Annotated in this window: 99 protein-coding genes and 16 pseudogenes (1 of these 115 only partly in view); 57 read left to right on the top strand and 58 right to left on the bottom strand. The window is 73.1% G+C overall.

Going from position 1 to position 110,652, the window contains the following annotated elements; translation table 11 throughout:
• Positions 1-37 precede the first annotated feature (37 nt).
• Together glpK and ACSHWO_RS01665 are read left to right on the top strand one after the other, a co-directional pair.
• Complete coding sequence (gene glpK, locus ACSHWO_RS01670; RefSeq protein ID WP_404236108.1) at positions 38-1,555, top strand: glycerol kinase GlpK; 1,518 nt, start codon at positions 38-40, stop codon at positions 1,553-1,555.
• Positions 1,556-1,596: 41 nt separating this feature from the next.
• On the top strand, positions 1,597-3,309 hold the full coding sequence (locus tag ACSHWO_RS01665; RefSeq protein ID WP_438309724.1) for a glycerol-3-phosphate dehydrogenase/oxidase: 1,713 nt from the start codon (positions 1,597-1,599) through the stop codon (positions 3,307-3,309).
• Between the two features lie 103 nt (positions 3,310-3,412).
• Here the strand turns inward: ACSHWO_RS01665 and ACSHWO_RS01660 are convergent, their stop codons facing one another.
• On the bottom strand, positions 3,413-4,510 hold the full coding sequence (locus tag ACSHWO_RS01660; protein ID WP_438309723.1) for an ASCH domain-containing protein: 1,098 nt from the start codon (positions 4,508-4,510) through the stop codon (positions 3,413-3,415).
• A 223-nt stretch (positions 4,511-4,733) separates the two neighbouring features.
• Here ACSHWO_RS01660 and ACSHWO_RS01655 point away from each other — a divergent pair, with 223 nt between their 5' ends.
• Entirely contained in the window at positions 4,734-5,504 is a 771-nt protein-coding gene (locus ACSHWO_RS01655; RefSeq protein WP_438309722.1) for a hypothetical protein, read from the top strand.
• A 75-nt stretch (positions 5,505-5,579) separates the two neighbouring features.
• Here the strand turns inward: ACSHWO_RS01655 and ACSHWO_RS01650 are convergent, their stop codons facing one another.
• Positions 5,580-5,945 carry a hypothetical protein gene (locus ACSHWO_RS01650; protein ID WP_438309721.1) on the bottom strand — a complete coding sequence of 122 codons (366 nt, stop codon included), beginning with the start codon at positions 5,943-5,945 and terminating at the stop codon, positions 5,580-5,582.
• 164 nt (positions 5,946-6,109) lie between these two features.
• On the opposite strand from ACSHWO_RS01650, the gene ACSHWO_RS01645 reads away from it, so the two are divergent.
• The 3 genes from ACSHWO_RS01645 to ACSHWO_RS01635 all read left to right on the top strand — a co-directional run bounded on the left by ACSHWO_RS01645 (position 6,110) and on the right by ACSHWO_RS01635 (position 9,850).
• Positions 6,110-6,616 carry a (2Fe-2S)-binding protein gene (locus ACSHWO_RS01645; RefSeq protein WP_385848594.1) on the top strand — a complete coding sequence of 169 codons (507 nt, stop codon included), beginning with the start codon at positions 6,110-6,112 and terminating at the stop codon, positions 6,614-6,616.
• Positions 6,613-7,620 carry an FAD binding domain-containing protein gene (locus tag ACSHWO_RS01640; RefSeq protein WP_438309720.1) on the top strand — a complete coding sequence of 336 codons (1,008 nt, stop codon included), beginning with the start codon at positions 6,613-6,615 and terminating at the stop codon, positions 7,618-7,620. Before ACSHWO_RS01645 ends, ACSHWO_RS01640 begins: the two co-directional genes overlap by 4 nt.
• A gap of 85 nt (positions 7,621-7,705) precedes the next feature.
• Positions 7,706-9,850 carry a xanthine dehydrogenase family protein molybdopterin-binding subunit gene (locus ACSHWO_RS01635; RefSeq protein ID WP_438309719.1) on the top strand — a complete coding sequence of 715 codons (2,145 nt, stop codon included), beginning with the start codon at positions 7,706-7,708 and terminating at the stop codon, positions 9,848-9,850.
• A 137-nt stretch (positions 9,851-9,987) separates the two neighbouring features.
• Here ACSHWO_RS01635 and ACSHWO_RS01630 read toward each other — a convergent pair whose 3' ends face one another.
• The gene (locus tag ACSHWO_RS01630; RefSeq protein WP_438309718.1) at positions 9,988-10,569 is read right to left on the bottom strand and encodes a DinB family protein; all 582 of its coding nucleotides are present in this window, start codon (positions 10,567-10,569) and stop codon (positions 9,988-9,990) included.
• Between the two features lie 513 nt (positions 10,570-11,082).
• Between ACSHWO_RS01630 and ACSHWO_RS01625 the strand changes: the two genes are divergently transcribed.
• Positions 11,083-11,205, top strand: a complete 123-nt coding sequence (locus ACSHWO_RS01625; RefSeq protein WP_385848590.1) for a hypothetical protein — start codon at positions 11,083-11,085, stop codon at positions 11,203-11,205.
• A 523-nt stretch (positions 11,206-11,728) separates the two neighbouring features.
• A pseudogene (locus tag ACSHWO_RS01620) lies at positions 11,729-12,588 on the top strand (IS110 family transposase).
• A gap of 8 nt (positions 12,589-12,596) precedes the next feature.
• On the opposite strand, the gene ACSHWO_RS01615 reads toward ACSHWO_RS01620, so the two are convergent.
• Together ACSHWO_RS01615 and ACSHWO_RS01610 are read right to left on the bottom strand one after the other, a co-directional pair.
• Entirely contained in the window at positions 12,597-12,905 is a 309-nt protein-coding gene (locus tag ACSHWO_RS01615; protein WP_438309717.1) for a hypothetical protein, read from the bottom strand.
• Positions 12,906-13,227: 322 nt separating this feature from the next.
• Positions 13,228-13,836 (bottom strand): DJ-1/PfpI family protein, encoded by a 609-nt coding sequence (locus tag ACSHWO_RS01610; RefSeq protein ID WP_438309716.1) that lies wholly within the window; start codon positions 13,834-13,836, stop codon positions 13,228-13,230.
• A gap of 149 nt (positions 13,837-13,985) precedes the next feature.
• Between ACSHWO_RS01610 and ACSHWO_RS01605 the strand changes: the two genes are divergently transcribed.
• Together ACSHWO_RS01605 and ACSHWO_RS01600 are read left to right on the top strand one after the other, a co-directional pair.
• Positions 13,986-15,059 (top strand): erythromycin esterase family protein, encoded by a 1,074-nt coding sequence (locus ACSHWO_RS01605; RefSeq protein ID WP_438309715.1) that lies wholly within the window; start codon positions 13,986-13,988, stop codon positions 15,057-15,059.
• A pseudogene (locus ACSHWO_RS01600) lies at positions 14,954-15,583 on the top strand (helix-turn-helix domain-containing protein); the annotation flags it as partial. The gene ACSHWO_RS01605 and the pseudogene ACSHWO_RS01600, both read left to right, overlap by 106 nt.
• An 85-nt stretch (positions 15,584-15,668) precedes the next feature.
• Here ACSHWO_RS01600 and ACSHWO_RS01595 read toward each other — a convergent pair.
• The 5 genes and pseudogenes from ACSHWO_RS01595 to ACSHWO_RS01575 form a co-directional block, all read right to left on the bottom strand.
• Positions 15,669-16,172, bottom strand: a complete 504-nt coding sequence (locus ACSHWO_RS01595) for a hypothetical protein (protein ID WP_438309714.1) — start codon at positions 16,170-16,172, stop codon at positions 15,669-15,671.
• 193 nt (positions 16,173-16,365) lie between these two features.
• Positions 16,366-16,735 (bottom strand): annotated as a pseudogene (locus ACSHWO_RS01590) (hemerythrin domain-containing protein).
• 178 nt (positions 16,736-16,913) lie between these two features.
• Positions 16,914-17,894, bottom strand: a pseudogene (locus ACSHWO_RS01585) (PHP domain-containing protein); the annotation flags it as partial.
• A complete protein-coding gene (locus tag ACSHWO_RS01580; RefSeq protein ID WP_385845580.1) occupies positions 17,891-18,784 on the bottom strand; it encodes an SDR family oxidoreductase in 894 nt (297 codons plus the stop codon). The pseudogene ACSHWO_RS01585 and the gene ACSHWO_RS01580, both read right to left, overlap by 4 nt.
• A gap of 61 nt (positions 18,785-18,845) precedes the next feature.
• Positions 18,846-19,643: an SDR family NAD(P)-dependent oxidoreductase gene (locus ACSHWO_RS01575; RefSeq protein ID WP_438309713.1), complete on the bottom strand. Its 798-nt coding sequence runs from the start codon at positions 19,641-19,643 to the stop codon at positions 18,846-18,848.
• Between the two features lie 111 nt (positions 19,644-19,754).
• Here ACSHWO_RS01575 and ACSHWO_RS01570 point away from each other — a divergent pair, with 111 nt between their 5' ends.
• Positions 19,755-20,309 (top strand): cysteine hydrolase family protein, encoded by a 555-nt coding sequence (locus ACSHWO_RS01570; RefSeq protein ID WP_385845587.1) that lies wholly within the window; start codon positions 19,755-19,757, stop codon positions 20,307-20,309.
• A 19-nt stretch (positions 20,310-20,328) separates the two neighbouring features.
• Here the strand turns inward: ACSHWO_RS01570 and ACSHWO_RS01565 are convergent, their stop codons facing one another.
• Complete coding sequence (locus ACSHWO_RS01565) at positions 20,329-20,757, bottom strand: hypothetical protein (RefSeq protein ID WP_438309712.1); 429 nt, start codon at positions 20,755-20,757, stop codon at positions 20,329-20,331.
• Between the two features lie 236 nt (positions 20,758-20,993).
• Positions 20,994-21,878 carry a PhzF family phenazine biosynthesis protein gene (locus tag ACSHWO_RS01560; protein ID WP_438309711.1) on the bottom strand — a complete coding sequence of 295 codons (885 nt, stop codon included), beginning with the start codon at positions 21,876-21,878 and terminating at the stop codon, positions 20,994-20,996.
• A gap of 411 nt (positions 21,879-22,289) precedes the next feature.
• On the opposite strand from ACSHWO_RS01560, the gene ACSHWO_RS01555 reads away from it, so the two are divergent.
• From ACSHWO_RS01555 to ACSHWO_RS01545, 3 genes are all read left to right on the top strand, one after another.
• A complete protein-coding gene (locus tag ACSHWO_RS01555; RefSeq protein ID WP_438309710.1) occupies positions 22,290-22,790 on the top strand; it encodes a DUF6098 family protein in 501 nt (166 codons plus the stop codon).
• Between the two features lie 190 nt (positions 22,791-22,980).
• Positions 22,981-23,430, top strand: a complete 450-nt coding sequence (locus ACSHWO_RS01550) for an SRPBCC family protein (protein WP_385845599.1) — start codon at positions 22,981-22,983, stop codon at positions 23,428-23,430.
• 548 nt (positions 23,431-23,978) lie between these two features.
• Entirely contained in the window at positions 23,979-25,262 is a 1,284-nt protein-coding gene (locus ACSHWO_RS01545; RefSeq protein WP_438318858.1) for an MFS transporter, read from the top strand.
• Between the two features lie 100 nt (positions 25,263-25,362).
• Here the strand turns inward: ACSHWO_RS01545 and ACSHWO_RS01540 are convergent.
• The 12 genes and pseudogenes from ACSHWO_RS01540 to ACSHWO_RS01485 form a co-directional block, all read right to left on the bottom strand.
• A pseudogene (locus ACSHWO_RS01540) lies at positions 25,363-26,342 on the bottom strand (glycosyltransferase family 9 protein).
• Positions 26,343-26,461: 119 nt separating this feature from the next.
• Positions 26,462-27,853, bottom strand: a complete 1,392-nt coding sequence (locus ACSHWO_RS01535) for a PfkB family carbohydrate kinase (RefSeq protein WP_438309709.1) — start codon at positions 27,851-27,853, stop codon at positions 26,462-26,464.
• Complete coding sequence (locus ACSHWO_RS01530) at positions 27,850-28,524, bottom strand: D-sedoheptulose-7-phosphate isomerase (RefSeq protein WP_385845608.1); 675 nt, start codon at positions 28,522-28,524, stop codon at positions 27,850-27,852. Before ACSHWO_RS01530 ends, ACSHWO_RS01535 begins: the two co-directional genes overlap by 4 nt.
• 76 nt (positions 28,525-28,600) lie before the next feature.
• The gene (locus ACSHWO_RS01525; RefSeq protein WP_438309708.1) at positions 28,601-29,860 is read right to left on the bottom strand and encodes a glycosyltransferase; all 1,260 of its coding nucleotides are present in this window, start codon (positions 29,858-29,860) and stop codon (positions 28,601-28,603) included.
• Positions 29,857-30,821 (bottom strand): annotated as a pseudogene (locus ACSHWO_RS01520) (glycosyltransferase). The gene ACSHWO_RS01525 and the pseudogene ACSHWO_RS01520 overlap by 4 nt, the downstream one beginning before the upstream one ends.
• Positions 30,818-31,917: pseudogene (locus tag ACSHWO_RS01515) on the bottom strand (glycosyltransferase family 9 protein). Before ACSHWO_RS01515 ends, ACSHWO_RS01520 begins: the two co-directional pseudogenes overlap by 4 nt.
• Entirely contained in the window at positions 31,914-32,516 is a 603-nt protein-coding gene (locus tag ACSHWO_RS01510; RefSeq protein WP_438309707.1) for a D-glycero-alpha-D-manno-heptose-1,7-bisphosphate 7-phosphatase, read from the bottom strand. The pseudogene ACSHWO_RS01515 and the gene ACSHWO_RS01510 overlap by 4 nt, the downstream one beginning before the upstream one ends.
• A gap of 41 nt (positions 32,517-32,557) precedes the next feature.
• Positions 32,558-33,681: pseudogene (locus ACSHWO_RS01505) on the bottom strand (glycosyltransferase family 2 protein).
• Positions 33,678-35,366 (bottom strand): carbamoyltransferase family protein, encoded by a 1,689-nt coding sequence (locus ACSHWO_RS01500; protein ID WP_438309706.1) that lies wholly within the window; start codon positions 35,364-35,366, stop codon positions 33,678-33,680. The pseudogene ACSHWO_RS01505 and the gene ACSHWO_RS01500 overlap by 4 nt, the downstream one beginning before the upstream one ends.
• A gap of 32 nt (positions 35,367-35,398) precedes the next feature.
• Positions 35,399-36,360, bottom strand: a pseudogene (locus tag ACSHWO_RS01495) (NAD-dependent epimerase/dehydratase family protein).
• Positions 36,361-36,682: 322 nt separating this feature from the next.
• Positions 36,683-37,492, bottom strand: coding sequence for an SDR family oxidoreductase (locus ACSHWO_RS01490; protein WP_438309705.1), 810 nt, complete (start codon positions 37,490-37,492; stop codon positions 36,683-36,685).
• A gap of 11 nt (positions 37,493-37,503) precedes the next feature.
• Positions 37,504-38,250: an SDR family oxidoreductase gene (locus tag ACSHWO_RS01485; RefSeq protein WP_438309704.1), complete on the bottom strand. Its 747-nt coding sequence runs from the start codon at positions 38,248-38,250 to the stop codon at positions 37,504-37,506.
• 320 nt (positions 38,251-38,570) lie between these two features.
• On the opposite strand from ACSHWO_RS01485, the gene ACSHWO_RS01480 reads away from it, so the two are divergent.
• The 6 genes and pseudogenes from ACSHWO_RS01480 (at position 38,571) to ACSHWO_RS01455 (ending at position 42,203) form a co-directional block, all read left to right on the top strand.
• A complete protein-coding gene (locus ACSHWO_RS01480; protein ID WP_385845649.1) occupies positions 38,571-38,957 on the top strand; it encodes a hypothetical protein in 387 nt (128 codons plus the stop codon).
• A gap of 196 nt (positions 38,958-39,153) precedes the next feature.
• Positions 39,154-39,429 (top strand): isoamylase early set domain-containing protein, encoded by a 276-nt coding sequence (locus tag ACSHWO_RS01475; protein WP_438309703.1) that lies wholly within the window; start codon positions 39,154-39,156, stop codon positions 39,427-39,429.
• 13 nt (positions 39,430-39,442) lie between these two features.
• Entirely contained in the window at positions 39,443-39,919 is a 477-nt protein-coding gene (locus ACSHWO_RS01470) for a hemerythrin domain-containing protein (RefSeq protein WP_438309702.1), read from the top strand.
• Between the two features lie 143 nt (positions 39,920-40,062).
• Entirely contained in the window at positions 40,063-40,347 is a 285-nt protein-coding gene (locus ACSHWO_RS01465) for a hypothetical protein (RefSeq protein WP_385845660.1), read from the top strand.
• A gap of 81 nt (positions 40,348-40,428) precedes the next feature.
• A pseudogene (locus ACSHWO_RS01460) lies at positions 40,429-41,119 on the top strand (DUF6766 family protein).
• Positions 41,120-41,232: 113 nt separating this feature from the next.
• Positions 41,233-42,203 (top strand): annotated as a pseudogene (locus ACSHWO_RS01455) (zinc-binding dehydrogenase).
• A gap of 24 nt (positions 42,204-42,227) precedes the next feature.
• Here the strand turns inward: ACSHWO_RS01455 and ACSHWO_RS01450 are convergent.
• The 7 genes from ACSHWO_RS01450 to ACSHWO_RS01420 form a co-directional block, all read right to left on the bottom strand.
• A complete protein-coding gene (locus tag ACSHWO_RS01450) occupies positions 42,228-43,826 on the bottom strand; it encodes a phytoene desaturase family protein (protein WP_438309700.1) in 1,599 nt (532 codons plus the stop codon).
• Positions 43,813-44,256, bottom strand: a complete 444-nt coding sequence (locus ACSHWO_RS01445; RefSeq protein ID WP_438309699.1) for an SRPBCC family protein — start codon at positions 44,254-44,256, stop codon at positions 43,813-43,815. Before ACSHWO_RS01445 ends, ACSHWO_RS01450 begins: the two co-directional genes overlap by 14 nt.
• A 128-nt stretch (positions 44,257-44,384) precedes the next feature.
• Positions 44,385-45,416 (bottom strand): SDR family NAD(P)-dependent oxidoreductase, encoded by a 1,032-nt coding sequence (locus tag ACSHWO_RS01440; RefSeq protein WP_438309698.1) that lies wholly within the window; start codon positions 45,414-45,416, stop codon positions 44,385-44,387.
• Positions 45,413-45,955: an Hsp20/alpha crystallin family protein gene (locus ACSHWO_RS01435; RefSeq protein ID WP_385845676.1), complete on the bottom strand. Its 543-nt coding sequence runs from the start codon at positions 45,953-45,955 to the stop codon at positions 45,413-45,415. Before ACSHWO_RS01435 ends, ACSHWO_RS01440 begins: the two co-directional genes overlap by 4 nt.
• A gap of 222 nt (positions 45,956-46,177) precedes the next feature.
• Positions 46,178-47,740, bottom strand: a complete 1,563-nt coding sequence (locus ACSHWO_RS01430) for an FAD-dependent oxidoreductase (protein ID WP_438309697.1) — start codon at positions 47,738-47,740, stop codon at positions 46,178-46,180.
• Positions 47,737-48,513 (bottom strand): methyltransferase domain-containing protein, encoded by a 777-nt coding sequence (locus ACSHWO_RS01425; protein ID WP_438309696.1) that lies wholly within the window; start codon positions 48,511-48,513, stop codon positions 47,737-47,739. Before ACSHWO_RS01425 ends, ACSHWO_RS01430 begins: the two co-directional genes overlap by 4 nt.
• Positions 48,497-49,738, bottom strand: a complete 1,242-nt coding sequence (locus ACSHWO_RS01420; protein ID WP_438309695.1) for a lycopene cyclase family protein — start codon at positions 49,736-49,738, stop codon at positions 48,497-48,499. The genes ACSHWO_RS01425 and ACSHWO_RS01420 overlap by 17 nt, the downstream gene beginning before the upstream one ends.
• Before the next feature lie 230 nt (positions 49,739-49,968).
• On the opposite strand from ACSHWO_RS01420, the gene ACSHWO_RS01415 reads away from it, so the two are divergent.
• The 4 genes from ACSHWO_RS01415 to ACSHWO_RS01400 are packed head-to-tail and all read left to right on the top strand — an operon-like array spanning position 49,969 to position 54,909.
• Positions 49,969-51,339, top strand: a complete 1,371-nt coding sequence (locus tag ACSHWO_RS01415) for a polyprenyl synthetase family protein (RefSeq protein WP_438309694.1) — start codon at positions 49,969-49,971, stop codon at positions 51,337-51,339.
• Positions 51,336-52,877: a phytoene desaturase family protein gene (gene crtI, locus ACSHWO_RS01410; protein ID WP_438309692.1), complete on the top strand. Its 1,542-nt coding sequence runs from the start codon at positions 51,336-51,338 to the stop codon at positions 52,875-52,877. The genes ACSHWO_RS01415 and crtI overlap by 4 nt, the downstream gene beginning before the upstream one ends.
• Positions 52,874-53,896, top strand: a complete 1,023-nt coding sequence (locus tag ACSHWO_RS01405) for a phytoene/squalene synthase family protein (protein WP_438309691.1) — start codon at positions 52,874-52,876, stop codon at positions 53,894-53,896. The genes crtI and ACSHWO_RS01405 overlap by 4 nt, the downstream gene beginning before the upstream one ends.
• A complete protein-coding gene (locus ACSHWO_RS01400) occupies positions 53,893-54,909 on the top strand; it encodes a DUF5914 domain-containing protein (RefSeq protein ID WP_438309690.1) in 1,017 nt (338 codons plus the stop codon). The genes ACSHWO_RS01405 and ACSHWO_RS01400 overlap by 4 nt, the downstream gene beginning before the upstream one ends.
• 30 nt (positions 54,910-54,939) lie before the next feature.
• On the opposite strand, the gene ACSHWO_RS01395 is transcribed toward ACSHWO_RS01400, so the two are convergent.
• Entirely contained in the window at positions 54,940-55,287 is a 348-nt protein-coding gene (locus ACSHWO_RS01395) for a DUF6343 family protein (RefSeq protein ID WP_438309689.1), read from the bottom strand.
• Between the two features lie 278 nt (positions 55,288-55,565).
• Between ACSHWO_RS01395 and ACSHWO_RS01390 the strand changes: the two genes are divergently transcribed.
• Both ACSHWO_RS01390 and ACSHWO_RS01385 read left to right on the top strand, forming a co-directional pair.
• Complete coding sequence (locus ACSHWO_RS01390; RefSeq protein ID WP_385845703.1) at positions 55,566-55,994, top strand: Hsp20/alpha crystallin family protein; 429 nt, start codon at positions 55,566-55,568, stop codon at positions 55,992-55,994.
• Between the two features lie 236 nt (positions 55,995-56,230).
• Positions 56,231-56,632, top strand: a complete 402-nt coding sequence (locus ACSHWO_RS01385; RefSeq protein WP_438318855.1) for a DUF2267 domain-containing protein — start codon at positions 56,231-56,233, stop codon at positions 56,630-56,632.
• Here the strand turns inward: ACSHWO_RS01385 and ACSHWO_RS01380 are convergent.
• A complete protein-coding gene (locus ACSHWO_RS01380) occupies positions 56,627-58,039 on the bottom strand; it encodes a M20/M25/M40 family metallo-hydrolase (protein ID WP_438309688.1) in 1,413 nt (470 codons plus the stop codon). The two genes, ACSHWO_RS01385 and ACSHWO_RS01380, sit on opposite strands and share 6 nt — an antisense overlap.
• A gap of 130 nt (positions 58,040-58,169) precedes the next feature.
• On the opposite strand from ACSHWO_RS01380, the gene ACSHWO_RS01375 reads away from it, so the two are divergent.
• Both ACSHWO_RS01375 and ACSHWO_RS01370 read left to right on the top strand, forming a co-directional pair.
• A complete protein-coding gene (locus ACSHWO_RS01375; RefSeq protein WP_438309687.1) occupies positions 58,170-59,423 on the top strand; it encodes a peptide ligase PGM1-related protein in 1,254 nt (417 codons plus the stop codon).
• A gap of 146 nt (positions 59,424-59,569) precedes the next feature.
• The gene (locus ACSHWO_RS01370; protein ID WP_404235994.1) at positions 59,570-59,986 is read left to right on the top strand and encodes a CBS domain-containing protein; all 417 of its coding nucleotides are present in this window, start codon (positions 59,570-59,572) and stop codon (positions 59,984-59,986) included.
• Between the two features lie 51 nt (positions 59,987-60,037).
• Here the strand turns inward: ACSHWO_RS01370 and ACSHWO_RS01365 are convergent, their stop codons facing one another.
• Positions 60,038-60,226, bottom strand: coding sequence for a DUF6381 family protein (locus ACSHWO_RS01365; protein ID WP_385845721.1), 189 nt, complete (start codon positions 60,224-60,226; stop codon positions 60,038-60,040).
• Between the two features lie 196 nt (positions 60,227-60,422).
• Between ACSHWO_RS01365 and ACSHWO_RS01360 the strand changes: the two are divergent.
• The 4 genes and pseudogenes from ACSHWO_RS01360 (at position 60,423) to ACSHWO_RS01345 (ending at position 63,770) form a co-directional block, all read left to right on the top strand.
• A pseudogene (locus ACSHWO_RS01360) lies at positions 60,423-61,336 on the top strand (polyphosphate kinase 2).
• A gap of 239 nt (positions 61,337-61,575) precedes the next feature.
• Positions 61,576-61,872, top strand: a complete 297-nt coding sequence (locus ACSHWO_RS01355) for a WhiB family transcriptional regulator (protein WP_438309686.1) — start codon at positions 61,576-61,578, stop codon at positions 61,870-61,872.
• 103 nt (positions 61,873-61,975) lie between these two features.
• Positions 61,976-63,451 (top strand): aminotransferase class I/II-fold pyridoxal phosphate-dependent enzyme, encoded by a 1,476-nt coding sequence (locus ACSHWO_RS01350; protein WP_438309685.1) that lies wholly within the window; start codon positions 61,976-61,978, stop codon positions 63,449-63,451.
• A gap of 115 nt (positions 63,452-63,566) precedes the next feature.
• Complete coding sequence (locus tag ACSHWO_RS01345; RefSeq protein ID WP_438309684.1) at positions 63,567-63,770, top strand: CsbD family protein; 204 nt, start codon at positions 63,567-63,569, stop codon at positions 63,768-63,770.
• Positions 63,771-64,020: 250 nt separating this feature from the next.
• Here ACSHWO_RS01345 and ACSHWO_RS01340 read toward each other — a convergent pair whose 3' ends face one another.
• Both ACSHWO_RS01340 and ACSHWO_RS01335 read right to left on the bottom strand, forming a co-directional pair.
• Positions 64,021-64,947, bottom strand: coding sequence for a YihY/virulence factor BrkB family protein (locus ACSHWO_RS01340; protein WP_438309683.1), 927 nt, complete (start codon positions 64,945-64,947; stop codon positions 64,021-64,023).
• 374 nt (positions 64,948-65,321) lie between these two features.
• The gene (locus tag ACSHWO_RS01335) at positions 65,322-66,389 is read right to left on the bottom strand and encodes a lactonase family protein (RefSeq protein WP_438309682.1); all 1,068 of its coding nucleotides are present in this window, start codon (positions 66,387-66,389) and stop codon (positions 65,322-65,324) included.
• A 268-nt stretch (positions 66,390-66,657) separates the two neighbouring features.
• Here ACSHWO_RS01335 and ACSHWO_RS01330 point away from each other — a divergent pair.
• Positions 66,658-66,795, top strand: a pseudogene (locus ACSHWO_RS01330) (LLM class flavin-dependent oxidoreductase); the annotation flags it as partial.
• 138 nt (positions 66,796-66,933) lie between these two features.
• On the opposite strand, the gene ACSHWO_RS01325 reads toward ACSHWO_RS01330, so the two are convergent.
• The 3 genes from ACSHWO_RS01325 to ACSHWO_RS01315 all read right to left on the bottom strand — a co-directional run bounded on the left by ACSHWO_RS01325 (position 66,934) and on the right by ACSHWO_RS01315 (position 71,204).
• Positions 66,934-68,625, bottom strand: coding sequence for a multicopper oxidase family protein (locus tag ACSHWO_RS01325; protein WP_438309681.1), 1,692 nt, complete (start codon positions 68,623-68,625; stop codon positions 66,934-66,936).
• On the bottom strand, positions 68,622-69,158 hold the full coding sequence (locus ACSHWO_RS01320; RefSeq protein ID WP_438309680.1) for a hypothetical protein: 537 nt from the start codon (positions 69,156-69,158) through the stop codon (positions 68,622-68,624). Before ACSHWO_RS01320 ends, ACSHWO_RS01325 begins: the two co-directional genes overlap by 4 nt.
• Positions 69,159-69,380: 222 nt before the next feature.
• Positions 69,381-71,204 (bottom strand): serine/threonine-protein kinase, encoded by a 1,824-nt coding sequence (locus ACSHWO_RS01315; RefSeq protein ID WP_438309679.1) that lies wholly within the window; start codon positions 71,202-71,204, stop codon positions 69,381-69,383.
• Positions 71,205-71,383: 179 nt separating this feature from the next.
• Here ACSHWO_RS01315 and ACSHWO_RS01310 point away from each other — a divergent pair, with 179 nt between their 5' ends.
• On the top strand, positions 71,384-72,268 hold the full coding sequence (locus ACSHWO_RS01310; protein WP_438309678.1) for a hypothetical protein: 885 nt from the start codon (positions 71,384-71,386) through the stop codon (positions 72,266-72,268).
• A gap of 612 nt (positions 72,269-72,880) precedes the next feature.
• Here ACSHWO_RS01310 and ACSHWO_RS01305 read toward each other — a convergent pair.
• The gene (locus ACSHWO_RS01305) at positions 72,881-73,099 is read right to left on the bottom strand and encodes a hypothetical protein (RefSeq protein WP_385845796.1); all 219 of its coding nucleotides are present in this window, start codon (positions 73,097-73,099) and stop codon (positions 72,881-72,883) included.
• A gap of 300 nt (positions 73,100-73,399) precedes the next feature.
• On the opposite strand from ACSHWO_RS01305, the gene ACSHWO_RS01300 reads away from it, so the two are divergent.
• Positions 73,400-73,942, top strand: a complete 543-nt coding sequence (locus ACSHWO_RS01300) for a hypothetical protein (protein ID WP_385845800.1) — start codon at positions 73,400-73,402, stop codon at positions 73,940-73,942.
• A 159-nt stretch (positions 73,943-74,101) separates the two neighbouring features.
• On the opposite strand, the pseudogene ACSHWO_RS01295 reads toward ACSHWO_RS01300, so the two are convergent.
• Both ACSHWO_RS01295 and ACSHWO_RS01290 read right to left on the bottom strand, forming a co-directional pair.
• Positions 74,102-75,265 (bottom strand): annotated as a pseudogene (locus tag ACSHWO_RS01295) (serine hydrolase domain-containing protein).
• A 293-nt stretch (positions 75,266-75,558) separates the two neighbouring features.
• Positions 75,559-77,098, bottom strand: a pseudogene (locus tag ACSHWO_RS01290) (AMP-binding protein).
• A 306-nt stretch (positions 77,099-77,404) separates the two neighbouring features.
• On the opposite strand from ACSHWO_RS01290, the gene ACSHWO_RS01285 reads away from it, so the two are divergent.
• The 3 genes and pseudogenes from ACSHWO_RS01285 to ACSHWO_RS01275 all read left to right on the top strand — a co-directional run.
• Positions 77,405-77,758: a DUF6191 domain-containing protein gene (locus ACSHWO_RS01285; RefSeq protein WP_385845909.1), complete on the top strand. Its 354-nt coding sequence runs from the start codon at positions 77,405-77,407 to the stop codon at positions 77,756-77,758.
• Positions 77,755-78,258: a DUF3995 domain-containing protein gene (locus ACSHWO_RS01280; RefSeq protein WP_438309677.1), complete on the top strand. Its 504-nt coding sequence runs from the start codon at positions 77,755-77,757 to the stop codon at positions 78,256-78,258. Before ACSHWO_RS01285 ends, ACSHWO_RS01280 begins: the two co-directional genes overlap by 4 nt.
• Positions 78,259-78,313: 55 nt before the next feature.
• Positions 78,314-78,454 (top strand): annotated as a pseudogene (locus tag ACSHWO_RS01275) (IS5 family transposase); the annotation flags it as partial.
• Positions 78,455-78,690: 236 nt separating this feature from the next.
• Here ACSHWO_RS01275 and ACSHWO_RS01270 read toward each other — a convergent pair.
• A complete protein-coding gene (locus tag ACSHWO_RS01270) occupies positions 78,691-79,566 on the bottom strand; it encodes a DNA/RNA non-specific endonuclease (protein WP_385845812.1) in 876 nt (291 codons plus the stop codon).
• A gap of 698 nt (positions 79,567-80,264) precedes the next feature.
• On the opposite strand from ACSHWO_RS01270, the gene ACSHWO_RS01265 reads away from it, so the two are divergent.
• The 4 genes from ACSHWO_RS01265 (at position 80,265) to ACSHWO_RS01250 (ending at position 85,052) form a co-directional block, all read left to right on the top strand.
• Positions 80,265-81,542, top strand: a complete 1,278-nt coding sequence (locus ACSHWO_RS01265; protein ID WP_438309676.1) for a sensor histidine kinase — start codon at positions 80,265-80,267, stop codon at positions 81,540-81,542.
• Positions 81,539-82,243, top strand: coding sequence for a response regulator (locus ACSHWO_RS01260; RefSeq protein ID WP_438309675.1), 705 nt, complete (start codon positions 81,539-81,541; stop codon positions 82,241-82,243). Before ACSHWO_RS01265 ends, ACSHWO_RS01260 begins: the two co-directional genes overlap by 4 nt.
• Before the next feature lie 130 nt (positions 82,244-82,373).
• A complete protein-coding gene (locus ACSHWO_RS01255; protein ID WP_438309674.1) occupies positions 82,374-83,591 on the top strand; it encodes an alpha/beta hydrolase in 1,218 nt (405 codons plus the stop codon).
• A 219-nt stretch (positions 83,592-83,810) separates the two neighbouring features.
• On the top strand, positions 83,811-85,052 hold the full coding sequence (locus tag ACSHWO_RS01250; protein ID WP_438309673.1) for an AI-2E family transporter: 1,242 nt from the start codon (positions 83,811-83,813) through the stop codon (positions 85,050-85,052).
• 29 nt (positions 85,053-85,081) lie between these two features.
• Here ACSHWO_RS01250 and ACSHWO_RS01245 read toward each other — a convergent pair whose 3' ends face one another.
• Positions 85,082-85,372: a hypothetical protein gene (locus ACSHWO_RS01245; protein WP_438309672.1), complete on the bottom strand. Its 291-nt coding sequence runs from the start codon at positions 85,370-85,372 to the stop codon at positions 85,082-85,084.
• 131 nt (positions 85,373-85,503) lie between these two features.
• Positions 85,504-86,001: an N-acetyltransferase family protein gene (locus ACSHWO_RS01240; protein WP_438309671.1), complete on the bottom strand. Its 498-nt coding sequence runs from the start codon at positions 85,999-86,001 to the stop codon at positions 85,504-85,506.
• A 678-nt stretch (positions 86,002-86,679) separates the two neighbouring features.
• On the opposite strand from ACSHWO_RS01240, the gene ACSHWO_RS01235 reads away from it, so the two are divergent.
• Complete coding sequence (locus ACSHWO_RS01235) at positions 86,680-87,510, top strand: alpha/beta fold hydrolase (RefSeq protein WP_438318852.1); 831 nt, start codon at positions 86,680-86,682, stop codon at positions 87,508-87,510.
• Positions 87,511-87,587: 77 nt separating this feature from the next.
• Here ACSHWO_RS01235 and ACSHWO_RS01230 read toward each other — a convergent pair whose 3' ends face one another.
• Entirely contained in the window at positions 87,588-88,556 is a 969-nt protein-coding gene (locus tag ACSHWO_RS01230) for a helix-turn-helix domain-containing protein (RefSeq protein WP_438309670.1), read from the bottom strand.
• Positions 88,557-88,694: 138 nt separating this feature from the next.
• Entirely contained in the window at positions 88,695-91,403 is a 2,709-nt protein-coding gene (locus ACSHWO_RS01225) for an AAA family ATPase (protein WP_438309668.1), read from the bottom strand.
• Positions 91,404-91,721: 318 nt separating this feature from the next.
• On the opposite strand from ACSHWO_RS01225, the gene ACSHWO_RS01220 reads away from it, so the two are divergent.
• The 3 genes from ACSHWO_RS01220 to ACSHWO_RS01210 all read left to right on the top strand — a co-directional run bounded on the left by ACSHWO_RS01220 (position 91,722) and on the right by ACSHWO_RS01210 (position 93,882).
• Positions 91,722-92,486, top strand: a complete 765-nt coding sequence (locus ACSHWO_RS01220; protein ID WP_438309667.1) for an SAM-dependent methyltransferase — start codon at positions 91,722-91,724, stop codon at positions 92,484-92,486.
• 180 nt (positions 92,487-92,666) lie between these two features.
• Positions 92,667-93,197: a GNAT family N-acetyltransferase gene (locus ACSHWO_RS01215; protein WP_438309666.1), complete on the top strand. Its 531-nt coding sequence runs from the start codon at positions 92,667-92,669 to the stop codon at positions 93,195-93,197.
• Between the two features lie 193 nt (positions 93,198-93,390).
• Entirely contained in the window at positions 93,391-93,882 is a 492-nt protein-coding gene (locus tag ACSHWO_RS01210; RefSeq protein ID WP_438318849.1) for a TetR-like C-terminal domain-containing protein, read from the top strand.
• Positions 93,883-94,039: 157 nt separating this feature from the next.
• On the opposite strand, the gene ACSHWO_RS01205 is transcribed toward ACSHWO_RS01210, so the two are convergent.
• The 5 genes from ACSHWO_RS01205 to ACSHWO_RS01185 all read right to left on the bottom strand — a co-directional run bounded on the left by ACSHWO_RS01205 (position 94,040) and on the right by ACSHWO_RS01185 (position 99,602).
• Positions 94,040-94,600: a nucleoside-triphosphatase gene (locus tag ACSHWO_RS01205; RefSeq protein ID WP_438309665.1), complete on the bottom strand. Its 561-nt coding sequence runs from the start codon at positions 94,598-94,600 to the stop codon at positions 94,040-94,042.
• Between the two features lie 98 nt (positions 94,601-94,698).
• Positions 94,699-95,082, bottom strand: a complete 384-nt coding sequence (locus ACSHWO_RS01200) for a VOC family protein (RefSeq protein ID WP_438309664.1) — start codon at positions 95,080-95,082, stop codon at positions 94,699-94,701.
• Between the two features lie 86 nt (positions 95,083-95,168).
• Entirely contained in the window at positions 95,169-96,275 is a 1,107-nt protein-coding gene (locus ACSHWO_RS01195) for a translocation protein TolB (protein WP_438309663.1), read from the bottom strand.
• Positions 96,276-96,581: 306 nt separating this feature from the next.
• Positions 96,582-97,799 (bottom strand): M23 family metallopeptidase, encoded by a 1,218-nt coding sequence (locus tag ACSHWO_RS01190; RefSeq protein WP_385845916.1) that lies wholly within the window; start codon positions 97,797-97,799, stop codon positions 96,582-96,584.
• Positions 97,800-98,852: 1,053 nt separating this feature from the next.
• Positions 98,853-99,602, bottom strand: a complete 750-nt coding sequence (locus ACSHWO_RS01185; RefSeq protein ID WP_438309662.1) for an alpha/beta hydrolase — start codon at positions 99,600-99,602, stop codon at positions 98,853-98,855.
• A 393-nt stretch (positions 99,603-99,995) separates the two neighbouring features.
• On the opposite strand from ACSHWO_RS01185, the gene ACSHWO_RS01180 reads away from it, so the two are divergent.
• Positions 99,996-100,310: a WhiB family transcriptional regulator gene (locus ACSHWO_RS01180; protein ID WP_385845923.1), complete on the top strand. Its 315-nt coding sequence runs from the start codon at positions 99,996-99,998 to the stop codon at positions 100,308-100,310.
• An 85-nt stretch (positions 100,311-100,395) separates the two neighbouring features.
• Positions 100,396-100,557, top strand: a complete 162-nt coding sequence (locus ACSHWO_RS01175) for a hypothetical protein (protein WP_438309661.1) — start codon at positions 100,396-100,398, stop codon at positions 100,555-100,557.
• On the opposite strand, the gene ACSHWO_RS01170 is transcribed toward ACSHWO_RS01175, so the two are convergent.
• Positions 100,544-101,281 (bottom strand): VOC family protein, encoded by a 738-nt coding sequence (locus ACSHWO_RS01170; RefSeq protein ID WP_438309660.1) that lies wholly within the window; start codon positions 101,279-101,281, stop codon positions 100,544-100,546. The two genes, ACSHWO_RS01175 and ACSHWO_RS01170, sit on opposite strands and share 14 nt — an antisense overlap.
• A gap of 317 nt (positions 101,282-101,598) precedes the next feature.
• Here ACSHWO_RS01170 and ACSHWO_RS01165 point away from each other — a divergent pair, with 317 nt between their 5' ends.
• Both ACSHWO_RS01165 and ACSHWO_RS01160 read left to right on the top strand, forming a co-directional pair.
• The gene (locus ACSHWO_RS01165; RefSeq protein WP_438309659.1) at positions 101,599-102,108 is read left to right on the top strand and encodes a YncE family protein; all 510 of its coding nucleotides are present in this window, start codon (positions 101,599-101,601) and stop codon (positions 102,106-102,108) included.
• Between the two features lie 126 nt (positions 102,109-102,234).
• A complete protein-coding gene (locus ACSHWO_RS01160; RefSeq protein WP_438309658.1) occupies positions 102,235-102,393 on the top strand; it encodes a hypothetical protein in 159 nt (52 codons plus the stop codon).
• A 5-nt stretch (positions 102,394-102,398) separates the two neighbouring features.
• On the opposite strand, the gene ACSHWO_RS01155 is transcribed toward ACSHWO_RS01160, so the two are convergent.
• Positions 102,399-102,812: a MarR family winged helix-turn-helix transcriptional regulator gene (locus ACSHWO_RS01155; RefSeq protein WP_385845883.1), complete on the bottom strand. Its 414-nt coding sequence runs from the start codon at positions 102,810-102,812 to the stop codon at positions 102,399-102,401.
• 180 nt (positions 102,813-102,992) lie between these two features.
• On the opposite strand from ACSHWO_RS01155, the gene ACSHWO_RS01150 reads away from it, so the two are divergent.
• The gene (locus tag ACSHWO_RS01150) at positions 102,993-105,113 is read left to right on the top strand and encodes an MMPL family transporter (protein WP_438309657.1); all 2,121 of its coding nucleotides are present in this window, start codon (positions 102,993-102,995) and stop codon (positions 105,111-105,113) included.
• A gap of 68 nt (positions 105,114-105,181) precedes the next feature.
• On the opposite strand, the gene ACSHWO_RS01145 is transcribed toward ACSHWO_RS01150, so the two are convergent.
• Entirely contained in the window at positions 105,182-105,895 is a 714-nt protein-coding gene (locus ACSHWO_RS01145; RefSeq protein WP_438309656.1) for a hypothetical protein, read from the bottom strand.
• Positions 105,896-106,061: 166 nt separating this feature from the next.
• On the opposite strand from ACSHWO_RS01145, the gene ACSHWO_RS01140 reads away from it, so the two are divergent.
• The gene (locus ACSHWO_RS01140; protein ID WP_438309655.1) at positions 106,062-106,490 is read left to right on the top strand and encodes an Hsp20/alpha crystallin family protein; all 429 of its coding nucleotides are present in this window, start codon (positions 106,062-106,064) and stop codon (positions 106,488-106,490) included.
• A 164-nt stretch (positions 106,491-106,654) separates the two neighbouring features.
• On the top strand, positions 106,655-107,050 hold the full coding sequence (locus ACSHWO_RS01135) for a DUF2267 domain-containing protein (protein ID WP_385845894.1): 396 nt from the start codon (positions 106,655-106,657) through the stop codon (positions 107,048-107,050).
• A 142-nt stretch (positions 107,051-107,192) separates the two neighbouring features.
• Here ACSHWO_RS01135 and ACSHWO_RS01130 read toward each other — a convergent pair whose 3' ends face one another.
• From ACSHWO_RS01130 to ACSHWO_RS01120, 3 genes are read right to left on the bottom strand one after another with little or no spacing between them, the layout of a single operon-like run.
• Positions 107,193-107,561, bottom strand: a complete 369-nt coding sequence (locus tag ACSHWO_RS01130; protein ID WP_438309654.1) for a hypothetical protein — start codon at positions 107,559-107,561, stop codon at positions 107,193-107,195.
• Complete coding sequence (locus ACSHWO_RS01125) at positions 107,558-108,241, bottom strand: hypothetical protein (protein ID WP_438309653.1); 684 nt, start codon at positions 108,239-108,241, stop codon at positions 107,558-107,560. Before ACSHWO_RS01125 ends, ACSHWO_RS01130 begins: the two co-directional genes overlap by 4 nt.
• Positions 108,232-108,882, bottom strand: a complete 651-nt coding sequence (locus ACSHWO_RS01120; RefSeq protein ID WP_438309652.1) for an RNA polymerase sigma factor — start codon at positions 108,880-108,882, stop codon at positions 108,232-108,234. The genes ACSHWO_RS01125 and ACSHWO_RS01120 overlap by 10 nt, the downstream gene beginning before the upstream one ends.
• 159 nt (positions 108,883-109,041) lie before the next feature.
• On the opposite strand from ACSHWO_RS01120, the gene ACSHWO_RS01115 reads away from it, so the two are divergent.
• The 4 genes in view from ACSHWO_RS01115 to ACSHWO_RS01100 are tightly spaced (at most 36 nt apart) and all read left to right on the top strand, a layout consistent with a single transcriptional unit that may run on beyond the window.
• On the top strand, positions 109,042-109,524 hold the full coding sequence (locus tag ACSHWO_RS01115; protein WP_438309651.1) for an Asp23/Gls24 family envelope stress response protein: 483 nt from the start codon (positions 109,042-109,044) through the stop codon (positions 109,522-109,524).
• 36 nt (positions 109,525-109,560) lie between these two features.
• On the top strand, positions 109,561-109,740 hold the full coding sequence (locus ACSHWO_RS01110) for a hypothetical protein (protein ID WP_385805212.1): 180 nt from the start codon (positions 109,561-109,563) through the stop codon (positions 109,738-109,740).
• The gene (locus tag ACSHWO_RS01105) at positions 109,737-110,147 is read left to right on the top strand and encodes an Asp23/Gls24 family envelope stress response protein (RefSeq protein ID WP_438309650.1); all 411 of its coding nucleotides are present in this window, start codon (positions 109,737-109,739) and stop codon (positions 110,145-110,147) included. Before ACSHWO_RS01110 ends, ACSHWO_RS01105 begins: the two co-directional genes overlap by 4 nt.
• A gap of 33 nt (positions 110,148-110,180) precedes the next feature.
• Positions 110,181-110,652 carry the 5' portion of a DUF6286 domain-containing protein gene (locus ACSHWO_RS01100; RefSeq protein WP_438309649.1) on the top strand. The gene runs 179 nt beyond the window's last position, so the window shows 472 of its 651 coding nt (coding positions 1-472); it begins with the start codon at positions 110,181-110,183; its stop codon lies off the right edge, out of view.

Here is a 110,652-nt window from a genome sequence, read left to right as displayed (position 1 = left end):
AGCCCCACACACGGCATCCCAAAGGAGGCGGCACCCCATGGCTGACTTCGTCGGCGCAGTGGACCAGGGGACCACGAGCACCCGTTTCATGATCTTCGACCACGACGGCAACGAGGTGGCGCGGCACCAGCTGGAGCACTCCCAGATCCTTCCGCGATCGGGGTGGGTCGAACACGACCCCGTGGAGATATGGGAACGCACCAACTCGGTGATCCAGAACGCGCTCCGGCACGGAAACCTCGACGCCTCCGACCTGGCGGCCGTCGGCATCACCAACCAGCGCGAGACGACCGTCGTCTGGGACCCCCGCACGGGACGCCCGTACTACAACGCCATCGTCTGGCAGGACACCCGTACCGACTCCATCGCCGCCGCCCTGGAGCGCGGTGGCCAGGGCGACGTCATCCGCCGCAAGGCGGGGCTTCCACCGGCCACGTACTTCTCGGGCGGCAAGATCCAGTGGATCCTCGAGAACGTCGACGGCGTGCGGGAGGCCGCCGAGCAGGGGCACGCCCTCTTCGGCAACACCGACTGCTGGGTGCTGTGGAACCTGACCGGTGGACCCGATGGCGGCGTCCACGCCACCGATGTCACCAACGCCAGCCGCACGATGCTCATGGATCTGGAGACCCTCGACTGGGACGACGAACTGCTCGGCTTCTTCGGCGTACCCCGGGCCATGCTGCCCACCATCAACCCGTCCTCCCACCCGGAGGCGTACGGGCGCACCCGCACCTCCCGCCCGCTGCGCGAAGCCATCCCGATCACCGGTGTCCTCGGCGACCAGCAGGCGGCGACCGTCGGCCAGGTCTGCTACGCCCCCGGCGAGGCGAAGAACACCTACGGAACCGGCAACTTCCTGGTGCTCAACACCGGGACGGAACTGGTCCGTTCGCAACACGGCCTGCTGACGACCGTGGCGTACCAGTTCGGCGACAGCCCGGCGGTCTACGCCCTCGAAGGATCCATCGCGGTGACGGGCTCTGCCGTGCAGTGGCTGCGCGACCAGCTGAAGATCATCGGAGATGCCGCCGAGAGCGAGCGCCTGGCGAGCACCGTCGAGGACAGCGGCGGCATCTACTTCGTCCCGGCCTTCTCCGGCCTGTTCGCCCCATACTGGCGTTCCGACGCCCGCGGCGCGATCGTCGGCCTGGCCCGCTACCACGACAACGGCCACCTGGCCCGGGCGACCCTGGAAGCCATCTGCTACCAGACCCGCGACGTGGTGGAAGCCATGGAACAGGACTCCGGCGTCCACCTCGACGTGCTCAAGGTGGACGGTGGTGTCACGGCCAACGACCTCTGCATGCAGACCCAGGCCGACGTCCTCGGCGTACCGGTCAGCCGTCCCGTCGTCGCCGAGACGACCGCGCTCGGCGCCGCCTACGCGGCCGGCCTCGCCACCGGCTTCTGGCGGGACACGGACGAACTGCGCACCCACTGGCAGGAGTCGAAGCGCTGGGCCCCCCAGTGGCCGGAGGAACGACGCAGGGAAGGGTACGAGGGCTGGAAGCGGGCGGTGGAGCGGACGCTCGACTGGGCCAAGGTCGAATAGCTGCAGCCGCCCCGCCCGCGGCACCGAGGAGGAGAGCGACCATGGTCGATCCGGTGGCCCTGTCACCCGGGGCCCGCACCCAGGCCCTCGCCGCCATGGGCAAGGGTGAACTCGACATCCTCGTCGTCGGAGGCGGCGTCGTCGGCAGCGGAACCGCCCTTGACGCCGCCACCCGGGGCCTGAGCGTCGGACTCGTCGAAGCCCGCGACTGGGCCTCGGGCACGTCCAGCCGCTCCAGCAAACTCATCCACGGCGGCCTGCGCTACCTGGAGATGCTCGACTTCCGACTCGTCGCCGAAGCCCTCAAGGAAAGGGGCCTTCTGCTCCGGTTCCTCGCCCCGCACCTGGTGCGCCCGGTTCCGTTCCTCTACCCGCTGCAACACCGCGCCACCGAGCGCTGGTACGTCGGCAGCGGTGTGCTGCTGTACGACGCGATGGCCCGGGCCTCCGGGACCTCCGGAGGCCTGCCCCGCCACCGCCACCTGAGCAGGCGCGCCGCCCTGCGCGAAGCGCCCGCCCTGCGGTCCGACGCCCTGGTGGGCGCCATCCAGTACTGGGACGCCCAGGTCGACGATGCCCGGCACACCCTGTTCCTCACCCGTACGGCCGCCTCGTACGGGGCACTGACCGCGAACCGCACCCGCGTCAGCCGCTTCCTGCGCCAGGGCGAGCGCGTGGTCGGCGCCGTCGTCACGGACCTGGAGAGCGGCGACGAGACGGAGGTCCGGGCCAAGCAGGTCATCAACGCGACCGGGGTGTGGACGGACGACACGCAGGCCATGGCCGGCACCCGCGGCCAGTTCCACGTCCGCGCCTCCAAGGGCGTCCACCTGCTCGTTCCCCGTGACCGCATCAACTCCCGCACCGGTCTGATCCTGCGCACCGAGAAGAGCGTGCTCTTCGTCATTCCCTGGGGCCGGCACTGGATCATCGGGACCACCGACACCGACTGGACGCTCGACAAGGCCCACCCCGCCCTCAGTTCCAAGGACGTCACCTACCTGCTGGAACACGTCAACAGCGTCCTGGCCACCCCCCTGGTCCCCGAGGACGTCGAGGGTGTCTACGCGGGCCTGCGCCCCCTGCTGTCCGGCGAGGCGGCGGAGACCAGCAAGCTGTCCCGGGAACACCTCGTCGCCCATCCGGTGCCCGGCCTCGTGGTGGTGGCGGGCGGCAAGTACACCACGTACCGGGTGATGGCCCAGCACGCGGTCGACGAGGCCGCCCGGGCGCTGGACGAGAAGGTCCCCGACTGCGTCACGCACCGCGTCCCGCTGCTGGGCGCCGACGGCTACCCGGCACTGTGGAACTCCCGGCACCGGCTCGCCGAGCGCTCCGGGCTCCATGTCGCCCGCATCGAACACCTCCTGAACCGCTACGGCTCCCTGGCGCCCGAACTGCTCGCCCTGGTGGCGGCCGACCCCTCGCTCGGCGAGGCACTGCCGAGCTCCGACGACTACCTGAGGGTCGAGGCCGTCTACGCGGTCACCCACGAGGCGGCCCGCCACCTGGAGGACGTGCTCGCCCGGCGCACCCGGATCTCCATCGAGTCCTGGGACCGCGGGGTGGACGCGGCGCCGACCGTGGCCCGGATGATGGCGCCCCACCTGGGATGGGACCGGGCGCACCAGGAGCGCGAGGTCGACCACTACCTGAAGCGTGTGGCCGCGGAACGCGAGGCCCAGCAACAACCGGACGACCGGACCGCCGACGCCGTCCGGCTCGGCGCCCCCGACATCATCCCGGTGAACTGACCGGGCTCCAGACCATCGGGTGCCGTGCTCGGCGGTGCGTCTGCGCAGTTCGAGGCCTCGGTGTTGCTCGCGGCCCGCCTGCCGTCGTCGGCGCATCCGCGGCTTAGGCGGCGCCCTTCTCGTCGTCGGTCCGGAAGGTGATGACGTCGACTTCGTCGGTTCCCGTCAGATCCGGGTAGTGGCCCTTGAGGGCTTCCCGGAGTTCGGCTGCGGTCGTCAGCCCCTCAGCTTGGGCGTCCCGGTCGGTGAGGTCACCGACCAGGCAGTGCCTGATGCCGGTCACCTCTGCCGGCAGGACGACTTCCGGGTCGCTCTCGAACACCAGCCGTGCCGGGCCAGGCTGTGCCGGGTCCCGGAAGCGGGTGGTCCTGGTCTTGGCGCCGGAGCGGACGACGTCGAGGTAGCGGGGGTTGAACCGGATGATCGGGGGACCGGTCGTCTCGGGGTCCTGGTAGAGCAATGGGTCGAGACCGTTCATGCCCGCCTCCGGGGTCCATCGCTGAGCCAGCGGCATCAGGTCGGCGGCGAGCACGGACCTGAGCCCCGCGGGGGTGGGCACGATGACGCGCATGGTGGGGTAGTAGTCCACGAAGACCTGCCGATCGCGCCCGCACGGGCCGATGACCCCGCGCCCGTGGTTTCCCACGGCGACGATGCAGCGCATCTGGCGGGCGCCCTGGGCCCGCGCAGCTCCCAGAGCCACGAGTTCGGCGCAGGGCCCGCCGGTGAAGTGGTAGAGGTTCACCCCGGCGAACATCCGGTAGTCGGCGGCCATGACCGCGGCGCCCACCGTGTGGATCCCGTCTTCGTCGGGCCCGGCGTCGGTATGCGCGTCTATGGTGCGGCGTGCCAGCTCCACGAGCTCACGCTCGTCATCATCGAGAGCTCGTACAGATGACGGGACGTACACCTTTTTGACCTTCCCTTCCTTCAGCACTCGCCCAAGATCATTCCACGCCGCGCAGGCGGGCTCCACAGGGTTTCGGCCTGCCTTCGCCGGACCCCTGGAAGAGAGCATCGTCAGGGGCCGTCCCCTGGAAGGCGAAGCGCTGTCGCAGGGGCTGGGCGGGATGTGGAGGGTGGCGGTGTCGTAGTCGCCGAAGCGCAGCTCGTCGTCTCTGCGGTGCGGGCTGGGCGCGGCGACGTCGTCGGGGCCCGGCTCCCCGCCCTGGGCGGCCATCTGGCGCAGTGCGTCGGTCATGTCGACGGTGGGGAGAAGTTGATGCTGTCGGCCGTCGCATCGCGACGGCCGGGGAGCTCCGCCGCGTCCGCCGGCAGACCCCGGCGGCCACGGCCGGATCGGGCGCGACCGGCAGGGCCGGGCTCGGACGGGAACCTCTCACCCGGTCCGCCCGTCATCTCCTGAGGACTGCCGCAGACTTGATGCCCCAGCAGCTCTTCACCACCGAGGTACGAGGAGATCCATGGTCGACACCGTCAACTCACTGGCCACCCGTTATCACGAAGTGCTGGTGGAGATCCTGACCAAGGGACCCGCCGTGGCGGGCACCAGGGGCGTCCACGACGTCGTCGCGCGTGCCACGGCGCTCGGTCCCGACGGTGCGTGGCTCGCCGCTGCGGGCCGTGCGAGCCTCGCCGGGCTGGCATGCGCTCAGGGGCAGGGGGACCTGGCCATCCTCCACCTCGAGGCCGCGGTGTCGGACGGCTTCAACGACTGCGTGGCGCTCCACCTCCCCCTCATACGCCCGCTGCACCAAGACCCCCGCTTCCAAGCCCTCTACCAGCGGATACGCATCACCCAGGCCGACCTCGACGAGTTCTACTGGATGCACCAGGAAATGCAGATCATGATGAGGGACGCGCAGCAGGCGAGTGTGGACAACATCGGCCGCCTCGACACCGGGGTGTCGCTGCTCCCGCAGGCCCCCATGCCGACCCGCGAACCGGACACCCTCGGCGTCCTGATCACCCGCATCGAACTGGCCGCGACCCAGAGCGCACTCCAACAGGCGGCCCTGCAGGCCGACTTCCAGCGCAGTGCCGGCAACACCAGCCTCAGCCTCATCGACGACTCGTGGGACTACGCCCGCGCCAGGCGTGATGCCTGGTACGCCGATGACCTGGACTCCCAGCGCCTGCGGGCCGCCGCGGGCCGGGTCTTCGTCGAACGCCCCGGCGCCGGCACCACGCTCATGCCCTGCCCGCCGCTGGGCTCGATCGCCTACCCGGGCTGAGCAGAGCCGCCGCGCCGGCTCGGCGGCCGGTTCACCACGCCCCCGCCGACCGCGGCGGCGTGGTGGCACAGACGCTCAGGCTCGGGTCAGCCCGTCTTCTCCGAGACCGTCGAGAACGAACCCGTTTTCGAAGCGCACCTTGTACCTCATCTGAGAGCCGACTCCGGCGTCGTACGACCCGTGCCCGACGACCTGCTGACGGAATTGCTCGACGAGGCTGGCCGCGAAGCCCGTGAGCTGGACCTGGCGGATCTGCTGATCGAACATCGCGACCTGCTCCTGCGCGAAGCTGCTGGCTGCCTGTCCCGCGCCCGTGACGATGCCCTCCAAGCCCTCGCCCAGGAACAGCGGACCTGGGAAGCCGATCCTGACCGGGGTGTCGTTCGCGGTGATCTGCACGTCCCGGGTCAGCCTCACCTTGGCGCCGATCTCGTACGGCATGGGTGTTCCCCCCTCGTTCGATCTTGGCCGTGACCCTGGCAAGCGTAGGGGAGATGCCACGGAAGGAAAGGGCGTCCGGCAAGATCACGAGCCGCGGGGGAGCCGTAGGCATACCGTAGGAACGGAGGGCGGAAGAACGAACAGACGCGCCCCGGAGGTAGGGCATGAGCGGAGGCGACGGCTTCACCTCGGACGTGGTGCTCCACGTCAACGGTGAGACGCACACCCTGCACGTGGACCACAGGGTGACGCTTCTCGACGCGCTCCGTGAGCACCTCGGGCTCACCGGGGCGAAGAAGGGCTGCGACCACGGGCAGTGCGGAGCGTGCACCGTCCTGCTGGACGGGAGGCGCGTGGACAGCTGCCTGGTGCTCGCCGCCGCCGTGGACGGGGCGCAGGTGACGACCGTCGAGGGACTGGCCACCGAGGGGCGGCTCCACCCCCTGCAGGAGGCTTTCCTGGCCCGGGACGCCTTCCAGTGCGGGTACTGCACACCGGGACAGCTGTGCTCGGCCGTAGGCATGCTCTCCGAAGGGGCCCGGGACGGCGGAGAAGCCCGGGAACCGTCGCGGTGGGACAGGGCCGAGATCGCGGAGCGCATGAGCGGCAACCTGTGCCGCTGCGGGGCCTACCCCCGGATCGTCGACGCCGTCCGGGACGTGATCGCATGAAGGCGTTCGCGTACGTCCGACCCGCCGACCTGGCCGGTGCGGTTGAGGCGCACGGCGGCCGGCCGGGCTCCGCCTACCTGGCCGGCGGCACCAACCTCGTGGACCTGATGAAGCTGGGCGTGGCCGAGCCGGACACCGTCGTGGACGTGAGCCGGCTCCTCGACAGCAGCGTGACGCGTACGTCCGACGGCGGGCTGCGGATCGGTGCCGGCGTCCGCAACGCCGACCTGGCCGCCCACCCGCTCGTCGGCGGGTGCCCCGTCGTGGCCCAGGCCCTGCTGTCCGGGGCCTCCGCCCAGATACGCAACATGGCGACCACGGGCGGCAACCTCCTCCAGCGCACACGCTGCCCCTACTTCCAGGACACCGCCAAACCCTGCAACAAACGCCGCCCCGGAAGCGGCTGCGGCGCCCTCGACGGCATCACCCGGGACCACGCCGTCCTCGGCCACTCCCCGTCCTGCGTCGCCACCCACCCCTCCGACCTCGCCGTGGCGCTGGCCGCCGTCGACGCCGAGGTGGAACTCCTCGGTCCCGCCGACGGGAGGCTCCGGACCGTTCCCGTCGGCGACTTCATCCGGCTGCCCGGCGACCGGCCGGAGCGGGACACCCTGCTGGAGCCGGGCGAGCTCCTGACCGCCGTCCTGCTCCCGGCCGGAGCCTTCGGCGTGCCGTCGCGGTACCGCAAGGTCCGCGACCGGGCCTCGTACGCCTTCGCCCTGGTCTCGGTCGCCGCGCTCCTGGAGCTGTCGGACGGCCGCGTGCGGCGCGTGGCGCTGGCCTTCGGCGGGCTCGCCCACCGCCCCTGGCGGGCCCGCACGGCCGAAGAGCTCCTGCTGGGCGAGGAACCCGCTGCGGGCGTCCTGCGCACCGCGGTGGAGGCCGAGCTGAGCAGAGCACGTCCACGGCCCGACAACGCGTTCAAGGTGGAGCTGGCGCGCAACCTGGCCTGTGAGGTGCTCGACGGCCTCGTCTCGGCCTGCGTCTCCACCGGGCCCACCTGATCGGTGGGCTGCGAGGCGCCACCGGGCGGACGAAGCAACGGGAGCGACGGCAGAGACGGGAGCGACGGGAGCGACGGGAGCGATCATGAAAGCGGAATTCCCCTCCACCGCGCAGGCCACCGCGCAGCCCACTGCGCAGGCCATTGTGCCGGGGAGGCGCGCCGTCCGGCGGGAGGGGCCCGAGAAGGTCACCGGCCGTGCCCGCTACGCCGCCGACCACACGCCGCCCGGCTGCCTCCACGCCTGTCCGGTCCCCGCCACCGTCGGCCCGGGCCGGGTGCTGACCGTCGACACCGCCGCAGCCCTCGCCGTGCCGGGCGCCGTCGCCGTCCTCACCCCCTTCGACGCGCCGCGGCTGGGAGCCGCCGACGACCCGACGCTGCTGGTGCTCCAAGGACCCCAGGTACCGCACCGCGGCTGGTACGTGGCCCTGGCCGTCGCCGAGGGGCCCGAGGCGGCCCAGGCATGCGCCGAAGCCGTCCGTATCGCGTACGAGACCACCGGTTTCGACGTCACGCTGCGCGAGGAGCACCCGGGTGCGTACACGCCCGACCAGGTCAACGGCGGTTATCCGGCCGTCCGGTCGAAGGGCGACGCCACCGCCGCCTTCCGCACGGCCCCCGTCCGCGTCGACTGCCGGTACACGGTTCCGCCGCTGCACAACCACCCCATGGAACCGCACGCCGCCACCGCCCACTGGGACCCGGCTGCGGAGCACCTGACCGTGTACGACTCCAGCCAGGGGTCGACGATGGTCCGCACCGTTCTGGCCTCCCTGTTCGACCTGCCCGAAGAGCGCATCACCGTCGACTCGGGTCACGTCGGGGGCGGCTTCGGCGCCAAGGGCACCCCGCGGCCGCACGTCGTGCTCGCCGTGATGGCCTCCCTGCGCACCGGGCGCCCCGTCAAACTCGCGCTCCCACGCCGTCACATGGCCGCGGTGGTCGGCCATCGGGCGGCCACGCTGCACCGGCTGCGGCTGGGGGCGCGCGAGGACGGCACCCTCACGGCAGTGGCCCACGAGGTGACCACCCACACCTCCCGGGTACGCGAGTTCGTCGAGCAGGCAGCCGTCCCCGCCCGCGTCATGTACGCCGCGCCGGCGCTCCTCACGGCGCACGAGGTCGTGCCACTGGACGTGCCCACCCCCTCCTGGATGCGGGCCCCCGGAGAGGCTCCGGGCATGTACGCCCTGGAGTCGGCCATGGACGAACTCGCGGACGCCCTGGGAATGGACCCCGTCGCCCTGCGCATCCGCAACGAACCGCAGGCCGAACCCGACAGCGGCCGCCCCTTCAGCAGCCGCGGACTCGTGGAGTGCCTCCGGGCGGGAGCCACCCGGTTCGCGTGGCCCGCGTGTCGGGCGCCCCGGCGGGAGGGCAGCCTGCTCATCGGAGCCGGCGTCGCCGCGTCGACGTATCCGGTGTGGGCGGCCGCGTCCTCGGCGAGGGCCCACGCCCGGGCCGACGGCACCTATCTGGTCGAGGTCAATGCCACGGACATCGGCACGGGCGCGCGGACCGTGCTCGGTGACATCGCCGCCGAGACCCTCGGCGTGGCGCCGGAACGGGTCGCCGTGGCGATCGGCAACACGGGACTGCCCGCCGCCTCGCTGGCCGGGGGCTCCTCGGGGACGGGGTCCTGGGGGTGGGCCGTGCACGACGCGTGCGTGGCCCTGGCCTCGTCGGTGGCACGGCACGGCGGTGCCGTCCCGGACGGCGGGCTGACGGTCTCCGCGGACACCACGGCGTCGGCGAAGCAGCGGTCACCCTACGCACGGCATGCCTTCGGGGCGCAGTTCGCCGAGGTCCGGGTGGACACGGTGACCGGCGAAGTACGCGTGGCCCGGATGCTCGGCGTGTTCGCCGCGGGGCGGATCCTCAACCCCGACACCGCGCGCTCGCAGCTCGTCGGGGGCATGGTGATGGGGCTGGGCATGGCCCTGACGGAGGGCAGTGCCCTCGACCCCGGGTTCGGGGACTTCACGGCCGTCGACCTGGCCTCGTACCACGTACCCGTGCACGCGGACGTACCGGATATCCAGGTGGCCTGGCTCGACGAACACGACAAGCACCTCAACCCCATGGGCAGCAAGGGCATCGGCGAGATCGGCATCGTGGGCACGGCCGCGGCGGTCGGCAATGCCGTGGCCCGGGCGACCGGACGCCGGATCCGGACCCTTCCCCTCACCCCGGACCGGGTGCTCACCGCCCTGTCCTCCGGGCCCTGAACCCGCCACGGTCTCCGGCGGTGCCGAGCACGGAGCACACCGGCACCGGGTGGAGCCGCGACGCCCTCGGACGCCGGTGACCGAGCACCTTCAGGGCGGCCCTGCCGGGCCGCCCCGGCGCTGCTGCCGCCCGTTGTTCAGCCGGTCGGGGGCTGCCAGGGCTGGAACCACGGGTCGGGCCACTGCTCGGCGGCGGCCAGCAGGGGGAACAGGGTGGCGCCGTCGATGGTTTCGCGGATGATGTCGGCGTGACCGCCGTGTCGGGAGGTCTCCTCGATGAGGTGCAGCAGCACCCAGCGAACGGACCAGTTCTTCACGTCGGCGGGGAACCACGGCAGTCCCTGGGGGACGGGCACGGCCTGGCCCAGATCGGCTGTTGCGGCGATCACCGCGTCCGTCTCCCGGGCGGCGGACTCGTACTGGTCCAGTACGTCCGCGAGCGTCTCCTCCCCGGTGAGCACGAATTCGGCGGAGTCGCTCTCGTCTGCCGTCCGCTGTGGGCCGCGCTCCCGCTGGAGGATCAGGTCGGTCCATCCGGCCTCGCACCGCGCGGCGTGCTTGATGAGACCGCCGATGCTCAGTTCGCTGGCGGTGGGCGTCATCCTCGCCTGATCGTCCGTCAGTCCGTGGGCGGTGGCGCGCAGAGCCTGGCGCTGGTGGGTGAGGTAGGCGAGAAGGCCTTCGCGCTCGTCGGCGATCGGCGGTACGTGTGCGGGCATGGGCTGACCCTCTCTCCCGGAGAAAGGGCTGGTCAACCCCTCGTGAAAAAACTTTCAGTTCCTTGCGCAAGATCGGGGCGTGCCGCTGAGGTATCAGGCGGAGAGGCGTCCCGCCCGTCGCCGAGGAGCGCACAGCGCTGACCACCTGCCTGGACCGCCGACAACGCGCGCTACGGGTCACGGCTTACGGTCTGCCGAAGAGCAGGCTCGCACGGCGGCCTCTGCGAGCCGGCTGAGCATCGGCGGTCTCATCGAGCACGCCGCACGGTGCGAGGCTTTCCGGACCGGCCTCGTCCTTGAGCGGCAGCCCACGTTCGCGTCCTGGCCGGCGGACGCGGAGCCGGCGCGCCATCGCCGTGGGGCTCCCCGAGGACGACGAGCCCTGCGGAGAGTCCCTCGCGGCGCGCGTGGAGCAAGGAGGATCGCCGCCGCACGGAGCGACCGCGGTCCGCTCGTCCCACTCGGATCGAATTCGTCCGCGTCACAGCTCCGCGCGGGGGCAAGCGCGTCCGTATGACATCGAATACGACCGCGGTGCTCGCCTGGGCCGCCGAATCCGGACCCGTGTGGCTGCACCTCCTGGTGGTGGCCTTCGCCCTCGTCGTGCTGGTGACCACCCTGGCAAAGCACAGGTAGCCCTCCCGTGTTGTTCCTGGCGCTGCTCGTCCCGCCCCTGCTGATGTGCGCGGCACTCGGGCTCGGCCGGTACGAGGAGCACGTACTGGGGCCCACGGGAGTGTCCGGAGTACCGAAACCGGCGGCGGCCCGGGGCAGACACCGGCGCCGCGCCCGCTCCGTGTTCACCGGCCGTACCGCGCGCACGTCGCGAGCGCGCCGTGCGCATGGGCCTTCCGACCTGCGCTGAGCCCGCGCAGCCCTTCCGGGCCGCGCCGCCGCGGTACAGCGGCGGGGTCGGGCCGATTCGGGCGGCTCTACCTTCTTGATCGGGTTGATCGAGCCATTCGTAGGGTCGGGTCGCCCAGGGGTGCTGGGTGTGGCTGTCAGGCGGCTGCCGTCTCGTGGCTTCCCTTGCTTCGCCGCCCGACGCCCCACGACGACTCGGCCGCCGATGAGGAAGTGCGAACACGTCGCTGAGTAGAGCAATGCCGGCGAGGTCGTCCGTGGCACGAAGAGTACGAACGAGTGCGTCAGGAGCGCGATGAGCCGGATGTGGGCGGGGATCGACAGCGGCAAGGGCCACCATCACGGCCTCGCCCTGGACGCGGACGGCATGACGCTGCTGTCGCGGCGGGTCGCCAACGACGAGCCCGAACTGCTGAAGCTGATCGGCGATGTCCTGGACCTGGCCGACGGCCGTGAGGTCACCTGGGCCATCGACATGACCGGCGGTGAGCCCGTGCTGCTGCTGGCCCTGCTGGTCAGCCACGACCAAGAGGTCCTCTACATGCCCGGCCGACTGGTCAACCGGGCGTCCGACGGCTACCGCGGCGAGGGCAAGACCGACGCCCGCGACGCCTACGTCATCGCCGACCAGGCCCGGATGCGCCGCGAGAAGACCATCGCCCAACTGGTCCACACCCTGGCCGAGGAGGTGATGGCCCTCAACGAGCAGATCCGAGAGATGGACAAGCTCATCGAGGGCAGGTTTCGCGAGCACGAACTCGCCGACGTCATCCTGAGCGTCCCTGGCATGCAACCCTCGGGGCCGAGTTCCTGGCCGCTGTCGGCGGCGACCTGGACGAGTTCGACTCGCCGGACGCCCTGGCGGCCTTCGCCGGCGTCGCCCCGGCACCACGCGACTCGGGCAAGGTCAGCGGCAACCTCCACCGGCCGGTCACCTACCACCGACGACTCCAGCGGGTCTTCTACACCTCCGCGCTCGTCAGCGTTCAGTTCGACCCGCACTCGCGGAAGTTCTATGACCGCAAACGCGCCGAGGGGAAGAAACACGTCCAGGCCGTGCTCGCCCTCGCCCGCCGACGCGTCAACGTCATCTGGGCCCTGATCCGTGACCGACGGTGCTACGAAGTGGCACCACCAGTGACTACAGCCGCTTGACAACAGCACTAGGAAGCGAGGGCGACAGCTTTGACATCACTCAGGCGCTGGGGCAACCGGGCACGTTCCCGCGTTGCTCTGTCCATCACCTCGGTCTGCCGCACCTCGTCCGTGCCTGCTGCGTGGAACTCCTTGCCGAGACCTGTGAACTCGTCGGCCAGCTCACTCAGTGCTGCACCCGCGGCGGCCACCTTCTCCAGTCGGCTCTCCCGGTCGTCTCCGTTCTCAATGAGGAGCTCCGCCTCGTAGGAGATACGGAACCGCATCTCGAAAATCAGCTTCAGCGCCTCGTCAACGACGTCGTCGATGGCAGCCAACTTCGACTCTCTTCCTCTGGGAACGGTCCTGCACCAGCTGTCCCGCCCGGCTCGCGGGCCCTGGGCCGACAGCCTCGGCGGCGGCGTGCCGAGCATTCTCCCAGGATGAGGCAGTCACCCGGATGTCGAACCGCGGCGTGCCGCGGCGAATCCTCCGCCCGAGGCGCGTCGGCCTCGTGACCGGGCGGGCCCGCCGGAAGAGGAATGGAGGGGGACGCCGGCGCGGAGCGGTGGACGTATGGGCCGGCCCCGTCGCGCCGCCGAGCTGGCGCAGGCCTCGACCGCGGTCGCGCCTGCTGCTTCGACCAGTGATCGCAGGAGGTCAGCGCAGGGCAGCCGCGCCCGCGTGGACGGCCCGGAGGGCGCGTTCGACAGTCTCCCGGCGTTCGCCGACCGGAGCCACGTAGCCGAGGACGTCACGCGCGGTGCCCTCTCCGAGCACGCGGGTGATGACCCAGGTGGCGAGGTACTGGGAGGCCAGGCAACCGCCCGCCGTGGCGATGTTCCCCTCGGCGTGGAAGGGCGCGTCCAGCACGGTGACGCCACTGGCTTCGACGAAGGGCCGGCTCTTGACGTCCGTGCATGCGGGCATGCCATCCAGCAGCCCGAGCCGGGCGAGCACCAGCGCGCCCGAGCACTGAGCGCCGATCAGCTGCCGCGAAGGGTCGAGCGGCAGCCTGGAGACCAGCCGGTCGTCAGCGACCACGTCTCGCGTCTTCACTCCGCTGCCGATCAGCACGACGTCGGCTTCGGTCACGAACTCCATCGGGCGCTGCCCCGTCACCTCGACGCCGTTCATCGACGTGACCACCGGCGTCGGCGTCGTGATGAAGGCCTCCAGGCCGTCCGTGCGGCACCGGTTGATCAACGCGGCCGCGATGAAGCTGTCCAGTTCGTTGAAACCGTCGAAGGTGACCACGGCTACCTGCATCACAACTCCTTCACGTTCAGGAAGTCCCCAGTCTCCCTGGCGCGACGTTCCGCGTCGAGAGCCGAGGGCGACAGGAGGCCGGGCAGGGTGTCAGACCCCATCCCGTGGAGTAGAGCGCGGTCAGGTCGACGTGGTGGTGGTCCACCAGCGTGCCCGGCAGGGCCAGCGGGAGTGTCTGGACATGCCCTTCATCCCGCGGCACGGCCCTGCACCTCTTCGATGACGCCGGCTCGCCGAGCGGTGAGGTCTACGCGCTGTACGGGGTGTCCCGCCACACCTACGGCGTCGCCGACGACGAGTCGGACCCGCAGAAGGCGAACTTCGGGTACCGGATCATCACGCGGTACTCCGTGGAAGGCGAGGTCCTGGTCAGCGCCGTGTTCCGCACCGGCGGCGCGAGACAGGGCGACTCGGCCGTGGCCGACGGAGGAGACATCGGCCTGTGCGTCCTGCCCGACGGGGTCCTGGCCATCACCGCGACACCGGGCAGGACCACCCTCGTCGCACCCGACCTGAGCCGGGTCCTGACCGTCTACGACTCCAAGGACGGGCGCCCCTACACGGAGTTCACGCCGGGTGAAGGCGACCCCTTCGCCGGTTCCCTCAGCGTGACCCCCTCGGGCCGGCTGCTGTGCACCGTCGCCGAGTACGGAGTGTGGAGGTACGGCAACGTCATCGGTCCACCGCATCTGACCACCCCTTCCGGCGAGGTGCACAACGCCCCAGCGACGCGGCCGGTCCACTTCGCCGGACTCGACGTACCTGCCGCCGGCGGCTCACTGGCTCCGGTCCTCGAACCGGTAGCCCGCTACCTGGCCGGCATCGATCCCCGAGCAGCGCGCTACGCGCGAACTGCCCTTGAGCTGTCGGAGCGCCTGGCAGAAGGCTCGGGCCCTACCGCGGCCAGGGCGCGCCTTGGTGTGGACGCTGCCGTCCAGGACCGTCGTGTCACGGCGATGCGCGAGACGTACATCGACGCCGGAGGGGCCGCCCTGTACGAGGACGTGGTCGAGGACGCCTGGGCGGCCTGGCGCACGGACCAGATGCAACGGGCGATGGCTGCGCTGTTCGACGGGAAGCCGGATACCGCCGACCTCTCCGCCCGCGACCGCTACCTCGCCGACAGCCTGGTCTCGTGGCAGGGCCCGGGCTCGGGGCCGGTGGCGCGGTCCGCGCGCGCGGGGAGAGCCTCCAGTGCGTACAGGTGCGCCTGTCCCCGGTGATCGCGCGCGAGCTCCTGGGCGCTTCCCCCGCCGACCTCGACGGCGCCGTCGTACCGCTGGGCGCCGTGTGGGGTGCGGAGGTGGCACGGATCCGCGAGCAACTCGCCGACGCACCGTCGTGGCAGGACCGCTTCGCGTTGGCGGACGCGCTGCTCGCCCGCCGGCAGGAGGCGGGGAGCCGGTGGATCCCGAGGTGGCCTGGGCCTGGCACCGGAGAGTCGTCAGCCGTGGCCGGATCCGGGTCGACGGACTGGCCACCGAGGTCGGACGGAGCCGCAAGCGCCTGTGGTCCCGGTTCCGGTCGCAGCTCGGCCTGCCGCCCAAGCGCGCCGTGAGGCTGGTCCGCTTCGACCATGCCGCCCACCGTCTGGTCGCGGGTGAAGGTGCGGCCCATGTCGGCCGACACCGGCTACACCGACCAGTCCCACCTGCATCGAGACGTCGTGGCGTTCACCGGGGCAACCCCCGCGACCGTGGCCGGCGAGCCGTTCCCCGTCGTTGACGACCTTGCATGGCCCGGCCGCGAATCCACCGTCCACACTCACACCGCAGGCCACCTCCGGCAAGGTCGCCGACCAGAACGCCGCGACGAGGGTGCCGCACCCGGCCCTAGCCCAGAACGGCGTTCTCGTTGTCCAGCAGGTCCAGCAGCAGTTCCCGGTGCAGGGCGGCGATCGGCTCGAGCAGGTCGGGGTGGCGCAGCAGGGGAGCGGCGTCGTGTTCGCGGTCGCCGGGGTCGGTGAGGCGGGTGACCTCGCCTGTCTGGCCGCGATCGACGAGGTGGTGGGCGTCGCCGGCGAGGGCGGGGGCGGCGAGGAGACAGGCGGCCCAGCTGACGACGGTCTCGTCGACCCAGGTTCGCCAGTCGGCGTCGGCGGCGTCCCCGTGGTCGGCGCCGGTCAGCCAGTCGAGCCGGGCGCTTCCGCCCGGGCCGAGGAGATGCAGGAGCTGTGCGTCCAGCGGGGTCGGGTAGCGCAGGGCGGCGGCGAGGGTGACGGCCTGCCGGGCTTGGGCCTCGGCAAGCGCGTGGCTGAACGCGCCCGGGGCGGGCGGGAAGGCGGTCAGCAGCCAGCGGGTGCCGGCGGCTATGACCGGTGCGAGTTCGGTGGACACGGCTGATTCCTCGGGGGGCGGGCTCGCCCTGGCCCGTGCCGGGTCCGCGAGCTGCGGTGCGAAGCTGCGCCGCTCCGCTCGTGGCCGACCAGCGTAGCCGCAAGCGGCGGGCCTGCGGCGTGACGCACGTCACCCTCCGTCCGGGGCGGCGGTCCCGGACGGGTACCTGCGGCCCGCCGCCCTGGACCGGGCCTCAGGACTTGCCGCGGCCGGTCACGAAGTCGCGGGTCCGGTCCACCAGGCCGGCGCCCGGTGCGAGGAGTTTGCTGGCCGCGGGGCTGCTCGGGGCGGCAGGGTGCGGGCGGGTGGGCGCCATCGCCTTGGCGCGGCGGATCTTGTCACCCAGATCGTCCAGTTGCTGAGGCGTACAGGCGCTCGCGGACCGCCGGGTAGAGGTACTGCTCCTCGGCGACCGAGTGCCGCACCAGCTCGATGGTGATCTCGCCGATGAGATCACGGAGCTCCTGCCCGGTGCCCGTCATGGCCTGGAGACGGCCGAACATCTCCTCCCCCTCCCGGTGGTCGGCCATCAGCTCGTCGATCACATTTCCGCCGTGTCCCATGTCGCCTCCACGTGTGCTCGGGGACGGGCCGCTCCGGCCCGATCCGATCGGTTCCCCGCCGGACCCGGAGGCGCCCGGCCGCACGGGCCGTCTCACCCGCTCGGGGGATGCAGTCCCCTCGCGCCGGCGGGGCCGGGCAGGACGGAGGGCGGGCGGTTAACATTCGGCTGTTTCTGCTGGCCAGCAGCCGCCCGAGCGGCCAGGTCGTGATCAGTCGATCCGCTCCCAGGCCGATCCGTGCCGCGCGGGCGTAGCCCGTGCTCTGCCAGTGCAGTTGTTCCGGGGCGTGGGCGTCGGTGTCGACGGCGAAGCGGCAGCCCGCGGCGGCGGCCCGGACCAGCAGGTCGTCCGGCGGGTCGCGCCGTTCGGGCCGGCAGTTGATCTCCACCGCAGTACCCGCCTGCGCGCACGCGGCGAAGACGGCACCGGCGTCGAAGCGGGACTGCGGGCGGCCCCGGCCGGTGATGATCCGTCCCGTGCAGTGCCCCAGGACGTCGACCCGCGGGTTGCGCACGGCGGTGACCAGGCGGGCGGTCATCGGTTCCGGTTCCGAGCGGAGCTTGGAGTGCACGGACGCCACGACGAGGTCGAGACGGCCGAGCAGGTCTTCGTCCTGGTCGAGCGAGCCGTCCTCCAGGATGTCGCACTCGGTGCCGGTCAGCAGACGAAAATCCGGGCCCGTCCTGGAGTTGACGGCCGCCACGGCCTCCAGCTGCCTTTCGAGGCGCTCGGGGCTCAGCCCGTGGGCGATCGTCAGCCGCGGTGAGTGATCGGTCAGGACGGCCCACCGGTGGCCCAGGGCGCGGGCCGCGTCGGCCATGTCCTCGAGCGGGCTACCGCCGTCCGACCAGTCGGAATGCAGATGGCAGTCCCCGGTGCTCGCCGCCGCGAGGGCCCAGCCGGCCCGGGCGGCCGGGTCGGCTTCGGCCTGCAGTCGGGCAAGGTAGCGCGGTACCGACCCGGTCGATGCCTGGGAGATCACTTCGGCGGTGACCGGGCCCACCCCGCGCAGCCGTCCGGCCTGCGCGGCGTCCACCGGGCCCGGTGGCAGGTCGCGGACGGCGTCGGCTGCCGTGTGGAAGGCGCGCACCCGGTACGGGGACGCCCCGCGCCATTCGAGGAGGAAGGCGATCCGACGCAGAGCTTCGTCCGGGGTCACGGCAGGGGGGTTCCGCCGGTCGCGTTGACGATCTCGCCGGTGATGTAGGAGGCCTGGTCGGAGGCGAGGAAGACGTACGCGGGTGCCATCTCCGCCGGTTGCGCGGGCCGGCCGAGCGGCGACTGCTCGCCGAACTTCGTCGGGTCGGGCATCGTCGCCGGGATCAGTGGGGTCCAGACGGGTCCGGGCGCCACCGCGTTGGCCCGGATACCCCGCTCGGCGAGCATCTGGGCCAGGCTGTGGGTGAAGGAGATGATCGCGGACTTGGTCATGGCGTAGTCCAGGAGGTGCGGGCTGGGCTGGTAGCCCTGCACCGAGGCGGTGTTGATCACCGAGGCGCCGCGCGGCATGTGGGCCAGCGCGGCCTTGGTGAGCCAGAACATCCCGTACAGGTTCGTCTTCATCACCCGGTCGAACTGCTCGGTGGTGATCGCCTCGATCCCGTCCGGCTGGGCCATCTGGTGGGCGGCGTTGTTGACGAGCAGGTCGATGCCGCCCAGTTCGCCCACCGTCCTGTCGATGAGACCGGTGCACTCGCTTTCGTGCCGGATGTCGCAGGGGACGGCCATCGCCGTGCGGCCGGCCTGCCGGATCAGGCGGGCGGTCTCTTCGGCATCGTCGGCTTCCTCGGGCAGGTGGGTGAAGGCGACGTCGGCTCCTTCCCGTGCGAAGGCCAGGCAGACGGCCCGACCGATCCCGGAGTCCCCACCGGTGACCAGCGCCCTGCGGCCGCGCAACAGGCCGTGGCCCTGGTAGGTGTCCTCGCCGTGGTCGGGGCGCGGATCCATCGCCTCCGTCGCGCCGGGATGGTCCTGCTCCTGCTCGGGGAACGGGGGGCGGGCGTGGCGTGCCACCGGATCGGTGAGGTGGGGCTGGTCATGGGAGGGCATCGCTGTCTCCTTCCGGCACGGTCGGTCGGGGGCGGGGGGTGTCAGGCCGCCCCGGCGGCGGCTACTGATCGGCGGATCCGGGCTCCGCCATCCGGCGGTGTCCTTCCGCTTTGAGGCCGTCGGGCAGGACCTTGTTGACCATGCCCTGCGCCCGGGTCTTCAGCGATCCGGCGACGACCTTGTCCTTGCCGGCGAAGAGAGCCTGGAGCCCCTGCTCGGCCACCTGGGCGGGATCGTCCTTCGCGCTCTGGCCGACCTGGGTGTCGCCCATGTCGGCGCGGCGGAAGAAGTCGGTTTCGGTGGGGCCGGGCATCAGGGCGGTCACGGTCAGGGGGGTGTCCTTCAGCTCGTTCTGCAGGGCTTGGGAGAAGGACTGCAGGAACGACTTCGAGGCGTTGTACACGGCCTGGAACGAGCCGGGCATGGTGGAGGCGATGGAGGAGGTGATCAGTAGCCGTCCCTCGCCCGCCGCGGCCATCGACCGCAGCAGCCGCTTGGCCAGGTGGACCGTGGAGCGTACGTTCAGGTCGATGATCTCGAACTCGTCCTCCAGATCCGTGTCGAGGAAGGCTCCGCCTTCGCCCACGCCGGCGTTCAGCACGGCCACGGCCACCGGGCCGGTGGCGGTCACCGCCTCGACGAAGCGCTCCGCCTCCGCGTAGCTGCGCAGGTCCGCCCGGACGGGCAGCACGCTCGCTCCGGTCCGCCGCCTGATCTCCTCCGCCGCGTGACGGAGTCGTTCCTCGTCGGCGGAGTTCACGATCAGGTCGAAACCCCGTTCGGCGAGCTGTCGGGCGAGCTCGAACCCGATGCCACCGGAGGCACCGGTGACCACGGCACGTTCTCGGCTCTCGTTCATGCTCGGCACCTACCCAGGACGGGCAGATCATTCCCGGCAGATCGTTCCAGAACGTGCGCGGTTGACCCCTGCCGGTGTGGGCAGGGGCCCGGCGTGGTCGAAGGCGGCGGTATGGGTTGCACGGCACTCATCGTGATCGACATGCTCAACACCTACGAGCATGAGGATGCCGAGGTGCTGGTGCGGTCCGTCCGGGCGACCCTTCCGGGCGTCGGGGCGCTGCTGCAGCGGGCGCGGGACGCCAACGCCCCGGTCGTCTACGTGAACGACAACTTCGGCCGCTGGCGCTCCCACCACGGCGAGATCCTCGAAGCAGCCCTGGGCGGCCGGTACTCCGATCTGGTGGAGCCGATCGCGCCGGACGAGGAGTCCCTGTTCGTCGTCAAGGCACGCCACTCGATCTTCTTCGAAACGCCGCTGGCCTACCTTCTGGGCCAGCTCGGTGTGCAGCGGGTGGTGCTGTGCGGGCAGGTGACCGAGCAGTGCGTCCTGTACTCGGCCCTGGACGCCCACATTCGGCACCTCGACGTCGTCGTCGCCCTCGACGCGGTCGCCCACATCGATGCGGGTCTCGCCGAGGCGGCCCTGTGCATGATGGAACGCAACATGTCGGCCGAGCTCCGCACGAGCGGCGATATCAGTTTCGAGGACGTTCCTTCCGGCTGACGGCGGCGCGGCCGGGATCTCAGGGGGCGTGGTACGGGTTGTGGTAGGTCACCCGGTCGCATTCGTCGAGGTGCCACCACCGGTACTGGCACACCCGTACGTCGATCGACCGGATGGAGGTGGCGGACACGTGGGTCGGGTCCGTCCAGGTGGTGGTGTCGCACTCGTCCGCGTAGCGTTTTCCGCTCCTGCCCTCGCTGCTGGTGCCGGGGTTCCACTCGATCTGCCAGTAGGAGCGGTTGCCGTCCCCGCAGGTGTCGCTCAGCGACGACGTGGGGATGGTCAGGGAGCCGCGTGACTGCCAGTACGCCGTCGCGCTGAGTCGGCCGTAGGGGCTGGTGCGGGAGATGTCGGTGGCGACGGCCGCGTGTGCCGGGGCGGCGGGCACCACGGACAGGGCGAGTGCGGTGAGCGTGGTGCAGGCCACGGTGAGTTGGCGGAAGTACATGGGGACCCCGATCGTCCTGGGGTGTCGGAGCCGGTACGCCAGGTCACTGTCCCCGGCCGCCCGGCTGGGAGGACAGGGGCCGGCGGGCGGGGCCGTCCCGGGCGGGCGGTGGTTTTCCACCGCTTCAAGACTGGCACCACTGCGCGCGCAGGACCAGGGTCCCCGTGACGGGCGGACCCGACGCCCACCCGGGAGGCGCAAGGCTTCTGCGAGCGTCCCAACCGGCGTGGCACCGATCAGAGCAGGACTTCCCGGTGTGCCGTCACGGTGCCGCCGACGTGGACGAGCGGACCGTCGGGCCCCTGCCGCGCCGTAGCGGTGACGGTGGAGGGCGAACCGAGGGAATCGCCCATGTCGACCGTGATGCCCGTGGATCCCTCGCGTGCGAGGTGGGCAGCGAGACAGGCCGTGCTGTTGGCGTTGGCGATGTCCTCCGGGACGCCGATCGACGGGGCGAACATACGGGCCGCCAGGTGCCCGTCGGAGCCCGGTGGGCCGTACGCGTAGCAGCCCAGCAGTCCGAGGCGGTCGCAGACGTCACGGAGTGCGTCGAGGTCCGGGGCCAGGGCGGCCACAGCGGCGCGCGTCGGGACGGGGACGAGCATCCGTGGCCGCCCGAGCGAGGCCACGCAGATGTCGCCCGTCGTCGTTCCGGGACCGGACCCCAGCGAGCGCAGGACCGAGTCGCGCTCTTCCGGCGATGGCCGGCGCAGGTCGATGGCCCCCGGCTCGAACAAGGCCTTGAGCTTCCCGTCCTCCCGTGCGACGTGGCCACGGAAGACGCGCCCCGGCGTCCTGACGGTGGCCCGGAGCTCCGCGTGCCCGCCCCGTGCCGCCAGGAAGGCCAGAGCAGCGACCGTGCCGTGCCCGCATGCGGGCAGTTCCCCCGCGGGGGTGAAGAAGCGCAACGACACGTCGGTACGGCCGGGCGCGCCGCCGTTCGTGGAGACGAAGACCGCGTGCGACGTCCCGGCGAGAACGGGCACCCGCCGTCGCTCGGCACCGCCCAGGGCGGTCTCTTCCACGACGGCGGTCGGGCTGCCACCGCGGCCGCCGCGCGAGCACGCGTGGAGGACCGTAACGGCCAGACCGCTCGCTCTCCTGGCGGTGGCGTCCGACATGGGAGCGAGCGTAGTGCAGGGGGATCCCTTCGCGGCTGCCCCGCCGCCCACCGGGCTCCGCTCGGCAAGGCCGCCCGCCAGAGGGCGGGGAGGAGCCGGACGGCTGCCGCCGGGAGTCCGCGGGCCCGGGGACGGCGGTCCGAGCGCCGTGGCCGGGGGCTTGCCGGGTTCTGGGAGCAGGGCCCGGATGACCCTGGTGCCGTGCGGGTCCCGTTCGGCAGTCCGGTGGTGCCGCCTGTGGCCCGGGCGGGAGCCGTACCCGTGGGCACGCCTCGCGTGGCCGAGCCCGGTGAAGTCCTGCAGGATTCGGCCGTAGGGCTCCGCCACCGCGTATGACCCACCTTCAGACACCCAAACGCGGTTCGTACGAACGTCCTGAGCCGGCATCAGGAGGATTGACTGCTCTCGCATTTGAGGGGCACCCCTCGATGCCGGCGCCGTCCTCCGTTCGGGACGGGGTGTTCGGCTTCGGCACCGCATGACCCGCCGGCCGGGCGTTCCGGACGACCCGCTGGCGGTCGGGGTGGCGTACGACGCGACGCCGCCGGCCGCGCGCCACGAGCGGCTCTGCGACTTCCGGGTCCTGCTCCGCGACGACCATCCGCTCGTCGCGACCGGGGTGCGCCGTGCGGGCGGGCGTGCACCGGGTGGCCGACGCGCCGGTCCCGCGGCGGCCGGTCGGCCGCCGGGGCCGGGAGTGGCGACGTCAGCCGCTCCCGTCTCGCCGGCGCCGCGGGCCGCACGGCCCGGCCCTGGCTGCTCGCCGGCACGGAAGCCGGGCGGGGGCCGGACAACGAGCCGCTCGTCCGGGATGTGCGACCACTGGGCTGGATCGATCCCACCGTCCTGGCGGAGGCAGAGACGGAGATCGAGCACCAGCCGGGCTGGTGGGGCCCCCTGGACCGGCTGTGAGCGCCGGGGCGTGGCACGGCGGCTCGTCCGTCGGGCGGCCGGGGTGCGTCTCGTTCGGGGGAATCTCCGTGGCGCTGCGGGGGCAGACGCGCCGAACGAGGGCATCGGTGTGGTGCCCTGCGCGTCACCGACCGGGCTGAGCGTGGCGCCGGTCATGACGCGCCCACGCCTTTCGACGAGGGAGACTCTCGTGTCGCACGTCAAGGAATCGATCGACGTCAACGTCCCCGTCCGCACCGCCTACGACCAGTGGACGCAGTTCGAGTCGTTCCCGGAGTTCATGTCCGGCGTCGAGCGGATCGAGCAGCGCACCGACACGCTCACGCACTGGGTGACGAAGGTCGCCGGTGTGGAGCGGGAGTTCGATGCCGAGATCACCGAACAGGTGCCCGACCGCAAGGTCGCCTGGGTGACCATCGGTGAGGGGGCCGAGCAGTCGGGCGTGGTGACCTTCGAGCCGATCGACCCCTCCCATACGCACGTCACGCTGATGATGGACTTCGACCCGGAGGGGATGGCGGAGAACCTCGGCGACAAGCTCGGCCTCGTCGACCGGCAGGTCAAGGGCGATCTGAAGCGGTTCAAGCACTTCATCGAAGAACGCGGTTCCGCCACCGGCGAATGGCGCGGCCAGGTCTGACCGCACGACCCGAGGGCCCGCTGGCAGCGCATGCGGCCGTGCCCGTCCGCCGGTCGGCCCGGGCGGCGGACGGGCACGGGTGCGCCGGGTCGCGTCCGGTGGGCCACGCTCCGGCCCGTGCGTGGCCCCGGCCCGGTAGAGCCCGGCTCAGGGGGTGCGGGTTCGGGCCGGACCAGGCGGTTGCCCGACCCGCCTGGCCGACATGACGGCGGACGGCCGGCGGCCGCTGCCGCGGGTTCTTGTGAGCAAGCCCACGGGAGCCGCATCGTGCCTGGTGGTGGCGCGGTTCAGCGGGCCCGGGCGGTGTCCTGCGGGCCGTGGTCCGCCCGTGGGGGGCGGTTCTTCTGCCACGATGTTGCGCCGGGACGCCCACCGCGCCGCGCACCGATCCGGTGCGCCCGACCGGCCGAAGCGGCCCGCCCCCACAGCCAACCGCCGCCTTCGCCGTGCGCTCGTCCGGGTACCTCACTGTGACTTCCTCCGCCTCGCCCTCCACCGCGCCCTCCACCGCCGATCGCTCTCCCTGGCGCTCCCTGCGCTACCGCAGCATGCGGTGGTGGTCGGTGGCCAACCTGGTGTCGAACATCGGCACCTGGATGCAGCTGACCGTCCAGAACCTGCTGGTGCTCCAGCTCACCGGGTCGGCCGCCGCGACCGGGCTGTCCATCTCCGTGCAGGCGGCGCCCGGCCTGCTCATGGGCCTGGCCGGCGGTGCCGCCGTGGACCGGTGGCCGCGGAAGCTGACCGCCGCGGTGAGCCAGGCGCTCCTGGGGGCGGTGGCCTTCACCATGGCCGTGCTCGTGGCCCTGGACCAGTTGAACCTCGGCGTGCTGTTGGGGCTGGCGGCCGTCACGGGCCTGATCGCCACCGTCGACGGTCCCGCGTGCGCGCTGCTCGGCAACGACCTGGTCCCACCGGAGGACGTTCCGTCGGCGATCGGCGTCGGCTCCCTGGTGCACAACGCGGGCCGTCTGGCGGGTGCGGCGCTCGGTGGGGTGACCGTCGGGTTCCTCGGCGCGGCGGCCGCCTACACCGCTAACGGGCTGTCGTTCCTGTTCGTCGCCGCCGTCATCCCGTTCCTGCGTCCGGCCGCGGCCGTACCGGCGCGTCCCGGGGCACCGACCGCACGGGACCCGGAGGAGGCCGTCGTCGGCCCTGTCGCGGCACCGGCGCAGCCGCAGGGCGTGCGACAGGGCCTGCTGTTCTTCCTGGGCCGCCGCCGGCTGGTGGCCCTGGCCGGGATCGGAGGCCTCAGCGCGCTGTTCGGCCGGAACTACGGGCTGACCCTCGTGGTGTTGGTGACCGGCCCGCTCGCGGGCGACGCCGCCGCCTTCGGCGTGGTGTCCACCGTGCTGGCGGCCGGCGGTATCGTCGGCGCCGTGCTCGGCGCCAGGCTGCGCCGGCCCACGGTCCGGCTGGTCGGGATGCTCGCGGCCGGCGGGGCACTGCTCCAGGTGCTGGCCGGGCTGTCGCCCTCCCTCGCGGTGCTGCTCGTACTCGTGCTGCCGATGGCGGTTGCGGAGTCGGTGTCGGAGACCGCCACCACCACCCTGGTGCAGACCGACCCGCCCGCCCCCATGCGGGGCCGAGTGCTCGGGATCTGGGGAACCGTGCGCACGGTGTGGGGTCTCGCGGCGCCGGCCACGCTGGGCCTGCTCATGGAGCTGGCCGGTGTCCGGGGCGCACTCGTCTTCGGCGGCCTCGTCGTCGCCGCCGTCCTCGGCTCCGGCTGCCTGCTGCGGGGCCGCCGCCGGGCGCCGGAACCGGTGGTCCTGCTGCCGCAGGACAGGGCTGCCGCCACGGTCCGGCCGGGACTGGGCACGGCCGCCTGACGAGCGGGCGGTTGTCCGCGCCCGCCCGGACAGCCGGTCCCCGTGCGGCGCCGGACGGTTCACGGCGGCGCATGCCGTGTCCGTGATCCACGGACCGCGGTCACTTCTGCGAGGGGCCCCGGTCCTTCCCGCACAGGGTGTCCACTGCGTCGAGGACCTCGGGCACGGTGATGCGCAGCAGCCGCGGGTCGGGGGCCGTGGCGTGGGCGTCCCCGGGGCGCAACGGGTCGTCGCCGGGGCCGCGGTGCCAGAGGGCGGTGTGCCGACCGCCGGGCGGTGGCCCCCACAACTGGGGGGCGACGGGGCCGAACAGGACGACGGACGGCGTGCCGAGGGCCGTGGCGAGATGGGCGAGGCCGGTGTCGCCCACGATCACGCAGCGGGCCGCCGCGACGGTCGCGCACAGCTGGGGGAACGGTACGTCATGCTCGCCGCCGAGCACCGATCCGGGCGGCAGGCCCGCCAGCCCGGCGACCCGCCGGGCCAGCCCGGCCTCGCCCGCGCCGTCCGTCACCACCACGGGGTGCCCGGCACGGTGGACCGCGCGGGCCACGGCGGCGAACCGGTCGGCCGGCCAGCGGCGGGCGCCCGCGTCGGCTCCCGGGTGGACCACGGTCGCGCCGGGTGTCGCAGACGGGCAGGGCGGTGCCGGGATGTGCACGTCGGCGGGGTGGGCGGGGATGCCGTACCAGCGGAGTCTGCACCACCGGTCCCGTTCGTGTTCCGCGGAGTGCCAGCGCGGGCCGGTGATCTCCGGGGTGCCGGGGTGCCGGGGTGGCGGAAGGCGTACAGGCGGCGGGGGCGGAGCCGCTGGAGCAGTAGGTGACTGGACGGGCCGCTGCCGTGGAGGTCGACGGCCAGGTCGGGCGGCGGGCCGCTCCAGGGCAGCCGCGTCGGCACGGCGCGCCCGGGGGCGGTGGTCGGCAGCAGCCGGTCGACCAGGCCGGTGGCGGCCGTCGCGTCGGCCAGCCGCTCCGGGGCGGCCAGCAGGAGCTCGTGGCCGGGCAGTGCCCGGCGGAGGGCGCGCAGCGCGGGCACGGCGGTCAGCAGGTCGCCCAGCCCGAGCGCGCGCAGCACCAGCGCGCGCGGCGGAGCGTGTTCCGAGGCCGGGCCGGCTGCCGCGTAGGCCGGGCCGGCTGCCGCGGCTGCGCCCGCTTCCTGGGCGGTGGCTCCGGGGGCGGCGGCCCCTGGGGTGGCGGTCACCGCGAGGCGGAGCGTGCCGCCCGGCGGGCCAGGCCGGTGGTGGAGCGTCCTTGGAGGTAGGGCAGCACGAGGGCCTGCCCGCCCCACCCGCGCAGGGTCTCGGCCTCGGGCAGGTCCTCGACGCAGTAGTCGCCGCCCTTGACCCAGATGTCCGGCCGCAGCTTTCCCAGCAGCGCCTCGGGGCTGTCCTCGTCGAAGGACACCACCGCGTCCACGCTGCCCAGCGCACTGAGCACCCGGATCCGGTCGGGGAGCGGGTTGAGCGGCCGCCCGGGGCCCTTGAGCCGGGCGAGGGAGGCGTCGGAGTTGACGCACACGATGAGGCAGTCACCGATCCGGCGGGCGCTCTCCAGCAGGCCGACGTGGCCGGCGTGCAGCAGGTCGAAGCACCCGCCGGTGGCGACGACCGTGCCGCCCCGGGCCCGTACGTCCCGGGCGAGGGCGTAGGCGTCGGACGGCGGGCGTGCAGCGGGCGCCGGTTCGCGGGCCGGGTCCCACAGCGCGGCGTTGCCGGCGCCGCCGGCGCTGACGAAGGCGGCCGCTTCGGCGACCGCGCGTTCCACCGCCTCCTCGGGCAGTGCCCCGTCCGCGAGGGCAGCGGCACAGACGGCGGCGAAGCAGTCGCCGGCCCCGCAGGGGTCGCCGTCGGCCTGGTAGGGGGCGGGAAGCAGCATGGGAAGGTCCGTGGCCGGTCGGGTCAGCAGAGCGCCCCGGGCGCCGAGGGTGACGGCGACGGCGGCGGCCCGCCAGCGCTCGGCCAGGGCGCGGCCGCGCCGGGCGTCGTCGGCGAGGGTTGTGCCGGAGCCGGGCAGCAGGGCGCGGGCCTCCGCCGCGTTCGGGGTCACCAGACGTGCGGCGGCGACCGGCGCGTCCCCTTTGGGGTGCGGGTCCCACACCACGGGGACGTGCCGGGCCGCCGCGGCGAGCTCCGCGCGTACGGCGCGGGCGGTGTGCCGGCCGTAGTCGGCGACGAGGACGGTGCCGGCGGCGGCCAGGACCTCGCGGACGGCGTCGTCGGCGGCGCCGGGACGGCCCCCGCCCCGGTCGATGCGCACGAGAGGACGGCGGCCGGCCAGGACCCGCGTCTTGACCGGGAGGGTGCCGTCGAGGGGGAGTTCCACCAGGGTGAGCCGACCGTGCAGGGCCCGGCGTACGGTGTCGGCGGCCGCGTCCCGGCCGAGCGCGGTGACCAGGACCACCTCGGCCCCGGCGGGCCCGGCGCGGGCGGCGAGTGCCGCGGCGAGGCCGGCTCCGCCGGGCCGGGAGCGGTCGCTGCACACGTCGATGACGGGGGCGGGCGCGTCGGGGGCGAGCCGGCCCGCCTCGCCTTCGATGTCCTGGTCGAGGAGGGTGTCCCCGACCACGACCAGGGGCCCGGCGGTGGTCATCGCGGCCTCCTGCGGGCCGCGGCGGCGGCCCGGGGACCGACGGGTCCGCGGGGGGCGCGCGCCGGCCGCGGGGCGGCGGCCGCGGGGGGCGGGGCGAGGGCCGCGTCGAAGCTCTCGCACAGCAGGTGCACGGCCACCAGGTGCGCTTCCTGGACGGTGGCTGTCCGCGGTGCGTCGATGCACAGGGCGTCGTGGCCGGCCTCGGCCAGCGGGTTCGGGCCGGGGCCGGTGAGGGCCCACACGCGCAGACCGGCCGCGCGGGCCGTGACGGCAGCCGAGATCAGGTTGGTGCTGCGGCCGGACGTGGAGAGCAGGACGAGGACGTCGCCGGGACGGCCGTGCGCGGAGACCTGGCGGGCGAAGACGTGGTCGAAGCCGTAGTCGTTGCCGATGGCGGTGACGCTGGAGCTTTCGGCGTGCAGGGCGATCGCCGAGTAGGCGGGCCGGTCCTGCTGGTAGCGGCCCACGAGTTCGGCCGTCAGGTGCTGGGCCTGGGCGGCGCTGCCGCCGTTGCCGGCGGCCAGCAGCCGGCCGCCGGCCGGGAGGAGCGCGGCGAGCTCGCGGCCCCACCGGGAGAGCCGGTCGAGTCCGGTGCGGCGGAACCCGTCGAGGGCGTCCTGCAGGGACTGGCAGTGCCGGTGTGCGTCTTCGAGTGTGCGGGGGTCGCTCATGGGCCGTGCGGGCGGCCGCCCCGGACGGGTGCGGTTGCGCCCGACCTGCTTCGGTGGTTCGGGGGCGGGGGCCGCGTCAGACCACCACGGCCGCGGCCGGCCGGGCGGCGAGCACCGAGCGGTAGACGGTCTCGGTGGCGGCGGCGACATGGGCCCAGCTGTAGTGGCCGAGGACCCGTTGACGTCCCGCCGCCCCGCAGGCCGCGCGCAGCGCCGGGTCGGCCAGCAGGGCGGCGACGGTGGTGGCGAGCGCACCCGGATCCCCGGGCGGCACCAGCCGACCGGTCAGCGGGTCCGACACCGTGTCCAACTGGCCGCCGACCGCGCTGGCGACGACGGCCCTGCCGCAGGCCATGGCCTCCAGCGGGACGATGCCGAACGGTTCGTAGTCCGCGGGGCACAGGACGACGTCGGCGCTGCGCAGCGCGGCCGCGACGTCGGGGCCGCACAGCCCGCCCGTGAAGCGGACCCGGTCGGCGACCCCGGCCTCCTCCGCGATGCGGCGCAGTCGGCGCACCTCCGGGTCGGAGCCGAGGCGGGCCAGGGGCGGGCCGCCGACCACCAGGAGTTCGGCGTCGGGCAGCAGGGGCAGCGCGCGGATGGAGACGGCGGCGCCCTTGCGCGGTACCAGGCGGCCCAGCTGGAGGAGCCGGTGGGGGAGGGCGCCGCGCGCGGCCACCGGTCCTTCCGGCGTGAACCGGTCGGGGTCGACCCCGCAGGGCACCACGTCCACGCGGTGCGCCGGAACGCCCATGCGGGCGAGTTCGGCGACCTCGTCGCGGCAGGTGGCCACGACCCGGTCGCAGTGCAGCCCGAGTTCGCGTTCGCAGCCGATCCGTGCGGGCGGGCTGGTGTCGGCACGGCCCTGGTGCCTGCGCTTGACGCTGCCCAGCGCGTGGTAGGTGTGCACCAGCGGCAGCCGCAGCTCACGGGCGGCCTGCAACGAAGCCAGGCCGGACATCCAGAAGTGGGAGTGGACCAGGTCCGGCGGCCGGTCCCGCCACAGGTGGGTCAGGTAGGCGCCGAACCGGGGCATGTGCGGCAGCAGTTCGTCCTTCGACAACTGGACCGGAGGGCCGGCGGGCACGTGGTGCACCTCGACGCCCGCCCGCAGCCGCTTGCGTTCGGGCAGGTCGAGGGCGTCCTTGCGGGTGTAGACGGTGACCCGGTGGCCGCGCTCGGCGAGCGCGCAGGCGAGGGCTGCGACATGGACGTTCTGCCCGCCGGCGTCGGCGCCTCCGAGGGGGGCCAGCGGGCTGGCGTGCTCGGAGACCAGGGCGACGGACAGCGCCTCGGCGGTCGCGCCGCGAAATCCCCCGGAACGCAGGGGACTCATGAGACCACCTCTTCCATGAGCTGCTGCCAGTCGGTCAGGAACCTTTTGAGGCCGTACCGTTCGAGGACCGCCTTACGGGCGCGGGCTCCGTCCTCAGCGGCGGCCTGCGGATCCGCCAGGTAGCGGCGGGCCGCCTCGGCGAGCACCTCGGGGCGGGTGGACAGCGTGCCGGTGCCGGGCGGGACGGCTTCGATCGATTCGGTGGTGGCGAGGACCACGACCGGCATGCCCAGGTGCATGGCCTCCAGCAGCGACAGGCCGAGCGAGGTCCAGCGCACGGGGTGCGGGTAGAAGCGGCGCCGTGCCATCTCCCGGTGGAGGAGGGCCTGCGGGAGGTCGGCCGTGCGGCAGCGGTCGGGCGGCAGGCCGAGATGGGCGGGGAGGCCCTCGGTGGCCATGCCGAAGACGTCCAGCGGGGCCGCCTCGGCCAGGGCGGGCAGCAGATCGCTGCGGTGTGGCGGCCGCGGCGCACCGGCTCGTTGACGACGACGGCGGCACGCGGCAGCCGGCCGGTGTAGAGGTGGCCGGGGTCGACGACGGCGTGCTCGATCACGGTGGTGCGGGTGGTGCCGTTGTCCCAGAACAGTCGGTTGAAGTGGGTGACGTGGACGAGGGTGACGTCGTCGCGGTCGGCGCAGGGGTGCCGGGTGCGCGGGACGTCGCCGGCCGGGGCGTTGTGTTCCAGGTACACGGCGGGGAGGTCCCGGCCGGGGCGGCGACCGCCGAGCCACCGTTCGGCGAGCTGCTGTTCGTGTGGCCGCTGGAGGACCACCAGGTCCACCGGGGCGTCGCGGAGCTCCTCCGGGGTGACCTCGCGGACCGATGCCGGCCAGTCGAAGGTGCGGGCCCGGCCGAGGCCGTCCGCATCGCGGCCCGGAGTGACGGGGACGAGGTAGGTGTGGGGCCCCTGGACGAAGGCCGTGGTCCACGAGCCGTGCACGTGCCAGAGCAGGATGTTCATACCGGAGCTCCTTGGTCCTTGGGGAGGGGGCCGTCCGGGAGGGACCGGACCGGCGGCGTGCCCTCAGGTCCCGGCCGGGCACCCTTGCGGCCGCCGAGCGCGCGGACCGCCGCCACGACCTGGTCGTCGCCGATCCCGTCCAGGCAGGGGTGGCCGGCGACCGGGCAGCGGCGGGCGCGGCTTCCGGCGCAGGGTGCGCCCCCGTCGCCGAGCAGGACGTGCGGGACGCCGTAGGGTCGCCAGCGTTCGGCGGACACCACGGGCGCGAACAGGGAGACGACCGGGGTGCCCACGGCCGCGGCGAGGTGCGCCGGCCCGGTGTTGCCGACCACCACGGCGTCCGCGCCGGCCAGGACGCCGGCCAGCTGGTGGAGGTCCTCGGTGGCGCCGCCCAGGTCGAGCCCGTGCCGGCCGGCTACCTCCGCGGTCAGGCTCCGCTCGGCCGGGCCCCCGGTCACCACCACACGGAAGCCGGCGGCGGCCAGCTCCGCGGCGGCCCGGGCGGCCCGCCGGGAGCTCCACGCCCGGGCGGGACCGCCGCCCCGGGATGCAGCACCACGTACGGGGCGGGGCCCGTGAGCCGGGTCGTGTCGGGGGGCGGACGGACGGCGAGCGTGCCGGGGTCACCGTCGGGGAGGGCGAACCCCGCGGAGAGGGCGAGGTCCAGGGCGGCCTGGGCCTCGTGGCGGCCGGGGCGCCGCCGGTGGCGCAGGTCGAGCAGGGAACCCGGGTAGTCCTCGCTGTCGGCCGCCGTCCAGCCGATCCCGGCCAGCTTGAGGAGCAACGCGACGGGCAGCGGGCTCTGGTGGTGGGAGACCAGGACCAGAGCGCGGTCGTAGCGGCCGCGGGCAATGGCGTCGACGAGGTCCAGGCAGTCCTCTCGCGACACCGGGGCCGGCTCCAGCCCGACCCAGGGCGCGTCGTACAGCAGGACGTCGTCCACCCCGGGCAGCAGCCCGGCCGCCGGAGCGCCCTGCGGGCCGCAGAGCAGGGTCGTGTGGGAGGACCCGGCCGCGACGGCTCGGACGGCGGGGCCGGCGAGCAGCACGTCGCCCGCGCTGTCGAGGCGGACGACCAGGGTCCGCGGGGCGTTCACCGGGCCGCCCCGGTCCGGCCCGCCCAGAGTGCCTGCCGTACGGCGGCCAGCAGGTCGGGGGCGGTCTCGCGGGCCTCGGCCGTCTCCTCGGGCCGGGTCTGCGCAGTGGGTACGAGGATGCCGCGGGCGCCGGCGGCACGGGCTGCTCCCAGGTCGGCGGCGATGTCACCGATGAGCACGGTGCGGTCGGGCCGTACGCCGAGCCGCCGGCAGGCGGCGTGCACCAGTCCGGGGGCGGGTTTGCGGCAGCCGCAGCCGTCGTCCGGGCCGTGCGGGCAGATCGCCCAGACGGCGAAGGGACCGAGCAGGTCCTCCACCCGGGCGCGGACCGCTTCGACGTGACGCCGGGTCAGCAGCCCGCGGGAGACACCGGACTGGTTGCTGAGGACGCCGACGGGGATGCCCAGGGCGCGTACGGTGGCGACGGCCTCGCGGGCCGTCGGCAGCGGCGCGACCAGGTCCGGGTCCCCGTTGTAGGGGACGTCGGCGATCAGGGTGCCGTCCCGGTCGAAGAACACGGCCTCGGGCGGGGCGCCGGGGCCGGCGCCGGACGGCCGGCGCCGGACGGCCGGCCCGTCGATGAGCCAGGGGTACGGCACCGAAGGTGCGCAGCCGCGGCCTCGGGCGGCGGGGCGGCCGGTCACGACGACACCGGTTCGCTGGTCCGGGCCCGCGCCGGATGTGCTTCGGGCGGCGGCCCGGCGGGCGGCTGCCGGGTCATCGGGCGGGCCCGGCGGTGCACCCACAGTCCGCGCAGCCAGTGCCAGCATGCTGCGGGCGGGATCAGGACGCTGGTGGCTGCCATGACGGCGACCTCGGCGCGGGTGCGGGGGCCCGGTGCGACCCGGGCCCAGGCGAACTCGGCGGTGCCGGCCAGCCAGGCCGACGCACAGACCGCGGCGGCCCGGGGCCGGCCGAGGGCGGTGCAGCAGGCGGCCGCGACGGCGGCACCGGTGACCACGAAGTGCCGGGGCAGGCGGCCCCGCGGCGCGGCGGCCCGCTGCCACCAGTCCCGGCCGTGCAACCGGGTCATGAGGACGTCGTCGGCGTTGCCGGCCTGGGTCCGCAGGGAGACCCAGCGGTCGGCCGGCCGTACCGGGTGGCTGGTGCGGCGGTCCCCGGCGGCGAGGTCCCAGCCCGCGTCCAGGAGGCGCAGCGCGAGGTCGGCGTCCTCCCGGAAGGCGCGGCGGAAGCGGTCGTCGAAGCCGCCGACCGATTCGAGGGCCTCCCGCCGGTAGGCCAGGTCCGCGGTGATCCAGCGGGCGGTGGCCAGGCCCGCGGTGTTGCGTTCCCAGTCGGTGGGCCGGCGGTCGGGCGGCAGCGGCACGCTGATCCGGGCGGTGACCCCGGCGGTGCGGGCACCGGCCCGGCCCAGATCGCGGGCCAGGTCTTCGCCCCAGGACGGCCCGGGGACCACGTCGTCGTCGAGGAAGACGATCCAGGGGACCGGCCCGGCGGCCCGCCAGCCGGCGTTGCGGGCCGCGGCGGGGCCGCGGCCCCGCCGCTGACGACGGTGGTGACCGGGCGCAGGAGGGCCGGCACGTCCAGGCCGCGGGCGCGGGGGTCCGCGTGCCCGGCCGTGTCGAGGGTGTTCCGGTCGTCGACCAGGACCAGCCGGGACGGCAGCGGCCCGGGCGTCCGGGCCAGCGCCTCCAGGCAGGCACGGAGGCTGGGGCGGCCGAGGGTGGGGATGACGACTGCGTAGTCGGGTACGGCGGGCTGCCGGTGCGCGTCGGAGGGAGGGGGGCCGGCGGGGCGGGTCATCGCAGCCACCTTTCGTCTGCCGGGCCGGAGGGATCTGCCGAACCCGACCGGAAGAGCGCTCCGCGGCGCACGGCGTACGGGCCGATGGCGAGCAGGTCCACGGGGGAGGAGCCGAAGCATTCCAGTGCCTCGCGCGGCTCGTCGACCATCGGCCGGCCGGCCGTGTTCAGACTGGTGTTGACGACCACGGGGAGGCCGGTGAGCCGCTCGAACTCGGTGAGCATGCGGGCGACCAGCGGTTCGGCGGCAGCGTCGACGGTCTGGATGCGTGCCGTGCCGTCGACGTGCACGACCGCGGGGATCCGGTCCCGCCAGGCTGGGTGGACGTCGTGGACGAAGAGCATGTGCGGGCTGGGTAGCGGTCCCTCGAAGATCGCGGCGGCGCGGTCGGCGAGCACCATGGGTGCGACGGGACGGAACTGCTCGCGCCCCTTGACGTCGTTGAGGCGTTCGAGGTTGCCGGCGTGCCCGGGGTGGGCCAGCAGGGACCGGTGCCCGAGGGCGCGCGGACCGTACTCCGAACGCCCTTGGAACCAGGCGACGACGGCGTTGTCGGCGAGGGCGCGGGCGACGGTCGCGGCGATGTCGGGGGGCCGGTCGAACGGGACGGCGGCGGTCTTGAGGATGCCTTCGAGTTCGGCGTCGGTCCAGTCGCGGCCCAGGTCGGCGCCGGGCATGGGCACGGGATCGTCCCCCCGGTCGGCGGCGAACAGCAGTGCTCCGCCGAGGGCGGTACCGGCGTCGCCCGCCGCGGGCTGCACCCACACCCGGGAGAACGGGCCTTCCCTGGCGATGCGGGAGTTGGCGACGCAGTTCAGGGCGACTCCGCCGGCGAGGGTGAGCACGCTGTCGCGGGTGCGGCCGTGCAACCAGCGCACCAGATCGAGGAGGGTCTCCTCCAGGACCGCCTGTGCGGAGGCAGCCACGTCCGCGTGGTCCTGGGTCCACGGCTCGTCCGGGCCTCGGGGACTGCACAGTTCGTGCCAGGGGACGCCGGTGGCGCGGAAGCCGCCGTCGCCGGTGGGGTGCACGTGCCGGCGGAGCTCGGACAGCATCCGGGGCCTGCCGTACGAGGCGAGGGCCATCACCTTGAACTCGTCGGAGGAGCGCAGGAAGCCCAGGTGGGCGGTGAGCTCCACGTAGACCAGGCCCAGGGAGTGCGGCAGCTCCTGTGCGTACAGGGGTTCCAGGCGGCTGCCGGTGCGACGGGCGGCGAGGTGGGAGGCCCGCTCCCCACGGCCGTCGAGGACGAGGACGCTGGAGCCGTCGGCATCGTCGGCGGCGAACGCCGCGGACGCGGCGTGCGCCATGTGGTGGGGCACGAAGCGGACGACGGCGGGGTCCAGTCCGGGCAGGGCGGTGCGCAGGAAGCCGGGTACCTCACGGGCATAGGTCAGTCGCAGGTGGTCCCACGGGTCGTCGAGGCCCATGTCGGCGGCCGGCCGGGCGAGGGACGGGTCGAAGGAGTAGGCCACCGCGTCGAGGTCCTGCGGGCGCAGGCCGGCCCGTTTGAGGCACCAGGCGGCCGCTTGTTCGGGTAGCTCCCAGGCGGAGAAGGGGACCGGCCGTTTGCCGTGCTTGCGTCGGGAGAACCGTTCCTCCTCGGCGGCCGCGACGGTGCGGCCGTCGACGAGGAGCGCCGCGGCGGGGTCGTGGAAGAATGCGTTGATTCCGAGGATGCGCATGGGCGGCGGCCCCTTCTGCCTGTTTGTCGGGGTCAGTTGCCGGCGCGGTCGCGGAACCAGGCGATGGTGCGCCGCAGTCCGTCCTCCGCCGTCACGCGCGGCTCCCACTGGAGCTTGTCCCGGGCGAGCGTGATGTCCGGGCAGCGGACGGCCGGGTCGTCGGTGGGCCGTTCGATGAAGCGGATCTCCGAGCGGGAGCCGGTGAGTTCGATGATCCGGCGGGCGAGTTCCAGCATGGTGATCTCGTCCGGGTTGCCGATGTTCACCGGGCCGCGCATGCCGTGGGCGGCCATCGCGAGGATGCCGCGGACGGTGTCCTCCACGTAGCACAGGGAGCGGGTCTGCAGGCCGTCACCGGTGACGGTGAGGGGTTCGCCGGCGAGCGCCTGGCGGACGAAGGTGGGGACGGCGCGGCCGTCGTAGCCGCGCATCCGCGGCCCGTAGGTGTTGAACAGGCGGACGATGGCGGTGTCGGTGCCGTGCAGGCCGGATTCGGCGGTGGTGAGGGCCTCGCCGAAGCGCTTGGCCTCGTCGTACACGCTGCGCGGGCCGACCGGGTTGACGTGGCCCCAGTACCGCTCGCTCTGCGGGTGTTCCCGGGGGTCGCCGTACACCTCGGAGGTGGAGGCGAGGAGGAAGCGGGCGCCCGCCCGGTGGGCCAGGGCGAGGGCGTTGCGGGTGCCGAGGCTGCCGGTCTCGAGGGTGTGCACGGGCAGCCGCAGGTAGTCGGCCGGCGAGGCGGGCGACGCGAGGTGCAGGACCAGTCGGGTGGGCGTGCGACGTCGAACGGCTCCACGACGCTGGCCTGTTGGAAGGTGAAGCCGGGGCGGTCGAGCAGGGCCGAGACGTTGTCGACCCGGCCGGTGCTGAGGTCGTCCACGCAGGTGACCGCCGTGCCGGCGTCCAGCAGGGCGGTGCACAGGTGCGAGCCGACGAAACCGGCTCCGCCGGTGATGACGGCGTGCTCCCAGAGGCGCGGGGCTGCGCTGTCCATGAGGTGTCTCCTCGGAACGGGGGGCGGGCCTGGGACGGCCAGCTCGGGAGCGGTCCGGCCGCGGGCGGCGGCATGAGAAGCGGGGGTGTGCCCGAACGAAGCGGAGGCCGGATCCGTTGGACGGCACCAGACTGCGGCAGCCCGCCGACACCAGCGCGGCACGCCGCGCGTTCCGGTGAATCACCCTGTGTGACGAAGGGCCCGCCGGGGCCGGGCACCGGCGCCGAACGGCGCCGGCCGGCCCCTACGGCGCGGCATGCGACCGGCCGGCCCCTGCACCGCGCGCGGCACCGGCGTGTGCGCCGCCCCGGGCAGCTGCCGGTCACGGCCGGCGCCAGCGGTCGTGGTCCAGGTGCGACCCGGCCATCGGTCCCATCAGCAGCATGCCGCCGTCGACCGGCCACGAGGCGCCCGTGACGTACGAGGCGTCGGGACCGGTCAGGAAGGCGACGACGGCGGCGACCTCCCGGGCGTCGCCGGGCCGGCCGGCGGGCACGCCCGGACGCGGCTCCGCCCGGACGTCCCGGTCTTCCTGGCCGGTCATCGGCGTGGCGATCTCGCCCGGCGCCACGCAGTTCACGGTGATGCCGTGTTCGGCGAGTTCGAGTGCCATCACCCGGGTCAGCAGGCCCAGCCCGCCCTTGGCGGCGCAGTACGGTGCCGCGCCCACGCGGGGCTGGTGCTCGTGGACCGAGGTCACGTTGACGATCCGGCCTCCACCACCCTGCCCGATCATGCGGCGGGCGGCCCGCTGGCCGCACAGGAGCGGGCCCACGAGGTCGACGTCGAGGACCTCCCGGACGGTGGCGAGGTCCAGTTCGAGGAAGGGCGTGGCGGTGCCGATGCCCGCGTTGTTGACGAGGACGTCGATGCGGCCGAGTTCGTCGGCGAGCCGGTCGACCACGTCGGCGGCGGTAGGGAGGTCCGCCAGGTCCAGCCGGGCGACGGCGGCTCGCCGGCCCCTGCTCCTGACCTCCTCGGCGGTGCGCTGGGCCCCCGCCTCGTCCAGGTGCCAGGTGATGCCGACGTCCATGCCGGCGGCGGCCAGCCGCACCGCGACGGCACGGCCGATCCCGGAGTCGGAGCCGGTGACCACCGCCGTGGTGGGGGAGAAATCGAGCGGACTGATCATGGTGGTCCCCCTCACGGCCAGGACGGCTCCCGACGCGGTACGACGACCAGCTCGCCCACCACGCTGCCCGGAGGCACGGAGAGCGCGTACAGCACGGTGTCGGCCACGATCTCCGGGCTCTGCAGCAGGCTGACGTCCGCGTCCGGGAACCGGTCCGTGATGAACGGGGTCTCCATGCCGCCCGCGATGACCCCGGTCACCCCGATGCCCGTGCAGTCGCGCTGGGCCTCCTTGAACAGGGTGTGGGTGAACGCGCGCAGCCCGGCCTTGCTCGCCGCGTACGGTCCGGCCTCCGTCCAGGTGCGGTTGGCCGCGGTGGAGAGGATGTTGACGATGTGACCGCCACCGGCGGTGACCATGCGGCGGTAGGTCTGCAGGCACAGGTACATCGGTCCGAGCAGGTTGGTGGTCACCACCCGGGTGACCTCGTCCGCCGTCAGGTGTTCGACCGATTTGGACACGTCGACGGCGGCGTTGTTGACCAGGATGTCGACCGACCGGCCGTCCTCCTCGATGTCCCGCAGGACGGCGGCGACGGCGTCCGCGTCGCAGACGTCCATCTCGACGAACCGGGCCCGGCCGCCGGCCACCACCACGTCGGCGCAGAGCTGCTGGGCGAGGTCCTTGCGTACGTCGGCCACGAGGACGTCGGCCCCGGCCGCGGCGAGCCGGCGCGCGATGGCCGCGCCCAGCCCCCGGGCACCGCCCGTCACGAGTGCCTGCCTGCCCGTCAGGTCCACCTGTACCGCGCTGCTCATGCTGTCCCCTTCGTCGGTCCGGCGGGGGGCGGCCTTCTGCCCGGGCGGGCGGCTGCCGTTGATCGCCGGTACCCCCCACTGTGGGCAGCCGGGCCGGGGCGGGCGCGCGGGGTTAGGCCGCTGGGCGGGGCGGAGCCAGCCCCTCGGGCGGGTTCTTCGCGGTCCTCCGGCGCAGCGGGCCCGGTCACGGGCAGCGACCCGGACGGCACCCCTGGCGGTGCCGCAGCCGTTTGGGTGAAAGCGGCCGCCGCCGCGGTTGCCCGGCCGGGTGCGGGGCAGGCGCCCGGCGACCGAACACCCCGAACCGGGAGGTGGCTGTAATGGCCACGAGTCCGAAGTCGCACGTCCCCCACGGTGAGGGACCCAGTCGGCACGAAGGCACCGAGCAGCACGGCTGGTCACCCGACGTCGACGCGACGCACACCCAGGAGAACCCCAGTGCCCGGCGCTCCTTCGACCCGCCGGAGAAGCACGGGGGCGGCTCCCGCAAGGCCCGCAAGAACCCGCAGACCGGCAAGGCCGACGAGGGCGTACCGGTGAAGGGCAGCACGCGCAGCGGCGAGGACCTGGCCGAGCCCGGCGGCCCGAAGGGTCACCACGACCTGGGGTCCCGTGGACGCTCCCAGCGCCCCAGCGGCGGCAAGGACGAGTCCGCCTTCACCGGCGTCGAGAAGAAGGACGGCCCCAAGCGGCTGCGCCCCGGCTGATCCCGGCTCCTCCACCGGCCGTGAAAGAGAGGGGACCGCCCCGACACGTGTTCGGTCGGGGCGGTCGCCGGCGTGCGGCCCGGCGGCCGAGCGGGTGACGGCCGCCGCTGCCGACGGCGTGTACGGAACCCGCGGCGGACGGCCGTGCGACGGTGCAGGGACCTCATTCCTGCCAGCCACCCTCGGGAGTCTTCCGGTGCTCGAACGCAAGCAGCTCAAGGGCCGTACCCAGGTCACCTTCGTCCTTCCCGAGGACAGCCCCGAAGGACCGGTGAGCGTGGTCGGGGACTTCAACCACTGGAATCCCTCCGCGCACCCCCTGCGTCCCCGCGGTGACGGTACCCGTGTCGCCACGGTCGCGCTGCCCGCCAACGGCAGCCACTCCTTCCGCTACCTCGCTGCCGGCGACTACTGGTTCGACGAGGACCAGGCCGACGGCCACGACGGTGCCAACAGCCGCCTCCACACCTGACGGGCTGCCGGCCATGGACGCCATCGTGTTGCTGCGCGATGACCACAAGACGGTCGAGAAGCTGTTCAAACAGTTCGAGAAGACCGGCGACGAGGACACCGCGGACCGCCGCGAGATCGCCGACAAGGTGATCGAGGAACTCACCGTCCACGCCTGGATCGAAGAGCAGTACTTCTACCCCGCCGCTCGCGAGGCCGCGCCCGACACCATCGATCACGTCCTGGAGAGCATCGAGGAGCACCACGCGGTGGTGTGGATGCTGTCGGAACTCAAGGACATGGACCCGGCGGACGAGCGGTTCAAGGCCAAGATGAGCGTGCTGATGGAACAGGTCCGCCACCACGTCGAGGAGGAGGAGCAGGACTGGTTCCCGGAGGTACGCAAGGCCATGGGCCGCAACCGGCTCGTCGAGCTCGGCGAACAGCTCCGGGCGGCGAAGGACGACGCACCGCGGGACCCGCTGGCCGTGCCCAGCGCCGACTCGAAGTGACGCGGCCGCCACCGTCCCGGTCCCCGCGCCGCAGGCGGGCGCTGCTCGTGTGGTGCGCCTCCGCCCTCGCGGCGTGCGCCTGCTCTGCGCCCCCATCACGGGAGGCAGCCGCCGGCCGGGCGGGTGTGGCCTTCGAACAGGCCGTGGCCGTCGGAGACCAGCTGCGCGCCTGCACCCTGCTCGCCCCGGCCACCCGCCGACAGCTGGAGCAGGACGCCCGGCAGAGCTGCCCGCAAGCGCTCAGCAGCGAGCAGCTGCCCCCTGCCGGCGGCCTTCGGGACGTCCGGGCGTACGGCAGACAGGCGATGGCGCGGATGTCGGGGGACACCCTGTTCCTGTCGCTGTTCCCCGACGGGTGGAAGGTGGTGGCCGCGGGGTGCACACCGCAGTCGGACCGTCCCTACCAGTGCCTGGTCAAGGGGGGCTGACATGCGCGGTCTGTTCATCACCACCCTCGTGGTGATCCTGGGCGGACTGGGCTACTTCATCACCATCGGGGTGCTGCAGCGATGACGGACGGCCGTGAACGACGGGGCGGCTTCTGGCGGGACAACAGCCTGACGCTGGCTTTCGGAGGCGCCTTCCTGCTGACGCTGGCCTGCCAGGCCGTCGTCGGCCATGCCGAGTTCAACGAGCAGCTCACCGTGGACGGCATGCAGCCGCTCGGCTTCGGCGACTACCTGACCTCCTCGGACTTCGCCGTGGACGTGACCGAGAACTGGCAGTCGGAGTTCCTGCAGTTCTTCCTCTACATCTTCGGCACCGTCTGGCTCGTGCAACGCGGCTCGCCGGAGTCGAAGGAGATCCACAAGGCTGGCCCGGAGAGCGACGAGGAACAGCGCATGGGCGACCACGCGCGGTCCGACTCCCCCCGGTGGGCGGGGACCGGGGACTGGCGGCAGGCCGTCTACTCCCGCTCGCTCGGGTTGGGGCGGCCTGTTCGTGCTGTCGTGGCTGGCGCAGTCCATCACCGGCACCGCCGCCTACAACGGCCAGCAGCTCCGCCAGCTCGAAGACCCCGTCACCTGGACCGGCTACCTCGCCACCCCGGACTTCTGGAACCGGACGCTGCAGAACTGGCAGTCCGAGCTCCTCGCGGTCGCGGCCATGGTCGTGCTGTCCATCTACCTCCGCCAGCGCGGCTCTCCGGAATCCAAACCCGTCGGCGCCCCCCACACCACCACCGGCATCGAGGGCTGACCGCCCGCCCCGGTGGCTCCGCCGGCCACCCCGGCGCCGTGCGCGGGCGTTCCGGCGGGGAGACGGGGTAGGCGTGCTGATCCGGACTTCGGAGTCGTGGCAGAGGAGGCGCGATGAAAGCCGTGACCTGGCAGGCCCGCCGCGACATACGGGTGGAGACCGTTCCGGATCCGCGGATCGTCGATCCCACCGATGCGGTGATCGAGGTGACGACCACCGGACTGTGCGGATCGGACCTGCACCTGTACGAGGTGCTGGGCCCCTTCCTCGACCCGGGGGACGTCCTCGGCCACGAACCGATGGGAGTGGTCGTCGAGGTCGGACCCGAGGTGAAGACGCTCGCGCCGGGCAACCGCGTCGTCGTCCAAGGTTCGTCTTCCTCTCGGACGTCCTGCCCACCGCGTGGCAGGCCGTCGCCTACGCCGACGTACCCCCCGGAGGCAACGTCGCCGTGCTCGGCCTGGGCCCCATCGGCGACATGTGCACCCGTATCGCCGCCCACCAGCGGGCCAGGGTCTTCGGCATCGACCTCGTCCCCACCCGTCTGGCGAGGGCGAAGCAACGCGGAGTGGAGGTCTACGACCTCGCCCAGCTCGGCGACGGCCTCGTCGACGCCGTACGCGACGCGACCGGCGGCCGCGGCCCGGACGCAGTGATCGACGCCGTCGGCATGGAGGCCCACGGCAGTGCACTGGCCAAGGCCGTCCAGACCGCGACGGGGTTCCTGCCCGACGCCCTGGCGGCCGTGCTCATGAAGAAGGCCGGCGTCGACCGGCTCGGGGCCCTGTACCTGGCCATCGACCTCGTCCGCCGCGGCGGCACCATTTCCCTGTCGGGCGTGTACGGGGGAACGGCTGACCCGCTGCCGCTGCTCACCATGTTCGACAAGCAGATCCAGCTGCGCATGGGACAGGCCAACGTCCGGCGCTGGGTCGACGACCTGATGCCGCTGCTGACCGACGGCGACCCGCTCGGCGTCGAAGGCTTCGCCACCCACCACCTCCCCCTGGACGAGGCGCCCGACGCCTACGCGGACTTCCAGAAGAAGCGGCAGAACACCGTGAAGGTCCTCTTCCGCCCCTGAACCCTGCCGGGACGCATCTGCCGCTCAGCGGCGGCTGCGGCTCCGGCGTAGCCGGGGCAGCGGCCGGTGGGCGGAGAGGACGGTCCGGGCTGCGTTGGCTCCGGGCGCCCCGTGGACTCCGCCTCCGGGGTGCGCCGTGGCGGAGGCGAGATAGAGCCCGGCGACGGGGGTGGAGGGCCGTCCGGTGCCCGGGAGCGGGCGGAAGACGAGCTGCTGGTGCAGGTTGGTGGTGCCCTGGTTGACGGCGCCGCCCACCAGGGCCGGGTTGAGGCGTTCGAGGTCGGGCGGGGCGAGGATCCGGCGGGCGCGGACCGAGGCGGTGAACCCCGGGGCGTAGCGTTCGATCTGCGCCTCGATCCTGGCGGCGATGGCTTCCTTCTCCCGCTCGTCCCAGCGGCCGGTGATGCCGTCCCCGCCCGCATCGCCCGCGATGTCCTGCGGGACGTGCGTGTACGCCCACGCGGACTCGGTGCCCGCGGGGGACCGGCTCGCATCCGCCGTCGTCATCTGCCCGAACACCGTGAACGGGGTGCTCGGCACCTGGCGCATGGCGATCTGCGCGGCCAGGAGGGTCAGCTCGTCGACGCTGTCGGCGAGGTGGACCGTTCCCGCCGTGCGCGGGCCCTCCACCGCCCAGGGGACCGGCCGGGCCAACGCCCAGTCGACCTTGACGGTGGAGAAGTCCCACTGGAACCGCCGCAGATCGCTCCTCAGGCGCTCGGGCAGCGCTTCCGGGGGGAGGAGCCGCTCGTAGAGCACCGGTGCCGGCAGGGCGGCGAGCACCGCTCTGCGCGCCCCGACCAGCGTGCCGTCGACCGTACGGACGGCAACGGCCCGCCCGCCCCGCACCAGTACCTCGGTCACCTCCTGACCGCACCGCAGCACACCTCCGTGCGCCGTGAAGCGGCTCACGAGGGCATCGGTCAGGGCCTGTGCGCCGCCGCGCGGCACCGGGAAGCCGTACTTCTGGCCGAGCATGCACATCATCCAGCCGAATCCGCCGCCGAGCGCCGACTCGGGCGCCAGGTCGGCGTGCAGGGCGTTGCCCGCGATCAGCAGGCGCCCGCCCGCGCCCGCGAACTCCTCCTCGCCGAGCCGCCGCGCCGGCAGGACCATGGTGCGCGCCACCCGCAGGCCTTCGGCGTAGCCGAGCCGGACCGCCAGCCTGCCGGCCGCGCGGGCCGGCGGGAACGGCGTGAAGAGGCAGTCCAGCAGATCGTCGCCGATCCGCTCCCACAGTCGGCACAGCCGCAACCACGCGGCCCCGTCACCTGGGGCGAACCGCTCCAGTGAGGCCGCCGTGGCCTCGGGGTCGGCGGCGAGGACGGCGCAGCGCCCGTCGGTCAGCGGGTGCGCGACGGTGACGGGCGCACGGCTCCAGCGCAGCCCGTGGTCCTCCAGGCGGAGCCGCCTGATCACCGGTGAGGCCGCCGCCAGCGGGTAGAAGGCGCTGAACACGTCATGGACGTACGCCGCGTCGACGCCGCGGTCGCTGCGCACCGCGCCACCCGGTACGGGCCGTGCCTCCAGCAGCACGACCTGCCAGCCGGCGTCGGCCAGGAGGTTGGCCGCGACCAGCCCGTTGGGGCCGGAGCCGATCACGACCGCGTCAGGGTCGGCCATGGCCGCCGTCCTCGCATTCGCGGGCCAGCCGCGCCAGCAGCAGGCGGTGCCGCAGCTGGGCGACGGCGTCGATGGCCGCGTGGTGGAAGGACCAGCCCCGGCCGCGCAGCGGATGCTCGTCCACGACCACCAGGGTCTCCCCTCCCCACGGCCGCACCTCGATGGCGATGCGCGCGCTCGCGTCTCCCGCGACGGCTTCCAGCTCCAGCCGGTCCGGTGCCTCGTTGACGCGCACGACGGTCTCGCCCTCGTACCGCAGCGGGCCGAGTTTGACCTGGTACTTCAGCACGGCCCCCTCCAGCGGCCACCTGTCGTCCGCCTCCCGGGCGCTGTGCGCGCCCACCACCCACTTCGCGTACCGGTTCCCGTCGGACAGGACCTGCCACACCCGTTCCGGCGGGCACGGCACAAGCCGGTGCTGCACTGCCATGATTGCCTCCCCGATCGGGGGCCGAGCCTGTAGGAGTCGGGCGTCTACCCGCCCGGCGGACACCTCACGCCCGCCGGTCTGCTGCTCCCCGGTCCCGGGTGTCGGCCGGCCGGCCGGGCGGCCGACGACTACCCGGCCGGGCGTACGGCGCGTACGGCGTGCAGCGCTCCCAGGGCGGCGGCGGCCGCGGCCGCCCCGCGGGCAGCCGTCCTCAGCCGGGCGTGGCGTCCGCCGTGCACGGCGGCGTCCGGCCCGCAGGGCACCTCCAGGATTCCGGAGGTGGCCTCCTGCGGTCCGCCGCCGAAGTAGGCGCGATCGGTACGCCACGCCACGGTCCGCCGCACCACCGCGGGGCACAGGGCCCGGGCGCCGACCAGCAGGCGGGCGTAGGGGCCGACCAGCACCCGGCTGCGGGGGCGGCGGGCGGTACCGGCGATCGCACGGGCGACGCGTTCGGGGGTGGCGACGGGCGGCAGGGAGCGCAGCACGCGCCCGGTGTGGTTCGCGGCATGGCGGAAGAACGGTGTGTCCACCCCCGCGGGCAACACCGTGCACAGCCGGATCCGCCGTTCCCCCATGAGGGCCAGCTCCCCGCGCACCACCTCGTCGAACGTGATGAGCGCCGCCTTGGACAGGGCGTAGCCGCCCACGTACGGTGCCGTGACGCGGCCGCCGAGCAGGGAGGCCACGTCGATCACGACTCCGTGGCCCTGCCGGCGCATGACGGTGACGGCGGCCCTGGCCCCGTGGACTGCACCGAGGACGTTCACTTCGATCAGTCGGCGCAGGTCCCGCGCCGGCACCTGGTCGAACCGTCCCAGGATGCCCACCCCCGCGGCATTGACCCATACGTCGATCCGGCCGAACCCGTCGACCGCGCGGCGTGCGAGAGCCTCCACGGCCGCCTCGTCCGTCACGTCCGTGGGCACGGCGAACGCCTCGCCGCCCCGACGCCGACACGCCTCGGTGACCTGTTCCAACTGGGCGGCGCTGCGGGCCGCCAGGACCACGCGGGCGCCGCGCCGTGCGCACTCCACGGCGGTGGCCCGTCCGATCCCGCTCGAAGCGCCGGTGATGACGACGACGGCACGGCGCATCCTCACGCCCTGCCTCCGACCCGCGAGCGCCGCCTTCATGCCGACCGGAACGAAAGACGTCACGGTCGGGGAGTGCGTGGTTCGGAGGCCTGAGCGGTGGCGCCGGCCACGAAGGTGTTGTGTGCTTCGACCGGGGACATGCCGTCGTTCTCGCGGGGGAGTCCGCTGCTCCCGTGCTGCTGACCGGCGGGTCCCTGCCCGATCTCGATCCTGCGGCGCCGCTGCCGTGCGGCCCGGGGCACCGTCACGGTCAGGACGCCGCTGTCGAGGGTGGCCCGGCAGCGCTCGGGGTCGGCCCCGGCGGGCAGGCCGGTGCGGAACACGAAACGGCCCTGCCGGCGGCTGAGCACCCTGGCGCGGTCTTCCTCCGGCAGGTCGCCGGTGACGGTCAGCCGGCCGTCCTCCACCTCGATGTCGATGCTGTCGGCGGGGTAGCCGGGGAGTTCGAGCTTGAGGACGAAGGAGCCGTCGCGCTCGTCCTCCTCGGACGCGGGGAGCCAGGTTCCGCCACCCGTTCCGGGTGGTGCGGCCCGTTCCAGGAACCGTCCCGTCTGTTCGCGCACCCTGTCGAGGTCGCCGAGCGGCGCCAGGGCTCGGAGCACTCTGCCAGGACTGCCTGCGCAGCGTCGGATGAGCCGTGCCATCCCCTTCACCTCCGTCCGGGTCCCGGGGCGGGAGCGCCTTCCGGTACAGGGCGACTAACCGCGCCACCAGCGGCCAAACCCGCCCGGCCCGGCCCGGCCCCGCGGCCCGGGCCGCAGCCGGCGGTGGCAGCGGCGGCGCAGCAGTCCGGAGCGGCCCCCGCCCCCACGGCCGCGGGCGCCTCACCGGCCGTACGCCGTGCGGGCCGCCCACCGCAGGACTGCGGTGCGGCCCCGGACCGGCACCGTCCACAACGGGTGACCGCGCAGACCCCAGCCGCCCAGCAGGGCGTTGGCCGCGAGGAAGCCGCTGGTGGCCGCCCGTTCCATCAACGCGACGGGCAGTCCGGTCCGCACGCCGTCGCCGGCCACGACCAGGCCCGGCGTGGGCGTGCGCACGGTGGGCCGGTCGCCGTACCCGCCGACCGGGAAGAGCGGGCAGTCGGCACGCCATTCGTGGCGGGCGTCCACCGTCCTGGCCACCTGCGTCTCCGGATAGATGCGGTGCAGTTGCGCCAGGAGTTCCTTCTGCCGCACCTGCCGGTCGGTGTCGCAGGGCAGCGCGTACGCGTGCAGCTCCAGCACCGACCCTCCCGTACGGGCGGCCCAGCGCGCGGCCTCGCCCTCCCACCGGTTCAGGACGCTGACGTTGTCCAGCGGTCCGTATCCGCTGGTGCCGAGGAAGCCGGGGCGGTCGGGGCGCACGGGCCGGTCCAGCCAGAGCCGGGAGACGAGGAACGGCGGCGCGCACCGCAGACGCGTCACCTGCCCGCGCCACCGCTCGTCGCCCAGGCTCGCGGAGTGGGCCGCCAAGGCCCGCAGGCCCCCCGGGTCCAGGGCGAGCACCACGGCGTCGCAGCCCTCCTCGAAGCCGCCGCCTGCCACGGTGAAGCCGCCGCCGGGCCGGGCCGTGACCGTCTCGACCGCGGCCGAGGTGCGCAGGTCCACCCCGAGACGGGTCAGGTGGCCGGCCAGCGGCTCCCACAGGGCCTGCGGGAACGGCTCGTCGGGCACGTCGAACAGCAGCCCTTCGGAAGACCCCAGGAAGTAGATGTGGAACATCAGCGCCATCTCCGCCGCGGACAGCAACCGGGGGTCGGCGAAGAAACTGCGGGAGAAGACCTCGAAGGCCAGGTGGCGGGCCGCCGCAGGGAAGCGGATCGCCTCCAGGAAGTCGTGGGCGCTCGTACGGTCGAGCCGGTCGTACACGCCGGGCACCCGCACGTCCAGCAGCGGCAGCGCGGCCCGGGCGTCCATCCGGGCCAGGTCGCGTGCCCGGAAGGAGCGGCTGAGCGCGGCGAAGCCGACCGCGCTCAGCGGCGGTGTGCGCGGCACGTGGCGGAAGCTGTCCCGGCCGCCGCCCGCATGGCGCAGGGGGTAGTCGGGCAGGCCGGTGAGCCGGGTCAGGGCCGGGTCGGTGCGGCGCAGCAGGGCGCGCAGGTTGTAGTACTGGCGGAAGAACGCGTGGAAGCCCCGGCTCATCGTCACCGTGCTCCCGTCGGCGAGCCGGGTGCGCCAGCCGGCCAGCCGTCCTCCGAGCACCTCTTCGCGTTCGTACAGGGTGACCCGCACCCCGCGTTCGGCCAGCGCCGTGGCCGCGGTCAGCCCGGCGATGCCGCCGCCGACGACCGCGGCGCGCGGTGCGGCGGCGGGATCGGCGCGGGCCGCTCCGGGCGGCGCGGGAACCAGCCGCGCCAGCCGGTCCCGGCCGGGGCGCCCGGAGGGCCGTGGCGTGCCGTGGGTCATCGCCTCGCCTCCTCGCCCGTCGTGACCGAGCCGTCGGACCGGGCGTCCCCGAGGGCGGGGTCGCCGGCCGGCCGGCGCGCCACCACGGTGTGGGTGATGCCGGTCTGCCAGCCGGGCAGCGGCAGGACGCGCACCCTCTCGAAGCCGGCCCGCGCCACCCGGCGGCCCAGGGCGCCGGCCGTGTCGAACGCGCGGACGCTGCGCCACAGGTGCCGGTAGAGGGGGCCGTCCCCGAGCAGTGAGGCGACCGGCAGCACGAGACCGCCGCACACCGCGTTCCACACCGCCCGGTGCGCGGCCCGCCCGCTCAGTGCGTACTCGTGCACCGCCAGGCGGCCGTGCGGCGCGAGCAGCCGGAGCGCGGTGGCGAGCACGGCGTCCGGATCGGCGGCGTTGCGCAGCAGGTAGGCGGCGAAGACCGCGTCGAAGGGGCCGCTCACCCCCGCCTCGTCCAGCCGCTCCACCGGCGTGTGCACGAACCGCACCGGCCGCGCCCAGGTCCTGTCGGCGGCGCGCCGGAGCATGCCCGCCGAGGCGTCGACGGCCGTGATGTCCGCGCCGGGCAGCACGGCGGCCAAGGCCGCCGTGGACGCCCCCGTGCCGCAGCCCAGGTCCAGCACCCGCAGCTGCCCGCCGTCCGGCGGGAGGCCGAGCCGCCGGGCCGAGCGGCGCAGGTGGGCGTGGTAGCCGGGGTTGGCGGCCACGAGCGTGTCGTAGCTGCGGGCCGCGTGGTCGAAGGCGTCGGCCAGGTGGGCGTCACGCAGAAGGGGCATGTGGCTCGGCTCCGGTGTCGGTCGGGCGGTGGGCGGGAAGGGCACGGCGCGGGACGAAGGGGAGGGTGACGGCGGAGGCGAGCATCGCTGCGACGGGTACGTGCGCGCCGATCCCGAGGTCCTCCGCCAGGTTGGTGCGGCCGTCCAGGAACCGCAGCAGCCGCGCCGCGGGCACGCGCGTGAAGAGACGGGTGAAGAAGGCGGGGCCGTCGATGCGGCCGCCCGCGAGCGCGTGCAGCAGCACCGCGTCCATGAGGCGGGCACGGGCGGAGTGCGCCCGCGGCGGCAGCGGGTGCCGTCCGCTGTGCAGGGCGGCGGCCACGGCGCGCGTCTGTCGCTGCACGCCGCTGAACGTGTACCCGGTCGACGGGCGGGTGGCCCCGGCGCACGCGCCGATCCGGAACACGCCGGGCGCGCTCTGCCGGGCGAACTCGGCGTCCGTCATCGGGATCACCCCTTGCTCGCGCCCGGTGACCTCGTAGCGGTCCAGGCCGAGCACCCGCTGCGCGTAGTGCCGCAGCGCACGGTCGTACGCGGCGCGGCCGAGCACCCGGCTGGAGAACTCCGTGTACTCGACGAGGGCCTCGCGCGGGCCGACGGGCAGCACGTAGCCGAAGGAGAGCCCGTGCGACGGCTGCGGCGTCCGGAAATCCATCAGTTCCACCACCCCGGGATCAAAAGCCGGCCGCTCCGTCCGGACGAACCAGCCGCGGAAGTGCTGGAGCAGCGTCGTGCGTGCGGGCGGGAGAAGGCCGAGCGGACGGGAGTCGAACACCCATCGGGCGTGGACGGTGACCCGGCCGCCACCGGCACGCCGGGCGTGCACCAGGGCGCCGTCCGGCGTCGGCGCGATCCGCTCGACGGCCGCCTCGACCCGCGACACCCGTCCGCTCGCCGCGATCTCACGCTCCGCCAGTCCTTCCAGGGCCTCGGAGCGCAGCATCTTGTAGTGGAGCGGGGCGATGGCCGCGGTCACCCCCGACCCGCCGGTGCCCCGCACGCGCAGCCGCTGCCAGGACGCGGCCAGCACCTCGTCGTACGGGCCGCCCCCCGCCTCCCAGAAGCACCAGGTCCGCGGGGCGGCGCGGGCCGGGCCCGCGGGGGCGGCGAGCAGCACCGTGTCCAGCGGTCCGGCGCCCGCGGGCGGCCGGGCCAGCCGCAGCGCCAGCGACAGCCCCGCCGCTCCGGCTCCCACCACGGCGACGTCGGCCGTCACATCCACCACCGCTGCTCCCTGCTCCGCGCGCCCGGGTCCCTGGCAGCCCGCGGAGGACCGCGCCCGCGCGCCTGCTGCCCAGTGTTCCGGCCGGGAGGGGCTGACGGATGCTGAGCAGGGCGTGTCGTCACCCCCCGGGGCCGCGTCCCCGACTTCTCAACCGATCGGCGCATCCGGTTCGGCGTCCCGCGCGGAATGTGTCTTGGCAAGGAACGGGACGTCGGCCGAGAGGAACCGCGATGAGCTCCACCCAGGCGACGCTCCGGTGCACGGCACCCCTTTCGGGAGCAGGGCGCACCCCCTCGGTCGCACCCGCTGCTGCCGCGGGGCCGCCGGGCGCCGGGGCTTGCCGGCCGCCGGGCGGTGCGACCACCGGCCACCACGCGGCGGCCGCCGACCGGACCGCCCGCGGCGGCGGGTCCCGCTCCGATGCGGCAGCGGTCGACCGCGACGTCGCTGCGGCGGTCCACACGGTCCTGGAGGGCCTCCTCGCCACCCGACTGGCGCACTGCGACCGGCTGGGCGCGCTCTTCACCCGGGACCTCGTACGCCGTATCACCGACCTCACCCTGCGGGCCGGGCACCGCACCCGCCCCCGGCTGCTGTGGTGGTCCCTGCGCGCCTGCGGTGGCGGCGACCGCGACCAGGTCCGGGCGGCGCTGCGGGCGGGCGCGGCACTGGAGCTCCTGCAGACCTGTGCGCTCGTCCACGACGACGTGATGGACGGCGCGCCGACCCGCCGGGGCCGCCCCGCACTGCACGCGGCCGTCGCCCGCCAGTACGCCGCGGGCACGCCCGGCGGGGCCCGGCGGCTGGGCGACGCGGCGGGCGTGCTCGCCGGCGACCTGGCCCTCGCGTGGGCGGACGACGCCGTGACGGACCTCCTGCTGGACGGCGGCGCGCTGCCGCCCGGGGCCGTGCACCGCGTCCGCGAGCTGTGGCGCACCACGCGGACCGAGATGGTCGCCGGGCAGTACCTCGACGTGCAGGGCCAGGCCACCGCGCACGTGACCGTCGCCCGGGCGCTCCACGCGGCCTGCTTCAAGAGCGCCCTGTACACCGTGGCACGTCCCCTGGAACTGGGGGCCGCCCTCGCCGGCGCCGAGCCGGCCGTCACACGGGCGCTCGGCCGCGCCGGGCGCTGCGCGGGGCTCGCCTTCCAGCTGCGCGACGACCTCGACGACCTCTTCGCCGACCCCCGCGCCACCGGCAAGCCGTCCGGCGGTGACGTCCGCGCCGGCAAGCCCACCTACCTCATGGCCGTCGCCCGCGCCCGCGCCGCGACCGCCGGGGACCCGGCCGCGCTCGGTGTCCTGGACGCGTCGCTGGGCCGCGCCGACCTCACCGAGGAGGACCTGGACCGGGTCCGCGACGTTCTGACCGCCGACGGCACCCGCGACCTGGTCCGCGAGAGGATCGAACGGTTGGACCGCCGGGCCCGCGGCCATCTCGTCGCGGCCGGCCTCGTGTCGGGCCCCGCCGCGGCGACGCTCCACGCCCTCCTCGCCGAAACAGCGGGCGTGCCGCCCGCCGCCGGGTGTCACCGGCCGCCCGACGGCCCGCCCGACGGAGCGGCGACCGCCGCCCCGGGTGCGGAGGAAGGCCGGTGACCGGCGCCCCGGAGGGGCCGACCGACCACGTGGTCGTCGTCGGCGCCGGCCTGGCCGGACTGTCCGCGGCCCTGCACCTGCTCGGCGCCGGGCGCCGGGTGACCGTCGTCGAACGGGACCCCGGCCCCGGCGGGCGCGCCGGCAGGCTGGTCCGCGGCGGCTACCACTTCGACACCGGCCCCACCGTCCTGACCATGCCGGAGATCGCCGACGAGGCGTTCGCCGCGGTCGGCTCCTCGCTGCGCGACCGCGTCGAGCTCGTCCCACTGCACCCCGCCTACCGGGCCGACTTCGCCGACGGCAGCACCCTCGACGTCCACACGGGCGCCGAGGCGATGGAGGCGGAGGTCGAACGCTTCGCCGGGCCGGCCGAGGCGGCAGGCTACCGCCGGCTGCGCCGCTGGCTCACCGACCTGTACCGCGCCGAACGGCACCGCTTCCTCGACGCCGACTTCGACTCGCCCTGGCAGTTGCTCGGCCCCGACCTCCTGCGGCTGGCCCTGCTGGGTGGCTTCGGCCGCTGGGAGACCGCGATCGCCCGCCACCTGCGCGACGAGCGCCTCCGCCGCGTCTTCACCTTCCAGGCCCTGTACGCCGGCCTGCCCCCTGCACGTGCGCTGGCCGCCTACGCGGTCATCGCCTACATGGACACGGTCGCCGGAGTCCACTTCCCGCGCGGCGGCATGCACGCCCTGCCGAAGGCCATGGCCGAGGCGGCCGAGGAGGCCGGCGCGGTCTTCCACTACGACAGCCCCGTCACCCGGCTCGAACGCAGCGGCGACCGGATCACCGCGGTCGTCACGGACGAGGAGCGCATCGCCTGCGACAGCGTCGTCCTCACCCCGGACCTGCCCGAGGCCTACCGCCTCCTCGGCCGCACACCGCGCCGCCCGGTGCGGCTGCGCCACGCCCCTTCGGCCGTGGTCCTGCACGCGGGCTGCGACCGCACCTGGCCGCAACTGGCCCACCACACGCTGTCCTTCGGCAGCGCCTGGCGGCGCACCTTCGACGAACTCACCCGCACCGGCGAGCTGATGAGCGACCCCTCCCTGCTGATCACCCGGCCCACCGCCACCGACCCCGCCCTCGCCCCGCCGGGCCGCCACCTCCACTACGTCCTCGCGCCCTGCCCCCACACGGGCATCGGGCCCGGCCCCGCCGACTGGAACTCCCTCGGGCCCCGCTACCGCGACGCGCTGCTGGACGTCCTGCAACGCCGCGGACTCGACGGCATCGCCCAGGCGATCGAGGAGGAATGCCTGGTGACCCCCGCCGACTGGACCGCACGGGGGCATGCGGCCGGCACGCCCTTCTCCGCCGCCCACACCTTCTCCCAGACCGGCCCGTTCCGGCCCCGCAACCTGGTCCGCGGAACGGTGAACGCCGTCCTCGCCGGCTGCGGCACCACCCCCGGAGTGGGAGTGCCGCCGGTCCTGCTGTCGGGAAGGCTGGCGGCCACCCGCATCACCGGAGCCGACCGCACCACCGCCTCCCGGCGCCCGAATCCCCGGCCCCGCACGGAAGGAGCCCGTCCATGACCGCCCGGGAACTGGACGCCGCGGGCATCACCGACCCGGCACTGCGCAGCGCCTACACCCGCTGCCGCGAGCTGAACGCCCGCCACGGCCGCACCTACTTCCTCGCCACCCGCCTGCTCACCCCCGGGCGGCGGCCCGCCGTCCACGCCCTCTACGGATTCGCCCGCTGGGCCGACGACATCGTCGACGGCCCGGGCGGCGACGCCGGGCCGGCCGCACGCGCCCTCGCCCTGGACCGGCTGGAGGACGACCTGGCCCGCGGCCTGGCCGGCGGCGCCGGAGCCGAGCCGGTGGTGCGGGCGCTCACCGACACCGTGCGCCGCCACGGCATCGCCCACCAGCTCCTCGCCGACTTCCTCACCTCCATGCGCAGCGACCTGACCGTCACCTCGTATCCCGACCACACGGCCCTGCGGAGCTACATGCACGGCTCCGCAGCGGTGATCGGACTGCAGATGCTGCCCGTGCTCGGCACCGTGACGCCCCATGAGGAGGCCGCACCCCACGCCGCCGAGCTCGGCGTCGCCTTCCAGATGACGAACTTCCTGCGCGACGTGGGAGAGGACCTCGACCGCGGCCGCGTCTACCTCCCGCAGGACCTCCTCGGCGCCCACGGCGTCCACCACGACCTGCTCCGCCACTGCCGGGACACCGGCCGCACCGACAGCCGGGTCACCGCCGCACTCAAGGCGTTCGAGAGCCTCACCCGCACCGCCTACCGGCGGGCCGCACCGGGCATCGGCATGCTCGACCCGGTCTCCCGGCCCTGCATCCGCACGGCTTTCACCCTCTACGGGGAGATCCTCGACGCCGTGGCCGCCACCGGGTACCGGGTACTCGACCGCCGCGCCGTGGTGCCCCGGCGACGACGCGCCCTCGTGGCCGCGAACGGCCTGCTGAGGGCGACCGCGGCCCGCGCCGCCGCCCGCCGGGGCCCGGGCGCACCACCTGGCCCCGCAGCGCCGGCGCCGACCGACCCGTCCGCCGCGCCGCACCCGGCACACCGGGAGGTGGCGTGAAGCCCGCCCGGCGCTTCCGGCCGCCGCTCCGCGTGCGCCGGAACCCGGTCGCCTGGGAGCTGCAGCGCCCGACGTGGCGCGAGGCACGGCCCGCCCTGATCGCCGACGCCCTCAAGCGGGCCCTGGCCCGGCCCTGCGGCAACTGGTACGTCGTCGGCGACTCGCGCGCCCTGCGACCCGACCGGCCCCTGGCCCGGACCGTCGCCGGCCGCGAGGTGGTGCTGTGGCGGGACGCCGGTGGACGCCTCGTGGCCGGTCCGGGCAGCTGCCCCCACCTGGGCGCGCCACTGGCCGACAGCCCGGTCCGCTGCGGGACCCTCGTGTGCCACTGGCACGGACTGGCCCTGACCGGACGGCCGTTCGCCGGCTGGCAGCCGTGGCCGGCCCACGACGACGGGGTACTGCTCTGGGTGCGGTTGGACGAGGGCGCGCAGAATCCCACCGACCGCCCGCCGGTGCCCGAGCGCCCGAGCCCGGCGGGGGCGCTCACCGCCGTGTACACCGCGGTGGGCGCCTGCGAGCCCGAGGACGTCCTGGCCAACCGCCTCGACCCCTGGCACGGCGCCTGGTTCCATCCGTACTCCTTCGTCGACCTCAGCGTCGTCCGCACCCCCGAGGCGGCCGCGGCGTCCGACGCCGCCGTCGAGGACGACGCCTTCGCGGTGGACGTGTCCTTCAAGGTCGCCGGGCGGCTGGTCGTCCCCGTCCGCGCCGTCTTCACGGCTCCCGGACCGCGTACGGTCGTCATGCGGATCACCCACGGCGAGGGACGGGGGTCCGTCGTGGAGACGCACGCCACCCCGCTCGGCCCGGACTCCCTCGGGCGGCCCCGCACCGCGGTGGTGGAAGCCGTCGTGGCCACGTCCGACCGGCCGGGCTTCGCGGCGGCACGCCGCGCCGCCCCGCTCCTGCGCCCGTTCGTGAGGGCCGCGGCGGGCCGGCTCTGGCGCGACGACCTCGCCTACGCCGAACGCCGCTGGACCCTGCGCTCCTCGGGCCGTTGGCCGGGCTGACCGGAGGCCGCTGCGGGACGCGGCGGGCCGTCAGGAACCCCGGTGCCAGCGGTTCTGCTCGCGGGTCCGCCGCTTGATCGCGTACAGGTCGAGGAGAGCCACCGCCGTCAGCGCGAAGCAGGCTGCGGCCAGCGAGGTGTAGACGCCGGGGGACGGCGCCGCATGCGCGGAGGCGTGGGAGCCCAGGAACAACAGCAGAGCTCCTGCGACCGCGAAGACGGGCGCGAAGACGAGCGACAGCACGCGCCGCAGGCGCAGGTCGCTGCGCGCCCAGCGGGCCTCCGAACCGTCGTGGCGCCACCGCGCGGCTGCGGCGCGCGCACGGCGGTCGGCCGCGCGCCCACTGGTGGGATGGAGATTCCTGCGGTCGGACGGCATGCCGATCACCTCCCGCGGCTTGGACGTGCGCGCAAGGGCGCCGTAGGGGCCCGTGCTCGGACGGGGCGTCTGTCCGGGCTCGGCGGTTTCATGCCAGGGACGGGGATCCGGTCCCGGCGTGAGCGGCGCGGTAGCGCCCAGGTGTCACCCTTTTGCTGACAATAAACATGTCGTCCATCCGGTGAACGACTTGCTTGTCATCGTTTCGATGACGTGTTACAACAGAGTCACCTGAAGCGCACTGGCATCCGCTGCAGACACATCAGGAGGTGTTTTCCATGCTGATGCGCACCGACCCCTTCCGTGAGATCGACCGTCTCACCCAGCAGCTGCTGGGCCCGGGCACCTGGTCGAAGCCGTCCGCGATGCCGATGGACGCGTACCGCGACGGCGACGCGTACGTGATCGCCTTCGACCTCCCGGGCGTCGCCAAGGACGCCATCGACATCGACGTCGAACGGAACATGCTGACCGTCAAGGCCGAACGCAGGCCCGCCCCGAGGTCGGACCAGGCCCAGATGGAGCTCTCCGAACGCCCGCTGGGCGTCTTCTCGCGGCAGGTCATGCTGGCCGACACCCTCGACACCGAGCACATCGACGCCGACTACGAGGCGGGCGTGCTGACCCTGCGCATCCCGATCGCCGAGCGCGCCAAGCCGCGGAAGGTCGCGATCGGCGACGGCAGCCGGAAGCAGCTCAGCAGCTGACCCCCCGGTCCAGGAAGGGGAGGGGCAACAAGCCCCTCCCCTTCCCCCGCCCAGCCCTTCGCCCCGCAGGGACCACCCGAGGGCCCGGCCGCGACGCGCGGGTCGTTTCGGCCGAAACCCCCGCCCGCCTGACCCGGGCTCCCGCCCGTGAGGGCCCCAAGCCGTCCTCCCTCTCGCAACGAAAGGCAAGACGACCCGTGTTCGACCAGCTCGCCACGCACCGGCCGGCCCCGGACATGACCTACGAGCAGATGCTGCACGCCGTGCAGTACGAAGGGGCCTACCCCGACGCCGGCCGTACGGCCGAAGCCGTCCACCGCGTACTCGCCGCCCTCGGCCGCCGGCTGACCGGCCAGGAGCGGGTGGACCTGGCCGGCCGCCTCCCCACCGAAGCCGCCCTGACCCTCACCGCCCAGGTCCCCGAGTTCGACCGGCTCACCGGTTGGGGCTTCGTCAAGGACATCGCCACCCGCGCCGGAGTCAGCCCCGCCACCGCCCGCTGGGACACCGGCGCCGTCCTCGCCGTCGTGGCCCGCCTCGCGGGACCCGACCTGCTGGCGCGCATCCTGCGCAGCCTGCCCGGCGGCTACGCCCTGCTCTTCGGACAGTTCGACCCCACCGCAAGCCGGTCTTCATGACCCCCCGGGGACCGCTACCGCGCCCCCGTCACGCCGCCCCGCGGGCAGCTCCGCGAGGAACGCGGCGATCACCTCGACACCGAGGCGCAGGGCGTCGAGCGAGGCCCGCTCGTCGGGACCGTGCCAGCGGTCCCCGGGCAGACCGGTTCCGAAGAACAGCACCGGCGCGTCGCACGCGCGCGCCAGCTGCGCCGCCGGGGCGGCGCCCCCGTTGCCGATCGTCAGGACGGGGGACCGGTAGGCGCGGCCGACGGAGCGGGCGAGGGCGGCCAACGCCGGGTCGTCGGGCGGTGTCTCGTACGGATCCGAGATGGTCGAGGACACCTCGAGCCGGTATGCGTACCCCTCGCGGCGGCGCCGTGCCAGCCACTCCCGCAGCTGTTCGGCCACCTGATCGGCCCGCTGCTCGGGGACCAGCCGCAGCAACAGGTCGGCGCTCGCCTCGGCGGGGATCACCCCGAGCGCCGGCACGTCGGTGCGGCCCGCGGTGACCCGGGCCACTTCGGCCGAGGGCCGGGCCCACAAGCGCTCGGGCACGCTGTATCCCGCTTCGCCGTCGGCCGTGAAGGTGCCGGTGTCCGCGAGCCACGTGCGGCTGTCGAAGGGCAGGGCGTCGAACGACGCGCGGCGCGCGGGGCGGACTTCGGCCACCGCGTCGTAGAACCCGGGCAGCGTCACCCTCCCGGCCCCGTCGTGCAGGCAGCCCAGCAGCCGGCAGAGCTCCGAGGCCGCGTTGGCGGCGGCGCCGGAGACGGCACCGCTGTGGACGCCCCGGCGGGCGCCGCACACCGTGAGCGTGGCGGTGACCGACCCGCGGACCGCCGTGCACACCGCCGCCCGGTCCAAGGACCACAGCATGGTGTCGGACACCATGACCACGTCGGCCGCGAGCTGCCCGGCATGCTCCGAAAGGAGGTCGGCCAGGTGCACGGAGCCGATCTCCTCCTCGCCCTCGATCAGGAACTTCACCGTCACGGCCGGGCCTGAGGGGCCGCACCGCGCCAGGTGCGCCCGCAGGCCCCACAGGTGGCACATGACCTGCCCCTTGGCGTCGGAGACGCCCCGGCCGTAGAGGAGGCCGTCCCGCAGCACGGGCACGAAGGGCGAGCCCAGCCGCCATTCGGTGGGGTCGGCGGCATGGACGTCGTGGTGGCTGTACACCAGCAGTACGGGCGCGGCCGGATCGGCGGCCGGCATGCAGCCGTAGACCGCCGGCAGGCCCTGGGTCTCCCACACCTCCGCCTGGGGGCACCCCAGCCCGCGCAGCGCGTCCACCAGCCACTGCGCCGAGCGGCGCACGTCCCGGACACGGGCCGGGTCGGACGACACGGACGCAACGGCCGCCCACTCGGCGAGGACCTCCGGCTCCGGCGCGTGGTCCCGCCCGGTGAAACCATCCCCGCTCATGGTCGGGCGCCTGCCCGGCCCCGGCCCCGTCAACCGCCCCGACCGCCCGCCGTACCGCGGCCCCGCCGGGGGAGTACCGGCCGGTCGCCGGGGTAGGAGGACGGCTGCCCCCGGACGAGGGAAGCAGCTCTTGATCCTCTACGCGAACCTGGTCTCCGACCTCGCCGTCGACCTCGCCCAACGTGACGTGCTGCGGGCCTGGGCAGAGCAAGCGCCGCGGGACGTGTGGCTGCTGCGCCCGGGCGACGTCCTGGTGAGTCCGGTACCGGTCGGAGAGGAGTTCCTGAGGTACGCCTGCGGCCTGATGCGGATCCGACCGGAGTCGGTGTCGGTGGTCGTCGTCGCACGGCCCTTCGAGGCGGTGAGCGGTCCTGGGCCGCCACCGGGGGTCGTACCGGCCGTCCTGAAGGCGGCACGGGGCCGACCGGGCGCGGTGCTCCCCACCGCCCTGGACTCGTCGGCGGTGGCGCTCGCGCACGCCCTCGGCGTGCCGGTGGCACCGTTCCCCTCCGCCGAGGCGGCCGAGGCCGCCCTGCGGATCACCGGGTCGCTCAACACCAAGGCCGCGTTCCGCAGCACGGCGCGAGAACTGGGCATGCAGCTTCCGGACGGCCGCGTCTGCGGCCGCGAAGAACTGCCGGACGCGGTGGAGGAGCTGCTGCGCGTCCACGGGCGCGTGGTGGTCAAACCGGACAGGTCCGCGGGTGGCCACGGCCTGCGCTTCCTCCCGGCGGCCACCGGAGCCGGCCCCCTGGACGACCTGCCCGCGGTGGGCGGCCGGGACGGGCTGTGGGTGGTCGAGGAGCGCATCGACACGGCACGTGCGGTGAGCATCCAGATGGAGACCGGACCCAGGGGGCCGCGGCCGGTGTTCAGCGGCGAGATGCGGACCGTCGAGGGCTCCTTCACGGGCTACCTGGCACCGCTGCCGGCCGCCTTGGAGGAGATCGGGCCGACGCTGGAGGAATGGGGTGCCGCCCTGGGCCGGCACCTGGCCGGGCACGGTTACGCCGGGCCGTTCGGCCTCGACGCGATGGTGTCCGCCGCAGGCGAACTCTTCGCCGGCGAGAGCAACGTCCGCCGCACGGCGACCACCACCCCGCACGCCCTGGTGCAACGCCTCGCGGCCTCCTCCGGGACGACCCCGACGGCCTGGGCGACCGGCACACGGCGCACGTCGCGCCCGTACCGGTTCGACGAGGCGGTACGCCTGCTGGGCGCCCAGCGGATCGCCTACGACCCGGCCCGCGGCGAAGGGGTGGTCCTCTACGCCGGTGCCCCCTCGGACGGTCGGACGTGGCGCTACGCGGTTCTCGCCGGCAGCCACGCCAGCGTTGCCCGGTACGAGGAACTGCTGGACTCCACATGGGCTTCGGCCCCCTGAGGCGGACCCGCCGTCTCCCGTACCGTCCGACCCGGGCCGGGGCCGGCGTCCCCGGCGCGTGCTGCTCAGGCCGGCGGCCGCCTCCCGCATACGCCGCCGTGGGGCGGGCAGGCGCCAACTGCTCACCACTACCGGGGAGACGTGCAATGACCACTGCCCGCGACATCATGACACCGGACGCCACCTGCATCGGCGCCAACGACACCATCATGGAGGCCGCGAAGAGAATGACCGACCTGGGCGTCGGCGCCCTGCCGATCTGCGGCACCGACCAGAAGCTGAAGGGCATGCTGACCGACCGCGACATCGTGGTGAAGGTCCTCGGCGCCGGCAAGGACCCTGCTACGTGCACCGCGGGGGAACTCGCCCAGGGCGAGGCCGTCACGATCGGGGCCGATGACGACGCATCGGAAATCCTCCGCACGATGACCGAGCACAAGGTGCGGCGTCTTCCCGTCATCGACGGCCACACCCTGGTCGGTATCGTCGCCCAGGCCGACGTGGCCCGTGCACTGCCGGACCCGCAAGTCGGCGATCTCCTGGAAGCCCTCTCGACCGGCTGAGCCCGGACGGCGTCCACCGCGGTCGCAGCCGGGCCACGGCCGGGCCGCCGGCTACATGGGATCCATGGTCGCGCTCTCCGGACCGTCCTCCCGCTCGATCCGACGCCGGATCCGGACGGCCTCCTCCGCCAGCCTGCGCCGCTCGGTGTCATCGGTGGCGCGCTGGGCCGCCTGCTCCAACTCCTCGGCCCTCGCACGCAACTGCCGGGCGGACTCGCCGGACTGGTCTCCCACGCTCATGGTCGGTCCCCAACGTTCTCTGGTGCGTCCTGGTACCGCCTACCCAAGCGGCAGCACCGCCCCGGCCAGGGGCGGCAGCGCCGGTACGACGGGGAATTCCCCCTCGAACGAGGGAACCGCCCTGGTACCAGGACCGCCTCCGTCCTCGCGCCGGGAAGCGCGGTAGCGCCCCGTTGAGGCTGGGTAGGCGGCGGTCATGAACGGGCAGGGACGGTACGGGCAGCCGGAGCCGGAGAAGCTGCTGCTGGCGGGTCTGAGCGTGGATACGAGCCGTCCGGAGCAGCCGGTCCTGCTGGACGGCTGCGGAAACCCGATCCGGACCTGGCGGGAGAACTACCCCTACGACCGCAAGATCCGCCGGGCCGAGTACGAGCGGGCCAAGCGGATCCTGCAGATCGAGCTGCTGAAGCTGCAGCGCTGGGTCAAGGACACCGGTGCACGGGTGGTGGTCATCTGGGAGGGCAGGGACGCGGCGGGCAAGGGCGGCACCATCCAGCGTTTCACCGAGCGCCTCAACCCGCGCGGCGCACGGATCGTGGCCCTGGACAAGCCGACTGAGCGGGAAGCAGGGCAGTGGTCATGGGCTTCTGCACCGACGAGCAGTACCACCGCTTCCTCCGCCAATGCCCGGCCTTCGAGGCCATGCTCGTCGAGGACGGCATCGTGCTCATCAAGTTCTGGTTCTCCGTCTCCCGCGCCGAGCAGCGCACCCGCTTCGCGATCCGACAGGTCGACCCCGTGCGCCAGTGGAAGCTCTCGCCGACCGATCTCGCCTCGCTGGACCGGTGGGACGCCTACACCAGCGCCAAGGTCGAGATGTTCCGCGCCACCGACACGGCCCACGCCCCGTGGACCGTCGTCAAGAGCAACGACAAGCGGCGCGCCCGGCTGGAGGCCATGCGCAGCCTGCTGTGGCAGATCGACTACACCAGCAAGGACGAAGCGGCGGTCGGCCGGCCGGACGCCTTGATCGTCGGCGCGGCGGACACCCTCCTCGAGGCGGGCGAGGATCCGGCAGCCCTGTCCCCGACCCCGCTGGGCGGGCCGCCCACGGGCCCCGGCCACCACCCCCCGGCCTCCGGCCCGGGACACGACGGCACTGCGACGTGAGGGACCTCCCTCCGGACGCGTCGAGGACGGGCTCCGGCGGGCCGCCGGTGTGCAGCTGGGCGGTGGCCACGATCTCGGCGAGGGCACGTACCGGACCGGAGGCGGTGCCAGCCGTCAGGGGAAGAAGCCCGATCGGCTGCACTTCCCGGCTACCGGCAGGAATGGACGCGCGAGTTGCGGTGATACGCACCGCACCGGCGGTCACGACGGACCGCCCTCCACCGGAAGGAGCCGCGGCCGTGGCTGACACCATCTCCCTGTACGTGGCCGGATCGTTCGACCAGCAGGGTGATCGGCCCCTCGACGGGCCGTGCCGAACGGCGGACGGCGGCGTCTTCGTCCGCGCCGCGCACGAGCACGCGGCGGCAGCCCGGGAGCGCGAGGAGGCCGCCAAGGCCGTGTGCGGCGGCTGCCCGGTCCGTATCCCGTGCCGCCGCCATGCCCTCGCCGCCCGCATCCCGCACGGCGTGCGGGGCGGCCTGACGGCGGACGAACGCCGCGCCCTGCTGGCAGACGCCTCCCACACGCTCGTCTGACCGTACGCCGCTCGACACCCGGTGACGGCGGGAGGCGTTTCCTCTGGTGCCGGGCGGCAAGACGCCTCTACAGCAGACCGACGCCGCCCCGGAAGGATGACCGATGGACCAGTCACGCGCTCCGATACTCGAGGCTTTGCAGGAGTTCCGCCGACGGAAGGACGTGGTGTACGGGCCGCCGGGGCACAAGCAGGGCCGGGGTGCGGACCCTCGGGTGGCGGACGTCGTCGGCATCGACGTGTTCCGCTCCGACGTGCTCCTTCTCAACGGGCTCGACGACCGCCGGCAGTCCCAGGGGTTGCTCGAACAGGCGCAGGAGCTGATGGCCGACGCCGTCGGCGCCGAGCACGCGTTCTTCTCCACGTGCGGCAGCTCCCTGTCCGTCAAGACGGCCATGCTGGCCGTGGCCGGGCCCGGCGAAAAACTCCTGGTGTCCCGCAACTCCCACAAGTCCGTGATCTCGGCGGTCGTCATCAACGGCGTCGAGCCGGTCTGGGTGCACCCGAAGTTCGACGCGCAGCGGCACCTCGCCCACCCGCCCGAACCGGAAGACGTGCGCCGCCGCTTCAAGGAGCACCCGGACGCCAAGGGCATGCTCCTCGTCACCCCCACGGACTGGGGAACCTGCGCGGACGTCCAAGGCGTCGCCAGGACCTGCCACGACTTCGACGTCCCGCTCATCGTCGACGAGGCGTGGGGCGCGCACCTCCCCTTCCACCCGGACCTGCCCCCGTGGGGCATGTGCCACGAGGCGGACCTCGTCGTCACGAGCGTCCACAAGATGGGGGGCGCGATCGAGCAGAGTTCGGTCTTCCACCTCCAGTACGACCGGGTCTCGCCCGAGGTGCTGAAGCAGCGGGAGGACCTGCTGGCCACGACCAGCGCCTCCACCCTCGTCTACGCCACCCTGGACGGCTGGCGCCGCCAGATGGCCGAGAACGGCCGCGAACTGCTGGACGCCGCGCTGCACCGCGCGCAGCGCATCCGCGCCGCGGCCCAGGACCTGCCCGGGCTGCAGGTGATGGACCGCGAGGTCGTGCGGTCCGGGCTGGCCGCCGACATCGACCCGCTGAAGATCGTGATCGACGTACGGGAGCTGGGCGTCAGCGGCATGCAGGCGGCCGAATGGCTCCGCACCCACCGGCACGTCGACGTCGGGGGCTCGGACACCTGCCGGATCAGTGCGTCGATCACCCACGCCGACGACGCCGAGACGGAGGAAACGCTGCTCGCGGCACTGCGCGCCCTCGTGGACGCAGCGGACGGCATGGAGGCCCGGCCGGCGGTGGACCTCCCCGACCCCTCGGCGCTGGAACTCGAACAGGCGATGCGGCCGCGGGACGCGTTCTTCGCCCCCGCGGAGCACGTGCCGGCGGAGCGGGCCGCAGGCCGGATCGCGGCGGAACTCGTCAGCCCCTACCCGCCGGGCGTCCCCGCGATCGCCCCCGGCGAGGTGATCACGAAGGAGGTGGTGGACTACCTGCGCAGCGGTGTCGAACACGGCGTGTTGATCCCCGACGCGGCCGACTCCTCCGTGCGCACCCTGCGCGTCGTCGCGCGGGGCGGTGCCGAGGCGTGATCCGACGACGGCCGCCCGGCCCGGGCGGAGCCAGGCTGCCGGCTCGGCGCGCGAAATACCCCGTTCTCGCGTAGTTTGTGCCCGGTAAGCGAGTCCTTCGAAAGGGAGACCTTCCATGGCTGAGAAGGCCAAGGGCAAGATGGAGCAGGCCAAGGGCAAGGCGAAGGAAACCGCCGGCAAGGTGACCGGCAACGAACGGATCGAGGCCGAAGGCAAGATGGACCAGGCGAAGGGCAAGGCGCGGGAGACCGCGGGCAAGGCCCAGGAGGCGGCGCGCGGAGTCACCGACTCGCTGCGTGACCGCGGCGAGAAGCGCTGATCCCGATTGCAGATCTCCGGCCCCCGGCGCGCACTGCGCCGGGGGCCGCTCCGTGAGGCGCCCGGCGCTACCGGAGGCGCGGGCCGCAGCGGCGTCGGAGCTCCTGCGAGCCGGCCGCCGCCCTCGTACGCTGGCGCCTGCTCCCAAGGGCGGGGTTGTCGGGTGCCCGTGCCTCCAGTCGAGGCCCCAGACCCGCCACGGCCCAAACGGCGGCCACGCTGGATGCCCCCGCCCCCGTAATTGATAGGGGTCATTCGCGGTGGCGGCGGTGGTCGTCGTCGTTCCACGCCCGCGTGTCGCGGGGCTCCACGTACGGCTCCTCGTGCTCGGGCAGCCCACCGGCGATGGCGCGCTGGCGGGTCATCTCCGCGTCGAACTCCAGGCCGAGAAGGATGGCCAGGTTGGTGATCCACAGCCACACCAGAAAGATGATCACGCCTGCCACGGTGCCGTACGTCTTGTTGTACGACCCGAAGTTCCCGACGTAGAACGCGAAGCCGGCCGAGGCGATCATCCAGATCAGCAGCGCCAGGAAGCTGCCCGGCGTGATCCACCTGAAGCCGCGGCCCTTGGCGTTCGGCGCGGCCCAGTACAGAAGTGCGATCATGATCGTGACGAGGAGCACGAGAACCGGCCACTTCGCGATCGACCACACCGTCATGGCGGTGCCTCCGATCCCGAGGGCCGCCCCCGCCTGCCTGGCCAGGCCGCCGGTGAACACGACGATCAGCGCGCTGGCGACGGCCAGTACCAGGAGCGCCACGGTCAGGGCCAGACGCAGCGGCAGGATCTTCCACACCGGACGTCCCTCGGGCACGTCGTACACGGCGTTCGATGCACGGATGAAGGCGGCGACGTATCCCGAGGCCGACCAGACGGCCACGAGCAGTCCGACCACGGCCAGTACGGATCCGACCCCGTTGCGGCCCTGCAACTGGTGTACCGCACCGCTGACCACGTCGCGGGCGGCCCCGGGGGCCAGCTTCTGGAGGCTGTCCAGCACCTGCCTGGTGGCGGACTCGCCCGCCACCCCCAGGAGGGACACCAGCACCAGAAGGGCAGGGAAGACGGCCAGTACCCCGAAGTACGTCAGGGCTGCGGCGCGATCTGCCAGTTCGTCGCCCTTGAACTCCTTCAGGGTGCCGCGCAGCACGGCCCTCCAGGATTTCTTGGGCATCTGCGAAAGTTCGTCCGGCGCCCGCTCCTCGACAAGCTTGCCGGGGCCGGGGCCGGGGCCGGGGCCGGGGCCGGGGCCGGGGCCGGGACCGGGACCTGGGCCGGGACCTGGGCCGGCGCTCGCCGGCTCGTTGTCATCACGATGCTCTGGCGTTGCTCTGGACCTCATGGTCGGCGCATGTCCATTCCAGGCCCACCCATGCATGGCGGACGCCGACGCCCCGTTCCTCGGCGAGCACGGCCGATGACGTCGTTCGACCGGGTCCCATCTCCCTCACCGGCGGCGCCCCAGCGCGGCACAGCAGGTGGATGCTGCGCCGGGACTTGTCAGTCGCCCGGGGCGGCGTCGGATCCGGGCCGCCACGGGCCGCGGCGTCAGGCCAGTACGAGGCAGGCGGCGGCCGGGACCTCCGTACGGCCGGCGTGGCGCAGTCGGCCGGTCAGCGGGTCGGCGTCGAACCAGGTGACGTCGCCCGACCACTCGTTGGAGACGTACAGGCGACCGCCGGAGGGGTCGACCACCAGATCCCGCGGCCAACTGCCCCCGCACCCCGTGGCCTCCGTGAGCCTCGGTCTCCCCGCTCCGTCCAGCAGCGACAAGGTGGCGATGAGGTTGGAGCCGCGCACCGCCACCCAGAGGAACCGCCCGTCACCGGAGACCGCCCCCACCGAGGGGTACTCGCGCTCGGCGGGGGCGGTCCGCGAGCACAACGGCACCTCGCCCACGGGCGTCAACAGCCCGGCAGCCGCATCCCACCGGCAGACGGTCAGCTGGGGCATCAGCTCGTGGACGACGTACGCGACAGGGCCGTGGGGGTGGAAGACGAGGTGGCGCGGTCCGCTCCCCGCCCGCAGGGCGGTTTCCGTGCGGACGTGCAGCGCTCCGGTTTCCGGGTCCAGCGAGCAGACGCGGACGGAGTCGGTGCCGAGATCGACGCTGAGCACCCAGCGCCCGGAGGGGTCGGGCAGCACCTGATGGGCGTGGGGACCTCGCTGCCGGTCTGTGTCGGGGCCGGAGCCCTGGTGGGAGAGGACGGAGGCCGGGTGGGCCAGGCTCCCGTCGGCCGCGAGGGGCAGGCTGCTGACGCTTCCGGAGGCGTAATGGGCGGTCAGGAGCCGGTTGCCGGACACGCTCAGATGGGTCGGACCCCGGCCGCCGACCGGGACGGGTCGGCCGAGCAGGGCAAGGCCGCTGGCCGTGGGCCGGTAGGCCACTGCAAGGCCGTCGTCGCAGTCGCTCACCGCATAGAGCACCTGGCCGTCATGGGCGAGCGCCAGGCAGGACGGGTTGTCGACGCTGTTGACGGCCGCGAGCGGGGTCAGTGTCCCGGTGGCCCGGTCCACGGCTGCGACCGTGATGCCGCGGCCGCCGCCCGCCGTGAAGGAACCGATGTAGGCGCGCAGTCCTGCTCCGCGGTCCGTGGTGCTCGCGCTGCCGTCCACCGGGCTCCCTTCCGCCGTCCCAGCACGTACGAACAGGAAGATAACAGCGCGATCCAGGCGGAACGCCCGGATGTGCGGTGCGTTCCGGGTGCGTCGAGGCGGGGCGGTCCGGATGGCCGAACCGCTGCGGAGGACCGGCGGCGGTCGAGGCGTGTCGTTGTAGGACGCCCTGCATACGGCGGGCATGTTCCCCAGGTAGTCGCTGACCTCGCGCACGGCTCGTGCCACGACCCTGCTGCGACGGGCGCGGGACGCCTTGGCCGTCTAACGGGCCGCGTTCAAACCCTCCGCCGAACTGGACCACCCGTACCTGACGGTGTCCGCCGATGTGGTCGTGGCCGAGGACGACGCCACGGCCCGCGAGCTGGCCGCCGGATACGCACCCTGGGTACGCAGCATCCGTACGTTGGCGGAGGAGTGGCGCCGCCGCTGACGTGCTCGGCCAGCTCGCGAGGGGCGCCGGCGCCCCCCGGCCGCGCGGCCCCGGCCGCCGGGGCCGCGCGACATCGACCGTGGTGTGAGGCACGGCAGGGGTGCCGCCGGGTCAAACGACCCGGAAGTTGCCCATCATCGCCATGTCCTCGTGCTCCAGGTTGTGGCAGTGCATCATGTACCTCCCCCGGTAGCCGTCGAACCGTGCCAGCACCTCGACGACCTCGTACGGCCGCACGTCGACCGTGTCCTTCCAGCCGCCGTCAGCGGCGAGCGGTGCGCCCGCACCCCGGCCCACCACGGCGAAATGCGCGAGGTGGACGTGTACGGGGTGGTGGAAGTCGCTGGAGAACCGCCACAGTTCCACCGTCCCGAGCGCCGGATCGGCGAGGTCGCCGCCGACGTCGAACGGTTTGCCGTTGATGGTCCACATCGCGCCGTCCCCACCCATGTCCTCCGTACGACGGAAGTCGAACACGCGCGTGCGCACGGCCTCGCTGCGCCGGGGCAGGTCCAGTTCCGCGAGCACGGGCCGCAGGACCGAGTCGTCACGGGCGGAACGGACGACGCGGAAGCGCATCACGTCCCGGGTGGCTTCCGTCTCGCCCAGCGTGTTGCGGACCGTGATCATTGTGCCGACCGGGTAGCGGCCGAAGTCGATGACCAGGTCGAAGCGTTCGGCCGGCGACATCGGCACCTCGCGGTGCGTACGGGGCCCCGCGAGCAGGCCGGCGTCGCTGCCGACCTGGGTGAACGGCGCGCTGCCGTCCGGAGGGGGCGGGTCGAGGCGCAGGCGGTAGCGGCGGGCGTTGGACGCGTTGAGGAAGCGGAAGCGGTAGCGGGCGGCCTCGACCTCCATCTCCGGCCAGGGCGCGCCGTTGACCAGGAGCACGTCGCCCAGCACACCTTCCATGTACGCGTCCGCCACCCCCGGGACTCCGGTGAGGCTGGCATCGAGTGCGGGGTAGCGGAACTGGCCCTCTGCGTCGAACGAGCGGTCGCAGAGCATCAGCGGCACGTCGCGGGGGCCGGCGGGAAGTCCTGATGCGTCGTCGGTGGCGTCGTCGACGAGGAAGAACCCGGCCAGACCCCGCCACACCTGCGGTCCGGTGAAGTCCATGCGGTGGTCGTGGTACCAGAGGGTGGCGGCCCGTTGCCGGTCGAGCGGGTAGGCGTAGTCCCGGGTCCGCTCGTGCAGCGTCCACGCCCCGGGCGGCACGTGCGACGCCATGGGCGTGGAGCCACCGCCGTGCCCACCCCCTGAGGCACCTCCGTGTGGGCCGCCCCGGTTGCCGTCGCCCGTCGGAGCGGGGGCGGCACCCGGCCGGAAGCCGCCCGCCGGTACGACGAGGTCCGTCGGGTAGCCGTCGGAATCCGGCGGCGTGACCCCGCCGTGCAGGTGCGTCGACGTCGGCACGGGAAGCTCGTTGGTCACCCGCACGGTTGCCGCGCGCCCCGAGCGAACGCGGAAGGTCGGCCCGGGAAACGTACCGTCGTACCCCCACACCGTCGTGCGTACGCCGGGGAGGATCTCGACTCCGGCCGAACGCTGGACCACCTCGTAGAGTTCGCTGCCGCCCGGTCCGCCCGCCGAGACGGGCCGCGCGGTGCGCGGGACGGGAAGCGGCACGGTGAAGCGACGTGGCAGTTTCGCCCCGCCGCTGCGCAGCAGCTCGCCACTGGTCTCGCGGGCGCAGCCGGTGACGAGGGGTGCGGTCAGTCCGGCGGTGGCGCCCGCGACGACTCCCAGGAAACGCCGGCGGGACAGCGTCGCTCGGGGCGTGGGCGCGCCCGTGCCGGTCATCGGGTGGCCTCCTCGGGCGCGGCCGGGACGAGGAGGGTGCGCGGGGAGTCGGTACTGGGAGCATCGTCGGTGAGGCGCCGGCGGTAGCCGAACGCCCAGACGAGGTGCCCCACGGAAATTCCCAGGAGACCGGTGCCGAGGGGTATGTGCCATGCCAGGTTCCGGCTGAACCCCACGCCGATCTGCATGCCGACCAGGGCGAGCAGCGCGACGGGGATCGAGACGCACCACAGCGGCCCGCGCCCGAACCACCACAGCGCCAGCGCGGCGGGCAGCGCCAGCATCGGCAGCAGGATCAGCGCGGTGCCCAGGGCACCGTGGACCTCCAGCAGGTTCACATCGCCGGTCACGAACTGTCCGGCAAGGGCCGCCTGGGCCAGAACGCCGGCGGTGAACAGCAGGGCCAGGACGCGTACGGCCACGAGGGGCCAGCGGCGGGGGCGCGTCCGTGCCCTTGCCCGGGCGATCGTGGTGGGCGGGCGCACGGGCGGCACGGCGTCGGCGGTTCCGGTGGGTAAGGAGTGTTGCTTCATGGCATTGCATCGTGGTCCCTGACACGGGTGGACCGCGTCCCCCTGGAGTGGCAATCTGTCAGGTCCGTCCCGGGGAGTAGGGTCTTACCCCCGTGGTAGGGGGCAGTTGCCCGCCGGGGGGACCAGCTGGGAGATCCGATCCGGGTCCCGCCCCGGGCTCCTGCGACGCTGCGGCCCACGCGAGGCCCCACAGGAGTCGGTGCAGGAGGTGGAACGAGTGGCTCACGGGATACGCCACTGCTGGGCCTTGTTCCCTGCTGTGCAGGGGACCACCGTCAGTTGTCTGCCGGCGCCGTTGTCGGTCAGGCAGCCCCCTTGGAAGGCGATGTCCTTGATGTAGTACGCGTCGTTCCCCGGGACCCGTTCCAGGTTCCACCATCCCCCTCCGCCCCCGTTGAGTTCGACGCGTACGGTGTCGCCGAACTGTGTCAGGGCCCGGGCGAGGTGGGGGCCGCTCGGGGAGCAGGTCCGGAAGGACTCGTAGTTGCTGCGCTCGTACACCCAGCCCAGGGCCGTGGTCCCGCCCATGACCACCTTGGTGCCGGCGCTGGTGCTGCTGGTTCCCAGGCCGACCGCGAGTCCGTCCCCGACGTTGGTGATGGCGCCCCAGACGCCTCCGCCGCACCCCGGCGCCGGAGCCGGAGCCGATCCGGATCCACCGCCCGCGCCTCCGGCCCCGCCGGGGCTGGAGCCCCTGGTCGGCTGCTGACCACCGCCGGCAGGGTTACCGCCCGGCCCGTTCTGGGACGGACCGCCCGGCTGCGCCCCGCCGTCGACGACACCGGTGCCGCCGACCCCGGCGCCGCCGTCACCGCCCCCCGGGGCGGACCCGCCCGCAGCGCCGCCCTGCGCCGCGGCGGCAGGATCCTGCCCGGGGACCGCCCCGGGCGCCGCGCCTTGCGGGGTCCCCGGGGACGCGGTGGCCCCAGGTCCCGGGCCCGCGGTGCCGGTAGCGGAAGGCACGGCCACCGAGCTGGACGGCTGCCTGCCGGCGGCGTCCCGCGGGTCGGCATCCCGGGCCCACGGAGCGAACTGGAAGACGGTGACGGCCACCGTGGCCGTCACCGTCACCGAGACGGCCACCGGTACGGCCACGCCCTCGGGCAGACCCAGCCGCCGCCACCACTTCTTCCCCCCGGCGCCACCCGCCCCGGGGATCCCACCTGGCCGGGCCCCGACCTGCCCCGCCGGTGCGTCGAGCTCATCGAGCGGCCGCCCGGCCGCCGCGCGGCGCGCCGCCGCCGCCATCACGGAAGCGTCGGCGTACCGCTCCTCGGGCTGTTTGCACAGCGCTCGGGCAACGAAGGCACGTACCGGCTCGGGCAGTGCATCCGGCAGGTCGGGCGCCGGCTCCCGGACGTGTTTGAGTGCGATCTCGACCACCGATGAGCCGGTGAACGGCGGCTCCCCGGTCAGCAGCTCGTAGACGACCACACCCAGGGAGTAGAGGTCGGAGGCCGCGACCGCACCGAGGCCCTCGGCCTGCTCCGGGGCCATGTAGAGGGCCGTGCCGAGCACGGCGTGGGAGTCGGTGATAGCGGTACTGGCCGCGCTGGAGCGGGCGATGCCGAAATCGGTGACGGTCACCCGGCCGTCGTTCCCCAGCATCAGGTTGGACGGCTTGATGTCGCGGTGCGTGACACCCTGTAGATGTGCCGCGTGCAGCGCGTCCAGAGCCTGCGCGGCGATGTCGAGCGCCTGCTCGGGGGGCAGGGGGCCGGACCGGGTGCGGACCTCGTTGAGGGGCCGCCCCTCGATCAGCTCCATCACGATGTAGGCGATCCGCTCACCCGAGTCGAGCGGGCTCTCCCCGTAGTCGTGCACGTTCACGATGCCGGGGTGGCTGAGCGAGGCCAGGACCGTGGCCTCCCGCCGGAACCGTGCCGCGAAGGCCGGATCGTCGAGCAGCGCCGGAAGCAGGACCTTGACGGCGACCTGGCGCCGCAGCACGGCGTCGTCGGCGCGCCACACCTCGCCCATCCCGCCGCCGCCGATCCGCTCGGTCAGCGTGTACCGGTCTCCCAGGACCGTGTGCCGTCCCCACATGCGTCTTCCCCCGCAACGCCAGCTGGGCAATGATGACAAGTGCGCTGGCGCACAGGGTACTTGCGGTCGTCGTCACCGACTGTCGTTTGGTGGTGCAGGTGGTGCAGGCGGGCGCGGATCGCTCCGGCGGCGCCGAAATCCGGTGCCGGATCCGACACCGTCCGGCATAGCCTCGGTACGTGCTCCAACTCGTCCTCGCCCTGGCGGTGTCCGTCGTGAGCGCCGCCGTCTACGGATCCATCGGCCTGCGGTGGCGGCGCCGCGCCCGGATCCGGCGCGAGATCCTGGGGCTCGTCGCCGACCTCCACCTGGAGCCCTACCATGCCGCCCTGCTCAGGAACGAGGCGACCGAGGCGGCAGCCGCCGAACTCGTCCTCGACGGGTTCCTCCGGATCGACGGGGAAGGAGTGGCGCGCCTGACGGAGGAGGGCCGCGACCCTGGTCGGACACCTTCCCACCCCGTGCCCGCCGCCCTGCTGGACGCCCTACGCCGGCACGATCCCGAACCCGTCTCGATCGGCTGGATCGACCGGCGCGACGAGCAGTACATGGTGCGGCGCAGCGCGTACGGGAGCGAACGGCAGGCCCTGCTGCCGGATCTCCCGCGGGTGCCGGACGGTGAGGGCAGCCGGTTGTCGGCGTGCTGCGGCTGCGTCGGCATCGTCCTGGTGATGTTCTTCTGGTGCCTGGCAGGCGTGCTGCTGCTGGCCGAGCGCCCGCACGGCGCACAGGAGTGGGCCTGCGCCGGGGTAGCCGCCCTCGGCCTGGTGGCGCTGGTGTTCGCGGAGAGGGCCGGCGGGGCGGTCCGGGCCCGGACGGAGTGCGGCGACCCGCTGGGGGACGCGATCCGCGCCGAGCGGCACCCGGCCTTCGCGGCACTGGACGAACAGCAACGGTGCCACGTGCTGCTGAGCATCGGCGACGACAGCAGGTGGCGCGGCGTCGACCTGGTCGTCGACGAGGACGACGAGTGGCTGGACGACAAGGTGTGGTGGGAGGACGCGTACGAGTACCGGGCCGCCGACGAGGACGGGTCCGGGGCCACCCCGCCAGGCAGCGGATGACGGCGAGCGGACGGATCTCCCCCCGTGTGGACGGCGATGCGGGAAGCGCGGCGTGGAGCAGCGCTCCGGCTGGACCTTCACGACCGTGCTGTACCCGGCCCGGGCCATGGGCCACGAGCCCGGGAAGGCCTGGCCACGTCGTCATCGTCCTGTGCCCCACCATCTTCCGCTCTGCCGGCCCTCCCGCCCCCTCGCCGGCCCTGCCGGCCCTGGGCCCGAGCCGGCGCATGACACGGCACCGCAGCGGGGCCGCTGCTGCGTCCGGCGGCCCGGCAGCCTCAGACCTCGGCGGCCAGCCGGAGCCACAGCTCGTCGTCGATGGTCTTCACCCCGCGCCCACCCGGGCCGGCCCTCGGAAGAAGTCGGCCAACCGGAGCCGTGCCCGAGGCCGAGCCGCCGCGCGGGGAACACCTCGTCGCGCCCGGCCCGAGGGTCCCATGGAAAGAGGAGGGCCGCCACCGCACGCTTGGTGCGATGGCGGCCCTGGCCGTATCCGGCCGCTGGCCCGCAGGCGGACCGGGCCCGCCCGCCTGTGCACCCCGGAGGCGTGAGGCTGTCCCACGACGGCCTCGGGCCGTCGGCGGTGAGCCGACGACCCTGGTCCCTTCCTCGTCAGTAACCGCTGCTGCCGTAGACGCGCTGGCCGTCGTACGAACCGCCCTTGCAGTACCAGTAGCCGCCGCTGTGCTTCACCGGGTAGCCGCCGCCGTATTTGCAGTCCGCCCAGGAGACCTGGGGCGCGGCCGCCTCCGCTGCGGCAGATGCAGTGACGCTCACTCCTGCGAGGGCCAGGGTGGCCATGGCCAGGCCGAGCAGTCGTCGAACGCGCATGGGTCGCTCCTCTCGGGGTTAGCCCGTTCGGGTCTTTCCAGGATGACCGCACGGCGGGTCCGTGAGCGCGCGCGACTACGCCGAACGAGTGACATCGGGGCATCTGCAGCATCGCTGCGGATATCCGCGAACAGTCCGACGAGCGCAGGTCCCCCAGGACCATCGCCACTGCCGGAGCAGGGTCTGCCGGGAGCCGGTGGTGCGGCGGGCGGGTGAACGGAATGCTTGTCGCCGGGGTGGTTCCTGTGCGACCGGTACGTGGGGCTGCGACGATCTGTCCGCGGGGAGGAGGCCGAAGACATGACGAGCGATGCCGCACACCGACCTGCCCCGGCGCCGGATGACCTGCGGGCGGCCGCCAAGGGCTGGCAGGGCATCCAACTGGCCGCCCTTGGTTTCATCGGCCTGTGCGGGGTGCTCAAGGGCAGCGGCCCGGCCGGGGTCCCGCGCGAGATCCAGGTGGTGGCCGGGGTGCTGGCGCTGAGTGCCCTGGCCCTCGCCTGCTGCGCCATTGTTCTCGTCGGCCTCGCTGCCTGGCCCCTGTACCGGGCCGCGGCCCGCCCGGCTGACCCGCGGCGGATCAGCCGGGCCCTGCGTACCGGGATTGCCCTCACCTTCACGGCCGTCGCGCTGCTCGCCCTGTCGGCGGCTGCTGCCTGGTGGCCTGTGAAAGCGGACAGTGCGGCACGCAGTCTCGTCCGCGTGAGCACCGAGGCGGAAACGGTGTGCGGGCCTCTGACCGACAGCGACTACGGGTTCGTGGCTCTCCGGGCGAAAGACCGCGATGTCACCGTGGCGCTCGGTGAGATCAGGGGCCTGCAGCCCGTAGCGTCCTGCGAGTGACGTCCTCGACGGAGCACGACGCGCGAACCCGACAGGTTGAACGTACAGGAGCGTGGCGCGATCACGGTCGCGTTCGCGCCGCCCGGCCGTCGAGCAGGGTCGGGACCGGATCGACCAGCCGGGGCGGCGCACGCCGGCGGACGCGCGGCTGGGGTGTCGTCAGTGGAGCGCGTACGGCTGCACCACGAAGGCCCCCGCGCTCTTCGCGGTGGCGTCGTCTCCGCCCCCGCAGCCGGCCTTGTTCAGGAACTCGAGCGTGGCGCGCCCGGCTGCGGCCGGGTCCGCCGGGCGGTCGTACGGGTTCTGGGAGAGAGCCACCTGGCGGGTGCCGTCGGCGTTGCCGATCAGCACGGTGGAGTATCCGGGGATCCCGCCGGTGTGGCCCCAGAAGTCACCGCAGGCGGACGACATCTGCATCAGACCCAGGCCGTACCGGGTGCCGTTCTCGGCCTCGACGGTCTGCTTCATCTCGCGCAGCTGGGCGGGCCCCAGCAGCCTGCCGCCGAGCAGCGCCGCGTTGAAGCGGGTGAGGTCGGCCGCGCTGGAAATGCCGGCACCGGCTGCTCCGGCCATGGACGGGTTGAGCTTGGTGATGTCCACCGGGCCGGACGACAGCTTGAAGTAGCCGTGTGCGTGCCGGCCGGGGACGGACCCCGCGGTGGTGGGCATCGAGGTGTCCCGCAGGCCGAGCGGACGGATGATCCGGCGCTCGACCTCCTCGTTCCACGTCCGGCCGGTGACCTTCTCGATCAGCATGCCGGCCACGATGTAGTTCGTGTTGGAGTATTTCCAGGCGGTGCCGGGCGGGAAGTAGGGATCGTGGCGGTTGGCGATGTCGACCAGCTACTGGGCGCTGTAAGTGGTCCAGCGGCCCTCGTCCAGCCAGCGCCGGATGCTCGCCTCGTCGTCCGGGTCGGCCAAGAAGCCCGGCTCGCTGGTGTAGTTGAAAAGGCCGCTGGTGTGGTTGAGCAGCTGGCGCACGGTGATCGCGTCACCGCTGCGGACGGCACCCGGCAGGTAGCGCCCGACGGGTGCGTCCAGTTCGACCCGGCCCTCGCCGACGAGCTGGAGCACGACGGTCGAGACGAAGGTCTTGGTCACGCTGCCGATCCGGAACCGGCCGTCGGCCCGGGCCGGCGTGCCACCGTCCAGATCACCGGTGCCGGCTGCCCCGCGCCACACCGCCCGGCCGTGGTCGCGCACCTCGGCCAGGCCGGCGGAGGAACCGCTGGCCTTGAGCAGGGCGTCCAGGGATTCCTGCAGACCTCGATCCGGCGCGGTGGAACTCTGCTCGACACCGGGCCGCACCGGCTCGGCGGCCATCGCGGTGGGGGCGAGAGCCACCACGGTGGCCCCCGCCAGGACAGCGCTGGCGATCCGCAGGCCGAGGCGACGACGCTCGGCCGGTAACTGCATCTCAGACATCATGGTCCTTTCTCCGCCGGTCCCGTCCGGCTGCAGTCAGCCTCACAGCGTGCCCCCGGCCGGTCATCGGCCTCGGGTGCCATTCGCCCCTCCCTCTCAGGAAGGACAGGACCCTTGGCCTCCCCGGTGATTGACCGGTTCCGGTTGTGGGCGACGCCGACGTGGCCACGGGGGTACGGGTTCGTCTACGGTCAGGGGGAGTCGACCAGCTCGACAGCCCGGGCCCGGAGCAGCTTCTTGTCCGGCTTGCCCGCGTCGGTCAGGGGCAGCGCGTCGACGAAGGCGATGCCCGCGGGCTCGTACATGGTGCCCTTCCTGTCCCGCACCATGGCGCGCAGCTCCTCCTCGTCGGGCGTCGCCGCCCGGTGTCCGGACGACGAACGCGTGGACCCGCTCCATGAGGTTGGCGTCGGGGACTCCGAGCACTGCGCTCTGCAGGACCTGCGGGTGGGAGTTCAGCAGGTCCTCCAGTTCCACCGTGTACACGTGGCCTCCCACCACCACGATCACGTCTTTCAGCCGGTCCACGATCGTGACGTAGCCGTCCGAGTCGACGAACCCGACGTCACCGGTGTGCAGCCAGCCGTCCCGCAGTACCTCTGCGGTCAGCTCGGGCTGCTTCCAGTAGCCCTTCATCACGCGCGCGGAGCGTACGCATATCTCGCCGTGCTCGCCGGCGGGAAGGTCCCGCCCGTCGGCGTCACGGACGCAGACCTCGACACCTTCCATGACCTTCCCGGCGGTTCGCAGCAGCTCCGGGCGTCGGGGATCGTGGTCCTGGGGGGAGAGCCAGCTGATGGCGCCCGCTTCGTTCTGGCCGTAGAACTGGTTCAGTACGGGGCCGAAGCGGCGGACCGCCGCCGCGAGGCGGGCCGGGGAGGAGGCGCAGCCCCCGTAGGTGAGCATGCGCAGGCTGGAGGTGTCGGTGCGGTCGACCTGGGGGTGGTCCATCAACTGGTAGAGGAGCGGCGGCAGCAGGAACATGTGGGAGATGCGCTCGCGCTCGATGGCGGCGAGCACGGCACCGGCTTCGAACTCGTCCAGCAGGACGACGGTGCCGCCGCAGTGCAGCGTGCTGTCCGCCATGTGGCCCGCCGCATGCGCGAGGGTGGTGCAGACCAAAGTCCTGACCTGCCCCTCCCCGGACCAGTCCGGTCCGGTCGACGCGCACTGCTCGAAGGTCGTGCAGATGGCCTTGGGATGACCGGTGGTCCCACCAGTGTGACGGATGGTGCAGATGTCCTGCGGATGCGCCGAGCCCGGTAACACCTCGGTGGACTCCTCTGCGGCGAGTTCCACCAGGTCCAGGCCCGCACCGCTCCCTCCGAGGACCAGCACCCGTTCCAGCGGCACCCGCCGCGCCAGGTCGGCTGCGCGCAAGTGGTAGGCGGGGTCGACTATCAGCGTCCGCGTCTCGACGTCGCGGAGGATGTCGGCGTGTACGTCGGCCGACAGGCCCGCGTACAGGTGGTTCACGGCGCAGCCGAGCAGCCCGGCGGCGTAGCGGGCCGCGATCGTCTCGGGAAGGTTGCGGGAGAGAAGGGTGACCGTCTGACCGCGCCCCACCCCCTGGGCCCGTAGCGCCCGGGCCATGCCGTAGACGAGGCCCCGCAGTTCAGCCGCGCTCACGCGCCGGCCCCGGTGCACCAGGGCCTCCTGGCCCGGTTGCGTTTCCAGGGCGTGGAGAATCCGCTCCACGTGGCTGCGGAAGTGTCCGGTGGTGTCGTCCATACCGATCCCTGTTGGTTGACTTGAGCAACTAGCGGGAGGTTAACGGTCGTGATCCACAACCCCAAGCCGGACGCCGAGATCCGGCCAACGGCCCCCCTCGTCCCACGTGGCACACCGACGGCCGTGCCCCGTGCGGTGATCTCCATGGCCGCGCTTCCCCCGAACGGGGGAGGCGGATCAGGCGCTGGTCTGATCCCTGCGCGCTGCGGATCCAGAACAGTGACCCCATGGAAATCACGACGCGGGCCCTTCCACCGCTTCCCGGTGGTGGACCGTGGTGCGGACGATGAGGGGCGATCTGTGGTGATGTGGCTCATGTCGTTCCCGGCATTCGCGTGTTTGCTGGTCTTGTTCGCCCTGGTGGAGAGCGTGTGGCGATGGTTCACGGGACTCGGCTTGATGCCGTGGCTACGCAGGCGTGCGGGGCGTTCGTTGTCGAACACGGTCTTCGACGAGTTCACGGCGGTCGTGCACGGAAACAAGGCGGTGGAACTGGAGCAGCGGCGGGTGGAACTGCTGCGGAGGGACGACGAGAGCGACGGTGCGCCGCCTCGCTCCACCGTCGACCTGGTCGGGGGCACCGCCATCATCGTGGTGCCACGGGCATCCGGCGGCCAGGGCGACGACGGGCGCGCGGCCAGTGGGGGAGGCCGGCGGTGAGGCGCGAACGGGAGGGAGCCGGTGTAGAACCGTCGACGTGGTGGGGGCGTGCTGCGTGCTCCTGGGCGGCCGCGTTCGCCGGGCTGCACTTCTACTGGGCCGTCGGCGGTGACGAGAGCGTGTCAGCCGGTCCGCTGGCCACCGAGCGCCCGCTGTGGTTCGTCGTAGCCGGTTTGTGGGGTGTGGGCGGGCTCTGTCTCCTCGGCGCCCTGCTGGCATGGCTGCATGCCCGGCCCGGGTTCCGGGGCGGTCCCGCTCTGCTGGCAAGGTGGCTGGGACGGGGTGTCGGTGCCCTCCTGCTGGCCCGCGGCATCGGTGTCGAGGTGCTGCTGCTGACCGACACGACGCCCCTGGACACCGCGGTGAGCGCGGGACAGCGGGCCTGGACGTTGGCCCTTTGGAACCCCTGGTTCATCGCCGGAGGGCTGGCCTTCGGCCTCGCCACCCGTCGGTCCCGCAGGCCCGCCGGTGCAGAACCGCCACTCGCGTCACGACGCTGACTGCTCGACCCCACTACGTCAACAGCGGCAGGCCCGTGCGCCGCCAGGTGAGCGGAGGAAGCGCAGCATCGTCACCGCCACGCTCGGACTCCTTTCCGCCGTGCTGGTCACTGCAGTCAGCGTGCTGGACACCCTCGCCGGACCCGGCTCCCGGACCGGGTCGCCGCACAACACCGGCATCCGCAGGGTTCGGGTAGCGGCGGTCGAGCCGCGGCCGTCCGGTCCCGGTCAGGGTGGGTGCGCCACGGTGCGGCGCGAGGGCCTTCCTGGCGCCGGTGCAGATGTCGCAACCCACACCAGGTCAGAAGGCCCTCGCACGTTTCAGGATCCTTGGCCGAGGCCTGCACCAACCATCTGCATCCTTCCTGCCCAGGGGGCTAGCGGACCTTGCTCCCGCTGCCATGGACGTGCACGACGGTCGGGCCGGCCGTTTCAGCTCCGCAGGATCATGTCGTCGTACGACTCCAGTTGCTTCCAGCGTTCCGCGGGCGCCCGGCTGACGGGCATGAGGTCCACGGCTGGGAGCGGGCCGAGGTTCAGGCCGGTGAGTTGGACGATGTCGCTGACCGGCACCTGGAAGGTGCGGAACGGGCCGAGCGGCGGCGGGTCGCCGGGTTTGGCGCCCGCCATCGCCCGCTCGAAGGCGCGCGTGAGGTCGGGGCTCTGGTCCAGGACGTACCCGGTGGAGGCGAGCTGTCCGCCTTGGATGAAGGCGGCGACCTTCCAGAAGCGCAGCGGCACCTGGATGCCCCGGTAGGGCGGGTCGGAGTCGTGGAGCACCGGGCCGGTCATGACGGTGAGCTTGCGGTCGAACTGGGCCGCGTGGTCGAGCAGATGGTTCTCGAGCCCCTGCCACAGCTGTTTGCCCTGGTTGAAGGTGTCCTGTTGCGGGGCCGCGTTGGTGAAGTGGAACGTGTCGGTGTTCGCGCGGTCGGCCTCGGCCGTGGAGCCCCAGACCGGGTCGAGCCGGCGGACCAGGTGACCGCGGTCCAGGGGGTTGTTGCGGTAGATGTCGTTGCCGGCCTGCTGGGACTCGGGCAACCGGGGGTCGAATTCCCAGGAGTCCTCGCGGGCCACGTCCAGCAGCTTCGCGCCGTCGATACAGACGGCGGTGGCGGCGGCCAGCCTGCGGTCGGGGCGGTGGACGACGGTGAAGTGCGTGTACGGCAGGACGACCGTCTCGACTCCGGGATCGGAGGGCATCGGCAGCGGTACCACCGGTCCGAGGAACGATTCCTCGTACCCGGCGCGGTCGGACAGGGAGCCGGCGCGCGCCGCCAGGTCCGGCGGCGTCTCAATTGCGTTCATGTGATGGAATTACCGCGCGGGGGAGATCCCTCACCGTGCGGTCCGCCGGGCCACCCGAACAGCGGCCACCCCCATGCGTATCGCGGCAGGCCCGATCAGGCGACGCCGCAACGGCCCGGCCCTGCAGGTAACCAACGCACTGCACCCCCGCCCCACACCCGCTCCTGCCCCTTCGCGGCCGCGGCTTCGTGGGCTCGGACACGGTTCCAGACGGGCGGAACGGCATCGACTCGGGGATGGGTGGTGCTCATGTCGGCCCGCTTGGCCGAGGAGCAGGTGGTTGGCGTCGCTTTCGACGGTGACGGGTCGTGCCGGCGGGGACCGCGGCGGCGGACGGGGCTGCTGTAGCTGCCATCAGAGGCGCATAAGGGAATGCACCAACTCCACGAGGGGCCAGGCGTTGTGCCGTTGCCATGTCATCCTCGTCCCCCTGGAGAGCTACCACGGATACCGCTCTCCAGCAGGATGCTGACCAGGGAGTTCCTCCGTAGCTTCGTTTCCTGACGAACACCTGGAGGGACCTCTCATGAGCGAACGGAAGCCGCGCTCCTCGGCTGTACCCGGGGCGTGCTGCGGGGCCGCGCCCGCCTGCTCCGGCCCGCTGACTGCCGCGGACGGCGGGCCCGGGCCCGCCGCGCTCACGGCGCCCGTGGTTCCGGTGCCTCACCGGAGTCTTCGCGATGCCCAATAATGATCACGTGTTCGAGACGACGACCGTAGCTCCGGCAGACCGCTCGCCGCTCAGCGGTACGACCCCCGTCGCCGACGGCCTGCGCATGGTGCGGGCGGACCTCGTCACGATCCGCGCGCGTCCCATGCCACCGATGGCCTGGCCCCGCTGGCTGCGTTGGTTGCCGCACGCTCTCGTGTGCCCGGCAGCCGCCTTGGCAGCCGCTGCGACGGACACGACCACCCCGCTCGTGGCCTGCGCGCACGCGGGAACGCTGGTGGTGGCACTGCGCTGGCCGACGCCCGCCTGGTGGCTGTCCATGGCAGGGCTCAGCACCATCACGCTCGGGTATCCGGCCGCCCCCAACAGTCAGTTGTACGTGTGGATGGTGCACGCCGGCGTCCTCTTCCTCCTCACACTGCGGGTGCGGTTGGTCTCCGCGATATCCGCGGCGCTGCTCAGCACCCTGCTGGCCGTGATCCTGAAACCGTCCGGCCGCGCCGTCGGCTCATGGAGCGTGATCGCCGGTGCTGCACTGCTGTTCGCGCTTGCCGTCCTCATCGGCGCCGTCATCCGCGGCCGTCGCGAGGACCAGGCCCGCCTCACCGATCAGATTGCCGCCACCGCCCAGGAGCGGGCGCTGCGCACGGTCCTCGAAGAGCGCACGCGGATCGCCCGCGAGCTGCACGACGTCGTCGCCCACCACATGTCGCTGATCTCCATCCAGGCCGACGCCGCGCCCTACCGGGTGCAGGACCCGCCACCGGAACTCGTCACCGAGCTGGCCTCGATCCGTGTCAACGCGCTGGACGGGCTGGCCGAACTGAGTCACCTGCTCGGCCTGCTGCGATCAGACGGCGACGACACCACGACCAGCACCAGTCCCCAACCCACCCTGGCGCAACTCGATGCTCTCCTCGCCAGCGTGCGCGCCGCCGGTCTGCACGCCACCGTCCGGGTCGCCGGCACCATCCGCCCGCTGTCCCCGGGTGTGGAGCTGTCCGCCTACCGCATCATTCAGGAAGCGCTCAGCAATGTTCTGCGCCATGCACCCGGAGCCGAGACGAGCATCCAACTCACCTATGCGCGAGACGCGCTGCACCTGCGGGCCCTCAACGGCCCTGCCACGCTCCCGGTGAGCCCCTCGCCTGGTTCCGGGCACGGCCTCACCGGTATGCGGGAGCGCGCCGCGATGCTCGGCGGCGACCTCGCTACCGGCCCCACCCCCGGCGGAGGCTACGAAGTCACGGCCACCCTGCCCGATCCCGCCGCCTCGCCCGCCACCGACAAGGAGCCCCACCAGTGACCATCCGCGTAGCCGTCGCCGACGACCAGGCCATGGTCCGGGAAGCCTTCACCATCCTCCTCGGAGCCCATCCCGACATCGAGGTCGTCGCCACCGCCGAGAACGGCACGCAAGCCGTGGCCCGGGCCCGGGAACTGACACCCGACGTGATCGTGATGGACATCAGGATGCCGGACATGGACGGCATCGAGGCCACACGCCGGATCACGTCCCTCCCCGGCACGCCCCCGAAGATCCTCATCCTGACCACCTTCAACCTCGACGAATACGTCTACGAGGCGCTGCGCGCAGGGGCTTCCGGGTTCCTCCTCAAGAACGCCTCCGGGGTCCAGCTCGCGGAAGCCGTCCGCGTGCTGGCCCGGGGCGAAGCCCTTCTGGCGCCGGAGATCACCAGACGGCTCATCGCCGAGTTCTCCCGTGTGAGCCCCTCTGCGAAGAGTCCGACCGGGGTGCGCATCGAAGCCCTCACCAACCGCGAGACCGAAGTCCTCGTACATGTGGCCCAGGGTTTGTCCAACGCCGAAATCGCCCGGACGCTGGTCGTCGCTGAGGAGACGGTCAAAACCCACTTCGGCCGCATCCTGCGCAAACTGCAACTCCGCGACCGCACCCAGGCAGCCATCTTCGCCTACGAGACCGGCCTGGTCACACCTGGTCGCGCCACCCCTGCACACGCCGCAGGCCCGTTCCATCTGACGTAGCACCAGAGAGCTACATGCCGTGTTGGCTCCTGCGGGGGACGCGGAGCACGGGCTCGGGAAGACACTCTCATGGTGTCCCGAACGGAGGCCTCGCCCGCCTCCCACATCCCGATCTCCGAGGAACACCGCCATGTTCACCAGCAGACGCCCGGCGACTGAACCAGCAGCCGGCCCTCCCGGCAAGCTCGGGAGGACCCTGCGCTTCGTGGTCGCTGTGCTCGCCTTCGCTGTAGCGTTCCTGACCGCCACGATCACGCTGGGGGCCCACGTTCCGGCAATCCCCAAAGCCGGTGTGATCGGTCCGGTTCTCGGTGGCCAGTATCCCTTCCACGTCGCCGCACTCGCTCTGGCCGGTGCGGTCTTGGGAGTCGTGGCCTGGCGCAGCGGGTTGGTGCGTGGCGGCCGTGCGCTCACCGCGGTCACCACGCTCTCCATGCTGGCCGCGCTGGCGATCGGCGGCATCCAGTTCAGCGCCGCGCAACAGGCGGGCACGAGGATCTCCGCCCATGAGGTCCTCAGCCAGATCGCCTATCCCGACGCCACCCCTGATACCACTCAGGTGTACGCCACCCGCGACGGCCAAGCACTCACAGCGGACCTGTACCTTCCCCAGCACAGGAACAGCAACGTGCCGGCCATCGTCCTCGCCCATGCCGGAGGCTTCCGCACCTTCGACAAGAGCGACCTGCGCGGTACCGGACGCTGGCTGGCCGACCACGGTGTGGCCGCCATCGCCGTCGACTACAGCCTGGCCGCCCCCGGTCGGCCCACCTGGAACACCGCCCCGCAGGACCTGCTGTCTGCCCTGCGCTGGGTGCAGGCCCACGCCGACGAGTACGGAATCGATACCTCCCGCATCTCCATGGGTGGCATGTCGGCTGGCGGCACCCTCGCCATGAACACCGCCTACCGTCTCCAGAACGGCACCATCCGCGCCGCCGAGGGCTCCACCCCCGCACCCCCGGCCTCGGTCGTCGGCTTCTATCCCGGCACGGATGTCAGTCAGATGTGGAAGGACGACGTTTCGGGCTCGCGCGAAGCAGCAGAACTCTTCACCGGCGGCACCCCCGCGCAATACCCCCAGCGCTACCGCGAGGTCTCCCCGACCACCGACATCCGAAAGGGACTGCAACGCACCCTGCTCGTCGTCGGCGACCGTGACCGCAGCGCCCGTCCCCACACCATCAAGAGCTTCGCTGCATCCCTGCGGGCCGACGGGGTAGACACCACGTTCAGGGAACTGCCCTTCGCCGAGCATGCCTTCGACGACGCTTACGGCAGCCTCACCTCCCAGACCAGCCGCCAGATCCTCCTCGACTTCCTCACCAAGGGCCCCCGACACCGGTAGCCGGCCGCAGCACACTCCGTCGAGGCCGTCCGCCGACGGATCATCGCGGACTGGCAGCGTTGTCGGTGTACCGCCACCGCCACGGGTGCCCGTGCCGGGACCGGGTCAGCTGTCGCACCGCACACGGTGCTGCGGCACGGATGGGGCCGGGTATGCATGAATGGGGCAGAATTGGACAGCTGCCACGGGTAGGACGTTTCCCGAAGCGAGGCTGTCGTCGTGGCGCACGCAACCAGATGGTGGCGGGGACGGTTTGCTCCGGCGGCCGCCTCCTTCCGGGCGCGCCTGCGGACCCCGCCCGAGGACCCCGACGGCACGTCCTTCGACGACCAGGCCCACTCGGACCCGCCGACCCGCCCGCCGCCCGTCGACGTCATCCCCTGGGGGCTGCGCGTGGCGGCCGAGGCGGGGTGGCGGCTCCTGGTCATCGCGGCGGGCCTGTGGGTGCTGTACCACGTGGTATCCGCGCTGCGGATAGTGGTCCTTGCCTTCGCCGTGGCGCTGCTGGTGACTGCGCTCCTGCAGCCCGCAGTGGTCTGGCTGCAGCGGCGCGGCGTCCCGCGCGGCCCGGCGACCGCACTGACCGCCCTGTGCGGGTTCGTGGTGCTGGGGCTGGCCGCCTGGTTCGTGGTTTGGCAGGTCATGGACAATGTGGACGTGCTCACCGCCCGGGTGAGCGAAGGCGTCCACGAGCTGAAGCAATGGCTGGTGCGCAGCCCGCTCCACGTCACCGAGAAGCAGATCAACTCCCTCGCCGACAAGCTGAGCGACGGCATAACCTCGGGAGGCGGCATCGCATCCCACGGGCTGCAAGGCGTCACCGTCCTCGTGGAACTGCTCACCGGGATCCTTCTGGTGATTTTCTGCACCCTGTTCATGCTGTACGACGGGGCGCGCATCTGGCGCTGGACCTTGAAGGCCGTGCCCGCCGCCGCCCGGCCCGCCGTGGCGGACTGCGGTCCTGCAGCCTGGCGGACGCTGACCGGCTACGTGCGCGGAACCGTCATCGTGGCGCTGGTGGACGCGGTGTTCATCGGGCTCGGCGTGTACTTCCTCGGCGTCCCCCTGGCCGTGCCCCTGGCCGTGTTCATCTTCCTCTTCTCGTTCATCCCCCTGGTCGGTGCCGTGGTCTCGGGCGCCCTCGCAGTGGTTGTCGCCCTCGTCACGCAGGGGCTCTTCGCCGCCGCGATGGTGGTCTTGGTGGTGCTGGTCGTCCAGCAGCTCGAGGGTCACGTCCTGCAGCCCTTCATCCTCGGCAGGGCCGTACGGGTGCATCCGCTCGGGGTGGTGCTCGCCGTCACGGCGGGCGGCACCCTGGCAGGGGTCGGCGGTGCGGTCGTGGCGGTCCCCCTCGTCGCCGTGCTCAAGACCGTGGTCAGCCGACTGCGCCGCACCGCGGTGTCCGCCTCGCCGTCCTCAGCGCTGCCTCCGGCATCGGAGCCCGGGCGGTCCGGGCCGTGAGGCCGAGCCGCCAGCCGTCGGCGGGCCCGTCAGGCCTCGGCTTGCAGCGGGACGTGTCCCACTGCTTTCTGCACCTCGGCCGCCAGCTCGTCGCGGTCCAAACCGAGCTCCTCCGCGTAGTGGGTGAGGAAGTCCTCCAGCGGTTCCCAGACCTCACGCCAGTCTTCCCACGCGTCCCGCCAGGCCACGCGCTGCTCGTCGGTCCACTTCTCAACGCTGTTGAGTTCCTCCTGAAGGCGCTTCACCACGGCATGCGCTGCGTCGTTCGCTTCCTGCAGCTCGATCAGTTCGTCCATGACGTCGGCCAGTTCGATTTCCATTCCCGCATGTTAAGTACCAGGACCGACAGTCGTTGAGCCGATGGCGCGAGGCGTTTCGGGTCCGCCGCAGCAACCATCGGAGCAGGTTCCTGGCGCGGAAGACCGCCGCGGCGCCGCACGGTCCCCGGCGCTCAGCAGGGACGTTCGTATTCGAGTTGGGCGAGCGGGTTGCCGTCGCCGAAGTCGAGGGCGCGTTCACGGCCCGATTCGAAGAACCCGCATTTGGTGTAGAAGCGGCGGGACCGGGGGGTGTCGCGGAGCGTCCAGAGGTGAACCCGGGGGAAGCCGGTGTCCCGCAGGTGGCGCAGTGTCTCGGCCATCAGGACGGCGGCCACGCCGCTGCCCCAGCCGTCGGGGTGGCCGTAGAAGCTGTGGATCTCCGCCAGGCCGGGACGGCTCGCGGACGGTAGGGCGTAGGACATGGCGAGGGGGCGACCGTCGAGGGCGGCGAGCGTGATTGTTTCCGGACCGTCCGTGATCCGTGCATGCCAGCGGCCGCGCCTGTCGCGGACGCCGTCGGCGGCGAACCCGGGTTCGAAGAAGGGGGCGTAGGCCGCTTCCCAGGCAGCGGCATGAATCTCACCGAGGGCGTCCCCGTCCCCCGGGACCGCGCGACGAACTTCGATCATCCGGTGAGCGTACCGGGCGGCGCCCCGAACCGTCCCGGGACCGGGCGGGCGGTCAACCCTCGCGGGGCGTGCGAGGTCGTGGTCCGTGGACGCGGCGCGCGAGCCGGGTCCCGCGGCCGCCAGGTGCCGGAGCCGACGACGACCACCACTGCTCGCAAGGAGAACAGTGCACGTCGTCGACGGGGACCGGGGCCGGCACGCACTGCAGCGCGCGTACAAGGCGACCTTCTGGTGGGGCGACGGGTTCTGATCCCGGGCAGGCTCCTGCCGGCCCCGCTCGGGCGGACGCGCGGCGTCCGGGTCTGGGGCGATGGCGGGGCAGGCGGGGCCGTGCCGCCGATGCGTGCCTGTCGGAACACGACCGACACCGTCGATGGCCGTCGAACCCCCTTGCGCTCGAGGGACAGCCGTTGGACACGCAGGGACAACCAGGAGTGTGCCAGCGGCCGTACGGTCGGGATGTGCCGGGCGCTGCGGGCCCGCGCGGCGGGCACGTGCCTGAGCATTCCGACATTTCCGCATCCATCGAAGGGGAGTCCCGTGTCCGACGTCGCCCAGGTGCAGGCCGCCCCGAGCACCCGCTGCGCCGGCCAGGGCGGGCGCCCGGACCCGCAGCACCTCCAACCCGCCGTCCGCCCCGACTGCCCCGGCGGCCGGGACCGTACCGAAGGAACAGCCATGCCCTACATCGACGTCGCCGAAGGCAACAGCGCCCCCGTCCGCCTGTACTACGAGGACCACGGCGCCGGCCGCCCCGTGGTGCTGATCCACGGCTGGCCCCTCGACGGAGCCTCCTGGGAGAAGCAGACGGCCGCGCTGCTCGCCGCCGGCAACCGCGTGATCACGTACGACCGCCGGGGCTTCGGCCGCTCCGACCAGCCGGCGGACGGCTACGACTACGACACCTTCGCCGCCGACCTGCACACCCTTCTGATCGCGCTCGACCTGCGCGACACCGTGCTCGTCGGTTTCTCCATGGGCAGCGGCGAGGTCACCCGCTACCTCGGCACCTACGGCTCCGAACGGATCGCGAAGGCTGTCGTGATCGGCGTCGTCCCGCCGTTCCTGCTCAAGACGGACGACAACCCGGGCGGTGTCGAGGGGAGCGTCTTCGAGGGGATCGAGGAGGCCGTCGCCGCCGACCGGTTCGCGTTCATGACCTCCTTCCTCGCGGACTTCTACAACACCGACGTACTGGGCGGCGAGCGCATCAACCAGGCTGCCGTCCAGGCCAGTTGGAACGTCGCCGCGGGTGCCTCCGCCAAGGGCACCCTCGACTGCGTCCAGGCCTGGCTGACCGACTTCCGCGCGGACCTCCCGCGCATAGACGTCCCCACCTTGATCATTCACGGCGACGCCGACCGCATCCTGCCCGTCGACGTCACCGCGGTCCCGCTCGCACAGCTCGTCGAGGGCGCCGCGTTGAGGATCGTGCCCGGCGGCCCGCACGGCCTGCTGTGGACGCACGCCGACGAGGTGAACGCCGCCCTGCTCGCCTTCCTGGACTGAACCGGCGCCGCCCCCGGGTACGCCGGAGGCCGGCCACACCTGGGGGCGGGCCTCCGGTCCCCGCGGCGGCGGCCCGCTCAGCCGGTGCCGGCCGGCCCCCGGGACGCCCTCTGCCACTCCCGAGGCGACATCCCGTACGCGGCGCGGAAGGCACGGCTGAAGTGGGAGGGGTTCACGAAGCCCCAGCTCTGCGCGACCGCCGACACCGTCGGCCCTGTCCCGGTGCCGCGCGACAGGTCGCGCCGGCACCGTTCCAGGCGTTCGCGGCGCGTCCACCGGCCCACCGACGTCCCGTCCGCCTGGAAGAGCCGGTGCAGGTAGCGCACCGAAATGTGGTGAGCGGCCGCGATCCGCTCCGGGGTCAGCCCGGGGTCCGCCAGGTGCCGTCGTACGTACTCCTTGACCCGGGCCAGCATGCCCCCGGCTGCCTCCGGCGCCCGTGGGTCCAGCCGGTCCTGCCGCTCGCGGACCAGCACCGCGAGCAGGTCCGCGGCGGTCAGGCCGAGCCGGTGGCCGGTGTCCGGGGCGAAGCCGGACGCCTGCTCCGCGAGCCGGGCGAGGTATCCGGCGAGCAGTCCGGCGGTTCCGGCCCGGCCGTCGAACACGGTTGCCGTCACGGCCCTGAGGTCGTCGTCCGAGACGCCGACGTCCTCCTTCGGCAGGCGGAACGCGGTGAACCGGAAGTCGTCCGGCTGCTCGCGGCGGTACGGCTGGCCGGCGTCGGAGCAGGTGAACGTCCCCGGGACGACCAGCGCCTGCCGCCCGTGCTGGGTGAGCCGTGCCGTGCCCCGGTGCTGGAGGGTGAGGGTCACGTACTGTCCGCCGCCCTGCGCGATGCGGCGCCGGCTGCGGGTGACGGCCTGCGGGCCGGCGTCGACCTCGGAGATCTGCACGGGGCCGACGTGCTGGCTGACGATCGTGCCGACCGCCGGCTCCCGTTCGTGGAGGGTGACGTCCAGCGGGACGAACGTGCCGGACACCAGGCTGTGCCAGTAGTCGGCGCGTTCGGTTGGTGACAGGGCTGAGGTGGTGCTGACCAGGGACAACGTGACTCCGGGAGGATGCGGGGTGGTTCCGCACCCACTCTCGGCTCACCGGTCGTCGGTGCCATCCGTCAAGTGACTTGCCTCGTGTACGTCACACTCTCGCCGACGGCACCGGCCGTTTCGGCACCGGTCTTCCGCTCAGTGGCCCGCCGCCGCATCCTGCTCGACCACGTCCCGCAGTTGGCTGCGCGAGGTCACGCCCAACGCCGGGAACGCCTGGTACAGGTGTGTGCCCACGGTGCGCGGGGACAGGAAGAGCCGCTCACCGATCTCACGGTTCGTCAGCCCCTGGGCAGCCAGTCGGACGATCCGCTGCCGCTGTGGCGTGAGGGACCGCAGGGCGCTGGGCCGTCCCGATTCGACGGTCACGCCGGCCGCCCGCAGTTCCGCCTCGGCCCGCCGGCTCCAGGGCACCGCACCGAGGCCGTCGAAGATCTCCCGGGCCTTGGTGAGCGCCTCGCGGGCGTCCGCTATCCGGCGCTGCCTGCGCAGCCACTCGCCGTACTCCAGCCAGACCTGGGCCCGCTCGAACGGCCACCGCTGGCCCACCGGGTCGGCCAGTGCGGTCAGGAACAGGGAGCCGGCCTCCGCGGGGTCGGCGAGCAGCGCGGCGGCCCGGTCCATGATCTGCCGCAGCCGGGCCGAGGCCCCGTCGCCGACCTCGGCGGTCACCCGCTCCAGCACCGTACGGGCCTCGTCGGCGTGGCCGGTCAGCACGGCGGCGGCCGCGTGGTCGGCGACCGCGTAGCAGGAGAGGTGGTGGTGCAGCGGGGCGCCCGTGGAGTCGTAGAGGCCGCGCAGGTGCCGGTGGGCGGCGGCGTGGTCGCCGAGGGCGGTGGCCGCCAGGCCGGCGGCGCGACGGGCGCGCACCACCGTCGCGAGTGCGCCGGCCGGCTCGGTCACGGCCAGCGCCGTCGCCGCGTGCCGGAGCGCCGGCTCGGGTTCGCCGGTGAGGGCGTGCAGCGTGGCCAGGACCGTCAGAGCCCGTACGGAGCCGAGGGTGTGCTCGCCCTCCAGGAACCGGGCGGCGAGCCGCTCGACGCCGAGCCGGGCGTCCGCCCACCGGCCGGCGTCCACGTTCGCCCAGGCCAGGTCGGCGGCGGTCATCCCGGCGTGGAAGGCGTCCGCGTCCTCCCACTGAGGGTTGACCAGTTCGCCGAGCAGGCTCACGGCCGTCTCGGTCTCGTCGAGCACCAGGCACAGCACGCCGAGGGTGTGCAGTTCGGTGGGGAGGCGGCCGGGGGCCGCCGCGACCGCGGGCAGCCGGCCGCGGATCGCGGCGCCGTGGGCGAACGGGTCCGTCACCCCGAGGTCCCAGAGGTGGAACGGGTGGGTGGCGATGTCGCGCGTGTCGCGCCGATCCAACAGGTCGCGCAGGCGAGCACGTTGCGCGGCGGAACCCGAGTGGTACGCGATACCGGTCGCGATCGTGGACACGCCGGCGCCGATCGCCGCCGGGTGCATCAGTCCGTCGGAGTCGACCAGGGCGAACGCCCTCTCCATCCGCATCGTCAGCATGGCGACGAGGCCGCTGAGGCCGCAGATCCACCCCGTGGTCACCGGGTCCTGGTTCGCTTCGAGGGCCCGCGAGGCGATCGCTTCCGCCTGCCCGAGGTCGCCGACCAGGACCGAGGCGTACGCCGCGGTGGCCAGCCGACGGGTCCGGTCGGCCGGGTCGGTGCCCAGCTGGGCCGCCCGCTCCAGTCCGGCGACCGCTTCCGCCATGGCGCCGCGGGCCACCGCCCGCATCGCGGTTTCCTCCAGTGCGCCGGCGACCGACGCGTCGGGTGCCACCGTCGCCGCCGACAGCTGCCAGGCCCGCCGATCGGGGTCGCCCTGGAGCGCCGCGGCCAGCGCCAGGTGGGCACGTCGGCGTTCGGCGAAGGGCGCGGCACCGTAGATGGCGGAGCGGACCAGGGGGTGGCGGAAGTCGATGCGGTCCGCGTGGAGGCGGATCAGACCCGCTTGTTCCGCCGGTTGCCAGACGTCCACGTCCGTGCCCGGCGGCAGCGCGCCCATGACGTCGCCGAGGGCGGCGCCCTCCGCCGCCGCGGCGAGCAGCAGCGCCTCCCGGGACGCCGCGGGCAGCTCGTCCACCTGGGCGGCGAAGGTCCGTTCCAGCAGGTCGGTCACGGGCACGTGCCCCGTCGCCGGCAGTCCGCCGTCGCGCGCCGCCTGTCGGGCGAGCTCCACCAGGGCGAGGGGGTTGCCGGCTGCCGTGTCGAGGAGTCGGCGGCGGGCAGGGCCGACCGGGGCGTCCGGCTGGGCGCTGAGGAGTTCCTCGGCTTCGGTCGGCGGGAGGGCCGGAACCACCAGCTCCGGGACGGACCGGTCCAGCCAGTCGGGGCGGTGTGTGCCGCGGGCGGCAACGAGCAGCCCGATGGGCTCGCCGGCGAGGCGGCGCGCGACGAAGCCCAGCACCTGGCAGCTGCCGCGGTCGAGCCACTGGACGTCGTCTGCTGCGAGCAACACGCGCCGTGCGGAGGCGAGTTGCGAGGCAAGGGTCAGCACCGCGAGGCTCATCATCATGAGGTCGGGCGGCGCCGGGTCGTCGCCCAGGCCGAAGGCGCTCAGCAGGGCGACGCGCTGCCGCACGGGCAGGTTCTCCGCGCGGTCGAGGACGGGGAGCAGCAGCTGGTGCAGGCCGGCGAAGGCGAGTTCGGTCTCGGCGGCGTTGCCTCGCACCCGGAGTACGGTGGCGCCGGCGGCCGAGGCCTCCTCGACCGCCGCGTCGAGGAGGGTGGTCTTGCCGACCCCGGGCTCCCCGAGCAGCAGCAGCGACGCGACGGGCGCGCTCGGCGCGAGCGCTTCGGCGATGACAGCCCGCTCGCTCTGACGACCGATCAACTCATGTCTCCTGAACTCGTCCCGTGTGATGCCGCGCGGCGTCCGGCGTTCACCACGCCGCGAAGTCGCAGGCCAGAGCATAGTTCAGCGTGAGTATGGGTGCCGGTGCGGAGCACCCGGGCGGCTCTCGTCGGGAGGGGGCGGACGGCCTCGGGCCCTGGCCGGCGGGGCCCCGAGCTGCCGGTCGAGGCAGGTCGTGCAGGGGAGGACGGGCGGGCCGGTCTTCTCGCCGGGCATCGAGCCGGCGAGCCCGGCGTATCGTGGGTGCACCGCGTAAACCGGATTGTGTGCGTGCGGGACGTGGGCTTGAGTGTGCCCGTGACTGCACTGAACGATCTTGTACGGCCGGACCGCTACCCGCGCTCGTCGCGCTACGACCCGGCGTGGCTCGTGGGCCTCGACATGGGGCCCAATCCGCTGTGGCTCCTCGAGGACCTGGCCCGGGACCTCGATCTGCGCCCCGGTATGAAGGTCCTGGACCTGGGCTCCGGCAAGGGCGCCACCTCGGTTTTCCTGGCCCGCGAGTACGGAGTCGAGGTAGTCGCCGCTGACTGGTGGATTGCGGCGGAGGAAGCGGCGGCGGTCTTCGCCGCCGCCGGGGTCGCCGACCGGGTGACGGCCGTACGCACGGAGGCGCACGTCCTGCCGTTCGAGCCGGAGAGCTTCGACGCCGTCGTGAGCATCGACGCCTTCGAGTACTTCGGCACCGCAGACGGCTACCTGCCCTACCTGGCGCGGTTCCTGCGCCCCGGCGGCCAACTGGGCGTGGCGACGCCCGGCATGACGAGGGAGGTGCGCGACATCGGGTTCGTACCCGCCCATGTCAAGCGGGTGGTCGGCTGGGAGGCCATCGCCTGGCACACGCCCGAGTGGTGGCGGTTCCAGTGGGAGATCACCGAACTGGTGGACGTCACGTCGGCGCGCCTGCAGGAGGACGCCTGGCGGGACTGGCTGCTGTGGGCACGGGTCTGCGCCGAGGTGCAGCCGGACGGCCTGAAGGCCAACCAGCCGGTGATCGACATGCTGACGGAGGACGGCGGGGAGTACCTCTCCTTCGCCCTGGTGACCGCCCGCAAGAAATGATCGGAGGGGTTTCCGCGGACGTCTGCTACCGTCGCAACGGCGCGGGAGTCGCGTGAACGAGGGCTCGGATCCGGGGGGTTGATGAATATGGCCGTCAGCGGCCTTCCCCAGCATGCCCTTTTCCGGACCGCGCGCTGACGCGATGCGGTCCGGGTCGTTCACCATGACCAGGAGACATCCGTGCATTCCGCCACGTCCGACCATCGCGGCGAGCTGACCACCGACCGGCTCGTGCTCCGTAGCTGGACCACGGCCGAGGCCACCGCCGTCCTCAGCGCCACCCGCCGGCCGGCCGACTGGGCCGAGGACTTCCCCGCCGAGGGGGACCGCGTCATCGCGGGCCTCTTCGCGGACAACCCGGCCTGGCTCGGCGCCTACGGTCACCGGTTGATCGTCGAACGGGACAGCGGACTCGTCGTCGGCTCGATCGGCCTGTTCTGGCCGCCGGCCGAAGGAGTCCTCGAACTCGGGTACGGCGTCGTCGCCTCCCGGCGCGGCTTGGGCTACGCCACCGAGGCCGCCAGGACCCTCACCGCGTACGCCCTGACCGCACCCGGGGTCCACACCGTGGTTGCCGGTGTGGAACTGTCCAACCCCGCCTCCGTACGCGTCCTGGAGAAGGCCGGATTCGAGCGGCACCACGCCGCCGCAGCCGCCGAGGGCGTGGTCCGCTTCAGGCTGACCACGTCGCCGGACCACATGGATCGGTGATCCCGAGGGCCGGCGGCGCGGCACCGCCGCCGGCCCTGTTCCAGCTGCCTGCCGCGGTCCTCGCCCGAACCCTCCGCATCGGCATCACCGTCGCCGTACATGGCAGCGGGCCGCAGCCGGCGACGGGGGCACCTACGCGGTCGGTGTCAGCCCCAGCGCCGCCTACCACCACTTCAGTTCGCGCGACGCCTTGGTGCACGCACTGTCCGACCGCATGCTGGCGCGGCTGGGAGAACACCTGGTCGTGGCGGTGCACGCCGCCTCGGCTCAGGGACCGGGGCGCCTGGCCGCCTACGGTCGCGGCTACATCGGCTGGGCGGTCGACGACCCGGCCGTCGCCCAGCTCGTCTTCCGCTGCGGTTCCACCGAGCATCGCCGCTCGGTGGCCCGTCCCCACCCGCACGACGTCCTCGCAGCAGAGCTCGACCGCCTCGCGGACGCGGGCCGCCTTCCGGCCTCGGCCCGCCCCGGAGCCGAATTCGCGGTCTGGTCCGCCATCCACGGTCTCACCGTCCTGCTCATCGACGGCCTGGTCCACGACAGCCGAGAAGACGTCGACCGCCAGGCCGAACGGCTGGTCCACGCCACCCTGGAAGGCCTGCGGATGGAGGCCGCCCCGCCCGGCCAATGGCCCGCGCCCCACACCACCCACACCCGGCAACGCCCCGGCTCATCGTCCTCTTGACGCTCTGGGCGTCCAGGAACACCGCGGACGGAGGTGCAGGGCGACCGCCGACGGGGAACGGCCGGTGGTGGGCGATGCCGTCCAGGTCACCGGGTCGGACCCGCCGCAAGCGGGCGCGGCGCGGCACTGCGTGGTCGAGGGGCCGGAGTCCCTCTGCTCAGGACGGGGAAGGCGGCCTTTCCCGCGGCAGGGGCTTCTGCAGCCGGGCCGCGAGTTCCACGGGCAGGGCGTCGCGGTTCGCCGGGGTCAGGTGGACGATCTCGATGTCGGCATGCCGTTTGAGGGCGTCGGTGAACGGGTCGCGGTGCGCGTGGACCGTGGCCACGACGTCGATGTCCGCGGAGAACAGGGTGATGACCGCGCTCCGGAACGCCTCGCACGCCAGTTCCATCCGACCCAGCTCGTCGAGGAGCACGAGTCGTCCTGACGCCTCGTTGCCCGCCGTCGGTCGGAGCGACGGCAGCGCCAGGCGTTCCATGACGCCCAGGTCGACGCCGTATTTCCCCACCCGCGGCGGACCGGGCAGGTCGACATGGGCGAGCACCCCGCGCCGGCCCGCCAGTGTCTCCAGGGCGAAGCCGACTCGGCGGCCGGACTGCCGGATCTCCTGCGTGGTGAAGCCGGTGGCCGTGCGGGCGGGCAGCAGCTCGGCCAGCCGGCGCAGAGCGGTTGTCTTGCCCGAGCCAGGGCGACCCTCAAGCAGGATCCTTGTCGGCACACTGCCATCCTCTCCCGGTTCCCCGCGCCGGGCCGCGTGAGCTCGGCCGTACGGGGCGCAGGAGCCGGCGCCTGGCACCGGCGCCTGTCGGTGTGCGGTCACCCGGTGCGGCGGGCGTCCAGCACCTCCAGGTAGTGCGGGTTGTACATCACGCCGAGGACGTTGCCGAACGGGTCCAGTACGGCTCCGGCCCGGAAGCCGCCGTAGTCGCGCAGTGGCTCGTGCTCCTTCGCGCCGAGCCCGAGCAGCCGGGCCATCTCCGCGTCGACATCGTCCACGTGCCAGTACGCGACCACGCCCGCCGGGGCGGAAGGGGTGCGGGAGACACCCAGTTCCTGGAGGTGGTCGCCGATCCGGAACTCGATGTAGTCGGGTCGCTCGAAGTACGGCTCGACGCCCAGGACTTCGGAGTACCAGGCGCGGGCGGCGGCCAGGTCGTCGGCGTGGTAGCGGATGGTGGCGAGGCCACGGAAGGTCGTCATGCGGGCAGTGTGGCAGTCATATAGGTCAGCTCCCGTCCTCCATCGGCAACTGACGCGTCCCGGGGCTGCCGTTCGGGCAGCAGGCCTCAGCCGTGGAACGCGCCCGACACCTCATAGACGATGCCGCTCGCGGTCGCGAAGTACATGCGCTTGCCGTCCGGGGCGAAGTCCAGCCCCGCCAGGGCCGTGCCGCCCTCGAGACGCAGGAACGGCGCGATGACGTTGCTGCTGGTGACGGCGCAGACTTCGGCGTTGCCGCCCGGGCCCTCGGTCACGAACAGCTCTTCTGCCGCCGACTTCCCGAGCGGGAAGGCCACCTCCCGCGGGCTGGTCAGCGGTCCACCACCGGTCTGGGCGGCGTCGTAGTGGACGCGGAGCAGCGGACCGAACGAGTCGACCCGGTAGATGCGGCTGTCGCCCTGGGTGGGGACGTAGTAGGACACGGAGTTCTGGGCAGCCAGACCGCCGGGCCGGTCGAACCGGATCTGGTCGGGCAATTGGTGGCGCACGGGCGTGGTCGCGGCCGAGGGGTCCGGTACCGGCTTGTGCACGACCTGGCTGCTGCCGGGGGCCGCAGTCCATGCGTAGAGGGTGCCGTTGAACATGCGGTAGACGCCGCCGTCGGGTTCGTCCTCGGTCATGAAGAGGGCGCCGGCGCCGTCGTACGTCAGTCCGCCGCGCTTGAACCGCCCTTGTTCGGGGCGGCGTACGGCCGCTTTCACGCCGCGCGGGTCGGTCTCGTACGCGTAGCCGCCCGTGACGCGCTCACCGACGAGCCATCCGCCGGCCGGCATCGAGGTGCCGACGGTCGGGGCGGTGCTGCCGGTGTCCACGCGGTGGGCGCCGGTGATCGTGCCGTTGGAGGAGAAACGGATCGCGCTCGCGCCGCCGTTCTCGGAGTGCGATACGTAGATCCAGCCGGTGCCGTCGGGTACGACGCCGCCGGAGCCGGGAGCCGCGTGCCAGACGTACGCCGTGCCGGCGGCGGCCTGGCCCGAACGGGCGACGACCCTGCTGGTGAAACCGGCCGGCAGGCGCAGGCCGTTCGCGTCCGGGGCGAGGAGTTCGCCGTAGGGGCTCGGGCCGGGCTGTACGGCGGTCACGGCCCGGGCGGTCCGGCCGGGCAGCATCCTGCTGATGCCCGCGGCCGAGGCGGCTACTGCGGCGGCACGCAGGAGGACACGTCTTTTCATCACTGGAACCTCTACATCGCTTCGTCATGAGGCAGAAATGCATGCGACGCCCGGGCCTGGGTCCTGTCCGGCCATCCTCACGGTTCACGAGGACCGCCGGACAGGTCCCGGCAGTGCTTTGTCAGGTCAGGGCCACTGCATCGGAACCCGCCGTCTGGCGGTCCCGGCGATACCCCGTGACCTGCGGCGTCGAAGCACCGCCCCTTCTGAGGGTTCCCTTGGGGGTCGGACTGCTCGGAGGTTCTTTCCCGCGCCGGCGGCGCCCCGTAGTGCGCCGGCCAGGGGGGCCGACGCACTACGGGGGACTCAGTACGAGCAGCCGCTGGTGGGCAGGGTGCCCGGGGCCTGCGGGGCGAGGCCGTCGTAGAGGTCGAGGAGCATGGCCTGGGGACAGTGCTTCACGCCGCCGATCCGGATCTCGAAGTGCAGGTGCGGGCCCGTGGACTGTCCCGTGTTGCCCGACTTGCCCAGGTACTGGCCGGGGGTGACGGTGGTTCCGGCCGCCACGCCCCGGCTGTCGAGGTGACCGTAGATGTACGTGGCCCCGTCGTCGCCGTTGACCTGGATGCCGTTGCCGAAGCCGCCGTCGATGTAACTGACCGTTCCCCGGGTGACGGCGTAGACCGGCGTGCCGATCGGCACCTGTATGTCGATGGCCGCGTAGTCGTGGTGCGGGTCGTCGAGCTCGCTGCGCGGAACCGCGGTGTGCGGAAGGACGTAGGCGTAGTTCCCGCTCGCGCAGGTTGCTGTCTCCGGCTGCGCGGAGAGCAGCGTCTGGGTCCAGCCGGAGGCGTCGACGGGGTCGTCGTTGTGGTAGACGATGTCGCTACCGGACCGGTCGGTGGGGTTGAGGTCCTGGTACCAGTACATGCCGCCGGCCCCGGTGACTCCGTAGTAGAGGCCGCCGCCGGGGGAGACGAGCTGTTCGAACGCGGACCAGCCAGAGGCCACGAGTTCGGCTCCCGACCAGCCGCCACTACTGTCGATCTTGTATTCGAGGAGGCGGCCGTCGGCGGTGTTGGCGATCAGCCGGTCGTCGCCGGAGGAGGCCAGGGTTTTCAGGACGAAGCCGCCGCCGATCTCCACACGCTGGCCGATGTGTTGGGAGCCGGCGGGCTTGTCCTGGGAGACCAGGTACTGGAGGAGCGTGCCCCCGGCCGTGCCGTACAGGTGGCCGTGGCCGTCGTAGACGAGCTTGTCGTGGGTCCAGCCCGTACCGATCTGCACCGGGGGGCCGACCAGGGCCAGCGAGAGGTTGTTCGTCTGGATGTCGACGCGGTAGAGCGCGCCGTTGGTGTCCGTGACCAGGACGGTGTTGAAGTTCAGCGTGGCCATGGCCTTGGGTGCGAAGCCGAGGTTCGGCCCGATCAGCGTTTTGATCCGGTCGCCGTTCGACGGGTTGATCTGGGAGTACGTCAAGCGGCCGTCGGCGAGCGTGCCGTATACGGACACCGACCCGGAACAGCTCGCGGCGGCGGCCGCCTGGGCGGGTGTGGTGGTGACGGATCCCAGGCCGAGCGTCATGACGCCGGCGAGCAGGGCTCCGATCACAGGTCGAGACGTGCGGATCTTCACTCGTCATCCTCCAACAGGCGTGTGGTCCCGGTAGATGATCAGGATCCGAACCTACGCATGAGCCCTGGCGGGGCGATATGAATCTTCACGCCACATTGATCACGCCCCATGACCGCGCACTGGCCAGATCGCCCCGCACGCACCCGGTTCGAGGATCACTCCACGGCCGCCCGCCCGCTGTCTGCGACGGGGCCGAGAGTGGCGGGGCGGTTCCCGCAGGGCGTCGAAGACGACCCCGCAGGCTCCGGCCTCTCTCTGCGTCCGGCGCCCGAGGAGACACCCCGGCGCGCGCCCGGCCCGTGGTAGCCGACCCCACCGCACGCGGAACCCCGCAGAAAAGGCCGTGGCGTGCATGTGGACCGGCTCTGTGGGCGCCGCCTCCGCTGCGGCCCGCCCGGACGATCGGGCGGGTGGACCGTTGACCGTCAGGCTCTGGCTGCCGTCTCCCGGATCAGCGGTTCGAACTCCCGCCGCACGTAGGCGTCGCACGGTTCCGTCAGGGCGCCGTCGGTCACCCGCCGCACCTGACACGCGGTCGCGAACTGCTACAACGCTGTGCGGGAGTCCGGCTCCACACCACCGCCAACGATCAGAACGCCGAGTTCCCCGGTCTGCAGCAGCTTTCGCGTGTCCTCGCCCGTACTGACCCCCTCGGCGTCGAAACCGTCCGCGTGCAGGGTAGCCAGGACCTCCCTCACTCTGGCGCGCGTCTGCCCGACACCAGCGCACCCGACCCTAGAACCTCAGCTGCACTTGAGGTCAACCTGTGCTGACCACCCCTCAGGCTCCGACGACGCGGCGTGGTGGACGAGGAAGTCCTTCGGGGACACCTTTCTGAACGCCCCCTACGGCACCGAGGCGGCCCCGGATGTCCTGCGCGTCGTCGGGAACCATTTCGGCGGCAGACCGCAGCGGGCGGCGGGCAGCACGACGGCTTCGGGCAGCGTGGCCATTGCCGATGCGGCAGGGGCCCACGCCTGCTGGTGGTCCGAAGGCCGGGGTTCACTTCAGGTGACGGGTGAGGAACTGAGCCGCGGCGTCCCCAGCGAACTGCGGGACACCGGTGTGCCCGCCGAGATTGGCGTGCAAGGTCTTCTCCTCGGAACCGAAGGCGTCGAACAGGTCCAGGGCCGCCTGCCGGTCGTTCCCTTCGTCGTCCCACTGCAGCAGGACGTGCAGCGGGGTCGTGACCTTGCGGGCCTCCTCGAACATGGCACGGGGTACGAAACTCCCGGCGAACAGAACGGCGGCCGAGATGCGCGGCTCGACCACCGCCAGCCGGGTCCCGATGGAGATGATTCCCCCCGAGTACCCGACGGGGCCGCTGATCTCGGGAAGCGAAAGGAGGGCGTCGAGGGCGGCCTGCCATTCCGGGACCGCCTTTTCGACGAGCGGGAGAACGAGGGCGTCGATGATCTCGTCGCCGACCGGCTCGCCGGCCTCCAGCGCCCGGCGCAGGTCGGCGCGGGCCCGCTCGGCGGCGGCCCAACGGGGCCGTTCACCGCTCCCGGGGAGTTCGATGGTGGCCGCGGCGAAGCCCTCAGCCGCGGAGTGCCGGGCGCGCCCCGCCAGCCGGGGGTACATCCTGTCGAGTCCGCCGGGGTGCCCCAGCAGGATCAGCGGCGCCGACGCGGAGCGGGATGCGGATGCGGAGTCGGACGCGGGAGTCCACAGGATGCCGGGGACCTCGCCGAGAGTGAATTCGCGCTCGAGGACACCGTCGTCGAGACGCCGTTCGGAAGTGAAGTGCATGGTCGTGCCTTTCGGGAATGCGCGTGAACGGCGCTCCCGGACGACCTATCGCCCGACCGTGACCCCGGAGGGGAGCACCCATGTCGATACTGCGTTCACGGGTACCACCTCCTCGTTCTCTCGCACGGCCTCCGGAAACGTAGCAGGGGCGCAGTGGTCCGCCCAACGGTTTTCCCGCCGGAGGCCCTCCGCCCCGGCTGCCCTGCGGCCGCCGAGAGCTCCGCGTGTGGCCATCCGCTCGTCACGGCCTCCCGGTGGCCGATCCGTCACCCTCCCGGGTACTGCCGAAGCCGCGCACCGCGACGCGGGAGACGGCCACTGAACGATCACGCCGCTTCCCACGTGTACAGGTCGAACGGCATGAGCGGGGACAAGAGGAAGGACAGCGCCCGGATGAGTATCGACGCTGGGGTGTGGCTCGAGCAGGCGGCGTGCCGCAGTGCGGATGCGGACGACTTGTTCGTCGACGGGGCGGCTCAGCACATGGCCAAGGCCGTGTGCACCGACTGCCCGGTGAGACTCGAGTGCCTTGCACAAGCCCTGGACGATCGGATCGCTTACGGAGTCTGGGGCGGCATGACCGAGAGGGAGCGACGGGCGCTCCTGCGAAGTCGGCCCCTGGTGACGTCTTGGCGGCGTCTCTTCGAGAGGGCCCGCGCCAAGCAGGACCAGCAGACCAGGGCGTGCCTCGGTGGCACCGAGGGGTGATGCCGCCCGGCCGGCCCGCCGTGTAGGGCGCCGCGCGCCCGAGACGCCCACGCGATCCTTTTGCCGACGCCCCGGCGGGGCTGCGGTGCGTGGCCGAGAGCTCGTCGCCACCCTCCGGGCAGCCCGGTTGCCGGGCGGCTTCCGCGCCGGCCTGGGCGTCGGCCTGCGAGGCGAACGGCTCGTACGCCGGGGTTCCCGGCGCGAGCACGCCGCGCGGGAGCCGCTGCTCGAGGTCAGCGAGGAGTAAGGAGGCAGAACTCGTTGCCCTCCGGGTCGGTCAAAACCGTCCAGTGGATTGCGGACTGGTCGATACCGGGGTCGGTGGCGCCCAGGGCGCGCAGTCGGGCTTCTTCTGCTTCCAGGTCGTCACCGGGGTAGGGGCAGACGTCGAGGTGGACGCGGTTCCACACGCTCTTGGTGTCGGGGGTGCGAATGAATTCGAGGTAGGGGCCGACGCCTTTGGCGGAGCGCATGGTCGCGTGGTCGTCGGTGACCTCGTGCAGCGTCCAGTCCATCGCCTCTCCCCAGAACCGGGCCATCCCTCGTGGGTCGGTGCAGTCGACCACCACCGCGGCGATCGGACCGGTGTCCTGGTAGATCGGGCGGGGCTCCAGGACGCAGAACTCGTTGCCCTCCGGGTCGGCCATGACCGTCCAGGGGACGTCGCCCTGACCCACGTCGGCGAGCGTCGCTCCGAGGTCCTTCAGACGCTCGACCAACTCCGCCTGATGGGCGGACGAGGTGGTGGCCAGATCGAGGTGCACCCGGTTCTTCACCGTCTTGGGTTCCGGGCGGGCGATGAGGTCGATGCAGACGGCCGTGGGATCGGGGTAGGTGAAACCGACGGGTTCGAGGTTGGTCACGCCGGGTCCCTCGCTGTCGACACCCCACCCGAGTGCCTCCGCCCAGAACCGGCCGAGCGCGGAGTCGTCCCGGGCCTTCATGTTGATCTGCACGAGTCTTGTTGCCATGCCCAGATCCTAGAAGCTGCCGCAGCCCGGCCCGCCCCGAGACCACGACCACCGCATCCCGATCCGGGACGGCTGCTCCACCGGGAGGCTTCTGGAGCCACCGGACGGCGGGCGCAGGGCCGATTCAGCGGAGCTTGCCACCCGCTCGGCCACGCCTGTCCCGTCACGAAGACCCCCTGGGCTGAGGATGCTGGCGACGGCCGGCCGCCGGAGGCCGACCGGATCCGCCCCCGACAGCGTAGGAGAGACAATGCCCCCCCACCCCGAACGACCATGAGTACGCACCGCCCAGGCGTGCGGAAGGTAGACAGGCCCCGATGGCGCACGGCCGACGCGCCTGGCTGGCGGGGCTCTTGGCGGCGGCGTCCACCGCGCTGCTGCCAGGGGTCACCCCACTGGCGGCCGCAGCCCACGGCAAGCCTTCGACGGTCAGCCGTCTCTACGTGACCAACTTCGACGTCGACACGGTGACGGTGCTCAACGCCGCCACGAACGCGGTGGTCGCCACCGTCCCCGTCGGTGACACCCCGACAGACGCGGCGGTGGATGCGGGCCGTGCCCGCGCCTACGTGGTCAATCGCGAGGACGACACCGTCTCGGTGATCAACACCGACACCAACGCCGTCGTCACCACCGTTCCTGTGGGCGACGGCCCGTTCGACGTGGCGGTGGACTCGCCCCGCGCCCGCGCCTACGTGACCAACTCCGCCTCGGACACGGTGTCGGCGATCAACACCGCGACCGACGACGTCATCGACACCTTCCCGGCCGGTGACGGACCGGTCGGCGTCGCCGTCCTGAACACCGGCGGAAAGAAGCGACCGTGAACAGGCCGCGTCCTTAACCGCGAGCGGGCGTGAACGACCTGACGCAGCCGTCCCCGCCGGCGGCGGTGACGCCCGCTCGAACAGGCGCGAGGAGGACCACGGCCCGTCCCATCGGGCCTACCGCCGATGGCTGATGCGCTGTGCCAGTACGGCGCGGAGCGGGACCGGCTGCTGCGCATCGCAGCCGGTTGTGGTGGTACGGATGTCGACTTCACCCCCGCTCCGTCGCCGGAGCCGTCCGCCGTCGGACAGGCCGCCCGGGAGGGCCGGCTCCGTCCTTGCTGAGCACCTCACCCCTGCGAAGCCCGGGCGTCGAGGTAGGAGTGGTAGGCCCGTGCGAGGTTCTCCAGGTATTTGAGTGCCCCCGCCCGCTCGGTCTCGGTCAGGCCCTCCGAGGCATGGAAGAGCGTGCCCAGCAGCGGGGCGAGTTCGCCCATGACGTGGCGGAACCCCGTCTCGGTGACGTCGAGGACCTGGCGGCGGCCGTCGTGCGGGTGCGGTGACCGGCTCAGGTGCCCCTCCGTGACCAGCCGGTTGACCGACTGGGTGCCGGCGGCCGTGGTGATGCCGAGCCGCCGCGAGAGCTCGGCCGGGCCGATCGGTGCACCGGCATTCCTGGCCATGATCACGTGTTCCACGGCTTCCACCTGCGTCAACGGCATGTCCAGCCGCTCGGCGAGGGCGGCCCGCGCCAGCTGGGTCAAGGTCAGTACCTCACGCAGAGCCCTCGACAGCTCGTCCGATTCGGGCGCCCCACCCGAAGATCCGGACGGGGCCTCATGCGCCGGGACGCGTGCGTCGAAGGGGTCTGGTTGCGTCATGGCCCCAAGTCTGACACGGTAAAAGTCGCTAAGTGACTTAACTACCCAGTGAGGGTGCACTCCGTGTCCAGAACAATTCCGGGCCGTCTGCAGCCCGGTCCGGCCGATCTCTCCGGGACCGGCCCGCGCCGGCCCGAACGCCTGGCCTGGCTGGTTCTGCTGCTGACCCTGATCGGCCTGGCGGCCGCCTTCTCGTCGGGCCCCTCCGGCGCCGCCACCACCGACTCCGGGGACGGGGGTCCGCCGACCGCGTCGCAGTCCGCGCAGGTCGCCGACATCGTCAAGACCTTCCCCTCCGGATCCGTCGCACCGGCCGTCGTCGTCTACGACAACGCCGACGGCAGGCCCCTCACCGGTGCGCAGCTGGAACAGATCACCCGGCGCGCACAGCCGCTTGGCGCCCTCGGGCTCGCCCCTGAGGCGGCCCGGCCCGTGGTCCTGAAGGGCAAGGTGGCCACCGTTGCCGTCCTGCTGCCGGCCGACGCCGGTGGGGAGCGGAACACCGCTGCGATCGAGAAGATCCGGCAGACAGCGGCCGACGGCATCACCCAGCCGCTGCGGGCGCAAGTGACCGGCGGCCCGGCCTTCCGCGCCGACATCGCCGCAGTGTTCAAGGGCGCCGACACCACCCTGCTCATCGCCACCGCCTCCGTCGTCGGGCTGCTTCTGCTGGTCACCTACCGCAGCCCCGTGCTGTGGCTGGTGCCGCTGGCCGTCGTGGCCACGGGAGACCAGGTCGCAGCCGTCCTCGTGGGAGCCCTCGCTCCGCACGCCGGTATCGAGGTCAGCGCCTCGTCCGCCGGCATCCTCTCCGTTCTCGTCTTCGGTGCCGGCACCGACTACGCCTTGCTGCTGGTCTCCCGCTACCGCGACGAACTCCACCTGACCGAGGACCGGTTCACCGCCATGGCCCGCGCCTGGCGCGGCACCGCCCCCTCCGTCGTGGCCAGCGGCACCACCGTCGTACTGAGCCTGCTGACCCTCCTCGCCGCGGAACTGACCGGCAACCGGGGCCTTGGATTCGCCGGCGCCATCGGCATCCTCGTCGCCATGGGGTTCGCGCTGGTCGTCCTGCCCGCCGTCCTCGTCCTGCCGGGCCGATGGCTCTTCTGGCCCCTGATCCCCGAAGCCGGCCAGGCCCCCGCGGTGGACCGGCGCGGAGTGTGGGCACGCATCGGAACCGCCGTCGCCGGACGCCCCGCACGGGTCGCCCTCGCCGGCTCCGCCCTGCTCGTCCTCCTCTCTTGCGGGGCACTGGACCTGCACACCGGCCTCGCTCGGAGCGACTCCTTCCGCAAGACGCCGGAAGCCGTCCTCGGCCAGCGCACCCTGGCGACGGTCCAGCCCGCCGGCGCAGGCGAACCCCTCACCCTCATCTCCACCCCGGCCGCCGCGGACGAGGTCCTCGCCGCGGCCCGTCGAACCCCCGGCGTCGCATCGGTGACCGCAGGTGACCGCACGGCGGCCCATGCCCGTGCCACCGCCGTACTGGCCGCGGGACCCGGCACCGACGCCTCGGACGCGGCCATCACCCGCCTGCGCTCCGACCTCGCCCGGATTCCCGGGGCCAGGGCCCTGGTCGGCGGCACCACGGCGGAGAACTACGACGTCGAACGGGCCACCGAGCACGACACCCGCCTCGTGGTCCCTCTGGTCCTGGCCATCGTCTGCATGGTGCTCATCGCGCTGCTCCGCTCCCTGGTGGCTCCCGTGCTCCTGGTGGCGACCGTCATCGCCTCCTACTTCGCCGCCCTCGGAGCGAGCTGGATCATCTTCCGCACCGTCTACGACTTCCCGGCCCTCGACACCACCGTCCCGCTCCTGTCCTTCCTCTTCCTCGTCGCCCTGGGCGTGGACTACAACATCTTCCTCATCGCCCGGGCCCGCGAGGAGACCCTCGCCGGACACCGCACCCGCACCGCGATCCTGCGGTCCTTGTCGGTCACCGGCGGGGTGATCACCAGCGCCGGAATCCTGCTGGCCGCCGTCTTCGCGGTCCTCGGCGTCCTGCCCCTGATCACGCTGACCCAGATCGGCGTCATCGTGGGAATCGGAGTCCTCCTGGACACCCTGCTCGTACGCACGGTCCTCGTGCCGGCCCTCGTCCTCCTGACCGGCAAGCGGTTCTGGTGGCCGGGCCGGCCCGAGCAGGAAACCGCTCGACCCGGCCGGCTGCCCGGCTGACCGCGGGGAAGGCGTGGCGAACCCCCGGCGGGGCGGCCGAGGGCACCGGCTGCGTCCCTGCTGCGGTGTCAGGCCCCGGGGTCCGCCGGCCGCTGCTCGTGTGGCGCGTTGCCGGGCTGCCCCGTGCCGGTGCGGCGTTGTTGGCCGCTGGTGTGGCGGAGGCGATCGGTCTCGTGGAGGAGGGCGGCGATACGGTCCGCGAGGCTGGGGTCGTCGGGGCGTACGTGCGGTTCGGCGGCGGTCAGCGGATCCACCAGGTCGGCGGGGTCGCTGCCGGCGAGGGCGGCGTGGACCTGGCCCAGGTAGGCGCGTCCGGGGGCGTCGAGCGGGGTGAGCGCGCTGACCTGGCCGGCGAGTTGGCGCAGGTCGGCGGCGTGGTCACGGGCCCACGTGTCCACTGCGCGCTGGGCGGCGCGCCCGTCGCGGGTGGCCTGGACGCGCTGTTCGCCGGTGCTGCCTTCGGGGCCGGGGCGCAGCCGCAGGTAGCGACGTTCGGCCGCTTGGCGGCTGGCCACGCCGAGCGGAGCGGCGAGGTCGGCCCAGCTGGCGCCGGCTGCGCGGGCGGTCTCGATCAGCCCGCTCTCCCAGCCGGCGAGCTGCTCACGGACCTCGCGCAGGAGCAGCAGAGCGGCCAAGGCCTCCCGTGGATCGTTCGGCGCGTTGCCGGCCGGGCCGTGGGCGTCGCCGAGTTCCCGCTCGATGGCGCTCAGGGCGGCCGCGGCCGCCAGGAAGGACGCCGGCGACCCCGTCGGCCGGGGATCGGGCGAAGAAGCAGCGGGCACGGAGCCTCACCTCCACAGTGCTGTTGTCGGGACCGGCGCGCGGTCACCCTTGTCGGCAATGTCATCCGTTGGATGCCGGACACGATTGTCATCGTTTCGATGACATGCTACAACGGAGATACCTGAAGCGCACTGGCACCCCGTGCAGATACCTCAGGAGGTTCCCATGCTGATGCGCACCGACCCCTTCCGTGAGCTCGACCGCCTCACCCAGCAGCTGACGGGCCCGGGCACCTGGTCGAAGCCGTCCGTGATGCCGATGGACGCCTACCGCGACGGCGACGTCTATGTGATCGCCTTCGACGTCCCGGGCGTGGCCAAGGAGGCGATCGACATCGACGTCGAGCGGAACATGCTCACGGTCAAGGCCGAACGCCGGCCGGTCGCGAAGTCGGACCAGGTTCGGATGGAGCTCTCGGAGCGGCCACTGGGGGTGTTCTCCCGGCAGGTCGTGTTGGCCGACACCCTCGACACCGAGCACATCACGGCGGACTACGAAGCGGGCGTGCTGACCCTGCGGATCCCGATCGCCGAGCGTGCGAAGCCGCGCAAGGTCGCCATCGGTGAAGGCAGCACCAAGCAGCTGAGCAGCTGAACCTCCCGCCGCCGACCCGGCCGAAGAGTGCACGAGCCGTCCGGCGCCGTCCGTGCGTGACGGCCGTGCCGCCCTGCAGCTCACGGTCCGGACGGGGGGTTCCTCCCCTTCTCCCGTCCGAACCGGCGCCGTCACCGCGAACGCGCCATCTAGGAGCATTGGTCATGACCTTGCGCTGGGACGCCTTCATCGAGCACGTACAGGAGCGTGGCGAGTACGCCTCCCACGAGGAGGCCGACCGTGCCGCCCGCGTTGTCCTCGCCCTCCTCGGAGCCCACCTCGTCGGCGAGGACCGCGCCGAAGTGGCCGCCCGTCTCCCGGAAACGTACGCGCTGATCCTGCTCAACCCGCTCCAGGCACACGAACCGCTGGACGCGCAGCGCTTCGTCCGCGCGACCGCCGCCTGGATCGAGGGTGCGACCGAAGCCACTGCGGCCTGGGACGTCAGTGCTGTCCTGAGCGTCGTCGCCGACGCCCTCGACGACGACCTCCTCCGCCGGCTCCTCCTTCAACTCCCACCCGGCTACGACCTCCTCTTCGGCCGCCCCGGCCCCGACTGACCCATCGCCCGAACCCTCCCACCGACCAGGTCCCCCGCCCGGGCCGCTCCCCACCCCGGGGAGCGGCCCCCCGCCACGTCCTCGGCAACCGGCTCACCTCACCGCCTGCGGTTTCGTGAGGGACCTCGCCACCTGCGGCGGGCTATACGGTGCGGGTGACGCTCACGACGACCCTGATGGTGAGGGGCGGCACCGCGCCGGGTTGGGTCCGGCACGCGCCGACGGCCGCCCTGACGTCTGCGCGGACCCGGCGGGCGACGTCCACGACGCGGTGGTGTCCGTCAACGATGCAGCGCACCTCCAGGTGCCACTCACCGGTCGGGGCGAGTTCGCATCGGACCCCGGCGCCCTCGTGGGCCCCTCTGGTCGCTGGAGCTGCGGCTTCGTACACACGGGAGGCGGCCAGCGCCAGCCGTTCGGCAAGTGCCGGCTGGAGTGCGATCACACCGGGAACGCCGAGGGCGGCCCGGGCCGCGGTCCGGCGGATTGCCTCGCGGTCGGAGGCGCTCATCGTCCCCTCGGCTCGGACGGTCCGCCACTCGGCAGGGGGGACGGGTCCAGCACAGCGTTGATCTCCACGTCGACGGCCGTCACGGCGAGGCCGAGGGCGTGCTCGGCGATGTGGAGCACGGCCTCGCGTATCGCCTCGGCCCGTCCCCGAAGCGGCCGGTCGAGCGTCGCTGCCACCGTTATGGTGACGAGATGGACGGCGGGGCCGCCTCCCGAGGCGGCGATGCGGCAGCTGGCGGCGCGGACGCCGGGGACGGTGTCGGCGGCGCGGCGCAGCACTTTCGCAGCGGCGCTCTCCGCAATGCGCAGATCGTGGTCGGGATCGTCGAGCAGCAGCATCGAGCCCAGTCGTACCTCGGTCCGTACCGCGTTGATGACACGGGTGGCGAGGCTGTCACCATCGGGCTGCTCCTCGGCGCGCAGAGCCCGGGTCGCCCGGTCCAGGGCCGTCAGCCCTTCGACGGCCTCACGGCAGTGGGGGCAGCTGCTGCTGTGCGGATCGGAGGTGCCGCCCGCGGCGCGGGCCTCTTGCCAGGCACGGCCCAGGGGGTGCCCGCAGGGCAGGAGCTCCGCACCCGCCAGCAGCTCGGCTTCGGTGGACAGCGGTGTTCCGGCGCGCGCGGTAGACCCACCACCAGGCCTGTCGCCGTCCGAGGTCGGGTGTGGGTCGTCTAGCGCCATGGGCGCATCGCCTCCATCAGAGCGCGTCGGGCGCGAAAGAGCCTGCCGCGCACCGTTTGTTCACTGGTGCCCATCACATGGGCGATCTCTTCGTAGTGCAGGCCGTGCAGTTCCCGCAGCACCCAGCACGCCCGGAGTTCGGGGCTCAGCCTTTGCAAGGCTGCTCTCAGGGCGGCTGTCGCGGCGTCGATTTCGGCTGCGTGGGGCGGTGAGCCGTCCGAGTCCGCGGCGGCGGGTTCGGGGACGATGTCCAGGGGCACGGAGTGGGGCCGACGGCGCAAGGCGCTGAGGCAGCGGTTCGTCACGATGCGGTACATCCAGGTGCCGAACGAAGCGGTGTGCCGGAATTCCGGCAGGCGCCTCCACGCGCTGATGAAGGCGTCCTGGACCGCGTCCTCGGCATCCGTGCGGCTCCCGAGCAGATGCTGGGAGAGCGCGAGCAGGCGGCTGCTGTGCCGGCGGACCAGGACGGCGAAGGCGTCTTCGTCCCCCTCCGCGGCCCGTACCGCCAGCAGGCTGTCGTCGAGGGCACAGGCCTCGTCCAGATCCGTGCCCGCGTCGCCGACGCCGGGTTGCGGCGGGACCCCGTGCGGGGGCACGCCCACGGCGGGCCGGGGCGAGGGGCCGGTCTGGTTGCGCATCCGCCGCTCGCTTCCTGCCGAAGACGTTCTGGCGCCGCCTCCCTGCGTACTCCTCGATGGTAGGCCGTGCGGTGCGCCGTGTGAGGAATGCGCGTCCCGGGTGTCCAAACAGATGAGGGCGCCGCACCGGCGCCCGGACGGACGCCCCGGGAGGTCCTCATGTCGGACACCACCAGCCCCGCCTCGGGTGGGAGCGAGTCACGCCCAGTGGGCAAGACCCTCACGGGCCAGCCCGGCCCCGGGACGACGCCCGGCACGCGGGGCCGTACGACCATTGCCGACGGCGTGGTCGAGAAGATCGCTGGTATGGCCACCCGTGAGGTGCCGGGCATCCACAGCCTCGGCTCCGGCGTCGCCCGCACGCTCGGAGCGGTCACCGACAAGGTCTCCGGCGGCCGCCCCAGCGTGGCCCGCGGAGTCAAGGTCGAGGTGGGCGAACGCCAGGCCGCCATCGACCTGGACGTGGTCGTGGAGTACGGGCTTTCCATCGTGGACATCGCAGCCGACGTCCGCACCGGCGTCATCACGGCCGTGGAAGGCATGACCGGCCTCGAGGTCGTCGAAGTCAACATCGCCGTCGATGACGTCCACCTTCCCGACGAGGAGGACGACGACGAGGACGGCGAGGGACGCGTGCAATGACCCTCGAACACCCAACCGTGAATTCAGGTGAGTGAAATGAGCGCAGCAACCACGGGCCTGCTCGCCGGCATGGCCCTGGGCTTCGCCGCATTCTTCGGCGGCTTCTGGGCGTTCCTGCTCGTGGCGTTCCTGGGCCTGGTGGGCCTGATCATCGGCCGCGTGCTGCAGGGCGACCTGGAGCTGTCCGACTTCACGCGTTCCCGGAACCGGCAGTGACCTCGGGATCCGCAGCCGCCCCGCACCCGGCAGCGGCCAGCCCCACCCGGCCGGTCCTGCCCGCGGCCGAACGCGGGGCCACGATGATCCCGGAGAAGGTCATCGCCCGCATCGCGGTTCGTGCCGCACAGGAGGCACTGGGCGCACTCACCGACACCTCCACCTCCACGGCTCTGGCGGGGCTGGCTGCTCCGCGCGCTTCGGTCACCGTGGGCAGCGGCGCAGCGCGGCTGGCCCTGACGCTGGGCCTTCCGTACCCGGCGGACCTTGCCGGAGCCTCCCGCCACGTCCAGCACTACGTCAGCGAGCGGGTGTCCCGTCTGACCGGGATGCGCGTCACCGAAGTCACCCTTGCCATCGAGCAGCTGGCTCTCGCCGGTGGCTCGCAGCACCGGCGCGTGCAGTGAGCCGCGGCTTGCCGCCGGAGAAGGAGAGCAGGCATGGAACGCGACCACCGTTCCGCGGCCGAGAAGGACCAGCTCCCGGCAACGGATGAGGTCACCTCACGTACGGTGGGGCTGCTGACCGAACAGTCTTCGCCCGGCCCCCAGCGGGCCCCTCGGCGCCCGTGGTCCGATCGCCGGATACCCGCCGCGCTCACGGCCCTGGTCGTCGCGGCCGTGGCGGGCACCCTCCTCTTCGACGTCCTCAGGGTTCGAGCCGGCCGGCCCGCCGCCGCCTGGCGCAGGCACCTGGCCGACGAACTGGCCTCCCGTCCGCTGGAGGACACCCTGGTGCAGGCTGGTGGGGCCGTCATCGCCGCCCTGGGGCTCTGGCTGATCGTCCTGGCCCTGAGCCCGGGCCTGCGCAGCCGTCTGCCCGTCAGGACTCCTGCCGCGCAGATGCGCGCCGTCCTGGACCGCGAGGCCGCGGAACTGCGGATGCGTGACGCCGCTATGCGTGTCCCCGGAG

This window comes from Streptomyces pallidus (ex Mingjun et al. 2026) (genome assembly GCF_051550185.1).
GTDB lineage: Bacteria > Actinomycetota > Actinomycetes > Streptomycetales > Streptomycetaceae > Streptomyces.
The sequence above is the reverse complement of the archived record's forward strand: the minus strand, read 5'-3'. Positions and strand labels throughout refer to the sequence as shown.

Excerpts from the sequence above, each read along its gene's own strand:
- glpK (WP_404236108.1), top strand. The coding sequence starts at position 38 with ATGGCTGACTTCGTCGGCGCAGTGGACCAGGGGACCACGAGCACCCGT.
- ACSHWO_RS01665 (WP_438309724.1), top strand. The coding sequence starts at position 1,597 with ATGGTCGATCCGGTGGCCCTGTCACCCGGGGCCCGCACCCAGGCCCTC.
- ACSHWO_RS01565 (WP_438309712.1), bottom strand. The coding sequence starts at position 20,757 with ATGTACTTCCGCCAACTCACCGTGGCCTGCACCACGCTCACCGCACTC.
- ACSHWO_RS01195 (WP_438309663.1), bottom strand. The coding sequence starts at position 96,275 with ATGAAAAGACGTGTCCTCCTGCGTGCCGCCGCAGTAGCCGCCTCGGCC.
- ACSHWO_RS01190 (WP_385845916.1), bottom strand. The coding sequence starts at position 97,799 with ATGACGCTCGGCCTGGGATCCGTCACCACCACACCCGCCCAGGCGGCC.
- ACSHWO_RS01500 (WP_438309706.1), bottom strand. The coding sequence starts at position 35,366 with ATGCGCATCCTCGGAATCAACGCATTCTTCCACGACCCCGCCGCGGCG.
- ACSHWO_RS01640 (WP_438309720.1), top strand. The coding sequence starts at position 6,613 with ATGAAGGCGTTCGCGTACGTCCGACCCGCCGACCTGGCCGGTGCGGTT.
- ACSHWO_RS01305 (WP_385845796.1), bottom strand. The coding sequence starts at position 73,099 with ATGCGCGTTCGACGACTGCTCGGCCTGGCCATGGCCACCCTGGCCCTC.
- ACSHWO_RS01320 (WP_438309680.1), bottom strand. The coding sequence starts at position 69,158 with ATGAAGCAACACTCCTTACCCACCGGAACCGCCGACGCCGTGCCGCCC.
- ACSHWO_RS01655 (WP_438309722.1), top strand. The coding sequence starts at position 4,734 with ATGGTCGACACCGTCAACTCACTGGCCACCCGTTATCACGAAGTGCTG.
- ACSHWO_RS01660 (WP_438309723.1), bottom strand. The coding sequence starts at position 4,510 with ATGACCGACGCACTGCGCCAGATGGCCGCCCAGGGCGGGGAGCCGGGC.
- ACSHWO_RS01570 (WP_385845587.1), top strand. The coding sequence starts at position 19,755 with ATGGGTTGCACGGCACTCATCGTGATCGACATGCTCAACACCTACGAG.
- ACSHWO_RS01390 (WP_385845703.1), top strand. The coding sequence starts at position 55,566 with ATGCTGATGCGCACCGACCCCTTCCGTGAGATCGACCGTCTCACCCAG.
- ACSHWO_RS01395 (WP_438309689.1), bottom strand. The coding sequence starts at position 55,287 with ATGCCGTCCGACCGCAGGAATCTCCATCCCACCAGTGGGCGCGCGGCC.
- ACSHWO_RS01405 (WP_438309691.1), top strand. The coding sequence starts at position 52,874 with ATGACCGCCCGGGAACTGGACGCCGCGGGCATCACCGACCCGGCACTG.
- ACSHWO_RS01580 (WP_385845580.1), bottom strand. The coding sequence starts at position 18,784 with ATGCCCTCCCATGACCAGCCCCACCTCACCGATCCGGTGGCACGCCAC.
- ACSHWO_RS01180 (WP_385845923.1), top strand. The coding sequence starts at position 99,996 with ATGAGTATCGACGCTGGGGTGTGGCTCGAGCAGGCGGCGTGCCGCAGT.
- ACSHWO_RS01340 (WP_438309683.1), bottom strand. The coding sequence starts at position 64,947 with ATGCCCAAGAAATCCTGGAGGGCCGTGCTGCGCGGCACCCTGAAGGAG.
- ACSHWO_RS01200 (WP_438309664.1), bottom strand. The coding sequence starts at position 95,082 with ATGACGACCTTCCGTGGCCTCGCCACCATCCGCTACCACGCCGACGAC.
- ACSHWO_RS01545 (WP_438318858.1), top strand. The coding sequence starts at position 23,979 with ATGCGGTGGTGGTCGGTGGCCAACCTGGTGTCGAACATCGGCACCTGG.
- ACSHWO_RS01325 (WP_438309681.1), bottom strand. The coding sequence starts at position 68,625 with ATGACCGGCACGGGCGCGCCCACGCCCCGAGCGACGCTGTCCCGCCGG.
- ACSHWO_RS01490 (WP_438309705.1), bottom strand. The coding sequence starts at position 37,492 with ATGATCAGTCCGCTCGATTTCTCCCCCACCACGGCGGTGGTCACCGGC.
- ACSHWO_RS01650 (WP_438309721.1), bottom strand. The coding sequence starts at position 5,945 with ATGCCGTACGAGATCGGCGCCAAGGTGAGGCTGACCCGGGACGTGCAG.
- ACSHWO_RS01130 (WP_438309654.1), bottom strand. The coding sequence starts at position 107,561 with ATGAGCGCCTCCGACCGCGAGGCAATCCGCCGGACCGCGGCCCGGGCC.
- ACSHWO_RS01575 (WP_438309713.1), bottom strand. The coding sequence starts at position 19,643 with ATGAACGAGAGCCGAGAACGTGCCGTGGTCACCGGTGCCTCCGGTGGC.
- ACSHWO_RS01625 (WP_385848590.1), top strand. The coding sequence starts at position 11,083 with ATGACATCGAATACGACCGCGGTGCTCGCCTGGGCCGCCGAATCCGGA.
- ACSHWO_RS01125 (WP_438309653.1), bottom strand. The coding sequence starts at position 108,241 with ATGGCGCTAGACGACCCACACCCGACCTCGGACGGCGACAGGCCTGGT.
- ACSHWO_RS01165 (WP_438309659.1), top strand. The coding sequence starts at position 101,599 with ATGGCGCACGGCCGACGCGCCTGGCTGGCGGGGCTCTTGGCGGCGGCG.
- ACSHWO_RS01450 (WP_438309700.1), bottom strand. The coding sequence starts at position 43,826 with ATGGCCGACCCTGACGCGGTCGTGATCGGCTCCGGCCCCAACGGGCTG.
- ACSHWO_RS01480 (WP_385845649.1), top strand. The coding sequence starts at position 38,571 with ATGGCCACGAGTCCGAAGTCGCACGTCCCCCACGGTGAGGGACCCAGT.
- ACSHWO_RS01525 (WP_438309708.1), bottom strand. The coding sequence starts at position 29,860 with ATGAGTCCCCTGCGTTCCGGGGGATTTCGCGGCGCGACCGCCGAGGCG.
- ACSHWO_RS01345 (WP_438309684.1), top strand. The coding sequence starts at position 63,567 with ATGGCTGAGAAGGCCAAGGGCAAGATGGAGCAGGCCAAGGGCAAGGCG.
- ACSHWO_RS01370 (WP_404235994.1), top strand. The coding sequence starts at position 59,570 with ATGACCACTGCCCGCGACATCATGACACCGGACGCCACCTGCATCGGC.
- ACSHWO_RS01415 (WP_438309694.1), top strand. The coding sequence starts at position 49,969 with ATGAGCTCCACCCAGGCGACGCTCCGGTGCACGGCACCCCTTTCGGGA.
- ACSHWO_RS01350 (WP_438309685.1), top strand. The coding sequence starts at position 61,976 with ATGGACCAGTCACGCGCTCCGATACTCGAGGCTTTGCAGGAGTTCCGC.
- ACSHWO_RS01635 (WP_438309719.1), top strand. The coding sequence starts at position 7,706 with ATGAAAGCGGAATTCCCCTCCACCGCGCAGGCCACCGCGCAGCCCACT.
- ACSHWO_RS01235 (WP_438318852.1), top strand. The coding sequence starts at position 86,680 with ATGCCCTACATCGACGTCGCCGAAGGCAACAGCGCCCCCGTCCGCCTG.
- ACSHWO_RS01535 (WP_438309709.1), bottom strand. The coding sequence starts at position 27,853 with ATGACCACCGCCGGGCCCCTGGTCGTGGTCGGGGACACCCTCCTCGAC.
- ACSHWO_RS01385 (WP_438318855.1), top strand. The coding sequence starts at position 56,231 with ATGACCTACGAGCAGATGCTGCACGCCGTGCAGTACGAAGGGGCCTAC.
- ACSHWO_RS01135 (WP_385845894.1), top strand. The coding sequence starts at position 106,655 with ATGACCTTGCGCTGGGACGCCTTCATCGAGCACGTACAGGAGCGTGGC.
- ACSHWO_RS01560 (WP_438309711.1), bottom strand. The coding sequence starts at position 21,878 with ATGTCGGACGCCACCGCCAGGAGAGCGAGCGGTCTGGCCGTTACGGTC.
- ACSHWO_RS01170 (WP_438309660.1), bottom strand. The coding sequence starts at position 101,281 with ATGGCAACAAGACTCGTGCAGATCAACATGAAGGCCCGGGACGACTCC.
- ACSHWO_RS01285 (WP_385845909.1), top strand. The coding sequence starts at position 77,405 with ATGTGGCTCATGTCGTTCCCGGCATTCGCGTGTTTGCTGGTCTTGTTC.
- ACSHWO_RS01255 (WP_438309674.1), top strand. The coding sequence starts at position 82,374 with ATGTTCACCAGCAGACGCCCGGCGACTGAACCAGCAGCCGGCCCTCCC.
- ACSHWO_RS01270 (WP_385845812.1), bottom strand. The coding sequence starts at position 79,566 with ATGAACGCAATTGAGACGCCGCCGGACCTGGCGGCGCGCGCCGGCTCC.
- ACSHWO_RS01300 (WP_385845800.1), top strand. The coding sequence starts at position 73,400 with ATGACGAGCGATGCCGCACACCGACCTGCCCCGGCGCCGGATGACCTG.
- ACSHWO_RS01245 (WP_438309672.1), bottom strand. The coding sequence starts at position 85,372 with ATGGAAATCGAACTGGCCGACGTCATGGACGAACTGATCGAGCTGCAG.
- ACSHWO_RS01530 (WP_385845608.1), bottom strand. The coding sequence starts at position 28,524 with ATGAGCGACCCCCGCACACTCGAAGACGCACACCGGCACTGCCAGTCC.
- ACSHWO_RS01425 (WP_438309696.1), bottom strand. The coding sequence starts at position 48,513 with ATGCCCCTTCTGCGTGACGCCCACCTGGCCGACGCCTTCGACCACGCG.
- ACSHWO_RS01610 (WP_438309716.1), bottom strand. The coding sequence starts at position 13,836 with ATGCAGGTAGCCGTGGTCACCTTCGACGGTTTCAACGAACTGGACAGC.
- ACSHWO_RS01110 (WP_385805212.1), top strand. The coding sequence starts at position 109,561 with ATGAGCGCAGCAACCACGGGCCTGCTCGCCGGCATGGCCCTGGGCTTC.
- ACSHWO_RS01470 (WP_438309702.1), top strand. The coding sequence starts at position 39,443 with ATGGACGCCATCGTGTTGCTGCGCGATGACCACAAGACGGTCGAGAAG.
- ACSHWO_RS01140 (WP_438309655.1), top strand. The coding sequence starts at position 106,062 with ATGCTGATGCGCACCGACCCCTTCCGTGAGCTCGACCGCCTCACCCAG.
- ACSHWO_RS01630 (WP_438309718.1), bottom strand. The coding sequence starts at position 10,569 with ATGCCCGCACACGTACCGCCGATCGCCGACGAGCGCGAAGGCCTTCTC.
- ACSHWO_RS01430 (WP_438309697.1), bottom strand. The coding sequence starts at position 47,740 with ATGACCCACGGCACGCCACGGCCCTCCGGGCGCCCCGGCCGGGACCGG.
- ACSHWO_RS01445 (WP_438309699.1), bottom strand. The coding sequence starts at position 44,256 with ATGGCAGTGCAGCACCGGCTTGTGCCGTGCCCGCCGGAACGGGTGTGG.
- ACSHWO_RS01115 (WP_438309651.1), top strand. The coding sequence starts at position 109,042 with ATGTCGGACACCACCAGCCCCGCCTCGGGTGGGAGCGAGTCACGCCCA.
- ACSHWO_RS01160 (WP_438309658.1), top strand. The coding sequence starts at position 102,235 with ATGGCTGATGCGCTGTGCCAGTACGGCGCGGAGCGGGACCGGCTGCTG.
- ACSHWO_RS01380 (WP_438309688.1), bottom strand. The coding sequence starts at position 58,039 with ATGAGCGGGGATGGTTTCACCGGGCGGGACCACGCGCCGGAGCCGGAG.
- ACSHWO_RS01645 (WP_385848594.1), top strand. The coding sequence starts at position 6,110 with ATGAGCGGAGGCGACGGCTTCACCTCGGACGTGGTGCTCCACGTCAAC.
- ACSHWO_RS01485 (WP_438309704.1), bottom strand. The coding sequence starts at position 38,250 with ATGAGCAGCGCGGTACAGGTGGACCTGACGGGCAGGCAGGCACTCGTG.
- ACSHWO_RS01120 (WP_438309652.1), bottom strand. The coding sequence starts at position 108,882 with ATGCGCAACCAGACCGGCCCCTCGCCCCGGCCCGCCGTGGGCGTGCCC.
- ACSHWO_RS01365 (WP_385845721.1), bottom strand. The coding sequence starts at position 60,226 with ATGAGCGTGGGAGACCAGTCCGGCGAGTCCGCCCGGCAGTTGCGTGCG.
- ACSHWO_RS01315 (WP_438309679.1), bottom strand. The coding sequence starts at position 71,204 with ATGTGGGGACGGCACACGGTCCTGGGAGACCGGTACACGCTGACCGAG.
- ACSHWO_RS01185 (WP_438309662.1), bottom strand. The coding sequence starts at position 99,602 with ATGCACTTCACTTCCGAACGGCGTCTCGACGACGGTGTCCTCGAGCGC.
- ACSHWO_RS01240 (WP_438309671.1), bottom strand. The coding sequence starts at position 86,001 with ATGATCGAAGTTCGTCGCGCGGTCCCGGGGGACGGGGACGCCCTCGGT.